This window comes from Croceicoccus ponticola, from assembly GCF_004004515.1.
GTDB classification, from domain to species: Bacteria; Pseudomonadota; Alphaproteobacteria; order Sphingomonadales; family Sphingomonadaceae; genus Croceicoccus; species Croceicoccus ponticola.
In genome coordinates, this window is sequence record NZ_RXOL01000002.1 from 114,403 (window position 1) to 228,988 (window position 114,586).

Annotated in this window: 107 protein-coding genes and 2 tRNA genes (2 of these 109 running past the window's edge); 60 read left to right on the plus strand and 49 right to left on the minus strand. The window is 62.9% G+C overall.

Going from position 1 to position 114,586, the window contains the following annotated elements:
* The 4 genes in view from holA to EKN06_RS06575 are tightly spaced (at most 22 nt apart) and all read right to left on the minus strand, a layout consistent with a single transcriptional unit that may run on beyond the window.
* Positions 1-532, minus strand: partial view of a DNA polymerase III subunit delta gene (gene holA, locus EKN06_RS06560; protein ID WP_127612107.1) — the 5' portion only. It extends 512 nt beyond the left edge of the window; 532 of the gene's 1,044 nt are visible here — the first part of the coding sequence; the start codon lies at positions 530-532; the stop codon falls past the left edge of the window.
* A gap of 6 nt (positions 533-538) precedes the next feature.
* Positions 539-1,030, minus strand: a complete 492-nt coding sequence (gene lptE, locus EKN06_RS06565; RefSeq protein ID WP_127612108.1) for an LPS assembly lipoprotein LptE — start codon at positions 1,028-1,030, stop codon at positions 539-541.
* Positions 1,030-3,552 carry a leucine--tRNA ligase gene (leuS, locus tag EKN06_RS06570; protein WP_127612109.1) on the minus strand — a complete coding sequence of 841 codons (2,523 nt, stop codon included), beginning with the start codon at positions 3,550-3,552 and terminating at the stop codon, positions 1,030-1,032. The genes lptE and leuS overlap by 1 nt, the downstream gene beginning before the upstream one ends.
* A 22-nt stretch (positions 3,553-3,574) precedes the next feature.
* Entirely contained in the window at positions 3,575-4,027 is a 453-nt protein-coding gene (locus tag EKN06_RS06575; RefSeq protein WP_127612110.1) for a DUF3576 domain-containing protein, read from the minus strand.
* 391 nt (positions 4,028-4,418) lie between these two features.
* Here EKN06_RS06575 and EKN06_RS06580 point away from each other — a divergent pair, with 391 nt between their 5' ends.
* Positions 4,419-5,234 (plus strand): hypothetical protein, encoded by an 816-nt coding sequence (locus EKN06_RS06580; protein WP_127612111.1) that lies wholly within the window; start codon positions 4,419-4,421, stop codon positions 5,232-5,234.
* 238 nt (positions 5,235-5,472) lie between these two features.
* Positions 5,473-6,195: an acetoacetyl-CoA reductase gene (gene phbB, locus EKN06_RS06585; RefSeq protein WP_127612112.1), complete on the plus strand. Its 723-nt coding sequence runs from the start codon at positions 5,473-5,475 to the stop codon at positions 6,193-6,195.
* Between the two features lie 168 nt (positions 6,196-6,363).
* On the opposite strand, the gene EKN06_RS06590 is transcribed toward phbB, so the two are convergent.
* The 4 genes from EKN06_RS06590 to EKN06_RS06605 form a co-directional block, all read right to left on the minus strand.
* The gene (locus tag EKN06_RS06590; protein ID WP_127612113.1) at positions 6,364-7,800 is read right to left on the minus strand and encodes a glutamate synthase subunit beta; all 1,437 of its coding nucleotides are present in this window, start codon (positions 7,798-7,800) and stop codon (positions 6,364-6,366) included.
* A gap of 13 nt (positions 7,801-7,813) precedes the next feature.
* Positions 7,814-12,454, minus strand: coding sequence for a glutamate synthase large subunit (gene gltB, locus EKN06_RS06595; protein ID WP_127612114.1), 4,641 nt, complete (start codon positions 12,452-12,454; stop codon positions 7,814-7,816).
* A gap of 190 nt (positions 12,455-12,644) precedes the next feature.
* A complete protein-coding gene (locus EKN06_RS06600; RefSeq protein ID WP_127612115.1) occupies positions 12,645-13,949 on the minus strand; it encodes a hypothetical protein in 1,305 nt (434 codons plus the stop codon).
* Between the two features lie 90 nt (positions 13,950-14,039).
* Positions 14,040-15,284, minus strand: coding sequence for a polyhydroxyalkanoate depolymerase (locus tag EKN06_RS06605; protein ID WP_127612116.1), 1,245 nt, complete (start codon positions 15,282-15,284; stop codon positions 14,040-14,042).
* Positions 15,285-15,490: 206 nt separating this feature from the next.
* On the opposite strand from EKN06_RS06605, the gene EKN06_RS06610 reads away from it, so the two are divergent.
* From EKN06_RS06610 to EKN06_RS06660, 11 genes are all read left to right on the plus strand, one after another.
* Positions 15,491-17,317, plus strand: a complete 1,827-nt coding sequence (locus EKN06_RS06610; RefSeq protein WP_127612117.1) for an ABC transporter transmembrane domain-containing protein — start codon at positions 15,491-15,493, stop codon at positions 17,315-17,317.
* A gap of 152 nt (positions 17,318-17,469) precedes the next feature.
* Positions 17,470-19,605 (plus strand): M13 family metallopeptidase, encoded by a 2,136-nt coding sequence (locus EKN06_RS06615; RefSeq protein WP_127612118.1) that lies wholly within the window; start codon positions 17,470-17,472, stop codon positions 19,603-19,605.
* Between the two features lie 75 nt (positions 19,606-19,680).
* Positions 19,681-20,505 (plus strand): undecaprenyl-diphosphate phosphatase, encoded by an 825-nt coding sequence (locus tag EKN06_RS06620; protein ID WP_127612119.1) that lies wholly within the window; start codon positions 19,681-19,683, stop codon positions 20,503-20,505.
* A gap of 128 nt (positions 20,506-20,633) precedes the next feature.
* On the plus strand, positions 20,634-20,888 hold the full coding sequence (locus tag EKN06_RS06625) for a GlsB/YeaQ/YmgE family stress response membrane protein (protein ID WP_127612120.1): 255 nt from the start codon (positions 20,634-20,636) through the stop codon (positions 20,886-20,888).
* Positions 20,889-20,962: 74 nt separating this feature from the next.
* Positions 20,963-21,208: a hypothetical protein gene (locus tag EKN06_RS06630; RefSeq protein WP_127612121.1), complete on the plus strand. Its 246-nt coding sequence runs from the start codon at positions 20,963-20,965 to the stop codon at positions 21,206-21,208.
* Between the two features lie 274 nt (positions 21,209-21,482).
* Positions 21,483-21,650: a 50S ribosomal protein L33 gene (gene rpmG / locus EKN06_RS06635; protein ID WP_127612122.1), complete on the plus strand. Its 168-nt coding sequence runs from the start codon at positions 21,483-21,485 to the stop codon at positions 21,648-21,650.
* A 176-nt stretch (positions 21,651-21,826) separates the two neighbouring features.
* Entirely contained in the window at positions 21,827-22,474 is a 648-nt protein-coding gene (locus EKN06_RS06640; RefSeq protein ID WP_127612123.1) for a LolA family protein, read from the plus strand.
* A gap of 323 nt (positions 22,475-22,797) precedes the next feature.
* Positions 22,798-23,589, plus strand: coding sequence for an exodeoxyribonuclease III (locus tag EKN06_RS06645; RefSeq protein WP_127612124.1), 792 nt, complete (start codon positions 22,798-22,800; stop codon positions 23,587-23,589).
* A gap of 46 nt (positions 23,590-23,635) precedes the next feature.
* Entirely contained in the window at positions 23,636-24,709 is a 1,074-nt protein-coding gene (ribA, locus tag EKN06_RS06650; protein WP_127612125.1) for a GTP cyclohydrolase II, read from the plus strand.
* Between the two features lie 220 nt (positions 24,710-24,929).
* Entirely contained in the window at positions 24,930-25,127 is a 198-nt protein-coding gene (locus EKN06_RS06655; protein ID WP_127612126.1) for a DUF465 domain-containing protein, read from the plus strand.
* A 13-nt stretch (positions 25,128-25,140) separates the two neighbouring features.
* Complete coding sequence (locus tag EKN06_RS06660) at positions 25,141-26,151, plus strand: TerC family protein (protein WP_127612127.1); 1,011 nt, start codon at positions 25,141-25,143, stop codon at positions 26,149-26,151.
* On the opposite strand, the gene recQ is transcribed toward EKN06_RS06660, so the two are convergent.
* Positions 26,135-27,940: a DNA helicase RecQ gene (recQ, locus tag EKN06_RS06665; RefSeq protein WP_127612371.1), complete on the minus strand. Its 1,806-nt coding sequence runs from the start codon at positions 27,938-27,940 to the stop codon at positions 26,135-26,137. The two genes, EKN06_RS06660 and recQ, sit on opposite strands and share 17 nt — an antisense overlap.
* 669 nt (positions 27,941-28,609) lie before the next feature.
* Between recQ and EKN06_RS06670 the strand changes: the two genes are divergently transcribed.
* From EKN06_RS06670 to EKN06_RS06715, 11 genes are all read left to right on the plus strand, one after another.
* Positions 28,610-31,105: a hypothetical protein gene (locus tag EKN06_RS06670; RefSeq protein ID WP_127612128.1), complete on the plus strand. Its 2,496-nt coding sequence runs from the start codon at positions 28,610-28,612 to the stop codon at positions 31,103-31,105.
* 49 nt (positions 31,106-31,154) lie between these two features.
* Positions 31,155-33,095 (plus strand): glycosyltransferase, encoded by a 1,941-nt coding sequence (locus EKN06_RS06675; protein WP_127612129.1) that lies wholly within the window; start codon positions 31,155-31,157, stop codon positions 33,093-33,095.
* A gap of 26 nt (positions 33,096-33,121) precedes the next feature.
* Positions 33,122-34,186 carry a polysaccharide biosynthesis/export family protein gene (locus tag EKN06_RS06680; RefSeq protein WP_127612130.1) on the plus strand — a complete coding sequence of 355 codons (1,065 nt, stop codon included), beginning with the start codon at positions 33,122-33,124 and terminating at the stop codon, positions 34,184-34,186.
* Complete coding sequence (locus EKN06_RS06685) at positions 34,183-34,989, plus strand: ABC transporter permease (protein WP_127612131.1); 807 nt, start codon at positions 34,183-34,185, stop codon at positions 34,987-34,989. The genes EKN06_RS06680 and EKN06_RS06685 overlap by 4 nt, the downstream gene beginning before the upstream one ends.
* Before the next feature lies 1 nt (position 34,990).
* Complete coding sequence (locus EKN06_RS06690) at positions 34,991-35,728, plus strand: ATP-binding cassette domain-containing protein (protein ID WP_164843976.1); 738 nt, start codon at positions 34,991-34,993, stop codon at positions 35,726-35,728.
* Positions 35,729-35,746: 18 nt separating this feature from the next.
* Positions 35,747-37,099: a KpsE/RkpR family capsule polysaccharide export protein gene (locus EKN06_RS15625; RefSeq protein ID WP_164843977.1), complete on the plus strand. Its 1,353-nt coding sequence runs from the start codon at positions 35,747-35,749 to the stop codon at positions 37,097-37,099.
* A complete protein-coding gene (locus EKN06_RS06695; RefSeq protein ID WP_164843978.1) occupies positions 37,090-39,054 on the plus strand; it encodes a tetratricopeptide repeat protein in 1,965 nt (654 codons plus the stop codon). Before EKN06_RS15625 ends, EKN06_RS06695 begins: the two co-directional genes overlap by 10 nt.
* A 40-nt stretch (positions 39,055-39,094) precedes the next feature.
* A complete protein-coding gene (locus tag EKN06_RS06700; RefSeq protein ID WP_127612134.1) occupies positions 39,095-40,132 on the plus strand; it encodes an NAD-dependent epimerase/dehydratase family protein in 1,038 nt (345 codons plus the stop codon).
* 4 nt (positions 40,133-40,136) lie between these two features.
* Positions 40,137-41,429: a Vi polysaccharide biosynthesis UDP-N-acetylglucosamine C-6 dehydrogenase TviB gene (gene tviB, locus EKN06_RS06705; RefSeq protein ID WP_127612135.1), complete on the plus strand. Its 1,293-nt coding sequence runs from the start codon at positions 40,137-40,139 to the stop codon at positions 41,427-41,429.
* Between the two features lie 58 nt (positions 41,430-41,487).
* A complete protein-coding gene (locus EKN06_RS06710; RefSeq protein ID WP_127612136.1) occupies positions 41,488-42,624 on the plus strand; it encodes a glycosyltransferase in 1,137 nt (378 codons plus the stop codon).
* Between the two features lie 175 nt (positions 42,625-42,799).
* A complete protein-coding gene (locus EKN06_RS06715) occupies positions 42,800-43,597 on the plus strand; it encodes a helix-turn-helix transcriptional regulator (protein ID WP_164843979.1) in 798 nt (265 codons plus the stop codon).
* On the opposite strand, the gene EKN06_RS06720 is transcribed toward EKN06_RS06715, so the two are convergent.
* Positions 43,582-44,085 carry an Lrp/AsnC family transcriptional regulator gene (locus EKN06_RS06720; RefSeq protein ID WP_127612138.1) on the minus strand — a complete coding sequence of 168 codons (504 nt, stop codon included), beginning with the start codon at positions 44,083-44,085 and terminating at the stop codon, positions 43,582-43,584. The genes EKN06_RS06715 and EKN06_RS06720 overlap by 16 nt on opposite strands.
* A 100-nt stretch (positions 44,086-44,185) precedes the next feature.
* On the opposite strand from EKN06_RS06720, the gene putA reads away from it, so the two are divergent.
* The gene (gene putA, locus EKN06_RS06725; protein ID WP_127612139.1) at positions 44,186-47,692 is read left to right on the plus strand and encodes a bifunctional proline dehydrogenase/L-glutamate gamma-semialdehyde dehydrogenase PutA; all 3,507 of its coding nucleotides are present in this window, start codon (positions 44,186-44,188) and stop codon (positions 47,690-47,692) included.
* 17 nt (positions 47,693-47,709) lie between these two features.
* Here putA and EKN06_RS06730 read toward each other — a convergent pair whose 3' ends face one another.
* Complete coding sequence (locus EKN06_RS06730; protein ID WP_127612140.1) at positions 47,710-48,297, minus strand: nitroreductase family protein; 588 nt, start codon at positions 48,295-48,297, stop codon at positions 47,710-47,712.
* 143 nt (positions 48,298-48,440) lie between these two features.
* Between EKN06_RS06730 and EKN06_RS06735 the strand changes: the two genes are divergently transcribed.
* Positions 48,441-50,288 (plus strand): GSCFA domain-containing protein, encoded by a 1,848-nt coding sequence (locus EKN06_RS06735; protein ID WP_127612141.1) that lies wholly within the window; start codon positions 48,441-48,443, stop codon positions 50,286-50,288.
* Positions 50,289-50,348: 60 nt separating this feature from the next.
* Here the strand turns inward: EKN06_RS06735 and EKN06_RS06740 are convergent.
* A tRNA-Arg gene (locus EKN06_RS06740) sits at positions 50,349-50,425 on the minus strand.
* A 119-nt stretch (positions 50,426-50,544) separates the two neighbouring features.
* Here EKN06_RS06740 and EKN06_RS06745 point away from each other — a divergent pair.
* The 13 genes from EKN06_RS06745 to nadC all read left to right on the plus strand — a co-directional run bounded on the left by EKN06_RS06745 (position 50,545) and on the right by nadC (position 62,313).
* A complete protein-coding gene (locus tag EKN06_RS06745) occupies positions 50,545-50,922 on the plus strand; it encodes a hypothetical protein (RefSeq protein WP_127612142.1) in 378 nt (125 codons plus the stop codon).
* 73 nt (positions 50,923-50,995) lie between these two features.
* Positions 50,996-51,541, plus strand: coding sequence for an MmcB family DNA repair protein (locus EKN06_RS06750; protein WP_127612143.1), 546 nt, complete (start codon positions 50,996-50,998; stop codon positions 51,539-51,541).
* 68 nt (positions 51,542-51,609) lie between these two features.
* Positions 51,610-52,362, plus strand: a complete 753-nt coding sequence (locus EKN06_RS06755; protein ID WP_127612144.1) for a sterol desaturase family protein — start codon at positions 51,610-51,612, stop codon at positions 52,360-52,362.
* A complete protein-coding gene (locus tag EKN06_RS06760; RefSeq protein WP_127612145.1) occupies positions 52,359-52,796 on the plus strand; it encodes a DUF2141 domain-containing protein in 438 nt (145 codons plus the stop codon). The genes EKN06_RS06755 and EKN06_RS06760 overlap by 4 nt, the downstream gene beginning before the upstream one ends.
* A 13-nt stretch (positions 52,797-52,809) precedes the next feature.
* Positions 52,810-53,715 carry an HpcH/HpaI aldolase/citrate lyase family protein gene (locus tag EKN06_RS06765; protein WP_276317273.1) on the plus strand — a complete coding sequence of 302 codons (906 nt, stop codon included), beginning with the start codon at positions 52,810-52,812 and terminating at the stop codon, positions 53,713-53,715.
* Positions 53,716-53,819: 104 nt separating this feature from the next.
* Positions 53,820-54,692, plus strand: coding sequence for a PAS domain-containing protein (locus EKN06_RS06770; RefSeq protein WP_127612146.1), 873 nt, complete (start codon positions 53,820-53,822; stop codon positions 54,690-54,692).
* A gap of 68 nt (positions 54,693-54,760) precedes the next feature.
* Positions 54,761-55,852 (plus strand): phosphatase domain-containing protein, encoded by a 1,092-nt coding sequence (locus EKN06_RS06775; RefSeq protein ID WP_127612147.1) that lies wholly within the window; start codon positions 54,761-54,763, stop codon positions 55,850-55,852.
* A 96-nt stretch (positions 55,853-55,948) separates the two neighbouring features.
* On the plus strand, positions 55,949-57,319 hold the full coding sequence (locus tag EKN06_RS06780) for a M48 family metalloprotease (protein ID WP_127612148.1): 1,371 nt from the start codon (positions 55,949-55,951) through the stop codon (positions 57,317-57,319).
* An 8-nt stretch (positions 57,320-57,327) separates the two neighbouring features.
* Positions 57,328-58,116 carry a DsbA family protein gene (locus EKN06_RS06785; RefSeq protein ID WP_127612149.1) on the plus strand — a complete coding sequence of 263 codons (789 nt, stop codon included), beginning with the start codon at positions 57,328-57,330 and terminating at the stop codon, positions 58,114-58,116.
* 4 nt (positions 58,117-58,120) lie between these two features.
* Positions 58,121-59,128 carry a M48 family metalloprotease gene (locus tag EKN06_RS06790; protein ID WP_205693838.1) on the plus strand — a complete coding sequence of 336 codons (1,008 nt, stop codon included), beginning with the start codon at positions 58,121-58,123 and terminating at the stop codon, positions 59,126-59,128.
* Positions 59,129-59,223: 95 nt separating this feature from the next.
* Entirely contained in the window at positions 59,224-60,471 is a 1,248-nt protein-coding gene (locus EKN06_RS06795; protein WP_127612151.1) for a sensor histidine kinase, read from the plus strand.
* A gap of 24 nt (positions 60,472-60,495) precedes the next feature.
* Entirely contained in the window at positions 60,496-61,293 is a 798-nt protein-coding gene (locus tag EKN06_RS06800) for a LytR/AlgR family response regulator transcription factor (RefSeq protein ID WP_127612152.1), read from the plus strand.
* Between the two features lie 162 nt (positions 61,294-61,455).
* Positions 61,456-62,313 carry a carboxylating nicotinate-nucleotide diphosphorylase gene (gene nadC / locus EKN06_RS06805; RefSeq protein WP_127612153.1) on the plus strand — a complete coding sequence of 286 codons (858 nt, stop codon included), beginning with the start codon at positions 61,456-61,458 and terminating at the stop codon, positions 62,311-62,313.
* On the opposite strand, the gene EKN06_RS06810 is transcribed toward nadC, so the two are convergent.
* On the minus strand, positions 62,310-62,792 hold the full coding sequence (locus tag EKN06_RS06810) for a nucleoside deaminase (RefSeq protein WP_127612154.1): 483 nt from the start codon (positions 62,790-62,792) through the stop codon (positions 62,310-62,312). The genes nadC and EKN06_RS06810 overlap by 4 nt on opposite strands.
* A gap of 191 nt (positions 62,793-62,983) precedes the next feature.
* Here EKN06_RS06810 and rpmB point away from each other — a divergent pair, with 191 nt between their 5' ends.
* On the plus strand, positions 62,984-63,271 hold the full coding sequence (gene rpmB / locus EKN06_RS06815; protein WP_127612155.1) for a 50S ribosomal protein L28: 288 nt from the start codon (positions 62,984-62,986) through the stop codon (positions 63,269-63,271).
* Between the two features lie 28 nt (positions 63,272-63,299).
* On the opposite strand, the gene EKN06_RS06820 is transcribed toward rpmB, so the two are convergent.
* Genes EKN06_RS06820 through xseA form a run of 4 tightly spaced genes read right to left on the minus strand, consistent with a single transcriptional unit; the run spans position 63,300 to position 66,976 of the window.
* Entirely contained in the window at positions 63,300-64,412 is a 1,113-nt protein-coding gene (locus tag EKN06_RS06820) for an esterase-like activity of phytase family protein (RefSeq protein WP_127612156.1), read from the minus strand.
* Entirely contained in the window at positions 64,363-65,292 is a 930-nt protein-coding gene (locus EKN06_RS06825) for a M23 family metallopeptidase (protein WP_127612157.1), read from the minus strand. Before EKN06_RS06825 ends, EKN06_RS06820 begins: the two co-directional genes overlap by 50 nt.
* Positions 65,289-65,489 (minus strand): DUF2093 domain-containing protein, encoded by a 201-nt coding sequence (locus EKN06_RS06830; RefSeq protein WP_127612158.1) that lies wholly within the window; start codon positions 65,487-65,489, stop codon positions 65,289-65,291. The genes EKN06_RS06825 and EKN06_RS06830 overlap by 4 nt, the downstream gene beginning before the upstream one ends.
* Before the next feature lie 26 nt (positions 65,490-65,515).
* Positions 65,516-66,976 (minus strand): exodeoxyribonuclease VII large subunit, encoded by a 1,461-nt coding sequence (gene xseA / locus EKN06_RS06835; RefSeq protein ID WP_127612159.1) that lies wholly within the window; start codon positions 66,974-66,976, stop codon positions 65,516-65,518.
* Between xseA and purD the strand changes: the two genes are divergently transcribed.
* Positions 66,976-68,283, plus strand: coding sequence for a phosphoribosylamine--glycine ligase (gene purD / locus EKN06_RS06840; RefSeq protein WP_127612160.1), 1,308 nt, complete (start codon positions 66,976-66,978; stop codon positions 68,281-68,283). The two genes, xseA and purD, sit on opposite strands and share 1 nt — an antisense overlap.
* A 24-nt stretch (positions 68,284-68,307) precedes the next feature.
* Here purD and EKN06_RS06845 read toward each other — a convergent pair whose 3' ends face one another.
* Entirely contained in the window at positions 68,308-69,303 is a 996-nt protein-coding gene (locus EKN06_RS06845; RefSeq protein ID WP_127612161.1) for an adenosine kinase, read from the minus strand.
* A 107-nt stretch (positions 69,304-69,410) separates the two neighbouring features.
* Between EKN06_RS06845 and EKN06_RS06850 the strand changes: the two genes are divergently transcribed.
* Together EKN06_RS06850 and EKN06_RS06855 are read left to right on the plus strand one after the other, a co-directional pair.
* Complete coding sequence (locus tag EKN06_RS06850) at positions 69,411-70,139, plus strand: EI24 domain-containing protein (RefSeq protein ID WP_127612162.1); 729 nt, start codon at positions 69,411-69,413, stop codon at positions 70,137-70,139.
* Complete coding sequence (locus EKN06_RS06855; RefSeq protein ID WP_127612163.1) at positions 70,132-70,554, plus strand: hypothetical protein; 423 nt, start codon at positions 70,132-70,134, stop codon at positions 70,552-70,554. Before EKN06_RS06850 ends, EKN06_RS06855 begins: the two co-directional genes overlap by 8 nt.
* A 33-nt stretch (positions 70,555-70,587) precedes the next feature.
* Here EKN06_RS06855 and EKN06_RS06860 read toward each other — a convergent pair whose 3' ends face one another.
* The 10 genes from EKN06_RS06860 to EKN06_RS06905 form a co-directional block, all read right to left on the minus strand.
* Positions 70,588-70,947, minus strand: a complete 360-nt coding sequence (locus EKN06_RS06860) for a HesB/IscA family protein (protein ID WP_205693839.1) — start codon at positions 70,945-70,947, stop codon at positions 70,588-70,590.
* The gene (locus tag EKN06_RS15925) at positions 70,944-71,732 is read right to left on the minus strand and encodes a GNAT family N-acetyltransferase (protein ID WP_240654650.1); all 789 of its coding nucleotides are present in this window, start codon (positions 71,730-71,732) and stop codon (positions 70,944-70,946) included. The genes EKN06_RS06860 and EKN06_RS15925 overlap by 4 nt, the downstream gene beginning before the upstream one ends.
* Positions 71,729-72,268 (minus strand): SUF system Fe-S cluster assembly protein, encoded by a 540-nt coding sequence (locus EKN06_RS06870; protein WP_127612165.1) that lies wholly within the window; start codon positions 72,266-72,268, stop codon positions 71,729-71,731. The genes EKN06_RS15925 and EKN06_RS06870 overlap by 4 nt, the downstream gene beginning before the upstream one ends.
* On the minus strand, positions 72,268-73,479 hold the full coding sequence (locus EKN06_RS06875) for a cysteine desulfurase (protein WP_127612166.1): 1,212 nt from the start codon (positions 73,477-73,479) through the stop codon (positions 72,268-72,270). The genes EKN06_RS06870 and EKN06_RS06875 overlap by 1 nt, the downstream gene beginning before the upstream one ends.
* Positions 73,476-74,243 carry a SufD family Fe-S cluster assembly protein gene (locus tag EKN06_RS06880; protein ID WP_127612167.1) on the minus strand — a complete coding sequence of 256 codons (768 nt, stop codon included), beginning with the start codon at positions 74,241-74,243 and terminating at the stop codon, positions 73,476-73,478. Before EKN06_RS06880 ends, EKN06_RS06875 begins: the two co-directional genes overlap by 4 nt.
* Positions 74,240-74,992, minus strand: coding sequence for a Fe-S cluster assembly ATPase SufC (gene sufC / locus EKN06_RS06885; RefSeq protein WP_127612168.1), 753 nt, complete (start codon positions 74,990-74,992; stop codon positions 74,240-74,242). Before sufC ends, EKN06_RS06880 begins: the two co-directional genes overlap by 4 nt.
* Positions 74,992-75,552, minus strand: a complete 561-nt coding sequence (locus EKN06_RS06890) for an endonuclease domain-containing protein (protein ID WP_240654651.1) — start codon at positions 75,550-75,552, stop codon at positions 74,992-74,994. The genes sufC and EKN06_RS06890 overlap by 1 nt, the downstream gene beginning before the upstream one ends.
* Positions 75,549-77,009 (minus strand): Fe-S cluster assembly protein SufB, encoded by a 1,461-nt coding sequence (gene sufB / locus EKN06_RS06895; protein WP_127612375.1) that lies wholly within the window; start codon positions 77,007-77,009, stop codon positions 75,549-75,551. Before sufB ends, EKN06_RS06890 begins: the two co-directional genes overlap by 4 nt.
* A 38-nt stretch (positions 77,010-77,047) precedes the next feature.
* A complete protein-coding gene (locus EKN06_RS06900) occupies positions 77,048-77,488 on the minus strand; it encodes an SUF system Fe-S cluster assembly regulator (protein ID WP_127612376.1) in 441 nt (146 codons plus the stop codon).
* A 193-nt stretch (positions 77,489-77,681) separates the two neighbouring features.
* On the minus strand, positions 77,682-79,523 hold the full coding sequence (locus tag EKN06_RS06905) for a DUF885 domain-containing protein (protein ID WP_240654652.1): 1,842 nt from the start codon (positions 79,521-79,523) through the stop codon (positions 77,682-77,684).
* 123 nt (positions 79,524-79,646) lie between these two features.
* Here EKN06_RS06905 and EKN06_RS06910 point away from each other — a divergent pair, with 123 nt between their 5' ends.
* From EKN06_RS06910 to EKN06_RS06920, 3 genes are all read left to right on the plus strand, one after another.
* The gene (locus tag EKN06_RS06910) at positions 79,647-80,687 is read left to right on the plus strand and encodes a quinone-dependent dihydroorotate dehydrogenase (protein WP_127612169.1); all 1,041 of its coding nucleotides are present in this window, start codon (positions 79,647-79,649) and stop codon (positions 80,685-80,687) included.
* Positions 80,688-80,697: 10 nt separating this feature from the next.
* Positions 80,698-82,482, plus strand: coding sequence for a gamma-glutamyltransferase family protein (locus EKN06_RS06915; protein ID WP_127612170.1), 1,785 nt, complete (start codon positions 80,698-80,700; stop codon positions 82,480-82,482).
* 66 nt (positions 82,483-82,548) lie between these two features.
* On the plus strand, positions 82,549-84,399 hold the full coding sequence (locus EKN06_RS06920) for an AMP-dependent synthetase/ligase (RefSeq protein WP_127612171.1): 1,851 nt from the start codon (positions 82,549-82,551) through the stop codon (positions 84,397-84,399).
* Between the two features lie 28 nt (positions 84,400-84,427).
* Here the strand turns inward: EKN06_RS06920 and EKN06_RS06925 are convergent, their stop codons facing one another.
* From EKN06_RS06925 to EKN06_RS06940, 4 genes are all read right to left on the minus strand, one after another.
* Positions 84,428-84,937 (minus strand): hypothetical protein, encoded by a 510-nt coding sequence (locus tag EKN06_RS06925; protein ID WP_127612172.1) that lies wholly within the window; start codon positions 84,935-84,937, stop codon positions 84,428-84,430.
* Positions 84,934-85,470 carry a hypothetical protein gene (locus EKN06_RS06930; RefSeq protein ID WP_127612173.1) on the minus strand — a complete coding sequence of 179 codons (537 nt, stop codon included), beginning with the start codon at positions 85,468-85,470 and terminating at the stop codon, positions 84,934-84,936. The genes EKN06_RS06925 and EKN06_RS06930 overlap by 4 nt, the downstream gene beginning before the upstream one ends.
* 144 nt (positions 85,471-85,614) lie before the next feature.
* The gene (thiS, locus tag EKN06_RS06935) at positions 85,615-86,625 is read right to left on the minus strand and encodes a sulfur carrier protein ThiS (RefSeq protein ID WP_127612174.1); all 1,011 of its coding nucleotides are present in this window, start codon (positions 86,623-86,625) and stop codon (positions 85,615-85,617) included.
* 56 nt (positions 86,626-86,681) lie between these two features.
* Entirely contained in the window at positions 86,682-87,056 is a 375-nt protein-coding gene (locus tag EKN06_RS06940) for a MerC domain-containing protein (protein WP_127612175.1), read from the minus strand.
* Positions 87,057-87,177: 121 nt separating this feature from the next.
* Here EKN06_RS06940 and EKN06_RS06945 point away from each other — a divergent pair, with 121 nt between their 5' ends.
* The 4 genes from EKN06_RS06945 (at position 87,178) to EKN06_RS06960 (ending at position 90,882) form a co-directional block, all read left to right on the plus strand.
* The gene (locus EKN06_RS06945; protein WP_127612176.1) at positions 87,178-88,284 is read left to right on the plus strand and encodes a COX15/CtaA family protein; all 1,107 of its coding nucleotides are present in this window, start codon (positions 87,178-87,180) and stop codon (positions 88,282-88,284) included.
* 155 nt (positions 88,285-88,439) lie between these two features.
* Complete coding sequence (gene rplM, locus EKN06_RS06950) at positions 88,440-88,919, plus strand: 50S ribosomal protein L13 (RefSeq protein ID WP_127612177.1); 480 nt, start codon at positions 88,440-88,442, stop codon at positions 88,917-88,919.
* On the plus strand, positions 88,919-89,443 hold the full coding sequence (gene rpsI / locus EKN06_RS06955) for a 30S ribosomal protein S9 (protein ID WP_127612178.1): 525 nt from the start codon (positions 88,919-88,921) through the stop codon (positions 89,441-89,443). The genes rplM and rpsI overlap by 1 nt, the downstream gene beginning before the upstream one ends.
* A 131-nt stretch (positions 89,444-89,574) precedes the next feature.
* Positions 89,575-90,882, plus strand: coding sequence for a cation:proton antiporter (locus EKN06_RS06960; RefSeq protein WP_127612179.1), 1,308 nt, complete (start codon positions 89,575-89,577; stop codon positions 90,880-90,882).
* Positions 90,883-90,886: 4 nt separating this feature from the next.
* Here the strand turns inward: EKN06_RS06960 and EKN06_RS06965 are convergent, their stop codons facing one another.
* Together EKN06_RS06965 and EKN06_RS06970 are read right to left on the minus strand one after the other, a co-directional pair.
* Positions 90,887-91,555: an RlmE family RNA methyltransferase gene (locus EKN06_RS06965; protein ID WP_127612180.1), complete on the minus strand. Its 669-nt coding sequence runs from the start codon at positions 91,553-91,555 to the stop codon at positions 90,887-90,889.
* Positions 91,555-92,805 carry a Ppx/GppA phosphatase family protein gene (locus tag EKN06_RS06970; RefSeq protein ID WP_127612181.1) on the minus strand — a complete coding sequence of 417 codons (1,251 nt, stop codon included), beginning with the start codon at positions 92,803-92,805 and terminating at the stop codon, positions 91,555-91,557. The genes EKN06_RS06965 and EKN06_RS06970 overlap by 1 nt, the downstream gene beginning before the upstream one ends.
* A 476-nt stretch (positions 92,806-93,281) precedes the next feature.
* Between EKN06_RS06970 and EKN06_RS06975 the strand changes: the two genes are divergently transcribed.
* The 4 genes from EKN06_RS06975 to EKN06_RS06990 all read left to right on the plus strand — a co-directional run bounded on the left by EKN06_RS06975 (position 93,282) and on the right by EKN06_RS06990 (position 95,777).
* Positions 93,282-94,226 (plus strand): DNA-processing protein DprA, encoded by a 945-nt coding sequence (locus EKN06_RS06975; protein ID WP_240654653.1) that lies wholly within the window; start codon positions 93,282-93,284, stop codon positions 94,224-94,226.
* A complete protein-coding gene (locus EKN06_RS06980) occupies positions 94,201-94,857 on the plus strand; it encodes a hypothetical protein (RefSeq protein WP_240654654.1) in 657 nt (218 codons plus the stop codon). The genes EKN06_RS06975 and EKN06_RS06980 overlap by 26 nt, the downstream gene beginning before the upstream one ends.
* Before the next feature lie 160 nt (positions 94,858-95,017).
* Positions 95,018-95,377: a helix-turn-helix domain-containing protein gene (locus tag EKN06_RS06985; RefSeq protein ID WP_127612183.1), complete on the plus strand. Its 360-nt coding sequence runs from the start codon at positions 95,018-95,020 to the stop codon at positions 95,375-95,377.
* Between the two features lie 326 nt (positions 95,378-95,703).
* Positions 95,704-95,777, plus strand: a tRNA-Gln gene (locus EKN06_RS06990).
* Positions 95,778-95,893: 116 nt separating this feature from the next.
* Here EKN06_RS06990 and EKN06_RS06995 read toward each other — a convergent pair.
* The 9 genes from EKN06_RS06995 to EKN06_RS07035 all read right to left on the minus strand — a co-directional run bounded on the left by EKN06_RS06995 (position 95,894) and on the right by EKN06_RS07035 (position 104,332).
* Entirely contained in the window at positions 95,894-96,166 is a 273-nt protein-coding gene (locus EKN06_RS06995) for a hypothetical protein (protein WP_127612184.1), read from the minus strand.
* A 54-nt stretch (positions 96,167-96,220) separates the two neighbouring features.
* Complete coding sequence (locus tag EKN06_RS07000; RefSeq protein ID WP_127612185.1) at positions 96,221-96,652, minus strand: hypothetical protein; 432 nt, start codon at positions 96,650-96,652, stop codon at positions 96,221-96,223.
* A gap of 13 nt (positions 96,653-96,665) precedes the next feature.
* Complete coding sequence (locus EKN06_RS07005) at positions 96,666-96,989, minus strand: hypothetical protein (protein WP_127612186.1); 324 nt, start codon at positions 96,987-96,989, stop codon at positions 96,666-96,668.
* A gap of 80 nt (positions 96,990-97,069) precedes the next feature.
* Positions 97,070-98,281 carry a DUF445 domain-containing protein gene (locus tag EKN06_RS07010; protein ID WP_127612379.1) on the minus strand — a complete coding sequence of 404 codons (1,212 nt, stop codon included), beginning with the start codon at positions 98,279-98,281 and terminating at the stop codon, positions 97,070-97,072.
* Positions 98,282-98,354: 73 nt separating this feature from the next.
* A complete protein-coding gene (locus EKN06_RS07015) occupies positions 98,355-101,768 on the minus strand; it encodes an efflux RND transporter permease subunit (protein ID WP_127612187.1) in 3,414 nt (1,137 codons plus the stop codon).
* Between the two features lie 13 nt (positions 101,769-101,781).
* On the minus strand, positions 101,782-103,005 hold the full coding sequence (locus EKN06_RS07020; protein ID WP_127612188.1) for an efflux RND transporter periplasmic adaptor subunit: 1,224 nt from the start codon (positions 103,003-103,005) through the stop codon (positions 101,782-101,784).
* 206 nt (positions 103,006-103,211) lie between these two features.
* Positions 103,212-103,469 (minus strand): GlsB/YeaQ/YmgE family stress response membrane protein, encoded by a 258-nt coding sequence (locus EKN06_RS07025; RefSeq protein ID WP_164843981.1) that lies wholly within the window; start codon positions 103,467-103,469, stop codon positions 103,212-103,214.
* A gap of 120 nt (positions 103,470-103,589) precedes the next feature.
* Positions 103,590-103,889 (minus strand): CtrA inhibitor SciP, encoded by a 300-nt coding sequence (gene sciP, locus EKN06_RS07030; RefSeq protein WP_127612190.1) that lies wholly within the window; start codon positions 103,887-103,889, stop codon positions 103,590-103,592.
* Positions 103,886-104,332 (minus strand): hypothetical protein, encoded by a 447-nt coding sequence (locus EKN06_RS07035; RefSeq protein ID WP_127612191.1) that lies wholly within the window; start codon positions 104,330-104,332, stop codon positions 103,886-103,888. The genes sciP and EKN06_RS07035 overlap by 4 nt, the downstream gene beginning before the upstream one ends.
* 165 nt (positions 104,333-104,497) lie before the next feature.
* Between EKN06_RS07035 and mnmA the strand changes: the two genes are divergently transcribed.
* Together mnmA and EKN06_RS07045 are read left to right on the plus strand one after the other, a co-directional pair.
* On the plus strand, positions 104,498-105,685 hold the full coding sequence (gene mnmA, locus EKN06_RS07040) for a tRNA 2-thiouridine(34) synthase MnmA (protein WP_205693847.1): 1,188 nt from the start codon (positions 104,498-104,500) through the stop codon (positions 105,683-105,685).
* A 35-nt stretch (positions 105,686-105,720) separates the two neighbouring features.
* Positions 105,721-106,737 carry a hypothetical protein gene (locus EKN06_RS07045; RefSeq protein ID WP_127612193.1) on the plus strand — a complete coding sequence of 339 codons (1,017 nt, stop codon included), beginning with the start codon at positions 105,721-105,723 and terminating at the stop codon, positions 106,735-106,737.
* Here the strand turns inward: EKN06_RS07045 and EKN06_RS07050 are convergent.
* The gene (locus tag EKN06_RS07050) at positions 106,725-107,105 is read right to left on the minus strand and encodes a hypothetical protein (RefSeq protein WP_240654655.1); all 381 of its coding nucleotides are present in this window, start codon (positions 107,103-107,105) and stop codon (positions 106,725-106,727) included. The genes EKN06_RS07045 and EKN06_RS07050 overlap by 13 nt on opposite strands.
* A 50-nt stretch (positions 107,106-107,155) precedes the next feature.
* On the opposite strand from EKN06_RS07050, the gene EKN06_RS07055 reads away from it, so the two are divergent.
* Positions 107,156-108,289: a serine hydrolase domain-containing protein gene (locus tag EKN06_RS07055; protein ID WP_127612194.1), complete on the plus strand. Its 1,134-nt coding sequence runs from the start codon at positions 107,156-107,158 to the stop codon at positions 108,287-108,289.
* Between the two features lie 24 nt (positions 108,290-108,313).
* On the opposite strand, the gene EKN06_RS07060 is transcribed toward EKN06_RS07055, so the two are convergent.
* Genes EKN06_RS07060 through pdxH form a run of 3 tightly spaced genes read right to left on the minus strand, consistent with a single transcriptional unit; the run spans position 108,314 to position 110,747 of the window.
* Positions 108,314-109,117 (minus strand): PhzF family phenazine biosynthesis protein, encoded by an 804-nt coding sequence (locus tag EKN06_RS07060; protein ID WP_127612195.1) that lies wholly within the window; start codon positions 109,115-109,117, stop codon positions 108,314-108,316.
* Positions 109,117-110,115 (minus strand): cation diffusion facilitator family transporter, encoded by a 999-nt coding sequence (locus EKN06_RS07065; RefSeq protein ID WP_276317274.1) that lies wholly within the window; start codon positions 110,113-110,115, stop codon positions 109,117-109,119. Before EKN06_RS07065 ends, EKN06_RS07060 begins: the two co-directional genes overlap by 1 nt.
* 5 nt (positions 110,116-110,120) lie before the next feature.
* Positions 110,121-110,747: a pyridoxamine 5'-phosphate oxidase gene (pdxH, locus tag EKN06_RS07070; RefSeq protein ID WP_127612196.1), complete on the minus strand. Its 627-nt coding sequence runs from the start codon at positions 110,745-110,747 to the stop codon at positions 110,121-110,123.
* A gap of 143 nt (positions 110,748-110,890) precedes the next feature.
* On the opposite strand from pdxH, the gene EKN06_RS07075 reads away from it, so the two are divergent.
* The 3 genes from EKN06_RS07075 to fabI are packed head-to-tail and all read left to right on the plus strand — an operon-like array spanning position 110,891 to position 113,666.
* Positions 110,891-111,856, plus strand: coding sequence for a DnaJ C-terminal domain-containing protein (locus EKN06_RS07075; RefSeq protein ID WP_127612197.1), 966 nt, complete (start codon positions 110,891-110,893; stop codon positions 111,854-111,856).
* Between the two features lie 43 nt (positions 111,857-111,899).
* Positions 111,900-112,832: a YihY/virulence factor BrkB family protein gene (locus EKN06_RS07080; RefSeq protein ID WP_240654656.1), complete on the plus strand. Its 933-nt coding sequence runs from the start codon at positions 111,900-111,902 to the stop codon at positions 112,830-112,832.
* A 27-nt stretch (positions 112,833-112,859) separates the two neighbouring features.
* On the plus strand, positions 112,860-113,666 hold the full coding sequence (fabI, locus tag EKN06_RS07085) for an enoyl-ACP reductase FabI (RefSeq protein ID WP_127612383.1): 807 nt from the start codon (positions 112,860-112,862) through the stop codon (positions 113,664-113,666).
* Positions 113,667-113,730: 64 nt separating this feature from the next.
* Here fabI and EKN06_RS07090 read toward each other — a convergent pair whose 3' ends face one another.
* Together EKN06_RS07090 and EKN06_RS07095 are read right to left on the minus strand one after the other, a co-directional pair.
* Positions 113,731-114,297, minus strand: coding sequence for a hypothetical protein (locus EKN06_RS07090; RefSeq protein WP_127612198.1), 567 nt, complete (start codon positions 114,295-114,297; stop codon positions 113,731-113,733).
* Between the two features lie 92 nt (positions 114,298-114,389).
* On the minus strand, positions 114,390-114,586 hold the 3' portion of the coding sequence (locus EKN06_RS07095) for a demethoxyubiquinone hydroxylase family protein (protein ID WP_240654658.1). Its footprint extends 355 nt past the window's final position; the window shows 197 of its 552 coding nt (coding positions 356-552); its start codon lies beyond the right edge, outside the window — the gene reads right to left on this strand; its stop codon occupies positions 114,390-114,392.

The following is a 114,586-nucleotide window of genomic DNA, read 5'->3' on the forward strand; positions in this document are numbered from 1 at the left end:
GCGTATCGAGGCCGACTGACGAGGCGATGCGCTGTGCGAGTTCGGAACCCATGCGCAGGCCCGACGCATCGGCCAGTCGCCGCACCTCTGCCGTGACCGAGGACAGATCGGGCGGGTAGAACATTGCGACCACGGCATCGCCGCGCTTTTCCAGCAACTTTGCACTTCGCGACTTGTCGGTCGCCCCGGTCGCGATGACGAGCACCGGCCAACCCTTGGCCAGTTCCGCCTCGGTGGCATCGCTCAGAATCTTGAGCGCATCGTGCGCCTCTTCGCCGTTGGCGCGCACGACGATGTGGCGGCTATCGCCGAACAGGGAAGTAGAACGCGTTTCGTCGGCAAGTCGAACCGGATCGCGCTTCAGCTCGCCGCCGTCGATCTCCACCTTTTCTCCGGGATCGGCGAGCATGCCGATGACTCGAGCGGCGGCGGCGTGGGCTCCTGCTTCGTCGGGACCGCAGAAAAAGAAGATCTTCGCATTGCGCGCAGCGCCTGCCGCGACCTGTGCGAAATTACGCTGGGTCGCCTTCATCGCGGATCAGCCGGTTTGACCGGTCGCGCGCATTTTCAGCGCGACATTGGTGATGATCATGTCCGCCACCTCGCGCGTCAGGTTTTCCAGCGCGGTCTGTTCCGCCGCGATCGTCGCGTATTCGCTGGAAACGACGTCGATGCCCGCATCGGACCCCGCCGTTGCGTCCAGCACGGTTTCGCCGCTGGCCAGATCGACGAGGCGATAGCGCGCGCGAAGGGTGCGTCGTTCCCGCCCGATCGTGTCATCGCCCAACAGGCCAAGCCCGTCGAGCTGATCGTCGAGCCGGACATCGAGCCGATACCGCGCGGACGCACTGCCGTCGCCCAGCCGCTGCACCAGCGCATCCCGCATCAGCCAACCCTGCTGCCCCGGAATCGCCGAAACGGACACCGCAGCCAGCCCGGTCGCCACGCTTCCTGCGCCGCCGCCCGCGTACATCGGGGACAGGCCGCAAGCGGACAGGAGGAACAGCAAAGGGAGGACTAAAAAGCGCATCACACCACGATATTGACGAGCCGATCGGGCACCACGATGACCTTGCGGATCGTCGCGCCGTCGATGTTACGCTGGACCTTCTCGCTGGCGAGCGCAAGCGCCTCCAGCTCGTCCTTGCCGGTTCCCTTGGCCACGGTCAGCGTGTCGCGCAACTTGCCCTTCACCTGCACGGCGATGGTCACCTCGTCCTCGACCAGCATGGCTTCGTCATGCGCGGGCCATGCGGCTTCGGCGATCAGGCCATCCATTCCCGAGCGGTTCCACGCCTCTTCGGCCAGATGCGGCATCATCGGCGCGGACAGAAGCATCAGCGCGCGAATCGCCTCGCTGCGGCTGGCCGAAGGCGCGGCCTTTTCGGCGGCGTTGGTAAGTTCGTAGATGCGGGCCACGGCCTTGTTGAAGCCCAACGCCTCGATATCGTCGGCGACTGCCGCGATGGTCTGGTGCATCTTGCGGGCGACAGCCTTGTCATCGCCGGTCGCGGTCGCATCGTACTGGCCGAACAACCGCCACAGCCGCTGCACGAAGCGGCCACAGCCTTCGATGCCCGCCTCGCTCCACGGCAGGTCGCGTTCGGGCGGGCTGTCGGACAGCATGAACCAGCGCACCGCGTCGGCGCCGTACTGCGCGACGATCTCGTCCGGGTCGACGACGTTCTTCTTCGACTTCGACATCTTGATGACGCGGCCGATTTCAACCGGCTGGCCATCGTCCTTCAGTGTCGCGCCGTTGCCGTCGCGCTCCACTTCATTTGGGCTGTAATAGACCGGGCGACCATCGACGCGGCGCTCGTAAGTCTCGTGCGTCACCATGCCTTGCGTGAACAGCTGGGCAAAGGGTTCGGTCACTTCGATCATGCCGCAATGGGCCAGCGCGCGGGTCCAGAACCGGGCGTATAGCAAGTGCAGGATCGCATGCTCGATCCCGCCGATGTACTGGTTCACCGGCAGCCATGCCGCGACCTCCGCCGGATCGAACGGCTTGTCCGTCGGCTGGCTCGCGAAACGCAGGAAGTACCAGCTCGAATCGGCGAACGTGTCGAGCGTGTCGGTTTCGCGCACCGCCGCCTTGCCGCATTTCGGGCAATCGACATGCTTCCACGTCGGATGGCGATCGAGCGGGTTGCCCGGCGTCTTGAAATCCACGTCGTCGGGCAGGGTCACTGGCAGCTGAGCGACCGGAACCGCCACTACGCCGCAATCCTCGCAATGGATCATCGGGATCGGCGTGCCCCAATAACGCTGACGCGAAACGCCCCAGTCGCGCAGGCGGTACTGCGTCTTGGGCGTGCCCCAGCCGTCTTCCGCCGCACGCGTAGTGATCGCCAGCTTCGCATCGTCAACCGACAGGCCGGATATGAAATCGGAGTTCACGATGATGCCGTCACCCGATTCGGCCACGCCCTCGAACGGCTTGTCGGCATCGGCTTTTTCGGCCGCGACGACGCGCACGATGGGAAGACCGTACTTGGTGGCGAATTCGAAATCGCGCTGGTCGTGGCCCGGCACCGCCATGATCGCGCCGGTGCCGTATTCCATCAGCACGAAGTTCGCGATCCAGACCGGCAGGTCCTTGCCCGTGAAGGGATGCGCGACCTTTAGCCCCGTATCGAAACCCAGCTTTTCTGCCGTTTCCAGTTCGGCCGCTGTGGTGCCGCCCGCCTTGCACAGGGCGATGAAGTCCGCCGCTTCGTGATTGGTGCGGGCCAGCGCCTGCGCAATCGGGTGATCGGCAGCGACGGCGACAAAGCTTGCACCGAAAATCGTGTCGGGGCGGGTGGTATAGACTTCGATCGTCTCGTCGAAATTGCTGCCCTTGAAATGGGCCTGCATGCCCGTAGACTTGCCGATCCAGTTTTCCTGCATCAGGCGAACCTTTTCAGGCCACTTGTCGAGCTTGCCCAAGCCATCGAGCAGGTCGTCGGCGAACTGCGTGATCTTCAGGAACCACTGCGACAGCTTGCGCTTTTCGACCAGCGCGCCCGAACGCCAGCCACGCCCGTCGATCACCTGTTCGTTGGCCAGCACGGTCATGTCGATCGGATCCCAATTGACCGCCGATTCCTTGCGATAGACGAGGCCATGCTTGTAAAATTCGAGGAACAGCGCCTGTTCGTGCCCGTAATAGGCGGCGTCGCAGGTCGCGAATTCGCGGCTCCAGTCCAGCGCGAAGCCCAACCGTTGCAGCTGAGCCTTCATGTTGGTGATGTTTTCGCGCGTCCATCCGCCGGGGTGTACGCCCTTTTCCATCGCGGCGTTTTCCGCCGGCATGCCGAACGCGTCCCAGCCCATCGGGTGCAGGACTTCATGGCCGGTCATAGCCTTGAAGCGCGCCAGCACGTCGCCCATCGTGTAATTGCGCACGTGGCCGATGTGGATGCGCCCCGATGGATAGGGGAACATCTCCAGGATGTAGCTCTTGGGCTTGGCACTGTCCGAATCGGCGCGAAACGATTCGGCCTCGTCCCAGGCGCGTTGCCAGCGTCCGTCGGCGACCGACGGATCGAAACGCTCTTCAGTCATCGTCCGATGCCCCCGAAACGAATCAGCCGGTCAGCGCGTCGCGGCGCAATTCGCGTGCGCGGGTGAGGATGATGTCTTCAAGCTTCTGAATCGTTGCTGCCTGAACCGGCGCGGCAACCCACGTGCCGCCCTGCCCGATTTCGCGGCTGGCGGCGACGCGCAGTGCATCGGCGCGAAGATCCTGGTCGAGAATGGTGACGGTCACCTTCATCCGTTCGCCCGGATTGGCGGGGTTGGTGTACCAGTCGGTGACGATCACGCCGCCGTTCGAATCGGTCTGCACCAGCGGCATGAACGAAAGCGTGTCGAGGCTGGCGCGCCACAGATAGGCGTTGACGCCGATCGTGGTGACCTGGCTTGCCGCGAGGTCGGCCTTGACCTCGTCCCGGCTGCCGCCGCAAGCGGACAGGGCGGCCAGCGCAGCCGACGCCAGCAGCATCTTCGCAGGTGTCGTGTTGAGGGTCTTGCCGATCATCGAGTCACTTTGTCCTTGGCCGAAAATGGATCCTAAACAGGCGGTCGTCGCCTTGGTCCGGCCCGCTCTATCCCGCACAGGCGCAGGCGGCAAGCGCCGAGCCTGCTTATCATGCTTGCTTAATGGTTGCCCGGCCATCTTCGACGGTCGAGCGCATGCCATAAGGCGCCTCGATGCTTAACCTGACATTGCCAGAAATTGCACCGCAGGGGAGTCTGTCGATTCCATGCAACATGTTGGAACAGAATCGCCTTTTCTTTCCGGAAGGTGTTGGCATGCAGTTGTTTAAAGGAGTAGAACCCGCGACAACGTTGGATAATGCCACCGTATCGGGAACCATGCGCTGAAGACAGGCGTAACCCTTACGGATCGAGGAGGAAAGTTGGCCATCATGGCTAAGGGGCACGACACGAAATGGCGACGCACGCTGCGCGTAGGCTCTGGCCTACTCGCTGGCACCGCGTGCCTGCTCGCTTTGCCCTCGGCGCTGGCTGCTGTGTCCGGCGACTCCGTTTCCTTGCGCGATGTCATTTCCATGCGAGACATCAGCGTTTCCGCCAGCGGCGGGCTTGGCGCGTTCACGCCCGCGTCGATCAATCCCAAGCTGATGGCATCGCTGCGCCGCGCCAGCGACGCACGCGGCGAAGTTAGCAGTTCTCTGTTCCGCTTCACGCCTGCTGGTGCTGCGAAACAAGGTTCGCGGTCGGTAACCGTCGCCGTTCGCGTCGATCCCGAAACCGCACGCGCCATTTCGGTGCGCAAGGTGTCTGCCGAAGCGGGCCGCGGTGTCGCGGCTGTCGATTCGCTTGTCTTCAACCTCGGCGTTGCCCGCGGTTACCAAAGTTTCTCGCAGGCACCGGCGTTGGCACCGCAGGCCATCACGCGCAGCCTGACACTGCCCAGCGAAATCGGTAACGTCGCCGCGCCCGACTTGCGTAGCTTTACGCCGGCCAAGTCCGCTTCGGGCAAGGGCCGGTTCAGTCCGACGGTCGAGCTCGAAGCTGAAAACGCGCCCGGCACCACGCCGCGCACTTTCGGCGGGGCCGGCGAAATGTCGGTCGATGTCGGCGGCGCTTATCGCGTGGCCGACAATCTTAGGGTCACCGCGGGCATTCGCTATTCCAGCGAACGCGATCGCCTGGCGCCTGTCACCGATGGTCAGCAAGACAGCCAGGCTGTCTATGTCGGAACGCGCTTCCGTTTCTGATGCCAGTGCATGCCGATGCGCGTGCTCCTGACAATGCTTATATGGCTTTCCAGTTGGTCAGGCTTTACGCTTGGGTCACTTCGCTTGTGCCGGATTCGGCCAGCGGAAAGTCGCGCACGGTTGCTGAACGTCAGTAATCCATGCGTTGCAAATGGCACGTGGACGTTAGTCTGCTTGTCGGCGCGGACATGACTACATAGTCTGCTGCGCGAGGAGAGTTTCTGAAAGGGCGTTTTGAATGAGCAAAGTTGCAGTAGTGACCGGCGGCAGTCGCGGGATCGGCGAGGGTATCAGCCTGGCGCTGAAGGAAATGGGAATGACGGTTGCCGCAAATTATGGCGGCAACGACACAGCAGCGAAGGCTTTCACCGAACGAACCGGCATCCCCGCATACAAGTTCGACGTGGGCGACCATGAAGCAGCGCTCGAAGGTTGCAACCGCATCGCCGCAGATCTCGGCCCGATCGATGTCGTGGTGAACAACGCGGGCATCACCCGCGATAGCGTGCTGCACAAGATGACCTGGGAAGACTGGAACGAGGTGATGCGCATCAATCTCGGCGGTTGCTTCAACATGGCCAAGGCGACGTTCCCCGGCATGCGCGAACGCAAATGGGGCCGCATCGTCAACATCGGCTCGGTAAACGGTCAGGCGGGCCAGTACGGCCAAGTCAACTATGCCGCGGCAAAATCGGGCATCCACGGCTTTACCAAGGCGCTGGCCCAAGAAGGCGCAAAGTTCGGCGTGACCGTCAACGCCATCGCGCCGGGATATATCGACACCGACATGGTCGCGGCTGTGCCAGAGCCCGTGCTGCAGAAAATCATCGCCAAGATTCCTGTCGGCCGCCTTGGCCACGCGGATGAAATCGCACGCGGCGTTGCGTTCTTCTGTTCCGACGATGCGACCTTCGTCACCGGCTCGACGCTGAGCATCAACGGCGGTCAGCACATGTATTGACGGGTTTCGGCGGATTGGCCCTGGCCTGTCCGCCGGCTCCATTACGGCGGCTTGCGTTAAATACCGCCCTCCCTGATTTCGCTGGTGACATCAGGCAAGTTTGAGCCAAACATGAAAAAAGGCGCGCCCCGTGCGGGACGCGCATTTTTTTATTCAGATGGTTATGCGTCAACGCGGGAGTTCGGTCACACCCATCAGCGCCAGATCCACAGACCGCGCGCACTGGCGGCCTTCGCGGATGGCCCATACGACAAGGCTCTGCCCACGCCGCATGTCGCCGCACGCCCAGATGTTCTCGTCGCTCGTCTGGTAATCGTCGGTGCTGGCCGCGACATTGCCGCGCGGATCGTAATCGAGGCCCGACTTGTCGAGCATGCCCGCCTTCTTCGGTCCGACAAAGCCCATCGCCAGCAAGATAAGATCGGCCGGAAGCGTAAATTCGCTGCCCGGGACTTCGCGCATTTCGCGGTCCACCCATTCGACCCGAACGCATTCGAGCCCGGAAACCTGGCCATTTTCGCCGACCACCCGCTTGGTCAGGACCGACCAGTCGCGCTCAGCGCCTTCTTCGTGGCTGGAAGACGAGCGCAGCTTCAGCGGCCAGTGCGGCCAAGTCAGCGCCTTGTCTTCCTTTTCGGGCGGCTTGGGCATGATTTCCAGCTGCGTCACGCTTACCGCGCCCTGACGGTTCGACGTGCCGACACAGTCCGATCCGGTGTCGCCGCCACCGATTACGATGACGTGTTTGCCCGTCGCGGTAAGCGTGCCGCGCGGGGCCGCACGCTGTTCGTCGTCGCCCGCGTTACGCTTGTTCTGCTGCGTCAGGAATTCCATCGCGAGGCGCACCCCGCTCATTTCCGCGCCCGGAATATCCAGCGGTCGCGCATCTTCCGCGCCGCCAGCCAGCACCACAGCGTCGAAGTTTTCCGTCAAAGTCTTGAGCGTTATGTCCACGCCCACTTCGGTCGAAGTGCGGAAATGGACACCCTCTGCCTCCATCTGCGAACCCCGACGGTTGATGAGGTGCTTTTCCATCTTGAAATCGGGGATGCCGTAACGCAGCAATCCGCCGATCCGGTCGCTCTTTTCAAACACGGTGACCGAATGACCGGCCCGCGCAAGTTGCTGCGCGCAGGCCATGCCCGCCGGGCCGGAGCCGACCACGGCGACCGACTTGCCGGTCTTCTTTTCCGGCACCTGCGGCTTGATCCAGTCGTTTTCCCATCCCTTGTCGACGATCGCGCACTCGATCGACTTGATGGTGACCGGATTGTCCGAGATGTTCAGTGTGCACGCCGCTTCGCACGGGGCGGGGCAGATACGGCCGGTGAATTCAGGGAAATTGTTGGTTGAATGCAGCGTGACGAGCGCGTTCTTCCAATCCCCCTCATAAGTCATGTGGTTCCAGTCCGGGATGATGTTGTTCACCGGACAGCCGTTATGACAGAAAGGAATCCCGCAATTCATGCACCGTGAGGCCTGGGCGCGCAGCCCGTCCTCGGTGTGCGGAATCACGAATTCCTTGTAGTGTTGCAGACGCTCGGCCGGGTCCGCGTAAGTGCGGTCGACGCGGTCGAGTTCGAGAAAGCCGGTTTCCTTGCCCATCGTAAGCTAACCCTTATTCCGCCGCTTCGCTCTGTGCGGCGTTACGCTCCGACTCGAGGTTCTTGAGCGCGTTTTCATAATCGCGCGGCATCACCTTCACGAACTTGCCGACCGCGTTGTCGAAATCGTCGAGCAGGGCCCGCGCCTTCGCGCTTCCGGTGTGGAGGTGATGACGTTCGAGCAGCACCTTGATCCGTTCCGCATCGTGGTAAAGCGGATCGCCCATGCCGGCATCGTCGACCGAACGGCCGCGCTGGGTCGGACGGCCCGCGCCGTCGTCTTCGTCGCGGGCGCCGCTGACTTGACGCAGGTCGACCATCGCGGTGTTGCAGCGCTTATTGAAAGTGCCGTCCTCGTCATAGACATAGGCGATGCCGCCGCTCATCCCCGCGGCGAAGTTGCGGCCCGTCACGCCCAGCACGCACACCGTGCCGCCGGTCATGTATTCGCAGCCATGGTCGCCGGTGCCTTCGACAACCGCAACCGCGCCCGAATTGCGCACCGCGAAACGTTCGCCGGCAACGCCGTTGAAATAGGCCTCGCCCGCGATTGCGCCGTAGAGCACGGTGTTGCCGACGATGATGTTGTTGCTGGGATCGCGCGCAGCCCCTTCTGGCGGGCGAACGATGACGCGGCCTCCCGAAAGCCCCTTGCCGACATAATCGTTGGCATCGCCGACGAGATCGACGGTGACGCCATGCGCCAGCCACGCAGCAAAGGACTGACCCGCGACGCCGGTGAAATTCACGCGGATCGTGTTGTCGGGCAATCCGTCGTGGCCGTAACGCTTGGCCACTTCGCCCGAAAGCATGGTGCCGGCGGTGCGGTTCACGTTGCGGATCTGGCGATCGAGCCGGACGCTTTCGCCCTTTTCCAGCGCCGGGGCCGAAGCCCGGATCAGGTCCTGATCCAGAGCGGCCTCAAGTCCGTGATCTTGCGTCAGGGTGCAGTACAACTGCTGCCCTTCGTCCAGTTCGACCTGATGCAGCAGGCGCGACAAATTAATGCCGTGAGCCTTCCAGTGCGAAACCGCCTTCTTCATGTCGATCCGGTCGACGCGGCCCACCATCTCGTCGATGGTGGCAAAGCCCATCTCGGCCATGATCTTGCGCAGTTCTTCGGCCACGAAGAAGAAGTAGTTGATCACGTGTTCCGGCTGGCCGGTAAAGCGCTTGCGCAATTCCGGATTCTGCGTCGCCACGCCCACCGGACAGGTGTTGAGATGACACTTGCGCATCATGATGCAGCCAGCGGCGATGAGCGGAGCCGTAGCGAAACCGAACTCGTCCGCACCCAGCAGTGCGCCAATGGCGACGTCGCGTCCGGTGCGCAGGCCCCCATCGACCTGCACCGCGATCCGCGAGCGCAAGTCATTGAGCAGGAGGGTCTGCTGCGTTTCGGCGAGACCGATTTCCCAGGGCGACCCGGCATGCGTCAAACTGGTCAGCGGCGAAGCGCCGGTGCCGCCTTCGTAACCCGAGATCGTCACATGGTCGGCGCGCGCCTTCGAAACGCCGGCGGCAACCGTTCCAACGCCCACTTCGGACACCAGCTTCACCGAAATACGCGCCACCGGGTTCACGTTCTTCAGATCGTGGATCAGCTGCGCCAGATCCTCGATCGAATAGATGTCGTGGTGCGGCGGCGGGGAAATCAGGCCCACGCCAGGCGTTGAGTGGCGCGTCTTGCCGATGATCTTGTCGACCTTGTGGCCGGGCAGTTGTCCGCCCTCGCCGGGCTTTGCGCCCTGCGCCATCTTGATCTGGATATCGTCGGCATTGACGAGATATTCCGTCGTGACGCCAAAGCGGCCCGAAGCGACCTGCTTGATCGCCGAACGCATCGTGTCGCCATTGTCCATCGGCGTAAAGCGCGAGGGATCCTCGCCGCCTTCGCCAGTGTTCGACTTGCCGCCGATCCGGTTCATGGCGACCGCCAGCGTGGTGTGCGCTTCCCAGCTGATCGAGCCGTAGCTCATCGCACCGGTGGCAAACCGCTTCACGATCGATTCGGCCGGTTCCACTTCGTCGAGCGAAAGCGGCGTCTCGGCCTTCTTCAGCTCCATCAGCCCGCGGATCGTCAGCAGGCGCTCGCTTTGATCGTTGATGTCTTTCGCGAACGCTTCGTAGTTGGCGTAATTGTTGCCGCGCACCGCGTGTTGCAGGTTGCTGATCGTGGCCGGGGTCCACGCATGGTCCTCGCCGCGGATGCGGTATTGATAGATGCCGCCGACATCGAGTTGGTTCTTGTAGATCTGCTCGTCCGAGTAGGCCGCTTCGTGGCGACGCACGGTTTCTTCGGCTACTTCGGACAGGCCCACGCCTTCGATCGTCGTGGCGGTGCCGGTGAAATAGCTTTCGATGAAGCGGCTGGACAGGCCGACGGCGTCGAAGATCTGCGCACCGCAATAGGACTGGTAGGTCGAGATGCCCATCTTGGACATGACCTTCAGGATGCCCTTGCCGATCGCCTTAATATAATTCTTTTCAACGTCATAGGCGCTAAGCGGCGCGTCTTTTTCGACACGCATCTGCTCGAGCGTCTCGAACGCCAGATAGGGGTTTACCGCCTCTGCGCCGAAACCTGCCAGCACGCAGAAGTGATGCACTTCACGCGCTTCGCCGGTTTCGACGACAAGCCCGGTCTGCATCCGCAGACCCTGCCGCACGAGATGCGCGTTGACCGCAGCCGTCGCCAGCAATGCCGGCATGGCGATGCGGTCCTTCGACTGCGCGCGGTCGGACAGGATCAGGATGTTCTTGTCCTGGAGCACCGCCTCGGTAGCGACCCAGCACATTTCCTTGATCGCCTGCTCAAGACCGTCGGCCCCCGAAGCAGCGTCCCAGGTGATGTCGATGGTCGCGGTACGGAACGCACCGTCCAGCGCCTCTTCGACCGAACGGATCTTGGCGAGATCGGCGTTGGTCAGGATCGGCTGGCTGATTTCGAGCCGCTTGTGCGAACCGGCTTCCATGCCCAGCAGGTTCGGGCGCGGGCCGATCATCGACAGCAGGCTCATGACCAGTTCCTCGCGGATCGGGTCGATTGGCGGGTTGGTGACCTGCGCGAAGTTCTGCTTGAAATAATCGTACAGGAGGCGCGAACGCTTCGACAGCACGGCGATGGGCGTATCGGTGCCCATCGACCCGATCGGATCTTCGCCTTCGAACAACATCGGTTCGAGGAACTTGGAGATGTCCTCCTGCGTGTACCCGAACGCTTGCTGGCGATCGAGAAGATCACCGATGGCAACCGGTACGTCCTCGGCTTCGGGCTCCAGCGGCTCGAGATCTTCGAGCTTGTACTGCGAATGGTTAAGCCACTCGGCATAGGGTTGCGCAGCGGCGAGCTCGGCCTTGACCTCCTCGTCCTCGATGATCCGCCCCTGCTCCAGGTCGATGACGAGCATCTTGCCGGGCTGCAGACGCCATTTGCGCAGGATGGAATCGTCGTCGAACGGCAGCACGCCAGATTCGGACGCCATGCAGACGAGATCGTCGTTGGTCACGCAATAACGGGCCGGGCGCAGGCCATTACGGTCCAGCGTCGCGGCGATCTGGCGACCGTCGGTGAAGGCGACGGCGGCGGGGCCGTCCCACGGTTCCATCAGCGCTGCGTGATATTCGTAGAACGCGCGGCGGGCCGGGTCCATCTCGTGGTTCTTGGCCCATGCCTCGGGGATGAGCATCATCATCGCGTGGCTGAGCGAATAACCGCCCGCCAACAGCAGTTCGAGCGCATTGTCGAGGCATGCGGTGTCCGACTGCCCGTGCGGGATGATCGGCCACATCTTGTCGAGATCGGCGCCCAGCAGGGGCGATTCCATCGTGCGGCGGCGCGCGTTCATCCAGTTCACGTTGCCGCGAACGGTGTTGATCTCGCCATTGTGGGCTATCAGGCGGAATGGCTGCGCCAGTTTCCAGCTCGGGAAGGTGTTGGTCGAGAACCGCTGATGCACGAGAGCGAGCGCCGACGTGCAATCGGGATCGCGCAGGTCGTTATAGAAGCTGCCGACCTGATTGGCGAGCAACAAGCCCTTGTACACGATCGTACGGGTCGAAAAGCTCGGCAGGTAAAGCTCGGTCAGGCCCGGCAGGCCGTGCTTCGTCGACAGGCTGTCGAGCGGGTTCTGCACCTGCTTGCGGATGGCGAGCAGCTTGCGTTCGAAAGCGTCCTGATCCTTTACCGCGCCGCCGCGACCGACGATCGCCTGACGGATGACCGGCATCTGGCGGATCACGGTCTTGCCAAGGCCGTCCAGCGTGGTCGGAACCTCGCGCCAACCGATCAGGTTCTGACCTTCCTTGGCGATGAACGTCTCGAACCGGTTCACGACGAATTCGCGCGCGGCCTCGTCCTGCGGCAGGAAGCACATGGCGACCGCATAATCGCCTTCGGGCGGCAGCACCTTGCCGTGCTTGTCCGCCCATTTGCGGAACAAAGCATCGGGCATCTGGATCAGAATGCCTGCGCCGTCGCCCAGCAACGGGTCCGCGCCCACCGCACCGCGATGGTCGAGATTTTCCAGAATGGTCAGACCCTGTTTGACGATAGCGTTTGATTTGGCGCCTTTGATATGAGCGATGAAGCCCACGCCGCAGGCATCATGTTCGTTGCGCGCATCGTAGAGGCCTTGAACCGGCGGAAAACCCATTGTCACCTATCCTGTCGGGGCCCGGACCCCATCGTCCGGAAATAAAATGCGACTCACTCGCCGCGGATACGCAGCGATATGACGCACGAAAACCCAATGGCGATACTATCGGCTTTTTGCAACTGCACACTGGACGAAAATGACAGGTTCACCTGCGGTGGCGGGTGACTTCCGGTGCCGGCTCAGTATCTTACGCTTGGCTTCGGTCGAGCCTTTGAAGCTCCGAAAGCGCCTCTCGCAGGCGAAAATCCTGCGGCTTGCCATGAGGAACGAGGCTGGTGGCACCGGGTGCGGAGTAGAGCGCGGGCGGCAACCCGGCCTCGCCGCGCTGACCCGCTTGGGCGCGGGGGGCAAGCGATTTGCCCAACCCGATATCGGCGAGCGAGCCATAGCCTGCCCCGTCGTCGTCGGCATCCTCCTCCTCGTCGCCAGCACCGTCGTACCAATCCGATCCGCCGCCCGCCGCGGGCAATGCAAAGCTGGGTGCAGCCGCGGTTACGGCAGGACGCTCCTGGGAAGGCGCAAAGTCGGCCTCAACCGCCCTGCGTGAAGCCGGAGTTGGCGTTACGGGTTCCGACCACGCAGCGACCGGTTCGCTCGCTCCGGCCGCGACTGGGGCCGCACTTGGCGCGGGCAAGGGCGCAGGCGAAGGCGCTTCTTGCGCCGGTCGCGCATCGGGCCAAGGTTCGAAAATATCATCATCCGCCCCTCCGGCCTCGGTCCAATCGGATGACGCAGAATCCGCAAGGGACGAAGGCCATTCGGTCGGCAAAGCCACATCCGGTTCGCGGACCGTTTCGGGGCGCGCGCTGCGCGTTTCGCCCGATGAGTGGCGCTGTTCCGGTTCGGGCTCTGCTTCTGCGGCCCACGTTTCGGGGGCCTGCGGCGGTTCGGGGGCAGGCTGGGGAGCCGCACTGCTTTCGGTTTCGGTCAGATCGCTGGGCCGGCTGCGTTCGGGCGCAGGGCTAAGATCGTCCCACTCGTCCGACGCACTGCCGGCGCTGTCCGGACGGTCCTGCCGTTCGCGCAAGGGAAAGTCGCCGTTCTGCTCGCCCCGCTCGCCGCCGGGTGCTGGATACTCGTCGGGCTGGGGATGCTCCAGGCCCAGTTCCTTGAAAGATACGGCGACGGGCTTCGTCGGCGCGGGATCGGGGTCGAGATAGCGCGGCATGGCCGATCCGGCGGGTTTTTCACCTTCGACGAGATGCCGACGCAGCCGAGGGACCGATTCGGCCGCCTCTTTCCGAGTCCCGGCGGGAATCGACGGCCCGCGCAGGATAAGCGCGGCTATTTGCGATGCGATGATGAAACCCAGAGCGCCGAACGCGGCATGCGCGGCCATACGGGCCATCGCGGGCGAAACGCTGCCGTCCAGACCGACGGCGGCAATGGCCTCGATCAATGTCGCATCCGAAATCAGGAACACCGCAGTGACGCCCGCAAGCGCTCCCCCGATCCTGAAGGCGGCTGCAAATAGCTGGATCAGCGTGTTCATCGTTCATCTTTCAGCGGTAACGCGAAAAGATGTCTTAAACGCCGTTGGTTAATGCCCCAATAACATCACCCCACGGGTGCAGGCGCGAACTCAGGCGACCGCCTGCAACCGGCTCCGGCCATGATCGGCCATCCACTGTTCCGCGATCGGCGCGATAAGGTTGCGCCACTTCGATCCGTTGAAGATGCCGTAATGGCCGACAGCGGGGGCGAGATGGTATTGCTTCTTCTCGTCCGCCAGATTGGGCGTCACTTCCAGCGCGGCCTTCGTCTGGCCCACGCCCGAAATGTCGTCGCGCTCTCCTTCGATGCACAGGATCGCGGTATCGGTCACGGCACCCAGATCGACCTTGCGCCCACGATGGGTCAACAGGCCGCGCGGCAGCAAGTGCTCCTTGAACACCGCGTTCACGGTCTGGAGATAGAATTCCGCGGTCATGTCGCACACGGCAAGATATTCGTCGTAGAACACCTTCGTAGCGTCCGCGCTGTCCCCGTCACCGACGACGAGATGTTTGAACATCGCGTAATGGCTCATCATGTGGTTGCCCAGGTTCATCGACATGAACCCGGCCAGCTGCAGAAAGCCCGGATAAACGCGGCGACCGGCACCGGGATATTGCCGCGGCACCGTCTGGATCAGGTTCTGCCTGAACCACGCCATCGGGCGCGTGATTGCCATCGTGTTGACTTCCGTCGGCGCTTCGCGCGTATCGATGGGGCCACCCATCATCGTCAGCGTCGCGGGACGGCAGGGGTGGCTATCTTCGTTCATGATCGCGGTTGCCGCAAAGGCCGGCACCGAAGGCTGACATACCGCCATAACGTGCGCGCCGGGGCCGATATGTTCGAGGAACGCGATGACATAATCGATATAGTCGTCCAGATCGAAATTGCCCGCCGAAGTAGGAACCAGCTTAGCATCGGCCCAGTCGGTGATGTAAACTTCGGCGTTTTCCAGCATCCGTTCGACCGTGCCGCGCAAAAGCGTGGCGTAATGCCCGCTCATCGGCGCGACAATCAACAGCCGTGGCGCACCCTTGGGCAGGCCGGGATGGGTAAAATGCTTCAGGTTGCCGAACGGCATTTTCAGCACGTCGGTTTCCATGACGTCAAAGCTTGTCCCGTCGCGGTCGACCGTGGCGATCCCGAAGCCGGGCTTGCCGCGCGGCGATGCGGCGCGGGAAAAAACTTCCATCGCGGACGAGATCGTCGGGCCAAACCCGGTATAGCCGATCGGATTGCGGGGATTGGCCAACCACTCTGCGCCGATCGAGGCACCGGCGCTCGCCGACGCGAGCCAGGATCTCTGAACCTCGTAGAACTGATAGAGCACGCGTCTTCTCCTCGGATCTCAAGGTGCAACATTGGCAGCGACATGTCACGTTGCAATGCACAATGACTCGTTCGCACTTGCAATATAGACCCGATTTTCCGGATGTCACGGGTTTACAAGTCGAACCTCAAAATCTGCGGAGCGGACGGAGGATTACACCTCGGTCGGGGTTTGCGGCGACATGACTTTGGTCTAGTGCGCGGGCCATGAAACGCAAGCGGCGGCGCGACGAACCGGAAACCGGCGGGCTGGACCAAGCCCCCAAGGCCAGCAGCATCGGCCCGCTGCGCCTTTTGGCGCGATCGGCCGGCGCATATCCGGGGCTTGTCGGCGCAACCCTGTTCGCGTTGGCGGTGTCATCTGCCGCGACGCTTGCCATCCCGTCAGGTTTCAAGCTGATCATCGATCGCGGCTTCAGCGGCGGAGACAGCGACATCGGCCGCTGGTTCCAGTATCTGCTGCTTATTGTCGTGATCCTGGCCATCGCGACGGGCCTGCGGTTTTATTTCGTTTCGTGGCTGGGCGAACGGGTCGTCGCGGATCTCAGGGTGCGGGTCAACCGCCACCTGCTGACGCTGCCCCCGTCGTTCTACGAAGAAAACAGCCCCGGCGAGATCGCGTCGCGGATGACGTCGGACACCGCGATCATCGAACAGGTCGTCTCGAGCACGGTTTCGGTCGCGCTGCGCAACGCGCTGACCGCCATCGGCGGCGTGGGCTACATGTTCTACCTCGCCCCGGCGCTGAGCATGTATCTCGTGCTTGCGATTCCGCTGGTGATCCTGCCGATCGCCATGTTCGGGAGGAAGGTGCAGTCGCTTTCGCGGTCGAGCCAGGACCGGCTGGCAGATGTCGGCGCGATGACCACCGAAGTGCTGGGCGCGATGCAGATCGTGCAGGTCTTCAATCAGGAAGAACGCGAACGCAGCCGCTTTCGGGCCGCGGTAGAACGCGGACTGGACACGGCCAAGCAGCGTATCAAGACCCGCGCCGTGCTGACCGGTGTCGTCATCATGATGGTGTTCGGCGCGATCACGCTCTTGCTGTGGAAGGGCGCGATCGAAGTCAGCCAGGGTTCGATCAGCGGCGGCACGATCGCCGCCTTCGTCATCACCGTCGGGCTGGTTTCCGGAGCATTCGGTTCGTTGACCGAAGTTTACGGAAGCCTGCTGCGCGCAGCAGGCGCGGCCCAGCGGATGGACGAACTGCTTTCCACCCGCCCGGCCATCACCGCGCCCGAACGCCCGCAAGCCCTGCCCCTGCCCCCGCGCGGGGCCATCGCGTTTCAGAACGTGACTTTCCGTTATCCCACCCGGACCGACAAGCCCGCGCTGATCGATTTTGCGCTGACTGTGGAACCGGGCGAGACGGTCGCCATCGTAGGGCCATCGGGCGCGGGCAAGTCGACCCTGTTCCAGTTGGTCGCCCGGTTCTACGATCCGCAGGCCGGCAGCGTGCGCATCGATGGGGTCGACCTGACCCGTGCCGACCCGGCGGAAGTGCGCGGGCGGATCGCGCTGGTGCCACAGGAATCGGTGCTGTTCGCCGCAAGCGTGCGCTATAACATTCAATACGGTCGCCCGGATGCGAGTGACGACCAGATCTGGGCGGCCGCCCGTGCCGCCAATGCCGAGGATTTCCTGCGCGAACTGCCCGACGGGCTGGACACTTTCGTTGGCGAAAGCGGCGCGCGGCTTTCGGGCGGACAGCGCCAGCGGCTTGCCATCGCCCGCGCGATCCTGCGCGATTCGCCGATCCTGTTGCTGGACGAAGCGACCAGCGCTCTGGATGCGGAAAGCGAACGGCTGGTCCAGTCGGCGCTCGACCACCTGATGGAAGGACGCACGACGCTCGTCATCGCCCATCGCCTCGCCACGGTAAGAGCAGCGGACCGCATCGTCGTGCTCGATCATGGCCGCATCGTCGAAGAGGGCGATCACGACAGCCTCTCCGCCGCCGGAGGGATTTACGCGCGTCTTGCCCGGTTGCAGTTTCAGGACCGGCCTGAAGAGGAACTGAGCGAAGGCGCCTGATCCAACGGGGTCTGACAGCGAAGGCTTGACCACCGGACAGCCGCGGTTCATCGATAAAGTATCAAAAGAAACCGATGAACGACATCGCGCCTCTGCCCGCATGGGCTAAGCGTGTGTGGGCTAAAACGATAAAAGTGGACTGACCTGTACCGATGAAACGTATCATTCTTGCCGCCGGCTGCTCGGTGTTGACGCTCGCTCTCTACGCTCCCGCATCGGCACAGGATGCTGCCGCAACAGCCGCGCCGCAGGTCGTGGACCCCGAGTTCATGACTTGGCCGAAAATGGGCTTCGACCCAGCCGATCTCGACCCCGCGGTCGATCCGGGCGACGATTTTCACGCCTATGTGAACGGCAAATGGGATAAGGCGACCCCGATCCCGCCCCAGTTCCAGAGCTATGGCGTGGTAACCGATCTTCGGCTGAAGTCAGAAGCGCAGGTCGAAAAGATCATCGTCGACATGAGCAAGGCTCGCGCGCCCGCCGGCTCCATCGAGCAGAAGGTCGGCGACAGCTATGCCGCGTTCGTCGATCGCAAGGCCATCGAGGCCAAGGGCATGGGCGCGGCGCAACCATACCTGAACCGCATCTGGGCCATCGACAGCCACGAAGCGCTCGCGCGGTTCTTTGCCGAACCGGGCATGCCCGATCCATTTTCCTCCGGGGTGCGCGGCGACGATCTCGATCCCAACCGCAATATATTCAACCTGTGGACCGGCGGGCTCGGCCTTCCCGACCGCGACAACTATCTCGTCGACAGCGAGAAGAACGTCGAGATGCGGGAAAAGTACAAAGAGTACCTGACCTTTCTTTTGGGCAAGGCCGGCTACGAAGATCCCGCCGCGGCAGCAGTGGCGGTCTATGGCCTTGAACGCCGGATGGCCGTGACCGACTGGGATCGCACCATGTCGCGAAACCCGCGCCTGCTGTACAATCCCGTCAGCCGCACCGATCTTGTCGCCATGACGGGCAACTTCCCGTTGCAGACTTATCTCGACGGGATCGGGGTCGGTGGCATCGACACCATCGTCGTCGACGAACTGCCGCCAAGCGCCGCAAAGATCGCCGAACTCGGCATCACGCCTGCCGATCTCGCCAAGCTGGGCGGCGGTTTCCCCGCTTTTGCCAAGCTGATAGGCGACACCGATCTCGCCACCTGGAAGGCATGGGCCGCGGCCGGTTTCCTTGGTTCGTACGCCACCGTGCTGCCCAAGGATATCGAAGACGCACAGTTTGCGTTCTGGGGCGACTACATGGGCGGCCAGAAAGTTCAGCGCCCGCGTGAAAAGCTTGCCATCAGCCTGATCAACGGGCGGCTGGGCGAAGCGGTCGGCAAAATCTACGTCGATCGCAACTTCTCGCCCGAAGCGAAGGCCAAGATGGTCGAGCTGGTGTCCAACCTGCGCACCGTCATGGGTCATCGCATCGAAGGCCTGACGTGGATGAGCGATGCGACCAAGGCGCAGTCGCTGGACAAGCTGTCGAAGTTCACGGTCAAGATCGGCTATCCCGACAAGTGGGAAGACTATGACGGGCTGGACGTGAAAGCGGACGATGCACTCGGAAACTCGATCGCGGCAACGAAATGGAGCTGGGGCGAGATGATCGAGGATCTCGGCAAGCCTGTCGACCGCATCGAATGGGGGATGACCCCGCAGACGGTGAACGCCTATTACAATGGTTCGCTGAACGAAATCGTGTTCCCGGCCGCCTACCTTCAGGCGCCGAACTTCTCGCTTTCTGCAGATCCGGCTGTGAACTACGCGATTATCGGTTCGACGATCGGGCACGAAATCAGCCACGGGTTCGACGATCAGGGTTCGATGTACGACGGCGACGGCGTGCTGCGGAACTGGTGGACTCCCGAAGACCGCGCCAAGTTCGACGCGGCCGCCGAAAAGCTGGTGGCGCAATATGACGCCTTCTGCCCGCTCGACGACGGCAAGACCTGCATCAACGGCAAGCTTACGCTGGGCGAGAACATCGCCGATCTCGCCGGTGTGCGCATTGCATACGACGCCTACAAGTTGAGCCTTGGCGGCAAGGCAGCGCCGGTGATCGACGGGCTGACCGGCGAGCAGCGGTTCTTCATTGCCCTTGCGGTGGGCGCTCGCGGCAAATGGACTGAGGCATTAACCCGCCAGATCCTGCAGACTGATCCGCATTCGCCCGACAAGGCGCGGACCAATGTCGTGCTGGCGAACTTCGATCCGTGGTACGAAGCGTTCAACGTCACCGCCGACGACGCCATGTACCTGCCGCCCGAAAAGCGCGTGCATATGTGGTAAGAGGCACTCTTCCCGGCGCATTCTGTCCTATCGTCACTTGACAGGGCCGGTGCGTCGGGCGACCTCCGCGACCGCATGGAAAATCTCGCGCTGACAGCGGTTCTCCTCGGCATTGTCGAGGGCCTGACCGAATTCATCCCCGTATCGTCCACCGGCCACCTGATCTTGGCATCGGCCCTGTTCGGCTATGACGCCGAAGAGTGGAAGGTCTTCAACGTCGTCATCCAGCTTGGCGCGATCCTTGCGGTCGTCGTGCAGTACTGGCGCACGTTCTGGGCCGTGGGCAGGGGTATCCTGAGCCGCCAGCCCGAATCGTTTCGCTTCGTCATCAACCTTCTGGTTGCCTTCACGCCCGCCGCCATCATCGGTTTGCTGATGAAGGATTATATCGACATCATGCTGGGCAGCCCCAGCATCGTCGCATGGGCGCTGATCGCAGGCGGTATCGCGATACTGGTCATCGAAAAGTATGCCAAAGAAGGTCCGCCAAGCGGTATCGGCCAGCTGCCGGTGAAACAGGCGCTGGGCGTTGGGTTGATGCAGTGCATTGCCATGATCCCGGGCGTCAGCCGGTCGGGCGCGACGATCATGGGCGCGTTGGCCATGGGCATCGAACGGCGCACCGCTGCGGAATTCAGCTTCTTTCTCGCGATCCCGACGATGCTCGGCGCCTCGACGCTGGAAATCTGGCAATATCGCGATCTGCTGGCGACAGGGTCGATGACGGTGGGCTGGGCCGAAATCGCGATCGGCTTCGTCGTGTCGTTCATCGTCGCGCTGGTCGTCATTCGCGCGTTCGTCGCCTATGTCAGCCGCGCAGGATTTGCGCCGTTTGCGTGGTATCGGATCGTTATCGGCATCGCTGCGCTGTTCTGGCTGGGATTTGCGGTAAATTCTTGACTTACCTGCCTTTATGGACGAACGCCCGGTCCGTCGATCGTGCCATAGATCGTGTTTTCCACAACCGCCGGAACCAAACTCCGCCTGCCTACGTTTCCTATCCAAACGCTAATTCAAGGAAACGAACGATGGGCATTATTATTCTTATCATCGTCGGTGGCATCATTGGCTGGCTCGCCAGCATCGTGATGCGCACCAACGGACAGCAGGGCATCCTGCTCAACGTCGTCGTCGGCATCGTCGGCGCATTGCTTGCCGGCTTTATTGTCGGTGGCGATACGATCATGAACGGCTTCAGCCTCTCGGCTCTGCTGTTCTCGTTCCTGGGTGCCGTTGTGCTCCTGGCGATCGTCAACCTGTTTCGTCGTGGTAGCGTTCGTTAAGAACTGCTGTTACGAATGAAAGAATGGGGCGGCAGAGACACTGTCGCCCCTACTTTACGTGAAGGGGAATTTGGATGAAGAAGATTATTGCTGTTGCGGCTGCTGCCGCTCTGGGTCTCGGTCTCGCCGCTTGCGATAGCCCGGCCGAAAACCAGATGGAAGACCAGGCCGAAGCCATCGACGAATCCGCTGAAGCTACGGCTGAAGCTCTCGACGACGCCGGCATGGAAGCTGAAGCTGAAGCCGTTGCAGAAGCTGGCGAAGAAACCAAGGACGCCATGGAAGACCAGGCTGACACCATGGACGCCGCTCCCGAATAATCTTCGCCTTCTGGCAAAGATAGACGACGGCGCCGGGATTTCCCGGCGCCGTTTTCGTTTGTCGGACGCAGAGTGCAGGATGATCCTCATCGTGACAGGTACGAGCCCCCTCGCAGCGCTTGACTCGGCGGGCCCTATCGCGCAAAGGCGCACGCGCTCTGCGAGACGGCGCGAAAGCGATTCCGTCCGCACGTTTACGAATTCGAGAATTTGACCGTTCACTCGGCCTGCGTTCCGCCGGCCGCGCTGAACATAGAAATATCAGGAATACGCCATGGCGAAGCCCGCAACCGTTAAGATCCGTCTGGTCTCGACCGCCGACACCGGCTTCTTCTACGTCACGAAGAAGAATCCGCGCAACTCGACCGAAAAGTTCGTGCAGCGCAAGTACGATCCCGTCGTGCGCAAGCATGTCGAGTTCAAGGAAGCCAAGATCAAGTGATCCGGCACGGCGGGAGCCAGTCTCCCGCCACCGCGACCGGTCGGATCGTCAGCGATCGGCCGTGACGCGAATGGCCCGGGACGAACGAAGTCGCGGCCGCTGTTTCCATGAATGTCGGGAACACTCCCGGTTCACAACGGGTTCAATGCCCGATTGGTAAACCAACCGGGATGATTATGACCAAACTGAAAAACCGTACGGCCCGCGCCATTGGCGCCGGTCTGCTAGCGCTTGCCGCACCGGCCGCGCTTGTTGCTCCCGCCGTCCCTGCGGCAGCCGCTGAAAATCGCCTCGACAGCGCGGTAAAGGCTCTTCGCGCCATCGGCACGATGAAGGCCAGCTTCCGTCAGATCGACCGCAGCGGCCAGCAGGTATCCGGCACCATGACGCTCAAGCGTCCGGGCAAGATCCGTTTCCAGTATCAGGACAGCGTGCCTCTGCTGATCGTGTCCGATGGCAGCCGCCTGACCATGCTGGATTACGAAGTGAACCAGAAACAGGTCTGGCCCATCAAGAACAGCCCGCTCGGCGCGCTACTCCAGCCGGACGGCGACATATCGCGATTTGGCACCTTGATGCCCACCAGCCACAAGGACGTGACGAGCATCCGGATCAAGGATCCCAAGCACCCCGAATACGGCACGATGACGATGATCTTCGAGAAGAACGCTTCGGCGCCGGGCGGGATGGAGCTTGCCGGGTGGGTTTCCGTCGATGCGCAGAACAAGACGACCAAGATCCTGCTCGACAACCATCGTTATGGCATGACGGTGAGCAACGGCACTTTCATGTTCAAGGACGTCCGCGCGCGGACCAAGCGCTAAACCTCGTGATCACCCGTCGATCGTCCGATTGTTCAGGTTGATTCGGCGTTAGTCGTCAAACCGTGCCCGTCGGGCGATGAAACGCCGGAACCCTGCGGTTCTTGTTCATCTGCCCGACAGCCCATTGAAGTTAAAAATAGTCAGACAGGACACGCGGCCCCGGGTTTCCCCCCTGTTGCCCGGCCGCCAACAAGCGTGACCTGCCGAGCGTGACGAACGCGAATGGAGACCCTCGACCCACTGCCCCCGGGTCGAGGGTTTTTCATTGCCGCACTCAGCGCAACGTGTGGACATTGGGGCGCGGCACTCTATTTGCGGTTGCCATGGTCTCTATCGCAACATGGAATATCAATTCGGTTCGTCTTCGCATCGATCAGGTCGAGCGCGTTTTGACCGAACAATCGCCCGACGTCCTGTGCCTGCAGGAAATCAAGGTCGCCGAAGACCTGTTCCCCCACGATGCGTTCGAAAAGCTGGGCTACACCCATCGCGCCGTGCATGGGCAAAAAGGCTACCACGGCGTCGCCACGGTCAGCCGCATCCCGTTCACCGAATTCAGCCGCCACGACTGGCAGGACAATGGCGAAGCGCGCCATGTCGGCGTCGAACTGGGCGGCCTGGGCAAGGGCATGATCCTCGAGAACGTCTACATCCCGGCCGGCGGCGATGTCGCGGACCGCGAAGTGAACCCCAAGTTCGGGCAGAAGCTCGATTTCCTCGAGCGCATGACCCGCTGGGCCGATGCGATCGACCGACCGACATTGCTGGTCGGCGATTTCAACATCGCGCCGCTGGAATGCGATGTCTACGACCATAAGGCGCTGCTGAAGGTGGTCAGCCACACCCCTCACGAGGTGGAGACGCTGAACCGCCTGCGCGACGCGCACGGCTGGGTCGATCTTGGCCGCAAGCACATTCCCGCGCCGGATCGCAACTATTCGTGGTGGTCCTATCGCTCCTACTGGCGGGACAAGGATCAGGGCCGCAGGCTCGATCATATGTGGGCCTCGCCCGATCTGGCCGCGCAGTCGGTGTCTCATCGCTTTGTCGAAGATACGCGCAAGTGGGATCGCCCGTCAGACCACATACCGCTGATCACCGAGTTCGATCTGTGAGCCAGTTCGGCGACAGCCATGGCGGTCCGGAGCAAGAGCAGGTTGGATGACGGCGCCAGCGCATCCCCGACGCGCCGCACAGGCAATCGACGCGCTGCGCCACGGCTGGCCTGTGCGCGTCACAGGCGCGGACGGTGCACTGACCCTGCTCTGCGCGGAAACGGGCTTTGAGGCCGGCGGCACGGTCGCCCCTCGCTTGCTGATATCCGCCGCGCGGGCCGCGACGCTGAAGCTCGCCAACCAGCGCGATGCGGCGGTGCCCGAAGCACCGGTAATGATCCGCGCTGCCGAACCATTCACGCTGCCGCTGGGCCGAGCGCTGGCCGATCCGTCACAGGACCTGATCCACCCGTTGGCCGGGCCGTTTCGGGCCGACCCGATTGCGGCGCATGGTGCCGCCGTTGCCGCGATGACGTTGGCGCGGCTGGCCGGGGTGCTGCCGTGCTTCCTCGTCGATCCTGCGCCAACCAGCGATCCGGTCGCATGCGATGTCGCTGACCTTGCCGCGTTTCAGGACCCGGCGCGCCTTTCGATACAGGCCCGTGCCCACCTGCCGACGGCGGCGGCCGACGCGTGTGAAATCGTCGCGTTCCGCGCGCCTGACGATTTGCGCGAACATGTCGCGTTGATCGTGGGTGAACAGCGCGGCGATCGCACGCCGTTGGTGCGTCTTCATTCGGAGTGCCTGACTGGCGACGTGCTCACCAGCCTGAAATGCGATTGCGGACCTCAGCTTGACGCCGCGCTTCACGCCATGGCCGACGAAGCCGCGAACGGCGGTTACGGTGTGCTCCTTTACCTGCGTCAGGAAGGGCGCGGCATCGGGCTCATCAACAAGCTGCGCGCCTATCGCCTGCAGGATCAGGGCTACGACACGGTCGATGCCAACAACCGGCTGGGCCTGCCGACAGAGGCGCGCGATTTTCCTGTCGCCGCGCGAATGTTGCGGCTGTTGGGCATCGGCCCGATCCGGTTGATGACCAACAATCCGGCCAAGGTCGCGGCACTGGCCGAAACCGGGGTCGTGGTGGCGGACCGCGTCCCCCATGCCCTGCCCGCCAATCCGCACAACGCGCGCTATCTCGATACCAAACGCGACCGGACGGGCCACCTGCTCTGAAAAGGCTTGCGGGGCGCATAAGTCGTCGCCATATCTGCGGGGCGGGACCGGGCCCCTCTGGCGCGGCGTTGACGGCATATTGCCCTGACGCTTCGTGATGTCGGACCGCATCGGGTGAAACCGATGCCAGTCCGGGCCCTTTCGCAAGGCTTTGTGCCATAATTCCGGACCATCGTCGGATCACCCGATCGAACGCAACCCGTTTCGATAGGGAACTGACATGTCCGAACGACTATTCCGCCTGCTTGAACGTCTGCAGAAGCTGGACGACGCGCTGCGCCGTGCCCAAAGCCAAGACCGCAGGTCCAACCCGCTGGAAATGGCGCGCCTGCGCCTGCTCAGGGATGCGCTCAAGCGTCGGCTGACCGGCATCTCGCCCAGCCGGGCTCCTGCCCCGCTCCGCGCCATCCACGCCTGACGGAGGAATACCCATGGAATTTCTCTTCACGGACTGGCTCGGCACCCCTGTTTGGTTCTGGCTGTCCTTTTTGGGCATCGTCGCCGCATTGACGGCTTTCGACCTTGGCATCCTGCACAAGGAAGACCGTGAGATGGGCATCGGCGAATCGCTGAAACTCACTGCGTTCTACATCACCATCGCCCTATTGTTCGGGGCGTGGGTCTGGCACGCCAAGGGCGGCGAGGCCGGGATGCAGTATTTCACCGGATTCTTCATCGAAAAGGCGCTGTCGATCGACAACGTCTTTGTCATCAGCCTGATCTTCACGTTCTTCGCGATCCCGGCGAAATACCAGTATCGCGCGCTGCTGTGGGGCATCATGGCGGTGATCGTGCTGCGCGGCCTGATGATCGCAGGCGGCGCGGCGCTGGTTCAGGAAGCGTACTGGGTGCTGTACATCTTTGCCGCGTTCCTCGTGTTCACCGGCATCAAGATGTTTTTCACTTCGGACCACGATCCCGACATCGGCAACAATCCGGTCGTCCGCTGGATCAGCCGCCACATGCGGGTGACAAAGGAACTGCACGGCCAGCATTTCTTCGTCAAAGTGCCCGACACGGAAGGTGCGAGCACGGCTACGGGCAAAATGGTCACCGCGGCGACGCCGTTGTTCCTTGCGCTGGTGGTCATTAACCTTGCCGATCTGGTCTTCGCGGTCGATTCGGTGCCGGCGATCTTTGCGATCACCACCGACACCTTCATCGTCTATACTTCTAACATCATGGCCATCCTTGGCCTGCGCGCGCTCTATTTCGCGCTGGCAGCGATGATCGACCGTTTTACCTACCTGAAGTATGCGTTGGCGGCGGTGCTGGTGTTCATCGGCAGCAAGATCTTTGTCGCGGACTTCGTGCTGGGCGGGGACAAGTTTCCGCCGGTGCTGAGCCTTGGCGTAACGTTCGCGCTGATCGCGGGCGGCGTCGGCTATTCGCTGTGGAAGACGCGCGGCAATAGCGTCGCGCCCGTCAGAACTGGCGGATAACCTCGAGAAACTTTTCGGCATAGGCGTCGAGCTTGCTCGCGCCTATGCCGGGAAGGTCCGCCATCGCCGCCCGACTTTGCGGACGGAACCCGGCCATGTCGCGCAGCACCGAATCGTGGAACACGACATAGGGCGGCACCCCGTTTTCCCGCGCTAGGTCGCGGCGCAACGCGCGCAGTGCATCGAAAAGCGGATCGCCCACGGGGTTGAGCGCCTGCGACCCGCCCCGCGTTACGCCCTTGCGGCCACGCTCCCGCTCACGCTTGGGCGGAATGACGAGATCGAGCGGCAGCTCGCCCTTCAGATATCCGCGCGCCTCTGGGCCCAGCATCAGGCCGCCGTGTTCGGTCGGCAATAAGGCCCCGCGCACGAGCAAGGCCCGCTGAACCGGTTTCAGCAAGGCTGCCTCTTCGCCGTCGACGATGCCGAACACGGACAGGGTGTCATGGCCCTGGCTGCTGGCCCGTTCGCTGGACTGGCCGGTCAGGATGCTTTCGACGTACCCTGCGCCGAACATCTGCCGCGTGCGAGCGACAGCGGACAGGTATTTCTGCGCGGTCACGGTCGCATCCAGCGCCTTGGGCGGTTCCAGACAGTTGTCGCAGTTGCCGCAGGTTTCGGGCGGCGTTTCGCCGAAATGGCGCAGGAGGATCGCACGGCGACAGCCCGCCGTTTCTACCAGCGCGCCCAGCGCGGACAATCGCGTGCGTTCGCCCTGCTGGCGCGTCTCATCCACCTCCTGAACCCGCATTCGGGCGCGGGCGAAATCGTCTGCGCCCCAGAACAGGTGCGCGCTGGCCGGATCGCCGTCACGCCCCGCGCGTCCGGTTTCCTGATAATAGCCCTCGATCGATTTGGGCAGGCCTGCATGGGCCACGAACCGCACGTCGGGCTTGTCGATCCCCATGCCGAAGGCGACGGTCGCGCACATGACCATGTCCTCGCTCCCCACAAAGGCGGACTGGTTGGCGGCACGCACATCGGGGGCCAGCCCCGCGTGATAGGCGCGCACCTCGCGCTTCCCGTCGGACAGCGCTTCGGCCAGCCGCTCGGTCGCAGCACGGGTCTGGGCATAGACGATGCCGGGGCCGGGGTTGGCGGCAAGCAACCGGCGCAGTTGCTGGGTCAGTCCATCGCGCGTGCCGATGGCATAGCGAATGTTCGGACGGTCGAACCCGGCAACGATCATGCCCTCTTCGGGAATGCCGAGCTGGGTCAGAATGTCGGCGCGGGTATGGGCATCGGCCGTCGCCGTCAGCGCCAGCCTCGGCAGCTGCGGGAACTGGTCCATCAACGGGCGCAACAGGCGATAGTCGGGGCGGAAATCGTGCCCCCACTCCGAAACGCAGTGGGCTTCGTCGATGGCGAACAGCGATATGCGGCACTGCGACAGCAGCTCGCGGAAATGCGATTGGCTGGCGCGTTCGGGTGCGACGTAGAGCAGGTCCAGATCACCAGCCCGGAGCCTCGCAACCGTTTCGGCGCGGTTTTCGTCGACGCTCGTCAATGTGGCGGCACGAATGCCGTTGGCCTCTGCACTGCGCAGCTGATCGTGCATCAACGCGATCAGCGGGCTGATGACGATGCACGTGCCGTCCAGCATCGTCGCGGGCAGCTGATAGGTCAGCGATTTGCCCGCACCCGTCGGCATCACCGCAAGCGTCGATTGTCCAGCAAGAACCCGGTCGATCACATTGCGTTGAACCCCGCGAAAAGCGCGAAAGCCGAACAGGGCGTGAAGGCGTTGCAGCGCCAGGTCGTCGCCCGATTCCAGCGCACGCGAAGACATGTCGGTCAGGTCGGTTCGGCCCGTATCGTCAACGGGATCGATCAGGTTCTGGCGCGACGCATCCGACATGCCGCCGGCCATGCCAGATCGCAGCGGGATAAGAAAACCGCTACGGCGCTTCTTACCGGGAAAGGCGGTGGATACCCCGCCGAATCCCATGCAAGGCCGTGCTGCCACGTGAAATGGCCGTAGTGACAAACTTGTGACAATGTGCCTGAAAACGGTTGATGCCCATGCCGCAACAGCGTGGCAGGCGCGCTGAAAAACGGCGCCGTCGTCAACTCATCGCCTGTTCATGTCGGCACGATATCAATCGCACCAGTAACTTGGATGGCATGAATTGGACTAAACGATCCGGACTGCTTGGTGGTATCTTTAGCATTTGACACACTTCATACCGCACGACTTGGCGGGACCGGTCCCGTCATTTTTGCTGCAAGTGCGAAAAGTTGTGGGCAAGAGGACACACATCGGGGATTAAATGGCTGCTATCTGTCATACTGAGGTTGAAATTAACGGCGGTTTTGACTTGGACACGTCAAATTAACGATGTCGTGAGACGGGAGACCTGCTCACTGGTGGACATGGCCTGAGACAAGGTCGTCCTGCTTTTGAAGTAATGGCATCTGCAACCGAAACACGAGGGCAACTGGTAAAGTCGTGAATGCAGTGAGCATCACCCCGATCGGCACTTGCAGGATCAATACCCCGCTCCGGCGCGCGATCGATCACTATCCCGTCGTTCTGGATGCCGATCTCGTGTACGGCTTTTCGCACACCAGTGACGAAGCCCTGCAGCAGATCCGCTTCATCCAGGGTGAAAAGCGGTTCGACGAACGCTCGGCCGATTGCCTGTTTCGCGCAGCGCAAGTGCCAGCCGTGTTGTCGGGCGCGAATGTCGGCCCGACCGACGGTTCCGCCCCGCAGCCAGCCGATCTCTATATCGTCGAGATCAGCTCGGCCAAGAAGATCACCGCGCTCGGCGATTCCCTGCAGATCAATTACCTTTATCGGGCATTCCCGTCGGTATTCTCGCAGCCCGGCACGATCACGAAGTTCTGGTCGCTGGCCAAGCATGTGGAGCGCGATGCGTTCCTGACCTTCCTTGGCTCGCTGCCTGCATTCCGCGCGCTGGATGACGCTGCGCGCGCCTTGCTATCGGACGTGCGGCTGGTCATTCAGGACGGCGTCGCGATCGCAGCGGACATGCGCGACATCGTCGACCGGCTGGGCGCCGACCGGGTCCTGTTCGTGACCCACGTAAATGCCATTACCGACGAAAACCGGGTCATCGCCGGACGCGACCGGATCATAAAGGCAGTGAAGCAGGCGGCGACCGAACTTGGCGTGCCCTGTTATGATCCGACCGATGCGATGCTGACCGTCGGGCAGGAAGTCGCCATGGAAAAGGGCGGTGCGGACCTGACGCATTACACGCTCGCCTTTTCCGATCTCGTCTTTCTCGACATCTACAAGCAATTCCTTGCCCCCCGGTTCGGCGATCGCGTTGCGGTCGATGTGGCGGCCATTGCGGCCCAGATCGACGAAGAGGTCGTCGCAGGGCGCATCGGGCGGCTGCTCGACCATCATCCAAGGCTGGCCGAGGCCGAGCTTTCCGTCGCGCTGCGCCGGATGCCCAACGCGCACTCGCTGCTCGAAATGCGCGGACGCCTGTTGTTCGCGCGAGAACGTTTTGACGAAGCGCGGGAAATTCTGGCCTCTCTCGATGCGCAGAACGCACTTTCGAGCAGCGGGCGGCGCGAATTGCTCGACATCAGCGTCCGCCAACAGGATTGGCAGACGGCCAAAACCCTGTTCGAAGCGCTGATCGGAGAAGAGTACGAGGATCGCGAGGTCTTTCTGCTCGGCGCGCGCGCATATGAACAGCTGGGCGAGACGAAAGCCGCCATCGACAATTACATTCGCGCGTTCCAGGCCAATCTCGACAATACCGAACTAGCGCTTCGTGCGCTGGAACTTCTGGCGCAAACCGGTGACAAGGCGCGCGCCGGCAGCCTGCGGCAGCAAGTGGTCGATGCGGCCATCGCAGGCCGGATCGACGCCGAAGCCTTGCGCGAATGGGCGCTGCGCCACCGCGATGCCAAAGTGTTGGCGGGCGTTCGCGCGCTCGACGCATCGGGAAATTTTGCCAAGACTTGCGAAGTGACCGACCAGCTGATCGAGTTCGGCGATGCCGATGCGGCTGCGGCAGCGTTTGCCGATGTCGTAGCGCTGGCCGGGACCGACGCCGACTCGCGACGCGATGCCGAACGCATCTCCAACCGCCTGTACGACTGGGCTGAGGCAGAGGCGTTGGCTGGCAACCATGGGCCGGCATATGTGTTGAGCGAGGCAAGCGCGGTGCATGGCGGCAGGCCCGTCAGCGCTGCGTGCCGCGATTCCCGCGAATCCTTTGCGGCTCGTATCGAAGCGGCGAGCGCGGCGCTCGATTATCCCGCCATCGCCGCGCTCGCCGGCAGCGCGCCCGCACTGGTGCATTCCCGCGAACGATTGACCCTGATCTGGGGCGCCGCTCTTCAAAAGCTGGGCCTTTGCGAACAGGCCGTCGAAGTGCTGGCCGATGGATATCACCTGCGCCCCGACGATATCGACCTGCTGCGCATGTACGCGCGGGTCGCTGCCATTGGCGGGCGCTACGACCTTGCGCTTCCGCTGTTCCGCAAGTTGCGCGCATCGGGCGAGCCGGCGCGACGTTACGATGCGGAGATCGAGCGGTTTTTCGGCAACGTCGAGCCGCGCGCGCTCAAGATGATCGGCAAGTTTGCCGACGCGGGCGAACACGACCGGGCCTTTGCGATCTACAACGATCTTGGCGAATGGGTCGAAGATCGCGAATCCCTGCACAAGGCGGGGGGCAAGATGGCGCGGGCCTTGTGGCTGGAGGTGCGGCAGCTTGCAGCGAATGCCGGACTTGAAAACGAAGTCGAGGCGAAGCTGAGGCGCATACTGGCAATCGATCCCGATCATGTCAGGGCCATCCGGCAATTGGGTAAATTGCTGATGGAACAAAATCGATTTCGGGAGGCAAAGACTTATTGGCTGAGTGCGATGGCGCTCGATCCTTCGAACGTAGCGGATATGCGCAATTCGCGCCGATGTTCAATGATGATGGACAAGATGTCGATCGAGGCAGCGATCGCGTGATCAACGCGGTCCGGGCTCGACGTAAAGGAATTCAGGTAGGGAAACGCTAATGTTCGAACAACAGATCACAGCAGCGCAGGGCATGCCTGACGCGGCGCCGTGCTGGCCCGATTTCGAAAGCATATTCGCGGCCGCGGCTCATCTGGAAGCGATCGAGGACGACGAGACGTTCGAAGTGCAATGGCGCAGCTGCCTCGCCAGTTTCGCCGACGACGACATCGTCTGGCAGGAATTGCCCCGCAGGCTCAGCCGTCGCCAGCAGTTCGACGAGGCGGTGGAAGCCATCAACGCTCGCGACTTCGGGCACGAAACCAATCGCGCGCGGCAATTGCTGAAGGCCGACCTGTTGCACGCGGCGCGTGCCCATGCCCAGTCCAACGCCATCTTCGACCGGCTCGTCACCCGCTTCCCCGAAGATCAGGACTTGCGGCTGACATATGCCAAGCGCCTGCTGCTCGACGGAATGCTGGTAAAGGCGCGCCGCGTGGTCGAACCGGTGGAAGACAGCTTTCCCTGGGATACGCAGGCACGCGAATTTTCCGAACACACGAAGGCACTTGTCTCGATCCTCGTGGCGCGCGAAGGCCGCCCCCTGTCCGAGGATGAAGACGCCCGCATCCTGGCGATGAAGCACGCGATCCTGCGCTTTCGCGACCGTCAGGTTCGGCCCAACCTCGCGCGCGGACTGGGCAAGGTGGCGCTCATCACCGGGAGCCTCGGCCCCGGCGGCGCGGAACGGCAGATCTCGCGCCTTGCCATAGAACTGGAAAAGGCACGCCGCAGCGGGCGAACCGTGGGCGGGGTCGAGATCTCGGAAGAGGTCGAACTTGTCGTGCGGTCGCACGGACCCGAACGGCGGAACGACTTTTTCCTGCCCGATGTGCTCGCCAACGATGTCACGATCCATGAACTCAACAACTTCAAGCCGATGTCGGCCCGCAAGATCGGGGTGACCGATCCCGAACTGGCCACGCTGCTGTCATACCTGCCGCCGGCAGCCAATTACGGCGTCAAGCGGCTGACCCCCTACCTTCAGGAAAAGCACGTCGACGTCGTGTCGGCATGGCAGGACGGGGCTTGCCTGTTCGCCGGGATCGGCGCGCTTATCGCCGGTGTGCCTCAAATCCAGCTGGTCATGCGCGGCCTTCCGCCCAGCGTCCGCCGCCACCTTTATCGCCCCGAATACGATGTGTTCTACAAGGCGATGGCACAGATTCCGGGCGTCCACTTCCTCAGCAACAGCAAGGCCGCGGCCGATGTCTATTGCGACTGGCTGGACCTTCCGCGCGAACGTTTCCAGATCTTCTACAACGGCGTCGAGCCGATGGCCGCGGACGGGAACGAAGAAGCCCAGCGCATGTGGGAGGAATTCGAAGCCCGCACCGAAGGGGCGAGGCACACCATCGGCGGCGTATTCCGGTTCGAAACCGACAAGCAGCCCAACGTCTGGATCCGCGCCGCGGCCCGGTATTACAAGCAGCACCCCGACGCCCGTTTCATCGCGGTGGGCGGTGGCCGGCTGTTCGAATCGGGCAAGAAGCTGGCTGAAACGCTGGGCGTTGCGCATCGCATCCTGTTCACCGACCGGTCGAGCACCGTCGGATTCTGGATGACCAAGATGGACGTGCTCCAACTGTTTTCGCGCTACGAGGGTCTGCCTAACGTCTTGATCGAGGCGCAGTACATGGGCCTGCGCGTCGTTTCGACGCCGGCTGGCGGCGCATCGGAATGCATCATCAGCGGCAAGACCGGCTATGTGCTGTCCTGCAACGAAAAGCCCGATGTGAAGGAAATCGTGCGGTACACGAACGAACTTCTGGAGATGCCGGGTCAGCAGGAGCTGTTCGCCGAAGGTGGCGAGGGGCGCACTTTCCTCGATACGAATTTCTCGGTGCCAAAAATGCTGGGTGATTTCGCGAACATAGCCGTTGATCGTTCGATCCCGGCGTTGGATGATGGCGAAATGCTTCGCGGCTCTGCGGCCGCCTGAAAGAAAGCGCGGGCACAAGACGCGTCATGATGACCATGAAACATTACGCCTTGCCGGTATGCGCGGCAGCCTTGCTGGCAGGGTGCGCGCTGCCGCGTTCCAGCCCGACGTACGACGAGGTGAAATCGTCTGCGGAGGACGGACAGATCGAACTGCGGCTCGTCGACGCGGCCAGCGCCCAGTTCGACACCAAGCCGACAGAGGTCGGTTTCCCCAGTCAATTCCTCGCCGCGCCGGAAATCACCGGAAATGTGCTTGGAGCCGGCGACGTGGTGTCGGTGCGTATCTTCGAAAGCGGCACCCCGGCGGTCTATGGCAGCTCCGGCGGACAATTGGGCGAACTGGTGGTCGATGACGATGGCCGCCTGTTCATTCCCCACGCAGGAGCCATAAGCCTTGCCGGGCTGACAGCTTCGCAGGCGCGTTCGAAGATCGCCGCGCGGCTCCGCACGGTGGTGCGCAACCCGCAGGTCGACATCCGCCTCGTCAACAGCCGCAGCAGCCTTGTCAGCGTTCAGGGCACCGCATCGAACCCGGGTTCGTTTCCGATCGAGCGCGGACGCAGCCACCTCGGCGAACTGGTCGCGCAAACGGTGCAGAAGGTTGAGCGGCCAGAAATGGTGCGCGTCACGCTTCAGCGCGGCGATCAGGCCGGTTCGATTCGCCTCGCCGATCTGCAGCGCAGCACCGCATTCGACGTCGCCCTGCGCCCGGGCGATCGTGTGCTGGTCGACACGCTCGACGAAAATGTGATGGTGCTTGGCGGTGCCGGCATCCAGGGGCAAGTGCCGATCGTGCGCAGCGATTTCAGCCTGCTCGACGTATTGGGCCAAGCCCGCGGGCTGGACGACAACGTCGCCGATCCTAGCGCGGTCTTCGTGATCCGGTTCAACGACGGCGACCCGATCCCGGTCGTCTATCACTTCGAAATGCAGCGGCCTGAAATCATCGCATTGGCCAGTCGCTTTCCCGTGCATGACAAGGACGCGGTGTTCATTTCGAACGCCCCGTTCAAGAACGCGCGCCTGATGATCCAGTCGCTGTCGCAGTCGATTTCCGCCGTCCGCAACGCCGTGATCCTGGCGCAATGACCACGGCCGGCACACCCGCCGCGCCGACTGCATCCGAACCCGCGCCGGCGTCTCACCGGCCGTCCGATGCCAGTGTCATAGAAGCGCTGATCCGGCGCGAGCTGAAGCTGCGCTTTGGCGAGGAATGGCTCGGCGTTTTGGGCGCATACATGATGCCGCTGGTGTGGGTTGCGGCGGTCTACATGGCGTTCAAGTTCTTTGGCCGCAGCACGCCTGTCTATACCGACTTGATAACCTTCATCATTTCGGGGCTCATCCCCTATGCTGCGTTCCGGTTCACGGTCAACGCGATGAACAGGTCGCGCACGCTGGTGCGCAGCCTGCTGATCTATCCGACCGTCGGGCGTCGCCACGCGGTCGTGGCCACTGGGCTGGTCGAACTGTTCAATTCGTTCGTCGTCGTCGCCATCGTCATGGGGGTGAACTACTTCGTTTTCGGCAATTGGGAGATGGAGCACCCGTTCGACTTTACGTTCGGCATCCTGCTCAGCTGGCTGCTGGGAGCGGGATTTGGCTACATCTTCGTCAACCTGTCCGAACTCAAACAGATCTGGTGGTTGATCGGACAAGCGCTGCTGCGCCCATCGTTCTTCATTTCAGGCGTGTTCTTCACCGGAAACGAGGTGCCGGAGCGGCTCTACGACTATTTCGGGTGGAACCCTTTGCTGCATGCGATCGAGGTTACCCGCACCGGGATGCTCGATAACTACGAATCGAGGGTCGCTTCGCCCACTTATGCCATCTTGTGCATCGTCGGCCTGTTCGCGGTCGGGCTGGGCACGCGTGCGGTGTTGCGAGACTGACATGTGGGGGCTGCTCGACTGCACGCATTATTACTATCGGTTCGGGCAGACGATCCCGATCCTGAAGGACGCGACGCTCGCCATAGAAGAGCATGAAAAGGTCGCCGTCCTTGCACCTCCCGGGCACGGCAAGACGACTATCGTAAGGCTTCTGACTGGCATGGAGAGCCCCGAGAGTGGCCGCGTGCTGCGCTGTCCCGACGCTTGGCCGTTGGGCTATGCTGGGGGGTTCCGCCCAGAAATGACCGCCGAAAACAACATCCGTTCGATTGCGAAGATGGCGGGCATGAACGCCGATGAACTCAGCGCCTTCGTCCACGACTTTTCCGAACTTGGCGATGCCTATTACCTGCCGCTGTTGAATTACACGAACCGGATGAAGGCGCGGCTCGGCTTCGGCACATGTTTCGGTATCCCGGCAAAGGTCTATATCGCCGACGACAAGCTGACCGGCGGCGAACCGGCGTTTCGCGAAAAGTGCACCCGCGAACTCGAACATCGCCTGCAGACGAGCGGTCTGCTGTGCCTCACCAGCAATCCCCGCGCCGTGCAGGATGTCTGCGATCGCTTCTACGTGATGGAAGATGGCGGTTTCACGGCTTGCGACGATTTCGAAGAGGCGAAGGAAATGCTGCTGTATCTGCTTGAAGAGCAGGATTCCTTGCCGCTCAGAAGCGATGTCGCGGCGCAGCGTATCGACCGTGATCGCGACGATCTCCTTTTCTTCGACCTCGCTTGAGGACTAAGGCCGCCAACGATGACCAACGAAGACCGTATCAAGAACTGGCAGGCCAAGCGGCCGGAACACGGCCCGGCCGACGCCGGCACGGCGAAAACCGATGCCGCAGAGATCGAAGCGATTCTGGCCGAAGCAAAGGCCGAAAGGTCGCGCCCGACGGAGCCGGCAGCGCACGAGCAGCCGGTCGAGCCGCTGACCGCGACGGACCGGCTGCGCGCGGAAATCGATCGCCGGCGCCTGACGAAGCGCGACGGCATCTTGCGCCGGATCGCCATTTTCCTTGGCATCCCCATCGCCATCGTCATCGCCTATGCCGCGTTTTTCGCAACGCCGCTGTACGAAGGCGAGGCGGCCTTTACCGTCCAGACCAGCAGCGGGTCGGGCGGATCGTCCTCCAACGCCGGGCTGATTGCCTTTCCCGGTTCGTCGACGACGATCAGCGATGCGTTCAAGGCGCGCGCCTTCATCCTGTCACGCCCGATGATGCAGTATATGGAACGGACATACGGTTACATGTCGCATTTTCATGACATGGACCCGTTGACCCGTCCCGGCGGCGTTCTGGGCAACAATGCGAATTCGCTCGATTACTATCGCAAGCGGGTCAAGGTTTCGATCGACATCCAGGAAGGCATCCTGCGCCTGACCGTGCAGGCCCGCACGCCCGAAGACGCGGTGCGTTTTGGCAAGGGTCTGCTTGAAGCGGCAGAGCGCCATGTAAACGATTCGTCGCAGCGCATTGCAGAAGACCAGATGGCCGGGCTGAACCAGAACGCGCAATCGGCGGAGCGCCAGTTGACGAGCGCGCGTGCGAAAGTCGGCGACGTCCGCACCCGCCAGCGTGAGATCAGCCCCGAACAGAGCGCGGCCGTCATCTACCAGTTGATCAGCGCCTTAGAACTGCAATTGGCAGAGGCGGAGCGTCAGCGGCAGTCGCTGGCCGACGACGGCCTTGTCGACAGCCCGCTGTTGCCGCCGCTGAAGTCACGCATCGCCGAACTGCGCGCTCAGATCGAGGACAACCGCAACCGGCTCAGCAGCGACAAGGGCGGTTCGCTGGCGCAGACCGCCGGTGCGTTCGAAGACGCCAACACGATGCAGGAAATCGCGCTTGCGCGATGGCAGGGCGCTCTCGACACCTTGCAGCAGGCATCGCTGCACATCCTGGCGGAGCGGCGCTATTTCGTCCTGATCGTCGATATCACGGCCAACGACAATCCCGACGTTCGCGACTGGTGGAAGATTATCGTCCCAACCTTCCTCGCATTCTTCCTCATTCTTGGCATCATCGCCTTGCTCCGCGCGCGGGGAGCATTGCCCGAAAGCCTTGGCAGGCGGCAGATGGACGAGGCGCGCAGCCGGTGGAAGTGACGGACACCGACAATGTCGCGACGATGGACGCGATGCTGGATCGCGGCCAATGGCTGCGGGCGGTCGAATTCTATCGCGCGCTCCCCTCTCGCGCGGCGAAGGACGACCGCGCCACCCGGGTACGGCTGGCCATCGCGCTGATCCGTTCGGGCAAGGTACAAAGCGGGATAAAGCTGTTCGGCGAGATCGAGCATGTCGCGCCCGAACGCGCCATGCTGCTGGCCATGGTGGTCAAGGAATTGATGCGCGCCAAGCGTCATGACGACGCGACCGCCGTGCTCGACAAGATGATCGCGAGCGGTGCGGACAGCATCGAGGAACTTCGCCTGCGTGCCAGCCTTCACGGACGGGACAAGCGTTTCGAACCTGCCTTGCGCGATGCGCGCAGGTTGCTCACGCTCGATCCGTGCGATTGGCCGGGCCATGCCGCGCTGTTGAAACTGCTGGTGCAAGCGGGTCAAATCACTGCGGCGGCTGACCATGCAACCTCTCTCGGCACCGATGCGGCGAACGATATCGCGCTCACCCAGATGGTCATCCTCTCGCTAAAACGCGATGGGCGCGAGGATGCGATCGTGCCTTTGGCCGAAGCGATCGAGGCGAAGGGCGTCACCACGCCGCAGGCCGCCGCCGCCGTCGTCGCCGCCTATGTCGAAGCCGGGCTGCCGGCCCATGCCGAAGCGGCGGGCGAAAAGTACGCGAGCCTCGGCGTCGCCGGCGGCAAGCTCGACGAAACGCTGGCGCAGGCGATGATCGAAAGCGAGGACCAGACCCCCGAGCGGCTCGACAAGATCATCGACATGATGCGCAATTCCAAAGTAGCCGACGGCCGCGATCCGCGTGCGCTGCGCAAGATGGGGTTCGCCCTGCTGCGCGCCGGGCGCGAACGCGAAGCGGTGCCGGTGCTGGCCAAGGCGCTGAAGCTTGCGCCCAATTCCAATGGCATTCGCGCGCTTTATGCCCGCGCGCTGCGCCAGTCGGAACGGTATGAAGAAGCGGCCGAGCAGTTCAAGCAGCTGCTCCCATCGCATCCCGAAGCGCACAATTTCCACCGCTATGCCGCCGGAGCGCTGAGCCTTGCCGGCAAGAAGGACGAAGCCGCCGCGCTGTTCGACAATTTCATAGACGCGCGCCGCAGCCGCATGTCCGACAGTTTCGAAGCCGGCTTCGACAACCTGTGGTCCAAGGTCGACAAGCACAAGGTGCCCGCCGCGAACCTCGAATGGGCATGGTCCTTGCGCAAGGACAAGAAGGACGACCGCGCCGAATGGGAACGGCGCGCCAAATGGGGCTACCTCGCCGACCAGTACATTATCGACTGGATCGAATGCCGCGACGACCAGATTCACGAAGCGATGTTGAAACTGGCCGATCTCGATCAGGCCGATCAAGCGCTGTCCAAGATCGACAAGTCGCGAGGCGTCATCCTCGCCTCTGCTCATATCGGGCCGATGTTTGCCGGGCCACTCGCGCTTGAACTGCTGGGCATCGAATCGCGCTGGATCGCGTCCACGCCGGGCAGCGTACGCACCGCTTATGGCCGCAGGCTGATTTCGACCAGCGACCAGACGGGGGCCGAAGTTGCCCGGCAGACGCTGCGCACGCTGGGCGAAGGCAAGGCCGTCGTCATCGCCATCGACGGCGCGATCGCGCTGTCGGCGCCGCGCGTGCCGTTCGAAGGGCAGCACATCACGATGTCGAGCTTTGCCCCGCGGCTCGTCCACCGGCTTGGCACGCCGTCGATGTTCGTCGCGCCCCGTTGGGAAAACAACAAGATCGGCTTCGTCGTGGAGCCCATGCCCGCCCCCGAACCGGGTGAAGACGTGAACGATTACGTCCCACGCTGGCAGGCCGCATTCCTCGATTACTTGCGCGAGTTCCTGTCCGGGGAACCGGAGAACCTGCGCCTCGCCGGCGGTGTCTGGCGCCATATCCGCATGCCGGAGAACGGCTGACACTTCCCCTGCCCAAGCTTCTCGAACCCGTGAAAGAATTATGAGCGAAAGCGACACTGCCCCCTTTCGGCGCGTGCTGGTGACCGGCGCGGCCGGCTTCATCGGCTTCCACCTCTCGCAACTGTTGTTGCAAGAAGGGCTGATCGTCCACGGCTATGACGGGATGACCGACTATTACGACGTCAACCTGAAACGCCGCCGGTTGCAGATGCTGAAGCAGAACCCGAACTTTTCGGCGACCGAAGCGATGCTGGAGGATCACGCCACGATGCTGGAGGTGGCACAGGCATTCCGGCCCGACGCGATCGTCCACCTCGCGGCGCAGGCGGGCGTGCGTTACAGCCTCGAAAACCCGCGCGCCTATGTCGAATCCAACCTGATCGGCACGTTCAACGTGATGGAAGTCGCGCGCGAACTGGGCGTCGGGCACTTGCTCATGGCATCGACCTCTTCGGTCTATGGCGCGAACGAGGACATGCCGTTCAATGAAACCGAACGGGTCGAAACCCCGCTGACGTTCTATGCCGCGACGAAAAAGGCGAACGAATCGATGGGGCATTCCTATGCCCATCTGTGGAACCTGCCGGTGACGATGTTCCGCTTCTTCACCGTCTATGGCCCGTGGGGCCGACCCGACATGGCGCTTTTCAAGTTCGTGGACGCCATGCTCGAAGGGCGGCCGATCGACATCTACAACAATGGCGAGATGCACCGCGACTTCACTTACGTCTCTGATCTGGTGAAGGGCATTCGCCTGCTGATCGACGTGCCGCCCGTGCGCCCCGAAGCAGGGGCCGAGCTCGATCCGACCGATAGCCTGTCGCCCGTCGCGCCGTTCCGGGTCGTGAACATCGGCAACGGCGAAAAGGTCCGCCTGCTCGATTTCATCGACGCCATCGAACAGGAGTTGGGGATAGAGGCAATCCGCAACTACATGCCGATGCAGATGGGGGACGTGCCCGCGACCTGGGCCGACGCGTCTTTACTTCGCAGGCTGACTGGTTATGCGCCTGCCATGCCGTTCCGCGAAGGTATTGCGCGGTTCGTGACCTGGTTCCGCGATTATTACGGGAAGTGATGCCATGACGAAATCTGTCCAACAATGGCTGGATAACGCGCGCGTCGCGGTCATCGGGCAAGGCTATGTCGGCCTGCCGCTGGCGGTGGAATTCGGCAAGGTCATGCCCTGCATCGGGTTCGACATCCAGAAACGCCGGATCGATGCCCTCCGCGACGGCCGCGACGACACGCTAGAGGTCAGCGAGGCGGAATTGGCCGAAGCGACGCAGCTCACCTTTTCGTCCGAACCCGAAGACCTGAAAGAGTGCAACATCTTCATCGTCGCGGTGCCGACCCCGATCGATGCGGTAAAGCGCCCCGACCTGCGCGCGCTGACCGGCGCCTCGAAGGTAGTGGCCGCATCACTGAAAAAGGGCGACACGGTCATTTATGAATCGACCGTCTATCCCGGCTGCACCGAAGAACGGTGCGTCCCGGTGCTTGAAAAGGAATCGGGACTGAAGCTCAACCGCGACTTTTTCGTCGGTTATTCGCCCGAACGCATCAATCCTGGCGACAAGACCCGCCGTCTGCCCGACATCGTGAAGGTCACCTCCGCCTCCACGCCCGAAGCGCTGGCCCGCGTCGATGCGCTTTATGCCCGTATCGTCACCGCAGGCACTTATCCTGCCAAAAGCATCAAGGTCGCCGAAGCGGCCAAGGTGATCGAGAACACGCAGCGCGATCTGAATATCGCGCTGGTCAACGAACTGGCGATCATGTTCCACCTGCTCGACATCGACACGAACGACGTGCTCGACGCGGCGGGGACGAAGTGGAACTTCCTGCCGTTCCGCCCCGGCCTTGTCGGCGGGCACTGCATCGGCGTCGATCCTTATTACCTGACGCACAAGGCGGCCGAGATCGGATATCACCCCGAAATCGTGCTGGCCGGACGTCGGCTGAACGACGGCATGGGCGCCTATGTCGCGCAACAGGCAGTGAAAAAGCTGTTGAAGCGGCGCATTCACGTCGACGGCGCGCGCATTCTGGTCGCCGGGTTCACGTTCAAGGAAAACTGCCCCGACGTGCGCAATTCGCGCGTGATCGACGTGGTGCGCGAACTCGAAGGGTTTGGCTGCACTGTCGATGTCCACGATCCGTGGGCCGACATCGACGCGACAAAAGCCGAATACGGCATCGACCTGATGGCAAAGCCTGACACCGGCGCTTACGACGGGATCGTGCTGACCGTTGGCCATGACGTCTTCCGCGAAAAGGGGGCTGCGCATTTCCGCACTTTCGGTCGCCCGCAGCATGTCCTGTTCGACGTAAAGGCAGTATTCGACGCGCAGGACAGCGACATGCGGCTTTGATTCTCATGGGGATCGCCACGGGGATAGCGTTTCAGGTCGATCCTTGCAGGAGGCTGCCTTGCGCATCGCGCTGCTGACGCGTTCCTACCCGAGCGAGGACAACCTTTACCAATACCCCTTCGTCCATCGCCGGGTCGTCGCCTATCTCGCCGCCGGCCACGCGGTAAAGGTCATCCGGCTCGGCGCGACGACAGGACAGCACAGTTTTGATGGCGTCGAATGCCACACCGTAACGCTGGCCGATTTTGCCGCAGCGGTGACGGGGTTTTCGCCGGACGTCGTGGCGGTGCATGGCCCGGACGAATCGATCTGGCCCGCCCTGCGATCGCTATACGGGAAATGGCCGGTTTGTGGCTGGCTCCACGGATCGGAAATTCCCGACTTCTTCCGCGCCAAGGCGAATTGCCGCCCCCATGACGAGCGCGACGGGGCGCTGGCGGCAGTGGAGCACAGGGCTGCTTTCTGGCGCGAAACACTGGCCCCGTGGCCCGACGAACTGTCGCTGACGTTTGTGTCCGAGTGTTCAATCGGGATGATGGAACGCGATCTTGCGCCCAGTACATTGCAGCGGGATCGGATCGCCGTCATTCCCAATCCCATCGACACCAGCCTGTTCGTGCACCACGCCAAGACAGCTGCGCATCGCTATCGCATCCTGTCGATCCGCCCCTACGATGCCGTGACCTACGGCAACGACATGGCGGTGAAAGCCGTGCACCTGCTGTCGAGACGGCCCGATTTCAGCGCCATGCGCTTCACGTTCGTGGGCGATGGCCCGCTGTTCGACGACACGCTCGCCCCGCTTCGCCAATTTGCCAACGTGACCATCGAGCGGCGTTTCCTGCGGCAGCAGGAAATCGCTCGGATGCACCGCGACCATGGCATGTTCCTCGTGCCCACCCGGCTCGATACCCAAGGGGTCTCGCGTGACGAAGCGATGGCGTCGGGGCTCGTTCCCATCACCAATACTGTTTGCGCCGTGCCCGAATATGTCGATGCGGATTGCGCAGGGCTGGCCGGTGCCGACGACGCCGCGGGGCTCGCAGACCAGATCGCGCGGATGATCGACAATCCGGCCCTTTTCCTTGCTCGGTCGACGGCCGCTGCCGCACGAGTGCGAAGCCAGTCGGGACACGAGATCGTCATCCCCCGCGAATTGGCGTGGCTGGACCATTGCCGCCAGCTTGTCGTCTGATTTCACGAGGTCGGCCAACCGTCCGTGCAAGACGCGCAAACGAAATATCCCTCGCTGAATTAGTACGAGAGATATTTTCGCAAACAATTATTTTGCATTTTGCGACAGTTTGCCATTATCTGCGATGAAGTGCCGATCGCCAAGTATACAGTCGTGCCGCCAGGGGATTTTCAAGATGCCTTCGGGTTGGCGATCGAACGATCTTGAAGATTTCATGACCGGATTGTTTCAGGTCGCATCGGGTGTTGATTCGGGCGAAACAAAAGCCGATCGCGCCATTGCTCTGTTCTACAATTACCTGCACAGAATCGGCGTGGAATTCGCCAATTTCGGTACATTCGAAATTGCCGATGGCAAGGGGGACATGGATGCGTTCGGCGGGGCGAACATGCCCGGCTGCTTCATCGAGGAATATTTTGCGCGCGGATGGAACCGGAGCGATTTCGTCCTTCGTGCCGGCGAACTTCTGACGCCCAAAAACCCGGAGTCGACGTTTCGCATCGGCTTGCCCGCCTTGACCACGCTGCCCGACAACTATCGCGATTCAAACGCCATGATCATGGCGGCTGGCGATGCAGGATTGCAGGACGGGTTGGCCTTTATCGGCAAATCCCCGCTCAATCCGAATTCCGGGCGAGAGCGGTACTTCGGGATCGCGCTGGGTGGCGACAAGAACGCCGCGGGTGTCGCCAATGAACGACTGGGCGAAATAAAGGTCGCGTTTTTTGCCATGCTTCAAGTCGTCAAACCTCGACTGGAAGCCTTGGCCGATGGATATGGCCACACCCTGACCGCGCGTGAAAAAGACGTGCTGGCGATGGTGGCAAGGGGAGAGATGCGCGACCAGATTGGTTTTCGCTTCAACCTGTCGGTGCCGACCGTGGACGTGCACTTGCGCAGCATCCGCCAAAAGCTGAACGCGCAAAACCTGCCCGAAGCGGTGGCAAAGGGCATGCGCTACGGCGTGATCTGACTTTCGCGCGGCACGCGGGGCCGCGTCGCCTCCTTGATCGCATCCATCGCGACGAATGTCGACGTGCTGGCCACATGCGGCAGGCTCGATATCTTTTCGCCCAGCACTTCGCGATAACGGCGAATATTCGCGGTCCGCACTTTCAGCAGGTAATCGAAGCTGCTGGCGATCATGTAGCATTCCTCGACTTCCGGAATGCGGCGCACGGCGGCATTGAATTCGTCCAATGCCTTCTCGCGGGTGTCGGACAGCTTGACCTCGGCAAAGGCGACGTGATCCAATCCCAGCCGCGCATGGTCGAGAATGGCCGTGAATCCCCGAATCGCACCGTTGTCGATCAAGCGTCGCAGCCGGACCTGGCACGGGGTTTTCGACAGGCCGACGGTGCGAGCAAGATCGGTTACCGACATCCGCCCGTCAGCGGCAAGCGCGGCTACGATCTTGCGGTCGAAGGAATCCATTTCGTCTTTTTCAGGTACTTTTGCCATCCGTTTCGCCCTTTGAGACGCAATTAATAAGTCAGTAGGGTAATTTTCTGCCACCTTATAGGATAATCTGCCTTTCGACCTTGCGCTATATTGTGCTGGCATGACCGCTCCCACGCCCTTTGTCGGGTTCGCACCCGCTGCCCGTCCCGCAACGCCATTGCGCCAAGCCATCACCGCCGCCACACGCAGGCCGGAACCGGAATGCATGGCTGACCTGATCGACGCGGCCACTCCGCCCGCGGCGATGGCGCCGCAGATCGCGGCTCTGACCGAACGGCTGGTGAAATCGCTGCGCAAGTCGGGGCAGCGCGGCGGGGTGGAGGATCTGGTCAAGGAATACTCGCTCGACAGTCAGGAAGGCGTCGCGCTGATGTGCCTTGCCGAAGCGTTGCTGCGCATTCCCGACGATGCGACGCGCGATGCGCTGATCCGTGACAAGATCGCCCCGGGCAACTGGCAGGCGCATCTGGGCGACGGGCGGTCGCTGTTCGTCAATGCCGCGACTTGGGGATTGGTCGTCACCGGCAAGCTGACGTCGAGCGTCAACAACAGCGGTAGCGTGAAAGAAGGGGGCCTGTCCTCTGCCCTCACCCGGCTTGTCGCGCGGGCAGGCGAACCGGTCATCCGGCGCGGCGTCGACTTGGCGATGGAGCTTATGGGCGAACAGTTCGTGACGGGCGAGACAATCGCCAAAGCACTCAAGCGCGCCCGTCGGATGGAAGCCAAGGGCTTTGCCTATAGCTACGACATGCTGGGCGAAGCGGCGACGACGGCGGACGATGCCGACCGTTATTACGCCGATTACGAACGCGCGATCCATGCCATCGGCAAGGCTTCGGCGGGACGCGGCATCCATGCGGGGCCGGGGATTTCGATCAAGCTGTCCGCGCTCCACCCCCGGTATTCGCGCGCGCAGGTCGCTCGCGTGATGGGCGAACTGCTGCCCCGCGTGCGCGAACTGGCGCTGCTGGCCAAGGGGTACGACATCGGGTTCAATATCGACGCGGAGGAATCCGACAGGCTCGAAATCTCGCTCGACCTGCTCGAAAGCCTTGCCTTCGACGATGCGCTGGGCGGATGGAACGGGCTGGGCTTCGTGGTGCAGGGATATGGCAAGCGCTGCCCCTTCGTCATCGACTGGCTGGTCGACCTCGCCCGCCGTTCGGACCGTCGCATCATGGTCCGGTTGGTCAAGGGCGCGTATTGGGACAGCGAGATCAAGCGCGCGCAAGTCGATGGGCTGGCCGATTTTCCGGTCTTTACGCGCAAGGTGCATACCGACGTGTCGTACCTCGCCTGCGCGCGAAAGCTGCTGGCCAATCGCGATGTCGTGTTCCCGCAATTCGCAACCCACAATGCCCAGACGTTGAGCGCGATCTATCACCTTGCCGGTCCGCATTTCACCACCGGCGACTGGGAGTTCCAGTGCCTGCACGGCATGGGCGAACCGCTTTACGAACAGGTCGTCGAACCGTTGCAGCGCCCCTGCCGCATCTATGCCCCGGTCGGCACGCACGAAACGCTGCTGGCCTATCTCGTCCGCAGATTGCTGGAAAACGGCGCGAATTCGAGCTTCGTACACCGCATCCTCGACGAAGACATCAGCGTGGCCGAACTCGCGTCGGATCCGGCGCGCGATGCTCGCGCCATAGAACCGTTCGGGTCGCCGCACCCGGTGATCGCATTGCCGCGCAACCTGTTTCCGGACCGCGCCAATTCCGCCGGCATGGACCTTGCCAGCGAAGCCGTGCTGGCGGGCCTTGGCGATGCGTTGCGGGCCACGGCGGGCGAAACTTGGCGTGCGGAGCCGATGATTCCCGGCCTGGAAAACGAACGCACCGCGCGCGCCCTACGCAATCCGGCCGACCATGCGGACGTGGTCGGTCATGCCGCCTTTGCCCTGCCGCGCGATGCGCAATTCGCGGCAACGGTCGCGGCCAGCGTGGCCCAAGCATGGGCCGCAACGCCAATTGACGATCGCGCCGCCTGTCTGACCCGCGCGGCCGACGCGATGGAAGCCGCGATGCCGCGTCTGATGGGCCTTGCCATGCGCGAAGCGGGCAAGAGTGCCGCGAACGCCATCGCCGAAGTGCGCGAGGCGGTCGATTTCCTGCGCTATTACGCAGTGCAGGCGCGAACCACGCTGGCGGGCACGCAACCGATCGGTCCGGTCGTGTGCATCAGCCCGTGGAATTTCCCGCTTGCGATCTTTACCGGCCAGGTCGCCGCCGCGCTGGTCGCGGGCAACCCGGTGCTGGCCAAGCCGGCAGAGGAAACCCCGCTCATCGCGGCAGAGGCGGTTCGCATCCTGCACGACGCGGGAGTGCCGCCAAAAGTGCTGCAGCTGGTTCCCGGCGCGGGCGATGTCGGCGGGGCGCTGGTCGCCGCGCCACAGACGGCGGGCGTGATGTTTACCGGATCGACTGAAGTGGCCAAGATCATCCAGCGCGAACTGGCCAAACGCATCGCGCCCGACGGCAGCCCGATCACGCTGATCGCCGAAACCGGCGGGCAGAACGCAATGATCGTCGATTCGTCGGCCCTTGCCGAACAAGTCGTCGCCGATGTCGTCGCCAGCGCTTTCGACAGCGCGGGGCAACGCTGTTCGGCGCTGCGCGTGCTGTGCCTTCAGGACGATATCGCCGACCGTCAGCTGGCGATGATCCGCGGCGCGCTGCACGAATTGCGCATCGGCAATACCGATCGGCTGTGCACCGACATCGGCCCCGTCATCACGGCAGAGGCGCGCGACACGATCGAAACGCACGTCGCCGCGATGGCAGCGGCAGGATGCGGGGTGGAGCGGCTGGCCCTGCCCCCCGAAACCGCGAAGGGCACGTTCGTCGCGCCGACGATCATCGAAATCGACGACATGGCGCAATTGGGCCGCGAAGTGTTCGGCCCCGTGCTCCACGTCGTGCGGTTCGCGCGCAGGGATCTTTTCAAGCTGGTCGATGCGATCAACGCCACCGGATATGGCCTGACCTTCGGCCTGCACACCCGGCTCGACGATACGGTGCGCGGCGTGACGCGGCGGATCGCGGTCGGCAATGTCTATGTCAATCGCAACACCATCGGTGCGGTCGTCGGCGTCCAGCCGTTTGGTGGCTGCGGGCTTTCGGGTACCGGGCCAAAGGCGGGCGGACCGCTTTACCTGTCGCGGCTGGTGCGCGGCGGATGCGCGGTCGACCTGCCCGACACGCCGGTCGAGCTTCCCGGTCCGGTGGGTGAGCGCAACATCTACGCGCTTCATCCGCGCGGCGAAATCCTCGTCATTCCGGACACCGCCGAGGGTCTTTCGGCACAGCTTGCCGCTGTCGAAGCCGCGGGCGGACGGGTCACCGTGCTAGGTTTTCGGGGCGAGGGACGCGGCGAGGGGCTGGCGCGCGACGCGCTGCCGCGGACCAATCGCTGGGCCGCGGTGCTCGTCGAACGGCCAACCCCCGACCTTTTGCAACGCATCGCTGCAATGGACGGACCGATTCCCCTCATCCAGTCGCCCGACGCCAAGGGCCTCTATTGTCAGGCATGGCTGCGCGAGGAAGTGTCGACCTCGATCAATACCACCGCGGCAGGCGGCAACGCGAGCCTGATGGCTCTCGTCTAGGCGGGAAAAGCGTCCGCTCAGCAGACCGGCGTCATCGGGCCGTTGATCACCGATTCTGCCAGTGGTCGACGCTGGTTGGGCGTTTCCCGCTCACGCAGGCCGTCGGGCAGGGTTTCGGGCGAGCCCCTGCGCCCGATGACAAATGCCGCCTCAAGCCGGAAATTGGCCGGCAGGTTCAGCGTACCCGGTGCCTTATCGAATTCGAGCCCGGTCATGCCGTGGGTGTAAAAGCCCATCTGTAACGCCTGCATCGCCATGAAGCCCCATGCGGTCCCGCAATCGAAGCTGTGGCTGTGGTTCGGGGCATCGCCCTTTGGCCCACGCGTCAATTCATCCGATACGATGAAGACCAGCGCCGAAGCGCTGTGGGCCCAACCCTGGTTGAACGGTATCAGCAGCGACATCGCATCGTCCCAGAACGCATCGCCGCGCCGGGCGTAAAGAAACCGCCATGGCTGATAATTGGATGCCGAAGGTGCCCAGCGTCCTGCTTCCATGATGGTGAACAGGTCCGCTTCGTCGATGGTCGAACCATCGAACGCGCGCGGCGACCAGCGGGAGAGGAAGGCCTCGTCAATGGGATGTTCGGAATTGCGTTCGGTCACGTCTGGTTTCTCGCTTTAAAAGCCACCGGTTGTTCGGAGCTCGTGACCGGATAACAGCCCGAGCAACCGGCACAAGATCGAATCAGGGCGCCAGTTGACAGGCAACTGGACAAATCGCTGACCGCTTGCCATCCCCCTTTGCCATGAACGATCGTATTTCGGCCAAGGCGGCCTTCGCACAGGCGCGGGCAAACCGATTTGGCCGGATGTTGGGGCGCGGCGATGACAACCGCCTTGAGCCCGAATGCTGGCCACGCGTTTCGCCATCGTTCCGTTTTTCCCGTGACCAGACGTTTTTCGCAATGGGAAGCTGTTTTGCGCAGGATATCGCGCGGCGCCTTTCGCTCGATGGATACGATGTGCTTGGCGCGGAACAGGCCGGGCAAAGCCAGCGGAACCGGTACACCCCAGCCGCCATCTGGCAGGAATTGCAATGGGTCGCCCGCATCCTCGATCGCGACGACACGGTCAGAGATGCGGACATCGATCCGCTCTTGCTGCAAATCAGACCGGATCACTTCGTCGACCTTTGGGAAAAGACCGAGCACGCGAGCGGCGCCACGCTGGAAACGGCGCGAGAAGCGCGGCGAGCGCTTTATGCCCACTTCCGCGGGGCCTTCGTCGCCGATGTCGCGATCGTAACGCTCGGCCTGATAGAGGCCTGGTGGGACGAGGTGAGCCGATCCCATGTGGAATTCGACCCGGCATGGATCCGGTTGCCCGACCGCGAACGGTTCGGTTTTGCCCGATTGTCCTTTGCCGATTGCAAGCATTTCACCGACCTCAGCGTGACACTTTTGACCGAACGCGGCCGGCGCGTGTTGCTGACCACTTCCCCCAATGCGCTCGCCCGTACATTCACGGCAGATGACGTGATCGTCGCCAATGCGCAGTCGAAGGCGGTCTTGCGCGCCGTCGCGGGCGAAGTCAGCGCCGAACACGATGCCGTCGACTATTTCCCGTCCTACGAAATCGCCACGCTGACGCGCAGGCCGGAAGTCTGGGACGACGATCTGCTCCACGTCAATTCTGCCTTCATCGCACGGATCATGCAGCACGTTATGGGCGCCTACGTGCCTGACGAAAGTGAAGGTGGGCGAGACGGAGCCCGAAGCGCCGATGAACTGATGCGCATGGCCAATCTGGTCCAAGGCCAGCAATACGATGCGGCGTCCCGGATCTATGACGCAAATGCGGATGCCGCGATCCGATCCGCTAATCCCGCCATCCAGAACGCCGCGATCCGCGTGCTGAAGCGGCAGGCTCGCATGGCCGATGCGGCGGCCCATGCGCTGCAGTTCGCAAGCCTGGACCGGGACCATGCCGCGATGCAAGCCGACTGGATCTTCGATGCCGCGTCGATTCTCGCCACGCATCCACAGCATGATGCGCTCGCCGAAGACCTGTTCACATGGCTACGCGAACAGGGGGCATCGCGGCCCGAAATACTGCTCGCCGCGATGATCAGGGTTCATCGCGAACGGGACGAGGACGATCTCAAGGCATTCGTAGCATTGGTGGAGCGACTTGCCCCCGATTGTCCCGCGCTAACAGTGCGGACAGCGTCGCACCTGCAATCATGGGGCGAATTGGCGCGCGGCCTGAAACTGTGCCGTCGCCAACGCGAAACCGCGCCACAGGACACGACGCTGCTCAGGCGGCTGGCTCGGTTGCAACTGGCCAGCGGCGCGATCGAAGATGCGATAACCACGCTAGACACTCTGGCGATGCTGGAGCCCGGCGACGGATGGACAAGGCTGACCCTCGCTCGCACGATGGCCAAAGTCGGCCGCAATACCGAAGCACTTAGCCATCTGGCCGTACTGGACACGCACGAACCAGACCATGCCGAAGCCCTGTTGCTGGCCGCCCGCCTGCACTGGAAAATGGGCGAGCGCGGACAGGCAAGGGCCAATGCCCGCCGTGCGGTGGGCACTGGCGACGATGATGGATCGTTGACGGCAAGGCTCGGCACGATTCTGGCCAGCTGAACGCAGCGCCGACCGCCAACCCGATGCGGCAGTCAAAGCGCGCGCAGGGCATCGAAAAAATGGTGCACCCGACAGGATTCGAACCTGTGACCTCTGCCTTCGGAGGGCAGCGCTCTATCCAGCTGAGCTACGGATGCGCGGTTCCATGCGGAACGGGGCAGGCACCTAGCAGGGGCTCCGACCGCTTGCCAGTGTTTTTACAGCCCTGAGCGGCGCGTTAGGGTTTTTTCAATCCGAAGATGCGACCTTGCTCGACATGAGCATGATGCAAGAGTTTCCCGTTGACGATGCCGGACACCCGATCGGGTGCGAGGAAGATGTCCTCGCCGCCCGCTGGACGGCCATGCACCAGGCCGCCGATGCCATTGCCAGAATGCTTGGCCGCGATGGTTCCGGGGCGGAACGGGTCATGAGCCTTTATCCCGTCGGCCTGCCTGACGGCGACGTATTGATAATCCTCGCGGAGACAGAGGACCTGTGCACGATGATGACGCAGGGCCTGTTCGCGATCCTGCGCGCGCGGGAAAACGGAGCAGAAGCCAAGGTTGCGGCCAAGGCCTTGCTGTCGCGGTTCGAAAGGAAACGCCACGCATTGTTGGCGGGTCACGAAACGCCGCAGGACCTGGCCGCCTGACAAGGGGCATTTTCCGACGGGCACGTCATTTCGGGCTTGCAGTGTTCCCATTTCGTTCCGTACTATCGCAGGCATGGTCGATTCTGTTCATGCCTTGCCGCTTCGCGCTTCATCCGATCCACGCGTGAACGATGGCATTGGCGGCGTTGCTCTGGCGGGCGCCAGTGCGGTGGCACGGGGCATCGGGCGCTTACTGGCGCGTAACGGCATCTGGACCATTACCGAAATGCCGCTTGTCGGTGGGCGCCGCGCCGACCTGATGGGTGTCGATTCGCGCGGGCAGGTCGTGATCGTGGAGATCAAGGTTTCGCGCGCCGACCTGATGAGCGACGGCAAATGGACCGACTATCTCGACCATTGCGACCGATTTTACTGGGGGCTTTCGCCCAATCTCGACCGGCAGTGCCTCGACACCGCCGATTTTCACCCGGACCGTTGCGGCGTGATCGTCGCGGACAGCTACGACGCGGAAATCCTGCGCCCGGCCCCGCTGCTGAAATTGGCCGCCGCCCGCCGCAAGGTGGAAGTGGAGCGATTGGCGCGCTGCGCTTTGCGGCGAAGGCAAGTGGACGGCGACCCTCATTGCGCGACATGGGGCGGCGAATTGGCGGGTCAATGAACTTGCTGCGCCCCTAAAAACTCCACGGCGCTTTTCCCGCGACCGCTTTGCCGGTATTGGCCTGCGCCATGCTTGAAAGCCTCGATCACCCTGCCTGGTTCGCCGCAATCGGCTCTGCGGCCGCGATGACAGTGATCGTCGCGGTGCGCTATGTTCTGTCCAGTGGCGGGTTCGCGCTGGCGACGCGTTCGGTTCGGCCGGGCCTTTACGACAAGCTTGGCCCGCAAATCGGTGCGGAAATCCGCTGGTCGCTGCTGTCGGCCGCGATCTACGGTGTGCCCGCGGGGATCGTCGCATGGGGCTGGCGGGAGCGTGGCTGGACCCGCATCTACACCGATATCGGCGAATTTCCGCTATGGTGGCTGCCGGTTTCGCTGTTCGTTTACATGTTCGCGCACGACACTTGGTTCTACTGGACCCATCGCTGGATGCATGCGCCGCGCCCGTTTCGCATCGCGCACGCGGTGCACCATGCCAGCCGCCCGCCTACCGCATGGGCAGCCATGGCGTTCCACCCGATCGAGGCGTTGACGGGTGCCGTGGTCATCCCCGCGCTGGTGTTTCTGGTGCCCATCCACATCGCCGTGCTGGGCCTTGTCCTTACCATCATGACCATCATGGGCGTGACGAACCACATGGGGTGGGAGATTTTTCCGCGCGCGCTTGTTCATTCGCGCTTAGGACAATGGCTGATAACGGCAAGTCATCACCAGCTTCACCACGAGAAATATCGATGCAATTACGGCCTTTACTTCCGCGTGTGGGATCGAATCTGTGGTACCGACGCGGGATTGGCAAAGCCGGGATGGGACGGACGATGATATTTTCGACACGTATATTGCTGCCGCTGGCAGCGGTTCCCCTGCTTGGCGCAACTCCGCCGGTCGGGGCGGACGTGACAGTCATGGTCAGCAACATGCGATCGGCCAACGGGCTGGTTTCCGCATGCCTCGCGCATGAAAAGGCGGCGTTTCCCGATTGCAGCGGACCTGGCGGGCTCGACATGACCGTGCCGGCGGGAAAGGCGAAGGCCTTTACGTTCCGCAATGTCGTGCCGGGCCGCTATGCCATCGCGCTGCTGCATGACGAAAACAGCAACGGCAAGATCGACAAGGCGCTGATGATCCCCAGGGAAGGCTTCGGCTTTTCCCGCGACGCCCCCGTCCGGATGGGTCCGCCGCCGTTTTCCGCCGCCGCGTTCGAAGTGGGCGAAGACGACATCAGCCAGCCGATCAAGATGCGATACATCCTTTAGGGAAGGCTTCGAATTGACCCAGCCGCTTCTCCTGCGTTCCGTACTCTACATGCCGGGATCGAACGCTCGCGCGATCGCCAAGGCGCGCACCCTTCCCGCCGATGCGGTCGTTTTGGATCTAGAGGATGCCGTCGCGCCGGAGGCCAAGGCAGAAGCCCGCGCCGCGATCGCCGCCGCTATGCACGAAGGCGGCTTCGGTTCGCGCTATCGCGTCGTGCGGACCAATGCGCTCGCCACCGAATGGGGCGCGGACGACCTGGCATCACTGGCCGGGGTTCCGATCGATGCGATCCTGGTCCCAAAGGTCGACAGCGCCTCCGATGTCACCGCCCTCGCGAAAGCAATGCGCGATGCCGGGATCGCGGCCGACGTGGCGTTATGGGTCATGATCGAAACGCCGCTGGCCGTTCTCAACCTTGCTGAAATCGCGGCCAGCGCCCGGCAAACGCCGCTGGCGGGCTTCGTCCTCGGCCTCAACGATCTCGCCAAGGATACGGGCATTGCGCAATTGCCGGGACGCGCGGCATTCCAGCCGGTGTTGACGCAAGCCGTGATCGCGGCGCGCGCGCATGGCATGATCGTGCTGGATGGCGTGTGCAATTCGATCGAGGACGAAGCGCGCTTCATCGCCGAGTGTGAACAGGCGCGCGATGGCGGCTTCGACGGCAAGACGCTGATCCATCCAAAGCAGATCGATTCTGCCAACCGCGTCTTTTCGCCGGGCGATGCAGAAGTGAACGAAGCGCAGACGATAGTGGCAGCGTTTGCCGACCCCGCCAACGCCGGCAAGGGCGCCTTGCGCATCGACGGCAAGATGGTGGAGCTGCTGCATCTTTACCAAGCCGAGAAGTGCCTTGCCCGAGCGGACGCGGCTCGCGGTCGGGCAATCGATGCGCAAGTCGTTGAATCGAGAGGCTGATCCGGCAGGCCTCGAAACGGCTGGTTTTAAGAAGCTGTTTACCGTTTTCGACCATAATGCCCCCCTGTTCCGGGATATTCCCGGAACCGATCGTGGGAATGGTCATGGATTCACCAAGAGGCGGCTTCCGCGCCCTGGCAGATAGCTGGCGCAGGCACGGATACGGTGCGTTCGATCTTCCCGGCAGCGACGAAGACGTCGATTTTCTCGTGCCGCCTCCGACAGAACCCGAAGTGCAATCCCCGCCACCCGCCATCGGTCAGGATGAGCGCAGGATGCAGGTTCGCGCTTATAACCTGTGGGCCGAATTGCTGGCCGACCGCAACTTTCCCGACATTCGCCATCTCGATGCGACCGGCGACCATGATTTCGGCGAATATGCGCTGATGCTCGATTTTTCAGCCGGGATCGACGATCCGGTCGTGGTGCACCTTGGCGCGCGGCTGGCGGATGAATGCGGCGTGGGCCGGATCGGCTTTGCCGGGCAGCTATCCGACGTTCCCGCAGGTTCGCTGATTTCGCGAATCACCGATCATTACATCCAGATCCTTGCGCGTCAGTCGCCGATCGGGTTCGAAGCGGAATTCGTCAATCGCGCCGGCAGGCTGATCGTTTATCGCGGGATTCTGTTGCCGTTTTCCAGCGACGACCGCACGATCGACCACATCTACGGCGTGCTTAACTGGAAAGAAGTCGTCGACCCGCAACTGGGTCACAAGCTTGCGGCCGACCTGACCAGCGTGCTGGCCCCCGGTTCCGAAGAAGCCGAACTACGCACCGATCCACTGCCTGCCCCGCTGTCGCGCCGCCTTCGCGCGATGAGCCCGAATGGGTTCGACGAAGTGGCGCCGGACGGTCCCGAATTCACCTTGCTGATGGCCCGGCGGATGACATCGGGCAATGTCGTGCTGCTGGGCGAAGTGCCGTTCGATCCGGCGCTGATGAAGCGCGCTGCGGACAAGCTGGAGGATCGCTGACCCGAAAGCCGCGCTTCGGCCCGGATAATTCAGGTGGCACCAATCGGCCATCGGGTCGTTGGCATGGCATGACCCGTTTCGGACATCCGCCCAGCGTCTTTCCGTTTTTCGGCTTTCGCAATGCCGACCGATTGACGATAACAGCCCGCGCCCTGCGCGCCCCGCCGCCAAGCTGGGAGCACCGGTCCGACATTGCGAAGTTCCGCGCGTTGTGGTCGCAATTTGCGTCCCGCGAACATGGCGGGCTTCCCGTCACGTTGGTTCTCGGCGCTCCCGACGGAACCCAGACCCGACACGATGCTGTCGGTGATGACGAAGGCTATGCTCGGTTCGATGTCGAACTGAACGATTGGGGCCGACCTGCGCATACGGCATGGGAAACGGTGCGTTTCGAATGGATCAATCGCGACGGGCCGCAAAGTGCCGACGGTTACGTTCTTGCGCCCGGCCATGATGTGACGCTTGGCGTGATTTCCGACATCGACGACACGATCATCGAAACGGGGATCACCGGCGGGCCGCGAAAGGTCATGCGCAATTGGCGGCGGTTGTTGGCGACGATGCCCGGCGACCGTTCCGAAGTGCCGCATGCAGGCGCGCTTTACGGGCGCCTGGCGGGCGCTGTTCCAACTCGGCCCGATGCCGATGCCGGGCAGCGCCTGCCCGCGCCGTACCGACCGTTCTTCTATGTGTCGTCTAGCCCGTGGAACCTGTTTTCCTATCTCGTGTCGTTCATGGAATCGCGAGGGCTGCCGCTGGGGCCGATCCAGTTGCGCGACTGGGCTTTCGACCGCGCCACGCTGGGGTCAGCCGGTCACGGAGTGCACAAGCGACTGGCCGCAGAAGGCTTGCTGGCGACATATCCCGAAATGAGATTCGCGTTGATTGGCGACGATACGCAAGGCGATCTTGTCGCATATTCGCATCTTGCCGCAGATTTCCCCGGCAGGATCGCGGCCATCTTCATCCGCAAGGCGGGCGATCCGCATACGCCCGAGGAAATCGCCGCAGTCGCCCGGATCGAAGCGTCGGGCATCCCGCTGTGGCTGGGTGACGGGTTCGATGTGGGCGAGGAATTCCTGGCCCAGATCGGCGTGTCGTCACACGGCGACACCGCGCAGATCGTCGATACGATCGAGGAAGTCGCGGCCAACACCTGAACAGGTCGCGCCTGAACAGGTCGAGCTTGAGTCCATGTCCGTCTGCGCTTAATGCCCTGTTCAGCGCCCGACCGACAATTCGGGTCATAACAGACAATGCGCAAAACCCTGTCCCGCCCGCTGGCGCATGCCGCCTTCCTGATCGCGCTGCTTCTGTCCGGCGCAAGGCCGGGTTTCGCCCAATCCATTCTGCGCGACGCAGAGACAGAAGCGCTGCTGAACGACATGGCGGCGCCGCTGGTCGAGGCAGCGGGTTTGCAGCCCGGCAATGTCGACATCGTCCTGATCAACGATCCATCGGTGAACGCCTTCGTTGCTGGCGGTCAGGCGATTTACATCCATTCCGGCCTCATCAACGAAGCCGATAGCGCCTTGCAGGTCCAGGGTGTGATCGCGCATGAATTGGGCCATATCACCGGCGGCCACATCATCGGCTTTTCGCAAGGCGCGAAGCAGGCGTCCAACATCTCGATCCTCTCGCTCCTGCTGGGCGCCGCCGCTGCGGTTGCCGGCGCAGGCGAAGCGGCGATGGGCGTGCTGGCAGCCGGGCAACAGGCGGCGATGGGCAAGTTCCTGTCCTTTACCCGCGGGCAGGAATCGGCGGCAGACCTTGCCGGGGCGCAGTATCTTGCCGGTGCCGGCCTGTCGGGTCGCGGCAGCATCGAATTCTTCAAGAAGCTGCAAAGCCTGGAACATCGGGCTGGCCATTACGCCAGTCAGGACGACACGTTCTATCGCACGCACCCGCTCAGCCGCGACCGCATCGAAACTCTGGTCAACGTCTATCAACACGATCCGGCATGGCAAAAGCCGCTCGACGACGGGATGGAAAACCGGTTCCGCCGGATCAAGGCGAAGCTATACGGCTATCAGGCCGAACCGAAAGCCACGCTCGTCGCTTATCCGGAAAGCGACCAGTCGGTCGCCGCGCATTATGCCCGCGCCTTTGCCCGCAACAAGGAATCGTTGATCGGGCGGTCCGTCGCAGAGATCGAGGCGCTGCTGCTCGCGGAACCGGACAATCCCTATTTCCTCGAGCTTAAGGGACAGGTTCTGCTGGAATCGGGCAAACCGGCCGAAGCGCTGGCGCCGCTGCGCCGCGCGGTCGAATTGTCGGGCAATCAGCCGTTGATCGCGACAATGTTCGGGCAAGCCCTGCTGGCGACCGAAGACCGCAATCACGGCGAAGAGGCCGAACGCGTGCTTCGCAATGCCGTGGCTCGCGATCGCGAAAATCCGACCGCGTGGTACCTGCTGGGCCGCATCTACGCCGAACGTGGCGACACGCCCCGTGCGCGGCTCGCCAGTGCCGAACAGCTGATGATGACCGGTCAGCCTGACGCCGCGCTTCAGAACGCGTCTGCAGCCGAAGCTGCCCTCCCCGCCGAAAGCGTGGACTGGCTGCGGGCGCAGGATATCAGGATGGAAGCGCGCGACATCATTGAACAACGCAGCAAGCGGAAGTAGGATAACCCATGACCCTTGCAGCCAGACCGTTTCGCATTGCCGCCGCCGTAGTGGCGATCCTAGCCCTTGCCCTTGGCGCAGCGTGGATCGTGTCCGCGCGCGGGGCAGAAGCGGAAACCGAGGCGGGCATCGCCGCCCGCTCCGCCGGTTTCGACGACAAGGAACGTGCCGCGATCGAAGTTCTGGTCCGCCAATACCTGCTCGAAAATCCGGAAATCCTGCCCGAAATGGTCGACAAGCTGCGCGAAAAGGAAGCGACGGCCTCGCTCGACAATATCGGCGAAGGTTTGTTTACGGCCTATCCGGGCGCATTCCTCGGCAATCCCAAGGGCAGCAAGGTACTGGTCGAATTCAGCGATTATGCCTGCGGTTATTGCCGCAGTTCGGTCGCAGCGGTCGATGCGTTGATCGCAGAAGATCCGGAACTGAAGGTGGTCATCCGCGAATTCCCGATTCTGTCGCAAGACAGCGTAGAGGCTGCCAAGTGGGCGCTCGCCGCAGCGCATCAGGGCAAGTACGCACAATTTCACAAGGCGATGTACGACGTCGGCAAGCCGACACCGGACAATATCGAAAAGGCGGCGATGCAGGTCGGGCTCGATCTGGCCGCCGCGCGCAAGGTCATCGTCAGTCCCGCCATTGCCGCCGAGATCGAAGCCAATCGCGCCTTTGCCAGCCAGTTGCAGTTCGAAGGAACTCCCGCATGGGTGACAGGCACGCAGACCATGCAGGGCGCAGTCGGCAAGGATGCGCTCGCCACCGCGATTGAACAGGCCGGTTCCCGCAAGGGCGGCTGATCCCGTGCGGTGGATTGCCGCGATGTCGGGCCCGATAACAGGCGCCGCGTTGCTGCTGGCATCGTTCGCGGCCCAACCTGCGTTCACCAAGGATAGCAGCCCCGGCGCCTACCATGTCGTCGCCCGGCTCGATGCGCGCGTGCACAGCGTGGGGTGGCGACTGGCGCGCGCCAATGCGCCGTTCTGCGAAACCGTTGTTCCTGCCGTGGGCCTGCTGGTGCAGGACATACAGAGCTGGGATGATCCCGATGGCGCACGCGCCGCATTCGGGGTCGATCCCGCCACGCAGGTCGTCGTCGGCGCGGTGGCCGAAGGTTCTCCCGCGCAAACGGCGGGCCTTCGCGCGGGCCAGCCGCTCAGGAACATTGTCGACACCGTGCTCGACAGCGACTTGCCCCCGGCACGGCCGGGAAGCTACGAGCGTCAGGCAGGGCTCCTCGACCTCATCGACCGTTCGTTGCAGGACCACGGCTGGGTCGCGGTCGGGATCGATGGTGAAGGCGGGAAAGGGGGCCAACTCATGCGCGTTATGGCGCAGGACACTTGCGCCAGCCGCTTCGAAATCGTGACCGAAAACGGCAAGGCCGTAGCGGACGGCAAGCGCGTTCTCATCAGCGCCGATCTAGCGCTCGAACTCGCGGATGAGGACCAGTTCGCCTTCGTTGTCGCACATGAACTGGCGCACAACATCCTCGGTCACGTGGCGATGCTGGATGCAAAGGGGCGCAAGTGGGGCCGCGTGCGCCATACCGAGCGGGAGGCAGATCGGCTTGCCGTTTGGCTGATGGCAAACGCGGGCTACGACACGGGCGGCGCGCAGCGATTCATGCTCGGCTGGGCGCGCAATCACGATGTCGGCTTCCTCGACCCGACGCACGATGCGTGGGACGAGCGGCTTGCCGGCGTGGACGCCGAAATCGCTCTGGTCGCCGCATCCCCGGCGCAGGTCGGCGGATATGACTGGTCGCAACGCTTCCCGCTTGGCGCAAAGGACGCCAAGTCCGCGCGATGATCCGCGCGGGGCGCAAGCCATGGTCCATATTGGGGCCGATTCTGGGGCCTGTCGGAGTGCTGTCGCAAAGGAAGCGATTGCGCTATCAATCGGGCATGTCCGTGCTTCCGGTGGCTCCCGTACCGTTTTTCGCCGACAAGAACCGCGCGTTCTGGCGGCTGCAGGCGCTCGGCTGGGGCGGGGCGATGATCCTGCGCGCGATGTCCAGCCTCGCCAACGCGCAGCCCCTGTCGTTTCTGGTGCTCGTGCTGATCGCGACGGTCACCGGTTTCTCGCTCAGCCTGATCCTGTCGGTCATCTATCGCCAATTGATGAACCGGCGCGCCATCGTGACGTGGGGCGTGACCGGGCTGGTGTTGGCCATCGCGGTCGGCATCTATGCCTTTATCGACAGCTGGGTCATCACGCTTTACCGCCCAACGTCGGAGCCGGGCTTCGCACAGCTGTTCCTGGGCGTGCTCTATCTCGACATGACATTGCTGGGCGCATGGTCGGCGCTTTACTACGCGATCAACTTCTACCTTCAGGTCGAAGAAGCGAACGATCGGCTGCTGCTGCTGGAAAATCAGGCGACCAGCGCGCAACTGGCCATGCTGCGTTATCAGCTGAACCCGCATTTCCTGTTCAACACATTGAATTCGATCAGCACGCTGGTCTTGCTGAAACAGACCGAGCCGGCCAATGCCATGCTGTCGCGCCTGTCCGGGTTCCTGCGCTATACCCTGATCAACCAGCCGACCGGGCGCGTCACCGTTGCGCAGGAAATCCACACGCTGAAGCTTTATCTCGATATCGAAAGGATGCGGTTCGAGGAACGGCTGCGCACCCGGTTCGACATTGCCCCCGACGTGGCAAGCGGGCTGCTGCCTTCGCTATTACTGCAACCGCTGGTCGAAAACGCGATCAAGTACGCCGTCAGCTCGCAGGAAAGCGGCGCGGAAATCACGGTTCGGGCCGAACGCATCGGTGACAGGCTGCGCATCACCGTATCCGATACCGGTCCCGGCATTCCGCACGGCAAACGATCAGAGGATATCGTGGGAACAGTCCACGGCGACGGCCACCGCTCCACCGGTGTGGGCCTCGTCAACATTCGCGAACGTCTCGCGCAGGCTTATGGCGATCAGCAACACTTCGAAATCCGATCCCGCCCTCAGGAAGGATTCGCGGTGATCATCGAAATTCCGTTCGAAACCGAAGAAGACGACGAGGAATACGAACCGGACGGCCCGCGCGGGGGCGAGGGGGCGCAGCGCACCGTCCGGCAGCATTCCGAAACCCGGGAGCCTTCAGAAACCCGGCGTAGCCCCGAAACCATGTCGTCTGCCACCCGTTCAACCTGAAACACTGACAGGACCCCCATTTCCATGACTATCCGAACCATCCTGGTCGACGATGAAAAGCTCGCCATTCAAGGCCTGCAGCTCCGGCTGGAGCCGTTCACCGACATCGAGATCATCGCCACCTGCGCCAATGGGCGCGAAGCGATCCGCGCGATCAAGACGGAAAAACCGGACCTCGTTTTTCTCGACATCCAGATGCCCGGTTTCGACGGGTTTTCGGTGGTGAAGGGCGTGATGGATGTCGATCCGCCGCTGTTCATTTTCGTCACCGCCTATTCCGAACACGCGTTGAAGGCGTTCGAGGCCAATGCTGTCGATTACCTGATGAAGCCGGTGGAAGAAGACCGGCTGGCCGACGCGATCGAACGCGCGCGCACGCGCCTTTCCGAGCGCAAGGGGCTGGAGGAAGTCGAGAAGCTGAAGAACGTGCTGGCCGAAGTCGCGCCCGACGCGATGGACCAGATGCCCGAAGAGGACGGTCACGCCGATTCGCGCTACGAAAAGATGCTGAACGTAAAGGATCGCGGCCAGATCTTCCGCGTGGACGTCGACACGATCGAACATATCGAGGCGGCGGGCGACTACATGGTGATCTCCACCGGCGAAAATTCGCTGGTCCTGCGCGAAACGATGAAAGATCTCGAACGCCGGCTCGACCCGCGGGCATTCCAGCGCGTGCACCGGTCGACCATCGTGAACCTGAACCTCGTCCGTCAGGTGAAGCCGCACACCAATGGCGAATGTTTCCTCGTGCTAGCGAGCGGCGCCGAGGTGAAGGTGAGCCGCAGCTATCGCGACGTGGTGGCCCGCTTCGTGCACTGATAAGCAGGCCTCTCAGGCGCCATACGCGGCCTATCCGGGCCGCTTGGCTTCTTCGCATAAGCTCGGGTGGCCGTTCGGCCTTGCGGGGCTTGCCTTGCGGCCTGAGGCTCTATTCCATTCCCCCTGCTTGAGTTCTCTTTTCAAAGGTAGCAGTGCTCCGTCATGACCTTCGATCTCCCCGGCTTCGATCTTTCCCGCTTCGTCCGTGAAACCTTGGCCGAGGATTTGGGCGAAGGGCTGCCGGGGGGCGGTCATGACGTCACTTCGGAAAGTGTCATTCCCGCCGACGCGCGCTTTTCAGGCGTAATGGACAGCCGCGATGCCATCACCGTCGCGGGCCTGCCGATCGCTGCCGCCTTCTTCCGCGCGCTCGACCCCACATGTTCGATCGAAGTCCTCGTCGCCGACGGCGAAGCGGTGGCGGGCGGGACCGACCTCATGCGCCTTAATGGCAATGCCCGCGCGTTGCTGACCGCCGAACGCAGCGCGCTCAACACCGTGCAGCACCTGTCGGGCATCGCGACGATGACCGCGACTTATGTCGCCGCGATGCAGGGCCAGGCGACCCTGCTGGACACGCGCAAGACCATTCCGGGCCTGCGCCATCTCGAAAAATACGCGACCCGTATGGGTGGGGCAAAGAACCACCGCATGGGCCTGTGGGATGCAGCGATGATCAAGGATAACCACGTCGCCGTCGCGGGCGGAGTGGGCGAGGCCGTGGCCCGAGCCATCCGCGCGGGCGTCACGAACATCATCTGCGAAGTTGACCGCATCGACCAGATCGCACTCGCGCTGGAGGCGGGCGCGACTCACCTGCTGCTCGACAACATGGGGCCGGACAGCTTGCGCAAGGCCGTGGCGCTGGTGGCCGGACGCGTGCCGTGCGAGGCATCGGGCGGGGTCAATCTCGACACCATTGCGGCAATCGCGGCGACGGGCGTGGATTACGTTTCGGTCGGGCGATTGACGCAATGCGCCCCTGCCGCCGACATCGGGCTGGATTTCCACCAGATCTAGGTCGCGTCCTTTTGCCGACGTTCGGCAAAGAACCCGCGCAACAGTTGCCCCGCCTCCGCCTCTCCGATGCCGGCATAGATTTCAGGCCGGTGCAGGCACGTCGGCTGATCGAACGTGCGGCAGCCATGTTCCACCGCGCCGCCCTTTGGGTCGCTCGCCCCGTAATAGACACGCGCGATCCGGGCATGGGCGATCGCGCCGGCGCACATCGGGCACGGTTCAAGCGTGACGTAAAGGTCGCAGCCCGCCAGACGTTCATCGCCCAGCACCTCTGCCGCGCGGCGAATCGCCAGCATTTCGGCATGGGCGGTCGGGTCATTCATCGCGCGGGGGGCATTGTGCGCGCGGGCCACGACCTGACCGTCCTTTACGACGACCGCGCCCACCGGAACTTCACCCTGTGCGGCGGCGGCCCGCGCTTCGTCCAATGCGGCCTGCATCGCGGGCGGAAGCGGCCATCGGGCGGTTTGTCGTGTCATGGTGCAACCCGCTTGCCCGAATCGCCCGTATGCGGCAATGGGGCGTCCGTACCGGGACGGCACCGGGCCATCAGCTTTGTCAGGGGTTTGCTTGACGGATGGGGTCTGCGCCGCTATGCGCGCCGCTTTCCGACAGTGAGGACTTTCACCGGTCCTTAGGGATTCACTTAATTCGAAGCGAGTTTAAAGCCATGTCGCGCATCTGCGAATTGACCGGCAAGGGTCGTCAAGTCGGCCACAATGTCAGCCACGCCAATAACAAGACCAAGCGCGTCTTCCTGCCCAACCTGCAGAACGTCACGCTGTTGAGCGAGAAGCTGGAGCGTAGCATCAAGTTCCGCGTTTCGACGCAGGGCCTGCGTTCGGTCGAACATAACGGCGGCCTCGACAACTGGTTGCTGAAGACCAACGACACGAAGCTTTCGTCGCGCGCCGTCAAAGTGAAGCGCGAGCTGCAGAAGGCTGCCATCGCAGCCTGATCGGCGTACCCGGCGGGACGGGTACGGCTTACGGAATCGGGGCGCCCGCGGCTTGCCGCAGGGCGCCCTTTCGCATGTCCAGTTTCAACAGCAGGGTCTGCTGGATGATTTGCGCGTCGTTGCTGTCCGATACCAACCATATCGTCAGCCGATCCGAATCGCCTTCCTCGACCGCCATACCTTCGTAATTGTCGTTCAGGCCTCTTCCGCGGATCCTGCCGACCAACCTTGCTTCGACCTTGGTCGCGGCCTGCGCCTCGCTAATATCGAAGGTGAAAATCGCACTGGCAAAGCGGAACGGCAGACCGAACTTGCGTCCAAGCACGAGCACCCGCCCGTCAGCCAGCGATACGGCTTCGACCGGGCGATAGCCGTTGGATAGAGCAAGGTGGAACAGAAAGGGCTCTGCCCCCTCCACCGGATCGCCGGCAAAGACGAGGCCGGGAAACGTCGCGTCGCGGCCCTGTTCGTATCCCTCTCCCAAGATCAGGAATCGCCCATCGGGCAGTCGCGCCATTGATTCGGGTCCGCGCATCGCAGGCCAGTCGGTCATCGCCGGTGGCCTTGCCATCGCCCCCGGCGCATCGCCATTGGCCAGGCGGACAACCGCGTTCTGGCTTTCCACCACGTACCACATCGTCCCGTCCGGGCTAAAGGTCGCAGCTTCGACGTCGATCATCTGGAATCCGCCTGGTCCATTTTCGGAAAGGCTTTCCAACACGCTGGGCATCACGCTGACCCCCATCCGAGGGGGACGCGGCAGGGCTACCGCGATGCTTCGGTCCGACACCGCCATCATCTGGCCCGATGGCGTCATAGCCAAACCCGACAGCGAATGGAATTCGGGCGCGTCGCCATTCAGCCGCCACGCACCGGCAAGCCGGAACGTCCCTGCGTCATCAAGGTTGGCTCCGATGAGCGGCGTTGCCGAAATATTGACGGGAATGACCGCCCGGGCGCTTGCCGGCACCAGCCGCGGTGGAACATGGACGACGATCGCGGTCAGGACTGCCAGCCCAAGCGCTGCGAATACACGTCCCGGACGCCTCGCGGCCCCGATCAAATCCTGATCGCCCGGCCCGCCCGATGTTTCATCGGTCGCCCATCGGCCCGGTGAACAGCAACGGATCGAGCCGGGCATCCTTCCACTTCAGGCTCCAGTGCAGGTGCGGGCCTGTCGCCCGTCCGCTCGACCCGACGAGGCCAAGTCGCTGACCCTGCGTCACATGGTCGCCCTTCTTCACGAACAGCTCTTGCGAATGGAGGAACGCGCTGTTGAGGCCCATGCCGTGATCGATGATCAGCAGCTTCCCCTCAAGCGAGAAGTCTTCGACCGCCAGCACCACGACGCCATCGGCGGGTGCGACGTAAGCTGCACCCGCCCCCGGTGCGATGTCGATGCCCGAATGATAGCTGCCCGGTTCGCCGCGATAGATCCGTTGCGAGCCGAACAGGCCGGAAATGCGCGCCTTGACCGGCCATACGAAGCTTTCGCGCCAGCCGGTTGCTCCAGTCTTCATTTCGCGCGACGCATCGATCGACGCCAGTTCCGGAAGGCGACGGGCGAGGAATGCTTCTGTCGGACCGTCGGCGCGACGGGCGGCGTTGATGTTTTCGATCCGCCATGCGCGTGGGCTGATTTCCAGTGGCTTCGTTATCCGCGAACCGTCGCTGCGTTCTGATACAAGTGTAGCGATGGACCCGGCATCACGGTCGAATGCGGCAAGGAACTGGCCGTCCGCCGCAACCTCCACCGGCTCTCCGTTCAGGGTCAGCCTTGTGGTCCCGACCGGCGCTGTCCCGCGCAGCCAGCCGCCTTGCGTCATTTCACCTGTCAGCGTGAACACGCCGGCGGGCAAGGGGACGGGAGTTGGCGTGGGTGTCGGGGCGTCAATGGGCGCACGCCCGGCGGCTTGCGCGGCGGGCGCAGGAACGGATGACTGGGGGATAGCGGTGCAGCCAACAGATGCGGCAGCCAGCGCAGCCGCCAGCGCGATGATCGCAGTGTTCTTGTCGCTCATGCGTCCGGCGAAAGCCGCTGCGTAGCGATTTCACAGGTGGCGTAGGCTTCCTGCTTCTCCACGCTCCAGTACCGAAGCATGTCGAGCGGGATCGCAACCCCGGAAACGGAGCACAGGACATGGTCGCCGGCGCTGAGCTGGCGGAAACCGTTGGGACCGTAAATCAGGCGGGCCGGGCCTTTGGAGCTCATCAACATGCCTTCCAGATAGAGCTAACGACCTGTCAAAACAATGACTGCTGACCCGATTCCCCGGCGGGGCGCGACGGTTTGCGCGCAGGACGGGGCGGAGCGCCGGTGGTGACGTCAAGCGACCCATCCCGAAACTTGAGCGTGAGCGCAGGCTGCGTGGCTGCTGCGGCGCGGTTGGTGATCGCTCGACCCTCGGCATCGGTGATGATGGCATATCCTCGCGCCAGCGGAGCTTCGGGATTCAGCTGCGGCAGGACACGGGCCAGCGCCGCCAGCGCCTGCATCGCGTCGCGGTGGCGCACTCGGATCAGGTTCCGGGCATCGGGCACGCGGGCGAGGTCGCGGCGATGCGTTTGAAGATTGCGCAGCAAGAGTGCCGGACGCAGACCGCCGCCGCTTTGCGCCAATTGCGCGCGCGCGCGGTCCGCCCGGCCCGCTAGGCCCCGGCGCAATCGGTCGGTCAGGTCGTCCAGCCGCTGGCCCTGCGCCGCGACCAGCGCGGCGGGATCGGGCAGCCGCTCGCTCCACGCCGTCAGCCGTTCTCTCGCCAGCATCACCGGACGAATCACGCCGCGCCGTTTGCGGGCGGCATATTCGTCGAGCAGCGCGCGCAGTTCCTGTCGCACCGGAACCGCGATTTCAGCCGCAGCGGTCGGCGTGGGCGCGCGCAAGTCGGCGGCGAAGTCCGAAAGTGTCGTATCGGTTTCGTGACCAACTGCTGAAATAACCGGAATGGTACAATTCGCGATCGCGCGTACGACAATCTCTTCATTGAACGACCACAAGTCCTCGATCGAACCGCCCCCGCGCGCCACGATGACGAGATCGGGCCGCGGCACCAACCCATCGGGCGCAAGCTTTGAAAATCCGTCGACCGCGCTGGCGATCTGTTCGGCCGATCCCTGCCCTTGGACCATCACCGGCCAGACGATGACATGGCTGGGAAACCGATCGTTCAGCCGGTGCAGGATGTCGCGGATCACTGCGCCGGTCGGGCTGGTCACGACGCCAATCGTGCGCGGCAGGAACGGCAGCCGCCGCTTGGCCGACGCAGCGAACAGGCCTTCTGCCTCCAGCTTGTCCTTCAGTTTCGCGAGCAGCGCCAGCAATGCGCCCTCGCCCGCGATTTCCATCGATTCGATGACGATCTGGTATTTCGACCGGCCCGGATAGGTCGTCAGCTTACCGGTCGCGATCACCTCGATCCCGTCTTCGGGCCGGAACGCCAGCCGCGCCGCGTTGCCGCGCCACATGACGCCGTCGATCACGGCGTTTTCATCCTTCAGCGCGCAATAAAAATGGCCGCTGGCCGCACGTTTCACGCCCGAAAGTTCACCGCGTAAGCGAACGTGGCCGAAACGATCCTCAACCGTCCGCTTCAGCAATTGCGAGATTTCCGACACCGAAAGGGGTGCAGCGTTGTCCCCTTGGCGCTCGCGCGCTAGGAGCCCCGAATTCTCTTCATCTTCGATACCTGTGGGGCGGTTGGCCAATGAACTTCCTTTTGATCGGCTCGGGCGGACGCGAACATGCGCTGGCGTGGAAGCTGGCGCAATCCCGTCTGCTGAAGCCAGAAGGCCGCAAGCCGGGAAAACTCTATGCCGCGCCCGGTAATCCGGGAATTGCCGAATTCGCGCAATGCGTGTCGCTGGACGTGACAGACCATGGTGCGGTTGTCGCCTTTTGCGAGGACAAGCGCATCGGCCTCGTCATCGTGGGCCCAGAAGCGCCGCTGGTCGACGGTCTCGCCGATTCGCTGAGGTCTGAGGGTGTTTCGGTCTTCGGGCCGAGCAAGGCCGCCGCCCAGCTGGAAGGATCGAAGAGCTTCACCAAGGATCTTTGCGCCCGCGCGAACATCCCCACTGCCGCATATGTCCATGCCGACAACGAGGCAGCCGCGCTGGCCGCGTTGTCCGACTTCGCGATCCCGGTGGTGGTAAAGGCCGACGGGTTGGCGGCGGGCAAAGGGGTCATCATCGCCGAATCGCGCGAAGAAGCGGAAGAAGCGATCCGCGACATCTTTGGCGGCATGTTCGGCGCTGCCGGGGCCAGCGTGGTGATCGAGGAATTCATGACCGGCGAGGAAGCGAGCTTCTTTGCGCTGACCGATGGCGCGACGGTCGTCCCATTTGGCAGCGCGCAGGACCACAAGCGTGTCGGCGATGGCGATACCGGCCCGAACACCGGCGGCATGGGCGCATACAGCCCGGCACGGGTGCTTACGCCAATGCTGCGCGGCCAGGTGCTCGAACGGATCATCGCGCCGACCGTGCATCAGATGGCAAAGGACGGAACGCCCTATTCCGGCGTGCTCTATGCCGGGCTGATGCTGACCGACGAAGGGCCCAAGCTGATCGAATACAACTGCCGGTTCGGGGATCCCGAATGTCAGGTTCTGATGATGCGGCTGGAAGACGACTTGGGCGAATTCCTGTACGCCAGCGCCGACAACGCTCTTGGCAGGATGAGCGCGCCGCGTTTTTCAAAGGATACCGCGCTGACGGTAGTGATGGCCGCCAACGGCTATCCCGCCACCCCCGAAAAAGGCGGCGTGATCCGGGGCCTCGATGCAGCCGAGGCCGCGGCAAAGGGCGGCAAGGTATTTCACGCAGGCACCGCCGAAAAGGACGGCCAACTGGTCGCCAACGGCGGCCGCGTGCTGAACGTCACCGCGACGGGCGCAACCGTCGGCGAAGCGCAGAAGGCGGCCTATGCGATGGTCGACGCCATCGATTTTCCGGGCGGTTTCTGTCGCCGCGACATCGGCTGGCGCGAAGTGGAGCGTGAGGCGCAGGACTGACGCCCCTGCCTCACGCACCGAAATTCACCCGAGCCGATCTGCGATCATCACCTTGAGATCGGCTTCGGGCCGCGCGCCATAGTGGTTGATGACTTCGGCGGCGGCCACCGCGCCCATGGTGAGGCAATCCAACAGCGTCGCGCCGCGAACATGGCCGTGCAGGAACCCTGCGGCAAAGCTGTCGCCCGCGCCCGTCGTGTCGACCACCCGGTCGATCGGTTCGGCGGCGACTTCGGCGCGGCTTTCGCCGGCAATGGCGACTGCGCCTTTTTCGCTGCGCGTCGCCACCAACACGGGCAACTTCGGCGCCAGCGCGGCCAGTCCCGCTTCGAAATCCGGAGCGCCGGTCAGGCCCAGCAGTTCCACTTCGTTCGCGAACAGCACGTCGATCATGCCTTCGTCGATGAGGGCACGGAAATCGTCGCCGTGGCGGTCCAGCAGGAACGCGTCCGACAGCGTGAAGGCGACCTGCCGCCCGGCCTCGCGCGCAGCCTGGATCGCACCCTTCATCGCGGCGCGCGGACCGTCCGGATCCCACAGGTAACCTTCGAGGTAGAGCACTTTCGCGCTGGCGATCAGTTCGGCGTCGATCGCGCCGGACGACAAGTGCTGCGACGCGCCGAGGAAGGTGTTCATCGTACGCTGACCGTCAGGCGTGACGAGGATAAGGCAGCGCGCCGTAGGCGGATTGCCATCGCGCGGGGCCACTTCGAAATGGATGCCCGCGGCGCGGATGTCGTGAGCGAAAACCTCGCCCAGTTGATCGTCTGCCACCTGCCCGATGAACGCCGCGCGGCTGCCCAGGGCGGCCAGCCCGGCACAGGTATTCGCCGCGCTGCCGCCCGAAATTTCGCGCGCAGGGCCCATGTGGGCGTAAAGCGCATTGGCCCGGTCGGTATCGATCAGCGCCATCGCGCCCTTGTCCAGCCCTTCGGCGATAAGGAACGCGTCGTCGCAAGGGGATAGGACATCGACAATGGCGTTGCCGATGGCAAGAACGTCGAAACGGGTATCGGTCATGAGCGGCAAATATCCGGACTGTGATCGGGTAAAGGGGTGAATTGGCCGGGGGTTAGGCGCAAGCCGCGTTGACAGCAAGCGCGCCCTGCCATCTATCCTCTCGCCCCATGCAAGATGCCATATCCGCCATTTCGATTCCGCAGGCTTTTGCACTTGCCTTTGCCCAACTGGGCGACCGCCGGGTTATCCGGTTACTGGTCAAATCGATCCTCATCAGCCTTGTCCTCGCCGTCGCACTGGGCGCGGCGCTAGTCGTGTTGATGGGATGGGGCGTCGGCGCGATATTCGGGCTGGATTACGATCAGCAGGTGCCCGGCGTGGGCGTGGCCATGGTCGTGGTGCTGGGCCTTGTCGGGCTGATCGCAGCGTGGCTGGCGTGGCGGATCGTGTCCATCGCAGTGTTGCAGTTCTATGCCGACGATGTCGTCGCACTGGTGGAATCGGGGCATTACGCCGGGCTTTCCCCGCGCGACCTGCCGATGGGGGAACAGGCGCGCATCGCCCTGCGCGGTGCGGTTCGTGCATTGGTCGCGAACCTGATCGCATTGCCCTTTGCGCTGGCACTCGTCTTTACCGCTATCGGGCCGGCCATCGTCTTTGCATTGGTCAATGCCGTGCTGCTGGGCCGCGAATTACAGGACATGGTCTGGATCCGCCATCAACGCGACGGGGCCGCTGCTCCGCTGGGATTTGTCAGCCGGTTCCTGCTGGGCCTTTCAGTGGTAGGGCTTTTGGCCGTGCCTATTCTCAATCTGCTCGCCCCGTTCCTGGGTGCAGCCGCCGCGACCCATCTGGTGCATCGCGCCGCGCTGAGGCAAAGGGCGCGTCATGCCTAAGATTGCCGCTCACCATTTCGCCCTTGCCCTGATCCCGCTGGTCGCCGCCTGCGCTGCGCCTTCGGCACAATCGCCCGGAACCGTCGCTCCGAGCAGGGTCGTCGTTCCGCAGCAGCCTCAGGTCGCGCCGCAAACGGGTTTCCGCCCGGCGCGGATCATGTCTATGCCCGGACTAGAAGCCGTGATCGGTTCGGATGCGGGCAACCTTGTCCGCCAGTTCGGAACACCGCGATTGGACGTGTGGGAATCGGACGCGCGCAAGCTGCAGTTCGCCGGCAACGCCTGCGTCCTCGACGTATTCCTATATCCCGCCGCGCAGGGCCGCACTGAAACGGCAACATGGGTTGAGGCGCGCCGACAGACCGATGGCAAGGACGTGGATCGTGCTGCGTGCGTGGCAGCGCTCAAGCGATAGACGCGCGGCGATCTGCACAGCGCCGTGGGTTGGTCAGACGGTAAAGCTCTCGCCGCAGCCGCAGGCACCCGTGGCGTTCGGATTTTCGAAGACGAAGCCCGCCTGAAAATCATCCTCGCGCCAGTCCATCACACTGCCGATGAGATAGAGAACGCTGGCGCCATCGATGAAGAAGGTGCCGCCCGGCGTTTCGATCCGTTCGTCGAAACCGCTGGCCTCGGTCACGTAGTCGACCGAATAGGCAAGGCCAGAACAACCGCGACGCGGGGTCGACAGTTTTACGCCGATCGCGCCGTCGGGCGCTTTGGCCATCAGGTCGGCAATGCGCTGCTCCGCGCTGGCGGTCAGCGTCACGGCGGCTTTAGGAGCGGGGCGGGTTTTGGTTTCGGTCATAATTTCTTTTCCCAGAATTGGGCGCTGCCCATCGCAGGATCAAGGGCGTAGGTCGCAAAACCTTCGCTGGCGTAGAGCGATTTGGCCCCGGCATTCCCGGTCAGCACTTCCAAAGTGATCTTGCAGGCGCCGCGCGCCCGCGCCTCTTCCTCGACCGCACGCATCAATGCCCGACCCACGCCGCAGCCCCGGCGCACCGGCACGACCGCCATGTCGTGTATGTTGACCAGCGGCGCGCAGGCGAATGTCGAAAACCCGGTGAAGCAGTTGGCAAGGCCGATAGGCGATCCACCCTCCAGCGCGAAGATCGTGAAGGCGCCGGGCACTTTGGCCAGAGCGGGCGCGAGTTTGTCGCGCAAGGCCGGATCGAGCGCCTTGCCGCCGCCCTGCACGCTCTTGGCGTAAGTGTTGAGCAGCATGAACAACGCGCCCGCGTCGAACGCGTCGCCGTAATCCGCCAACCGCACGGTCATCGGCTGGTTCAGGGTGGGCGAGGCGGCTTGTTCGCGAAACAGGGCGATTTCCTCGCGCGCGATCACGGTAAAGCCGCTGTCGTCGCCGGTTTGGATCGCATCCTGGTTGAGCCAGATGCAGCCGATGGCACTCGCGGCGCTCTGCTGCAGCATTTCCGGTTCCGCAGGGTCCGAGGCAATCCGGATCAGCGCGGGCAGGGCCGACGGATCGTCGTCGATCATCCGCATCGCGGCGTCGCGATCGAAGGTATCGCCCGACGCATTCGCGAACATCGCGATCGCTTCGGCAGGAGAGGCGGGCGAGCGGCTCACAACATCCCGAGTTCGAGCTTGGCCTCGTCGCTCATCTTCTGCGGGTCCCACGGCGGGTCCCAGACGAGGTTCACTTCGGCATCGCCCACGCCCGGCACCGCGCCGACGCGCAATTCGACTTCGGCCGGCATCGATTCCGCCACCGGGCAATGCGGCGTGGTCAGAGTCATGGTGACGTTGGCGTGGCCGCTGTCGTCAATGTCGACGCCATAGATCAGGCCCAGATCATAGATGTTGACCGGAATTTCAGGGTCGAAGATTTCCTTCAGCGCAGCGATCACGCTTTCATAAAGATCTCCGCCCGGCTCGTTGCCGGACACATCCGCCGGGCGTTCCTTGAGAAAGCCTTCGAGATAATCCTTCTTGCGCTCCAGCTTTTCGCCAGCCGTTTCGGGGCCAGCTTCGAGGGCGCTCTCGTCCGCCACTTCCTCGACACGGGCGCGGCGCGGGGCGTCCACGCTGGTCACTTCCTCTGTCGGCGGAGCGTTTACGGGCGAGGGGGCCACCACGCGGTCGGGGGTGTTGTCGTCGGTCATCAGCCGAAAATCCTCTGCGTGCGTTCGATGCCACGGATCAGCGCGGCAATATCGTCTTCGTCGGAATAGAGCCCGAAACTGGCGCGGGCGGTGGCAGGAACGCCAAGGTGGTCCATCAACGGCTGGGCGCAGTGGTGCCCGGCGCGGATGGCAACGTTTTCCTCGTCCAGAATGGTGCCGAGATCGTGCGGGTGGATATCCCCCAGCTGGAAACTGACGATGCCCGCGCTGTCGTCAGGCCCGAACAGTCGCAGCGAATTGATCTTTGCCAGTTCGGCGCGCGCCTTGTGGACCAGTGCATCCTCATGCGCCGAGATGTTGTCGATGCCGATCCGGTCGACATATTCGATGGCTGCGGCAAAGGTGATCGCCTCGGTTATCGCAGGCGTTCCCGCCTCGAACCGCTGTGGAGCATCGGCCCAAGTGGTTTTGGCAAAGGTCACCCGGTCGATCATCGAGCCGCCGCCCTGATAGGGGGGCATGGCGTCGAGCAGGTCCTTCTTCGCCCACAGCGCGCCGATCCCGGTGGGGCCGTAAAGCTTGTGTGCGGAAAAGACGTAGAAGTCGCAATCGAGCGCCTTTACGTCCACTTTTGTGCGCGCGACGGCCTGACACCCGTCCAGTAGCAATTTCGCGCCGACCGAATGGGCAAGTTCAGCCGCCTTTGCGGTGTCGAGCCGCGATCCAAGCACGTTCGATACATGGGCAAGCGCGATAAGTTTATGTTGTTCCGTAACGATTTGCCGCGCAGCATCGAGGTCGATGCGGCCATCGGCGGTCAGCGGACAGACATCGATCTCGATTCCCACCCGTTCGCGCAGCAATTGCCACGGCACGATGTTCGAATGATGCTCCAGCACCGACAACAGGATGCGGTCGCCAGCCTTCAGGTTTGCTGCACCCCATGTTGCCGCAACAAGGTTGATCGCCTCGGTCGCGCCACGGGTGAAAACGATCTCGTCCTCATGACCTCCGATAAAGCTCGCGACCCTGCGCCGCGCCGCTTCGTAGCCCAGCGTCATTTCGGCACTGCGCGAGTAGACCCCGCGATGCACGGTAGCGTAATCCTTGCCGAGTGCGCGGCTCATCGCATCGACAACCGCCTGCGGCTTCTGCGCCGTCGCCGCAGTGTCGAGGTAATGCCACGGCGAACCGTCGGCATTGACCAAGCCGGGAAAATCCGCCTTGCGAGAGATGGTGCCGGTGGTCACAGGTGCGCCTCTTCCAGCGCGGCCAGCGCGCCTTCCAAAAGGCGCTCGGCCACATGCTCGGTTGTGCAATTCTCGAACGCGTCGGCGATGAAAGCCTGAACCTGCAGCTTGCGCGCCACTTCCGGCGGTATGCCGCGCGCAGCCATATAGAACCCGGCCTTTTCGTCCAGCGCGCCGATGGCAGCGCCGTGCGCGCACTTCACGTCGTCGGCAAAGATTTCGAGCTCAGGCTTGGTGTTTGCGCTGGCACCCTTTTCGAGCAGGATCGCGCGGAAGTTCTGCGCCGCGTCGGTTTTCTGCGCGTCGCGAACGACTTCGATCCGGCCAAGGAAATTGCCTGTCGAACGCCCCCATTGCACTGCCCTGACGACCTGATTGCTGGTCGCCCCGGGTTTGGCATGGATGACGCGGGTCACGAATTCCTGAATCTTGTCTCCACCGCCCAAAGTCACACCGCCGAATTCGAAATGCGCGCCTTCTTCCAGCGTCACTTCGATCTCGCAGCGTTCGTACGGCCCACCGGTGATGACAATGAAGCTCTCAAACCGACCGCCCCTGCCGACATGGACCCGTAGACGATCGGTCCAACCTTTCGCCAAGGGACCCGACGAGTGCTCGGTGTACTGAAATCGTGTTTCGCCCGGCGGCACTTCAAGCGTGCGCCAGTGGTTTATCGTCGCCGGGTTGGCATCGGCGAGATACTTGCCGTCGGCATAGCGCCAATCCTCGTCACGCGTGGTGGGAAGGGTCGTCAGATCGTTCACGCGACCGCCTCGTAGCCTTCTTCCTCGAGCTGGTGCGCAAGCTCCGGCCCGCCGGTCTTTACGATACGTCCCCCGGCAAGGATGTGGACCTTGTCCGGCTTCACGTAATCGAGCAGGCGCTGATAATGCGTGATGAGCAGGACGGCCTTGTCGGGGCTGCGCATGATGGCGTTGATGCCGTCGCCCACGATGCGCAGCGCATCGATGTCGAGGCCGCTGTCGGTTTCGTCGAGGATCGCGAATTTGGGGTCGAGGATGCCCATCTGGACCATCTCGTTCCGCTTTTTCTCACCACCCGAAAAGCCGACGTTTACCGGACGCTTCAGCATGTCCATATCCATGCGGAGCAGTGCGGCCTTTTCCTTGGCCAGCTTCAGGAATTCGCCGCCGGACAACGGGTCCTGCCCACGCACCTTGCGCTGCGCATTGGCCGCTTCGCGCAGGAACTGCACGTTGGAAACGCCGGGAATTTCGACGGGATACTGGAACCCCAGGAACAACCCCGCCGCCGCCCGTTCGTGCGGTTCGAGTTCGAGCAGGTCCTGTCCGTCGAATGTCACCGAACCTTCGGTGATCTCGTATCCGGGGCGCCCGCCCAGCGTATGAGCCAGCGTGGATTTACCCGCGCCATTGGGGCCCATGATCGCGTGGATTTCGCCCGCCGCGACTTCGAGCGTCAGGCCATTGAGGATCGGCTTTGGCCCATCGGCAGTAGCGACTTCGGCGTGGAGGTTTTCAATTTTCAGCATCAGTCTTCTCTGTTCGGTCCACGATAGGTGCGCGGCTTGTATTCGCCGCGTTCGCCATCGCTGCGCGGCCGGCGCGCCTTTTCGTCGAAGTGGGTGCGGCGTGCCTGTTGCCGGTCGGCAATGCGAAGGCGCATTCCGGCGGTGATGCGGGTAAGCACGGCGTCGATGTTTTCCAAAATGTCCTTGGCCGCGATGCGCATTACGCGGATGCCCACGGCCTCAAGGCTCTTGTCGCGGCGTTTCGCCAGCGCTTCGTCCTCGCCCTCTTCGTCGATGTCGATCGCCATGCCGAGGCTGTGGCAGTTGAAATCGACGATGGCGCTGCCGACGACGGCGTGCCGCTTGAAGGTGTGGCGGCCCAAGTCGGCACTCGCGAACTTGTCGGCCAGCACCTTGTGCGCCTCGCTCGGGTGACGACGCATTTCGCGCGCACGTTCGTGCAAGGCATCAAGCCGCGATTCCGAGATTTCCCAGCCGCGCCCCTTCTTCTTGATCGCGGGGGCGGCGTCGTCGGTTTGCACCGGCAGTTTCAACGTTTTCTTTTCGGTCATCTCGGTCATCCGACAGATCCTTCAAGCGAAATCGCGAGCAGCTTCTGCGCCTCGACCGCGAATTCCATCGGGAGTTCCTTCAGCACTTCCTTGGCAAAGCCGTTGACGATCAGCGCCACCGCCTCTTCCGCGCCCAGCCCGCGCTGCATCGCGTAGAACAGCTGATCGTCGCTGATCTTGGAGGTCGTCGCCTCGTGCTCGATCTGCGCTGTGGGGTTCTTCACCTCGATATAGGGCACGGTATGCGCGCCGCTGGTATCGGACAGCAGCAGCGAATCGCACTGGGTGAAGTTGCGCACGTTGTCCGCATTCGCGCCCACGCGGACGAGGCCGCGATAGGTGTTGCTCGAACGCCCGGCGCTGATCCCCTTGGAAATGATCGTCGAACGCGATCCCTTGCCGTTGTGGATCATCTTCGTGCCGGTGTCGGCCTGCTGGTAATTGTTCGTCACCGCGACCGAGTAGAATTCGCCGACCGAGTTTTCGCCGTTCAGCACGCAGGACGGGTACTTCCACGTCACCGCGCTGCCGGTTTCGACCTGTGTCCACGAAACCTTGCTGTTGCGCCCCTGACACAGCGCGCGCTTGGTCACGAAGTTGTAGATGCCGCCCTTGCCGTTCGCATCGCCGGGGTACCAGTTCTGCACCGTCGAATACTTGATCTCGGCATCGTCCAGCGCGACCAATTCGACCACGGCGGCGTGAAGCTGATTTTCGTCGCGCATCGGCGCCGTGCAGCCTTCGAGGTAGGAGACGTAGCTGCCTTCCTCCGCGATGATCAGCGTGCGTTCGAATTGGCCGGTGTTTTCGGCGTTTATGCGGAAATAGGTCGACAGCTCCATCGGGCAACGCACGCCCTTGGGGATGTAGACGAAGGTGCCGTCGGAAAAGACCGCGCAGTTTAGCGTCGCAAAGAAGTTGTCGTGCATCGGCACGACCTTGCCCAGCCACTTCTTTACCAGATCGGGATATTCGCGGATCGCTTCGGAGATGGAGCGGAAGATGACGCCCGCGTCCTCAAGCTCTTTCCGAAAGGTCGTGGCGACCGAAACGCTATCGAACACCGCGTCCACGGCAACCTTGCGCGCGCCTTCGACGCCGGCGAGCACTTCCTGCTCCGCAATCGGGATGCCCAGCTTGTCGTAGACGGCCTTGATCTCGGGATCGAGTTCGTCGAGCGAGCCGAGCGTCACCTTCTTCTTGGGCGCGGCGTAGTAATAGGCGTTCTGGTAATCGATGGGCGGAAAGTTCACCTTTGCCCAGTCCGGCTGCGGCATGGTGAGCCAGTGGCGATAGGCTTTCAGCCGCCATTCCAGCATCCATTCCGGCTCGTTCTTCTTGCCCGAAATAAAGCGGACGGTGTCTTCGGACAGCCCTTTTTCCGCAAACTCCTGCTCAATGTCCGAGGAGAAGCCATACTCGTAGGTTTCGAGCGCTTTGGCCGCGTCGCGCGCAGCGGCGTCCATTTCCCTTGGCGCGTCTATCGCTTGCTGTTTCACGTCGGTCATGCCGATATTTCCTGAATCAATTTGTCCTGCGGCGCTTTCTCATGCGCCAGATCGGCCAGCGTGATGGCGGAAAGCGCGCCGCGGATCGCGCGGTTCACCTGCGGCCAGTGCGCGCGGGTGCCGCAGCGCAGTTCGATGGCGCAATCGCCATGCTCTTCGCAGCACTGGGTCAGCTGGATCGGCCCTTCGATGGCCTCGACAATGTCGGCCACGGTGATCGCGGCGGCCGGACGGGCAAGGCGAAAGCCGCCCCCTGCGCCGCGCACCGAACGCAAGAGACCGCTGGACGACAGCCGGCTCACCAGTTTCTGCACCGTGGGCAGCGGGAGGCCGGTTTCTTCAGAGATTTCGGACGCGTTGGTGCGGTCGCCGCCGCAATGCAAAGCGGCGGCGCGCATCGCCACGACGGCATAGTCGGCCATGCTCGAAAGCCGCATTACGAAATCCATGCTCCTGCTGTCGTTTTCGGTCGCATCCGCTAATCGGAGCAATCCGGTCCGGTTTCACCTAGTAGCGGGTCCTGGCCAATTCAATGAAAACCCGACTGTTGCGAGTCGTTAGCAAGAGGCACGAAAAAGCCCGCGTCGGAATGATCCGACGCGGGCTTTTTCATCTGGAGACCTGAGGAAATCAGCGCTTGTGCGCGGCGATCCAGGCGTCGACGTTCGATTCCAGCACGGCCAGCGGCAGCGGCCCGTTTTCGAGCACGACGTCGTGGAATGCGCGGATGTCGAATTCGGCGCCCAATTCGGTGCGCGCCCTTTCGCGCAGTTCCATGATCTTCAGCTTGCCAATCATGTAGCTGGTCGCCTGTCCGGGATAGACGATGTAGCGTTCGATGGCCTTCGTCACGTCGGACTGCGGGTTCGGCGTGTTTTCCATCAAATACTGGATCGCCTGTTCGCGGGTCCAGCGTTTGCGGTGGATGCCGGTGTCGACGACCAACCGGCACGCGCGCCACAGTTCCATCTGCAACCGGCCGAAGTCGTGGTAGGGATCCTTGTAGAATCCCATGTCCTTGGCCAGTTCCTCTGCATAGAGGCCCCACCCTTCGGAATAGGCCGTATAGCCGCCGAACCGGCGAAACGCAGGCAGTTCGTCCAGCCCGGTTTGGATCGAAAGCTGCAAGTGATGGCCCGGCAGACCTTCGTGATAGACCAACGCCTCAAGCTCGTTCTTGCTCATCGCATCGAGCCGAAAGAGGTTCACGTAATAAGTGCCGGGGCGCGAACCGTCAGGCGCCGGGCTCTGATAAAACGCCTTGCCCGCCGTCGCCTCGCGGAAGGGTTCGACCGCCTTTACCTTTAACGGATCGGCGGGAAGAGTGCCGAAATACTGCGGCAGCGCGGCTTCCATTGCGGTCAGGTGCTGCTGCACCTCGTCGAGGTAACTTTCGCGCGTGGTGTAGTAGAAGCGCGGATCGGTGCGGGTGTATTCGAAGAATTCCTGAAGCGTGCCGGTAAATCCGACCTGCTTCATGATCGTGCGCATTTCATCGTGGATGCGGGTCACGTTCCGCACGCCAAGATCGTGGATTTGGTCGGCGGTCAGGTCGGTGGTGGTGTAGCGGTTCAGCAGCCCATCGTAATAAACGTCGCCTTCGGGCAGGTGCCACACGCCGTCGTCGGTTCCGGCCATCGCCTTTTGCCGCACCATTTCCTTGCGCAGCGTGAGATAGGCGGGACGTGCCGATGTGCCCCATGCGGCCCGGGCGCGGGCCATCATGTCGGCGCGGGTCGCGTCGTCCAGTTCTATCTTGGCAATCTTTTCGGCGAAATCGTCGATGATCGCGTTGCCGGCGAAATCGGGGCCGACCGGTTCGATCTGGTTGTCGATGTCCGACAGCACCCGGTCGTAAACCCACTTTGGCGGCATCAGTCCCTTGTCGGCATCGACGGAGGACCGGGCGATGATCGTCGTCAGCATCGGGCCGATGCCCGCGATGCGGTCGATATAGGCTTCAGCCTGCGCGGCATCCTCTATCGAATGGATGTTGATCAGGAATGCGGCAGGGGCGCTTTGCATCCCGCTCATCTGGTTGAAGGGATAGCCGTGGTCGCGGAAACGATGCATCCGCGCCGACTGCTGCGCCGAATAGTCGAACAGCGCATAGCTCAACCGGTCCTGCGCCGAAAGGGTGGCGGGATCGAAGGTTGCGCGCATCGCCGCCGCCGCCTGCTGGTCCGCCGCGTAATTCGCCGCTTCTGCAGCTTCGGTGTAATCGTCCCATTTGCCGTAATCGCCATCGCGGATGCCACGATAGGATTTGCCTTCGGGCGACCTCGCCAGTTCGGCCTTGTCGTACGCATCGAAAAAGGCGGCCATCGCCTGCGACCGCACCTTGTCCGCGACGGTCGCGGTGGAGGTGGGCGTAGCGGGCCGCTCGGCCTCCATCGCGCAGGCGGAAAGCATGAGGGTCGACGCCCCCGCCAGCATTATGGTCCGGATCGATTTTGGCAGGGAGTTCAACATGGAAGGCAGCGACTTTCGTTACAGATGTAATCGCTTTGCCTTCTACGCACTTCATCCCATCGGGCAAGCCCCTGTCGGTGAAAGGTCGACATGGCGGCCCGCTTGGCATAGGCGCGCTTCCCGATGGTCTATTCGCTGCTCCGCCCGCTGATCTTCCGCCTCGACGCAGAGGAGGCGCACGGCCTCGCTCTCGACGCGTTGAAATCGATGCCCTCTGCCCTTCTGGCCAGCCCGCCGCGTCCCGAACCGGCGCTGGCGATGGAAGTTGCGGGCCTGCATTTTCCCAATCCCGTCGGCATGGCGGCCGGGTTCGACAAGAACGGCGAAGTGCCCGACGCCCTGTTGCGATGCGGTTTCGGGTTTGCCGAACTGGGCAGCGTCACGCCCCTGCCGCAGCATGGCAATCCGAAACCCCGCCTGTTCCGGCTGGCCGAGGATCGCGCCGTCATCAACCGCATGGGCTTCAACAACGAAGGGGCCGACGCAGTCGAAGCGCGGATGAAGCGCCGTGCGGGCCGCCCCGGCATCGTGGGCATCAACATCGGCGCGAACAAGGACAGCACCGACCGCATCGCCGATTATGCGACGATGACGCGCATCATGGCGCCCTATGCCTCGTACCTCGCGGTCAATATCTCCAGCCCCAACACGCCGGGCCTGCGCGCCTTGCAGGACGAAGGCGCGCTGACCGAGCTGCTCGACGCGGTACTGGCGGCGCGGGGGACGACGCAGGTTCCGGTCTTCCTCAAGGTCGCGCCCGATCTCGAACCCGCCGACATCGACGCAATCGCCCGCATCGCGCTGGCCAAGCGGCTGGGCGCGCTGATGATTTCGAACACCACGATCGCGCGCCCTGCGCTGGCATCGAAGCACCGCGGCGAAGGCGGTGGGCTTTCGGGCGCGCCGTTGAAGGCCATGGCGCTCGAACGGTTGCGCGATTTCCGCAAGGCGACGGGCGGCGCAATCCCATTGATCGGCATCGGCGGCATCGCCACGGCAGAGGACGCATGGGAACGCATCCGCGCGGGCGCGAGCCTGGTGCAGCTCTATTCCGCGATGGTCTACGAAGGGCCGGGCATCGCGGCAAAGATCGTGCGCGGCTTGCCCGCGTTGATGGCCCGCGACGGCTTTTCCTCGATTGCAGAGGCGGTTGGCAGCGAATAGCCTGCGCGCCATGTTGAAACGCTTCCTGCTCGCCTTCGCCGCGCCCATGTCGCTGGGCGCGTGCGCCACCATTGTCGCCGAGCCCGTTGCTGACCCCGCGGCCAATATCCGCCCTGAAAGAGGCATGGTCAGCGCCGCCGACCCGCGCGCCGCGCAGGCGGGCGTGGCGATGCTGCGCGCAGGGGGCAACGCGACCGACGCCGCGCTGGCGACGATGATCGCGCTGACGGTGGTGGAGCCGCAGTCGAGCGGGATCGGCGGTGGTGGGTTCCTCGTGCTCGACCCCGAAGGCGATGGCGATCCCACCACTTATGACGGACGAGAAACCGCGCCTGCCGCCGCGACGCCCGACTGGTTTCTCGACGCCGAAGGCCAGCCTCTTGCCTTTCGCACGGCGGTGGAAAGCGGATTGAGCGTCGGCGTGCCGGGCAATATCGCGCTTGCAGCCAAGGCCCATGCCGAACACGGCGCGCTGCCTTGGGCCGCATTGTTCGATCCCGCCATCGCGCTGGCCCGCGACGGCTTTGTCGTCGGTCCGCGGCTGCGCGTCTCGCTCGACGCGAACCGCAGCACTGGCGGCGGAATGAGCGTAGAAGCGCGCGCGTTGTTCTTTGGCGAGGACGGCGAGCCGGTGCCTGTCGGCACCACGCTGCGCAACCCGGCACTGGCCGCGTTTCTGGAACGGGTGGCTGCCGAAGGGCCGCAGGCGTTCCAGACCGGAGCCAACGCCATCGCCATCGCGCGCACGGTGGAACAGCACATGCCCGCCCGGCGGCGTCCCGTGTCGGGGACCGAGGGTGGTGTGGCCGTCCCGCTGGTCAAGTTGCCCGATGCAATGACCACCGACGACATCGCCAATTATGAAGCGAAGGAGCGGATCTCGCGGTGCGGCACTTATCGCGCCTTCCTGGTTTGCGGTATGGGCCCGCCGTCTTCGGGGGCAACGACCGTGTTCGCAATCCTGAAGCAGCTCGAACCCGTCGACATGGCGGCGCACCGCCCGGAAAATCCGGTGGCATGGCACCTGATCGCTGAATCAATGCGGCTTGCCTTTGCCGACAGAGGGCGGTGGCTGGGCGATCCCGATTTCGTTTCCGTACCCACCGCCGGGTTGATGGATGGCGGTTACCTCCTCCGGCGCGGCGCGGCGATCCGCGCGGACACGACCATCGCCAGACCCGAACCGGGCCTGCCGCCGGGGGCGGGCGCGATCATGGGTCAGTCCGCGACGCAGCCCGAAAACGGCACTTCGCACTTCGTCGCAGTTGATGGCGATGGCGGCGTCGCGTCCTATACCTCGACCGTCGAAAGCGCGTTTGGGTCGGGCCTGATGGTCAATGGATATTACCTAAACAACGAACTCACCGATTTCGATTTCGCGCCCGTCAGCAACGGCATGCTAGTAGCCAACCGGGTCGAACCCGGCAAACGGCCACGCTCTTCGATGTCACCCGCCATCGTCTATGGTCCTGACGGCGCATTCCGCCTCGCCATCGGGGCGGCGGGCGGTGCGACGATCATCGCGCAAGTGGCCAAGGCGCTCGTCGGCGTGATCGACTGGGGCCTTACCGCGCAGGCCGCCATCGATCTGCCGGTGATCTTTGCGCCCGGCGATACCGTGTGGGTGGAGCAAGGCACGACGCTGGAAGCCATGATCCCGGCACTGCGGGCGCTGGGCCATGCCGACGTTCGCGCTCGCCCGCCCGGCTTCAAGGCGAATGCCGTCGAGCTGGTCGACGGGGCCTATGCCGGCGCCGCCGACAGCCGCAGCGAAGGAATGGCGGTTTCGGAGTAGCTTGCCGCCATGAATTGCCGGCCCTAGTAAGCTATTCCCGAGAGGTCATGTACGAAAGGTCGCCCTATGGCGAAGACCGCTAAAGGCGGCACGCACCAAGGCCCGAACGGCGCAACCATTGCGCAAATCGACGAAGCGGCAAACCTCGTGTCGCTGTTCTTCGATCGTGCCGACGTGCTTGGCGATTTGCCGTTTCTTTATGCCCGGCATGACGGTCAATGGCATTCGTTGAGCTGGCGCGAGGTCGCGCGACGGGTTGTCCTGCTGGCGGAATCATTGAGAAGTCTTGGGCTGAATCATGGCGACCGGGTCGCGCTGGTCAGCGAAAACCGGCCCGAATGGTGCATCGCCGACCTTGCGATCATGGCGGCGGGGCTGGTTTCCGTTCCCGCCTATACCACCAACACCACGGCCGATCACCTGCACGTGCTCGAAAACTGCGGCGCGCGGGCTGTGTTCGTGTCGAACGCGAAACTGGCCAAGCTGTTGCTGCCTGCGGTCATCAACAGTCCGGCCGTCGAACATGTCATTGCCTTCGAACCGATCAGGCAACAACAGGCGGGCACCGCGCGGTTCCATGCGCTCGACGATCTGGTCACCGGAAACGTCGAACTGGCGCGCACATCGGTCGAAATGCGGTTGCACGCGGTAAAGCGCGAAGCCATCGCCTGCATCATCTACACCAGCGGCACCGGCGGCGCCCCGCGCGGCGTGCGCCAGCATCACGGCGCGATCCTGATGAACTGCGCGGGTGCGGCGCGGATCATCGCCGAAGATTTCGGCTGGGATCACGAAAGCTTCCTGTCGTTCCTGCCCCTGTCCCATTCGTATGAGCATACCGGCGGACAATTCCTGCCGATCTGTCTGGGCGCGACGATCCATTATGCCGAAGGGCTCGACAAGCTTGCGGCCAATATCGAAGAGGTTCGCCCGACGGTCATGGTTGTCGTGCCGCGCCTGTTCGAAGTGTTGCGGGCCCGCATCCTCAAGCAATTGGCAAAGCAGGGCAAAGCGGCGCGGACGATGGCCCAAATGGCTGTCGCGCTAGCAGAACGGCAATCGAACGAACGCACCCGTCCGGTGATCGACGCTATCGAAGACGCCGTACTGGAAAAAGTCCTGAGGCCCAGGATCAGGGCTCGGTTCGGCGGGCGGATCAAAGCGATGGTGTCGGGCGGCGCCCCGCTCAATCCCGAGATCGGCTACTTCTTTACCGGCCTCGGCCTGCCGCTGCTGCAAGGGTACGGACAGACCGAAAGCGGGCCGATCATCTGCGTCAGCCGGCCTAGCGCCGGGCTGAAGATGGATTCGGTCGGCCCGCCGATCCACGGCGCCGAAGTGCGCATTGCCGACGATGGCGAAATCCTCGCCCGCGGCGAAATGGTCATGCACGGATATTGGCAGAATGAGGCGGAAACGGCGAAGGCGCTGGTCGACGGGTGGCTGCACACCGGCGACATCGGCCACTTCGACGCGCGTGGGCGGATCGTGATCACCGACCGCAAAAAGGACATGATCGTCAACGACAAGGGCGACAACATCGCACCGCAACGGGTCGAAGGGATGCTGACGCTACAACCCGAAATTGCGCAGGCGATGGTATCGGGTGACCGCAAGCCCTACATCGTCGGGCTGATCGTGCCCGATGCCGAATGGTCGCGCGAATGGGCGCGTGACAACAACACCGGTGCGGATTGGGAAACGTTGAGCGGCAATGCCGATTTCCGCGCCGCCGTGCGCGCCGCCGTCGATCGGGTCAATGCGGACCTGTCGGTGATCGAAAAGGTCCGCCGCTTCGAATTCGCGGACGAACCGTTTTCCATCGAGAACCACGAAATGACGCCGTCGCTCAAAATCCGGCGACACAAGATCCGTGACCGTTACGCGGACCGGGTCGCAGGGATGTACAAAAGCTGAGGCGTCCGAGCCGGGGCGCTCTCGCCCTTCAAAACCCGAAGGTGGACTGGAACTGCTCCAGCTCGATCGACAACACGCCATATGCGGCGTCCAGCACTTCCTCGAATGCCTCCGCCTCGATCTTGTCGGCGACCCATTGTTCGATCTTCACGCTGTCGCCTTCGCCGGTCATGGCATCGAACCGGGCGTGCCAGCGTTCCCGGTTCTGCATCAGCGCAGTGACGACGCCAGTAACGACAAAGGGCCTGCGCACCGCCAGTTTGGTCCAGGCATCGAGCGCGCGCACGACGCTCAACCGCTTGCCGTCGCCGCCGGTCTCCGCCTCTGCCAATTCGCGCAGCGCGATCAGCTGTTCGTGCACGGGAAGCGTCAGGTCGACTGCGTGTCCGGCAGCTTCGGCCACCATCAGCGTTTCGCAGACAAGCTCGTCGCTACGGGCATAGAGGTTCAGGCAGCGACCGCGCCAGCTGCAGATTTCATCCCAATGCGGTCCGTTGCCGCCGGTTTCGGGCACCGGCGTTCCCGTGATAGCGCTCAATGAATCTCCGCCGACTGGTCTTCGATCCAATCAGGATAGAAGCCAGGACGGCGCTTTGACCAGCCCGGAGCGCACGCGGCGGCCTCGCTGATCGAATGGAGGAGCAGCTTGCGCCGTTCTGGCACTATTTGCGGCATGGCCGAAGCGGCGCAGAACGACGCCGGCAGCCAAGGGCGCACTTCGGGGCCGAGCAGCCGTTCGTAGAGGAATCGGTATGCGGCGAATCCGTAGATGCAGCCCTGCGCCAGATCGAAGACGGTCAGCTTGATGAGCCGCCCGATGAATTCGTCCATCCGGTCGCCCGAACGCATCGCCGGGAACGCGGAGCGAAGCGTTCGCAGCTGCTGATAGGCGCGGGTCTGCCGGCGGATCGAGGACGCCTCGTCGCTATTGCGCGCCCAGCGGTCTAGCGCGTCAGCCCGATCGAGGCCGATGTCGAGGCTGCGTCGGATATAGCGCTGCTCTGCCGGGTCGAACTCGGCGAATTCACGCAATTCCGCGATTGCCAGAGATGCCGTGTCGAGCTGCGCCATGTCCTGTCCGGTCCTCCTGCACCTCGCCCCTTCAAAATGAGGCAGCGGGTGCGGCAAGGATGCGCGAGTCAGGGTTAGCATCGGGTTAAGGCGAAGCTGTTTTTTGCAAGCCTGGACGTCAAGTCCGCCCCGGATTGGACGCCGTCAGATCAACCCGGCCAGCGGGCTGGACGGATCGGCATACTTGCGCGTGCCCATGCGGCCGGCGCGATAGGCGGTGCGGCCCGATTCCACCGCCAGCTTCATTGCGTGCGCCATCAGGACCGGGTCTTTAGCTTCGGCGATGGCGGTGTTCATCAGCACTCCGTCGCAGCCCAGTTCCATCGCGACCGCCGCATCCGAAGCCGTGCCGACGCCCGCGTCGACCAGCACCGGCACGCTCGCCCCTTCGACGATCAGGCGGATCGTCACGCGGTTCTGGATACCGAGGCCTGAACCGATCGGCGCGCCCAGCGGCATGACCGCGACCGCGCCAGCGCTTTCCAGCTGCTTGGCCGCGATCGGATCGTCGACGCAATAGACCATCGGCTTGAAGCCTTCGCTCGCCAGCACCTCGGTCGCCTTCAGTGTCTCGCGCATATCGGGATAAAGCGTCTTTGCCTCGCCCAGCACTTCCAGCTTGACCAGATCCCAGCCGCCCGCTTCGCGCGCCAGCCGCAGGGTGCGGATCGCGTCTTCTGCGGTGAAGCATCCGGCGGTGTTGGGCAGGTAGGTAATCTTTTTGGGATCGATGAAATCTGTCAGCATCGGGGCCTTGCGGTCCGAAATGTTGACCCTGCGCACCGCCACCGTGACGATCTCGGCGCCGCTTGCTTCGACCGCAGCGGCGTTCTGCGCGAAATCCTTGTACTTGCCGGTGCCCACGATCAGCCGCGAACGGAACGTCAGGCCCGCAACGCTCCAGCTGTCGTCATCGACCTTGCCGCTATCGCCGCCACCCACGAAATGGACGATCTCCAACTGATCCGCCTGGACAAGACCGACACTTGCAAGCGTCGAGCGCGGCACGATCTCGCCATTGCGCTCCACCGCTACCTTCGCCGGATCGAGTTCGAGCAGAAGCGCGAGATCCGCGATGGAACATCCGGCGGGGACGCGGCGGGTTTCGCCGTTGACGATGATGGAGATCGAGTCCGAACTGATATTTGATGCCATGGGGCGGACATAGCCGCTTCGCGCCGCCGTTCAAGCGCGGCGCGCCTTCATCGGCGTCAGAAAGAATGAAAACGCAGGTTGAGGATGTGCGCCGCCGCGACACAGGCGACGCCCGCGATCGTCAGCATCGCTTCGCCCAAGCCATGCGGCCCCATCAGCGCCGCGACCATCAGGGCAAGGCCGATCCCGCCGAGCACCAGCGGCCCGATCCTGCCGTGCCGCCACACCCCCGCACCGATCGTCAACGCACCGATCAGCACCGCGAGAGCGAGCCCATATTGATGTATCGCAGGCGAAAGCAGCCATTCCCCGCCCAGCCCGAGCAGGCCGACTAACAGGATCGAACCCACGCAATGCACGGCACACATCCCTGACAAGGCAATACCAAGCCGGTCCAGTTTCAAGCGAGTCGTGGGCGAGGGTTGCTCCATGCCGGCCCAGATATGTAATAATGTATCATCTAGCAAGTGTTCTGCGGCTGACCGGTCGTAAGGCCGGCCCAGATTCCCCCCCTTGCGCTTTGCGAGAAACCGCCGCAGAGGCCGTTTCGACATGGAAACGGCAACGATCTACCCCCCGGACGCGGCGCGGTATGGCACCGAACGCCCCATAGGCCTGTCGCGCTGGCTGCTGTTCGTTGCCGCGCTCGTCGTGATGATGGTTGCCGTAGGCGGCATTACCCGGCTGACCGAATCGGGGCTTTCCATCACCGAATGGAAGCCGGTGACCGGCGCGATCCCACCGTTGAATCAGGCGCAGTGGCAAGCGGAATTCGAAGCCTACAAACAGATTCCCGAGTATATCGAGGTCAATGGCCCTGCCGGCATGACGCTGGCCGAATACAAGTTCATCTATTTCTGGGAATGGATGCACCGGCTGCTGGGCCGCGTGATCGGGCTGGCCTTTGCGCTGCCGCTGATGTGGTTCTGGGCTCGCCGCGCGATTCCCGCCGGGTACAAGCCGCGCCTCGTCGCACTGCTAGCGCTCGGCGGACTGCAGGGCGTTTTTGGCTGGCTGATGGTGAAATCCGGCACCGGCCCCGACGCGATGCCATCCATGCGCACCGACGTTTCGCATTACTGGCTGTCGATCCACCTGATGACCGCGCTGTTCACGCTGGGCGGGCTGGTGTGGACCGCGCTCGACCTGCGGAACTGGTCGCGCAACGATCCTCATGCGCGATTGCGCGGCTTTACCGTTGTCGTGCTGGCGATCCTTGGCGTCCAATTGCTTTACGGGGCGTGGATGGCGGGACTCGACGCAGGTTATGTCGCGGGCGGCGGCCTGTGGGATGCCTGGCCGATGATGCAGGGCAGCCTGTTTCCGGACGGCATCGACTGGTCGCGGGGCATGTTCCACGCGCTGACCGCCGATCCCTTTGCCGTCCATTTCATCCATCGCTGGTGGGCGTGGGTGGCCGTGGCGGCCCTTGTGATGATGGCGCGGCGGTTGCGGGCCAAGGACCGGCGGATCTCGATCATGATCCATGCCGCCTTCGGAACGCAGATCCTGCTCGGAATCCTGACCGTGTGGACAGGCATGGCCCTGTGGGTCGCTGTGGCGCACCAGGTCGTCGGCGCGCTCGTTCTGGCCAGCGCGGTCTGGGGCGCCCATGCGCTGGGTTATCGCGACCGCATGCCCAGAAGCGCCCTGCGTTAAGCGGAACTGGCCGCCCCGAAAGTCACGGTATCATTTTACCGCGCCGGAAACGCGCGGAAATGCTTGACTTCGCAAGCTTCGGCGCACAAAAGCGCGCCACTTCGCCTCGGTCTGTCCGGGGCGATTCTCGCATCTAACCAAAGGAACTGATGGCCATGAAGGCGCTCAGCACCCAGACCCGGTCGATCAAGCCGGCCGAGGTCGAAAAGAATTGGCACCTGATCGACGCAGAAGGTCTCGTCGTCGGTCGCGTTGCCGTGATTATTGCCAACATCCTGCGCGGCAAGCACAAGCCGACGTTCACCCCCCACGTCGATTGCGGCGACCATGTCGTAGTGATCAACGCGGACAAGGTGCGCTTCACCGGCAACAAGCTTCAGAACAAGCGCTACTACAAGCACACCGGTTATGCCGGCGGCATCAAGGAAACGAGCCCCGCGAAAATTCTCGACGGTCGTTTCCCCGAGCGTGTGCTTGAAAAGGCTGTCGAGCGCATGGTTCCGCGCGGCCCGCTGGGTCGTCAGCAGATGATGGCGCTGCACCTCTACGCCGGTACCGAACATCCGCATGACGGCCAGAAGCCCGAGCTGCTGGACGTCGCCGCCCGCAATCGCAAGAACAAGGTTGGTGCATGATGGCCGATAATGACGTGAAAGACCTGTCCGACCTCAAGGACCTCTCGGACCTCAAGGACCTGACCGAAGGCACCGAGATCGAAACGACCGCGCCGAAGGCTCCGACCATGCCGCTGCGCGAGCAGCAGCTGGACGCGCATGGCCGCGCCTATGCGACCGGAAAGCGCAAGGACGCCGTTGCCCGCGTGTGGATCAAGCCTGGCTCGGGCAAAGTCATCATCAACGGCCGCGATCAGGAAGTGTATTTCGCACGTCCGACGCTGCGTCTGGTCATCGATCAGCCCTTCTCGATCACCGATCGTCAGGGTCAGTACGATGTCGTCGCCACCGTCAAGGGTGGTGGCCTTTCGGGTCAGGCCGGCGCTGTAAAGCACGGCATCTCGCAGGCCCTTACCCGGTTCGAACCCGCGCTTCGCAGCACGGTCAAGGCCGCCGGCTTCCTCACCCGCGATAGCCGCGTGGTCGAGCGTAAGAAGTACGGCCGTGCCAAGGCTCGTCGTAGCTTCCAGTTCAGCAAGCGCTGATCTGCAACGCACGCGAGCTTCGGTTCATCCGAACACGAAAGGGCGGTCCCACGGGGCCGCCCTTTTTCGTGATGCGCCGCCCATCGGGCAAGAAGGCGGGGACCGATGGCAGCGCCGTGCGTTAAGCGCGCATGGACGAACGATTCTTTTCACTCGATGGCTATCACATCCTGCTTGTCGGATGTGGTCTGGTCATCGTTGCCGCCTATTGGCTGCCGCGATTGTTGCGCGGACGAGAGCCGTCGGCTTCGGGGCTGCTGATCCTTGGCGGCCTTCTGGTTTTTGGCGTGGTGCCCTCGGTGCCCGCAGCGCTCGATCCGCTGGAACGTCCTGAAATTTGGGAACGGTTGAGCGAATTTGCGGTCATCATCGCGCTGTTCGGCACAGGCCTGCGCATCGACCGGCTTGGCGGCCGGAGGCTGTGGAGTCCGACGGTGCGGCTGCTGGTTGTCGCCATGCCGCTGTGTATCTTGGCGGTAGCCTTGTTGGGGCTCGCGATCGGCATGACTATGGCAGGCGCCCTGCTGCTCGCCGCTGTGCTGGCACCCACCGATCCGGTTCTGGCAGGCGACGTACAGGTCGGCGCTCCGCACGAAGGGGGCGAGCACCCGGTCCGCTTCGCACTCACGACCGAGGCGGGGCTTAACGACGGGCTGGCCTTTCCGTTCGTCTATCTCGCGATCATGCTGGCGGCAGCGGGCGGCTTCGGCGATTGGGTGGCTAAATGGCTCGGCCTTTATGTCGTTTACAAGATCGCGATCGGTGCGATCGGCGGGGCGGTCGCGGGCTGGCTTTTGGGCAAGGTGCTGTTCGTCTTCCCCCGCGGCAATCCGCTCGCCGACAGCGGGTCGGGCGTCATTGCGCTGGCCGGCGTATTGCTGACCTACGGTCTGACCGAAATGATCGAAGGTTATGGCTTCATTGCCGCGTTCGTGATGGGCCTCGTCTTGCGGCGAGCGGAGCAATCTCACGCCTATCACACCCGATTGCACAGCTTTTCCGAGGCGCTGGAACATGCGGTCACAGCCATCATGCTGGTGATGCTGGGCGGCGCGATCCCCGCTGTCTTGCCGTATCTCGAGTGGCATCACGCGCTTATCGGACTGGCGCTGGTGTTCCTAATCCGCCCGATCAGCGGGCTGGTCTCGCTGGCGGGGACCGAATTCACCTGGCGCGAACGCGGCGTCGTCGCATTTTTCGGCGTCCGCGGGCTCGGTTCGATCTATTATCTGGCCTATGCTGGGGGCCAGATTGCGCTTGTTGACGAAGGGCCGCTGTGGGCGACGGTCGTCTTCACGATCCTTTTATCGTCGCTGGTCCACGGCTTTACGGCAGGGACCTTGGTGAACGCGGTGACCCGTTACAGGGGCCGCTCCAAAAGAGGTCGGATCGACGCAGCTTCGACCGGCGCCATCCGTACCGGCGAAAAAGGCGCCTGACCGCTCAGACCTTTTCCCGCCCCTTGAAGCCCTGAGCGATGACGTACCACTCCGAACTGTCCTTGCGGCTGGCGGGCGGCTTAGCGTGCTTTACCGCGCGAAAGTTCTGTTTCAGCAGGTTGAGCAACGCCGTATCGGTGCCGCCAGCAAAGACCTTGGCGACGAAGTCACCGCCCGGAGCCAGCGTCTTGATGGCGAAGTCGACCGCAGTTTCGACGAGGCCCATCGTGCGCAAGTGATCGGTCTGCTTGTGACCGACCGTGTTGGCTGCCATATCGGACAGGATCAGATCCGGCTCCTGCCCCAGCGCCTCCATCAAAGCATCGGGCGCAGCATCGTCCATGAAATCCATCTTGAAGATGGTCACGCCCGGCAGCGGATCGACATCGAGCAGATCGATGCCCACAATCCTTGCCTGCGGACGCACTTCGGCAACGATCTGGCTCCACCCACCCGGCGCGATGCCAAGGTCGATGACGGCATTCGCACTTTTCAGAAGGCCGAACTTTTCGTCCAACTCCCTCAGTTTATAGGCAGAACGGCTGCGATAGCCGTCGGCCTTAGCCTGAATGACGTATGGGTCATTCAATTGCCGCGCGAGCCAGCGGGCGGAACTCGCCTTGCGCTTCTTGCCGCTGTGCAGTTTCTGCCTGTCATTGCCCGAACGGCTCATCAGAGTGCCCTAACCTGCCGCGCAAGCGCGCGGTTCTGTTCGCTGAGCCGCGCACCCGCCATGAGGCTGCGCAGAATGCCTTCGCGGATACCGCGGTCGGCGACACCAAGCCGGGCTGCGGGCCAAAGGTCCAAAATCGTCTCAAGTATCGCGCAACCCGCGACCACAAGCTCTGCCCGATCCCGCCCGATGCACGGAAGCTCCTGCCGCTTTTCAGCAGAAAGCGTGGAAAGCTGCGCAGAGATATCACGCATGGCACTTGCCTCCACGATCAATCCGTCGACCGCGCGGCGATCGTACTGCGGCAGCCCGAGATGCAGGCTGGCCAGCGTCGTGACAGTTCCGCTGGTGCCCAAAAGGCGCGGGCTCGGCAAACCAGGTGCATTGCGAAACGGTTCGAGCCGCTCAGCAAAATCGCGGAACGATGTGCTGACCGCGAGCCGCATCTTGCGGTAACGTTGCAGCCGGTCTGCATCGCTCTCCGGTTCGTTGGCGGGGAAGCTTTCGGTCAACGAAACAACACCCCACGGCACCGATTGCCAATCGAGGATGCGCGGCACCACTTCTCCGGTTTCGATCAGCACGAGCTCTGTCGAGCCGCCGCCGATGTCGAAGATCATGGCCGGACCCTCGCCCTGTTCCAACAGGATATGACACCCCAGCACCGCCAGCCGCGCCTCTTCCTGCGCGCTGATCACGTCTAGCACGATGCCGGTCTGCTCGCGGACCTGATCGATGAACATTTCGCCGTTTTCGGCGCGTCGGCACGCTTCCGTCGCGACGGAGCGGGCGAGATGCACGTTACGACGGCGCAGCTTGTCGGCGCACACGCGCAAGGCAGCCATCGCGCGGGCCATTGCCTCGTCCGAAAGGCGGCCGGTCTGCGCCAACCCCTCTCCCAACCTTACGACGCGACTGAACGCGTCGATAACGACGAAATTCTCACCCGACGGGCGCGCAATCAACAGTCGGCAATTGTTCGTGCCCAGATCGATCGCGGCATAAGCCTGGCGGGGCGCAGCGCGGGACGTTACTCCGGGCTTCAGTGCCGAATCGGTCGCCTGTGCAACGCGAGAGGATGCATCGCGCGACCCGGCTTCTGCCGTCCTGTCGCCCTTGCTGTCATTCGCCTTCCGTTCCGGCGCGCTGTTTGCGGATCGGGCATCGGCCCTGTCCACTTCCTGATCCGGGGCGGTATCCTGCCTCTGTCGATCGCTGTCCTGCGGTGCCGACGGCTCAAGATCCGCCATGCTGTACTTTCCAAAAACGTCTGTGAACCGCGCGGGGCCAGTGGCGTTGCGCGGCGAACCTGACCACCATGCTAGCGGGGTGCGGGTGATGTGGCAACCTGACCGTCGGAATCGCTGCATCGAGCACCTTGACCTGCGCCGAATTGAAGCATAGAGGCACCCCCCGCAGCCGCTGTTCCAGCGCGCTGCCGCTGCCCTGTCGTCTAATGGTAAGTTTACCGCTGACCGAACAAAATCATAGACTTAGGCTCAAGAAGTTGCGCGAATATGCGCAAACTAGCGCAAAAAGTCGCACGCCGCCTCTTGACCATCATGAGAAATTGAGACGCAAAGATCAGATATCTTTCGTTGCCCTCAAAGGATGGAACATATAGAGAACTTTTTCTATGGTGAGGTCCGTTTTAGGCTGGCGGGCCAAATAGGGTTCTCGTTGGTCGCTTGCATCCGTTAGGATAAAGCGGCATCCAATTAGTACCGTGGAGCTGGGGCGCGGAGATCGATATGTTACAGGCATCGCTGAATTGAACATGATGGCCAAACTCGCCCCACGAGGTTCGGGTCCGGCGATCGCTCCAATTTCGCCCATGGTCGAGCTCGGCGCTTATGAAGCACTCTGGCTGGAAAAGGGTGCAACGTTTAAAACTTTGGCTGATCGCTTCGCCCAAGATCCCAATGCACTTCCGTCAGATTTTGTGGAACCCGGTGCTGTCGAAGCTGCTTTGAAGGAGGCAGTAGCGCACCTCAAAAATGCTAGCGTCGAACGATTTGGAGTGCGGATACACCATGCCGGCGACTACCCCGCAAAACTACGCGATGCCCGGCATCCCGTCGAAATGCTCTACTATCAGGGTTCTTGGGAGATCTGCGAGGCCCCCGCAATCGCGATTGTCGGCAGCAGGAACGCGAGTGACGAAGGCATCCGACGTGCAGCGCGCCTAGCCCGAGAGTTGGTGAGCCGCAATTACACGGTCGTCTCTGGTCTAGCTACGGGCATTGATATCGCGGCACATACGGCTGCAATAGAGAGCGGCGGGCGGACAATCGCAGTGATCGGCACCCCTCTCGGAACATACTACCCTGCGGCACATGCAGCGATGCAACGCAAAATTGCTACCGAACACTTACTGATTTCACAGGTGCCGATCGCTCGATATCACCGCCAGCATATTCACCAAAATAAGCTCTTTTTTCCTGAGCGTAATGCCACAATGAGCGCTTTGACGGAGGGCACCGTAATCGTCGAAGCCGGTCAGACGTCTGGTACGCTGACACAGGCTCGTGCAGCCCTCCATCAAGGCCGTAAGCTTTTCATCCTCGATTCGTGCTTCCAGCGAACGGATATCACTTGGCCTGAGCGTTTCGAGAAAATGGGTGCCATTCGGGTTCGGACACCAGATGATATTTGGTGCTCACTTGGCTGAGAATATACGCCTGACAGAGATCGACGATAGTAACCGCGACCTGCATCCGAGACTAACTTTGGATGATAAATGCGTCTTCTTATTCGAATATACATCAGGAAAACGTTGGGATTTCAGTACGACTAATGGACTAATTAAGACCTTAAAACGTAAGCCTGATCAAAAGGGGCAATATTACAAAAATCAAGAGATTGAAAAATGCGGCAATCTCTTCCGAACGACTCTCAGCGATGAGTGGCTAAGTAGTGGCACGCTCGTGCCGATTCCTCCCTCAAAGGCTTTTGGCGACCCTGCTTATGACAACAGGATGGAAAGGATTTGTCGTGCCATACGCCCAAATCTGGACGTTAGGTTATTAGTTTCACAACGCAATTCAACAATTGCAGCTCATGAGCGTGGCACCGCTCCCCGCCCCACTATCGAAGAGTTGATCGAAAACTACGAGATAGACGAGACGCTGACTCATCCCGCTCCATCGACAATTGCAATTTTCGATGATGTTCTGACTGCCGGCACGCATTTCAAAGCTGTGAAAACGGTTCTATCCGCTCGTTTCCCAGCGGTGCCCATTTACGGCATTTTTATCGCCCGACGCGTTTTCCCTGAGGTGCAGATCGAAGACTGGTTTTGACAGTTGCCAAAAGGCTCCTAGCATCCAACCGATTACCGGGGGGGAAGATAAGCCTACCCGCTGAGCCTCAGTAGCGGCGTGGAGTTTGAAACGCGTTCTAGACCGAGACGATTCAGAACGGCAATTTGAGGCGAACGTGACTTTGTCCTAAGGCAGCCGGATGCCATCCACTAATCGCACTATTTCAGAACCCATTTCTCCACCGAACCGGGTCCGTGAAATCCGAAAGATCCGCAATATGACTCTCACCGAGCTCAGCGCTAGGATAGGCATGGCGCATGGGCACTTAGCGAAGATCGAGCGCGGCCTGCGGGACTTGAACCACCAATGGTCCGTGCGGATCGCGCGAGAACTCAGCGTGCTCCCTGCTGATTTGATGACGACCGGCGATGGGGGTTTGACAGATACTGAGCGCCGGATCATCGACACCTACCGCCGTAGCCCGGAGAGTTGGAGAGTGGGTTACCTTGTGCTTTGCGATGCGCACAATATGGCGCTAAAATCCGAAGGCAAGGCTTGAAAGCTTAACTCCCATCAGAATCCAGCGACCATGACTTGTCGTCTAACTAGTGATTAGACGACATTTGCTTCGATCCCCTACGCCACGGGCGTGCTATTTTCCTCAAATTAGCCACTTTATCGAAAAAACTGTTTTAAATTAAGTAGTTTAAGTCAATCTCGGCCATCATCCACAAATCAGCGTGCTAGATATGAGGGGGCAGAAATTGTCCCTTGCGTGTTCCTGCCGCCCTGCTAAACGGACCCCCGGTCGCACGTGCGACGACTTTACCGTCGCACCGCACCATTTTTGAGATATAATATCTTTATATTTCAAACATTTAGTGATGCCCTGTCGTCTAATGGTAAGACTACGGACTCTGACTCCGTCAATCGAGGTTCGAATCCTCGCGGGGCATCCATTTTCTCGGTTACCGGAAAAAAAGTCGCGCGGTCACTACTGACGATCGCACGCCGTTGGGCCGCGCTTTATCGGCGCATTGCCTTAACGCGCGTCGCAAGGCCGAAAATATGCCGGTTAGCCGTCTGGTCTTGGCGCGTCAGACACCACGGCCTCGCGCAGTTTTTCGACTACTTTGGCGATGTGCTTTTCATATTGCGACAGGCCGCCGTATTTGCCGATTGTGGCGAGCGACAGTTCTGTCATCAGGTCGGCGTGTCGGAAAGCGCTGGCGACTATGGCTCGGCCCTCGTCGCCGCTTTTGTTGATGGCATTCATCAGTCCGGCCAGCACGATTTGCGTCGCCATCGCCTCTGCCGCCAGTTTTCCGATTTCGGTTTCAATGTCCATTGGTCGCCCCGCCTTGCAAGCATGGGCCACCTATAACATCGGTTTTCGCGCGCGTCAGTTGAACAGGGTGCGGTCGGTCTGAGCGCGCAGGTTGCGCAAGACGCGACGGGAAATCTGGCGCTGCTTTTCGCTGTCGAGCGGATGTTCCGGATCGAACTTCGCCTTTTCGCTGTCCGCAAAGACGTAGCGCGTGACGATTGCGCGTTCGATGGCAAGATCGCGGTCCAGCGCAACGATATCGTCAGGATGGACAGTGCCGGGCATGGTTGCGCGCTTGCGCAGCGCCTTTTTTGCAAGCTCCCGGCTCGCCCGATCGCGCATCGTCGTCTCATACCGGTCGAGCAAAGCGTCGAATGCTTCGATGGCGAGGCGGGATGCGGTCTCTGCCTCCACTCTCGGGGCCGCGCCCTCGTCCTCGATCTCGAACGGGGCATGATCGGCGGCGTCGATCAGCAGCGCGTCCAGCGACACCGTGCGAGCGCCCATTTTCCGCGCACCGTCACGCGAATCGAGCCGAACGCGATGGCGCGAGGCCTGCAGCTCGCAGCGCAGTTGCCAATTCACGAACGTGGTGAATCGCGCACGGGGCAGGATCGTAGTCGCAGATCGCGCGATGCACACCGATGGCGCAGGCTTGCTCTGCATCGTCCGCTATGTCGAGCAAGCCGTAAACGCGGGTAAAGTGGCGCACGCGCGGGGCGATAAGCTGCATGATGCGCGCACAATGCCGGTCCCGCCGCTGTGCCATGCGCGCATTGCGGTCCTGCGGGATGGTGCGGATTGCGGCGACTTCGCGTTCGAGCGCATCGGTAGTAACGGACATCTGGGCGCTGGCTCCCTGCTTGCGATCGGCGCGGGGCCGATGCGGACAGGGTTAGGGACTTTCCCCTAAGCGATTCCCGATCAGGACAGGGCCAGATCCGCGGCGTGGATGGCAAGGCCAACCAGTCCGCCGACGATCGTCCCGTTGATGCGGATGAATTGCAGGTCGCGGCCCACCGCGCCCTCGACCCGGTCGGTGATCGTCACCGCGTCCCAGCGCTTCACCGTTTCGGAGACTAGCCGGACAAGGTTGTTGCCATAGCGATTGGCGATGCCGACCGCGCTGCGGCGGGCAAAACGGTTGATCTGCGTTTGCAGGCGCGGGTCCTTGCGCAGCGCCTCTCCCAATTCGGCAAGTGCGCCGCCAAGCTGGCCCGACAGCGCCCCATCGGGATTGCGCGCGGTTGCGATCAGGTTGCGCCGCAGCCGTTCCCATACACCCTGCCACCATGCGCCCACGGCGGGGCTGTTTAGGATTTCGTGCTTGATGCCCTCAACCTTCGTTCGCATCGCTTCGTCGTGAACGAGGTCGTGGGCCAACTTCTGCAGCCCTTCCTCGACCTTGGCGCGCACCGGATGGTCGGGGTCCACCAACATTTCGGCGAGCAACCGGTACAACCCGTCCAGCACCGAATTGGCGAGCCGTTCGTCCAACCCCGTCCAGCGCAGCAAGGCATTGGCCCGTTCGTGGATCATCGCCCGCACCAGCGGCTCGTTCGCCTCCAACGTCAGTCCCGCCCAACGGACGGTCGCATCGATCAGCGACAGATGCTTCCTGTCGGCGATCGTCGCCTGAAGCACTTGCCCGATCAGCGGCGAAATCTGCAATCGATCGGCCTGCGATTTCAGCCCTGCACGAACCTGTTCGCCAAGCCTTTCGGGATCGAGCGATTCCAGCACTTCGGCGAACAGTTCGGCGACGCCCGCCCGCACGCCCACCGTACCGCGTCGGTTGGGATCGGCCAGGAAATCGCCCGCTGCCCGGGCAAGGTTCATGCCCCCCATGCGCCGTGCGACGACCTGAGGCGTCAGAAAATTGGTGCGCAGAAAGCCCGCCATCGTATCTGCGATGCGGTCCTTGTTGGTAGGAATAATCGCGGTGTGCGGAATCGGCAGCCCGAGCGGGCGGCGGAACAGCGCGGTTACCGCAAACCAGTCGGCCAGCGCGCCGACCATCGCGGCTTCGGCAAATGACATGACGTATCCGACTGCCGGGTGCAGGCCCACATACTGTCGCGAAACGACGTAAACCGCTGCCATCGCCACCAAAAGACCCGTTGCGACCATGCGTATGGTGCGGGCCTTGTCCGGTATCGCGACCGGCGACTGCGCGCGCGAAATCAGGCCTGCCAAGACGTTCCTTGGCCTATTCCGCAGGCACGATGCCACGATCGGCATCGGCGTCGCCCGGACGATATGTCAGCAGCATGTTGCGCAGTTTGGGTCCGATCCGTTTTTCGAAACCGTCGGCAAGGCTGAACCCCGCAGGCACGATGACCAACGTCAGCAGCGTCGACAGAAGCAGGCCGCCGATGACGACCGTTCCCATCGGCGCGCGCCACGCCCCGTCGCCGCCCAGCGACAACGCCGTGGGCACCATGCCGGCGGCCATCGCGACCGTGGTCATCACGATCGGCTGGGCCCGCTTGTGCCCGGCATCCAGGATCGCCTTTTTCTTCGGCACGCCGCTTTCCATTTCCTCGATCGCGAAATCGATGAGCAGGATAGAGTTCTTGGCAACGATGCCCAGCAGCATCAGCACGCCGATATAGACCGGCATCGATATCGGCTGGCCGATGAGCACGAGCGCGATCAGCCCACCCAACGGCGCGAGCAGCAGCGACGTCATGTTCACCAGTGGCGACACGACGCGCTTGTACAACAGCACCAGCACCGCAAAGACGAGGAAGATGCCAGTGACGACCGCGATCATGAAGTTGCTGATCATCTCTGCCTGCCACTCGTCTTCGCCCACGGTCGGGTTGGTAACGCCGGTCGGCAGGTTTTCGAGCGTCGGCAGCTTCGCTATCCGTTCCATCGCCGGACCCTTGATCGCGCCGGGCGCAAGGTCGGCGCCGATCAGCACGCGGCGCGACAGGTTGAAACGTTCGATTTTTGTCGGACCTGCGCCAAAGGTGATGTCGGCGACCCGGCCCAGCGGCACCGATCCGCCCGAGGCCGTCGGCACGGGCAGGTTTTCGATCGTCGCGATGTCCTGACGCGATTCCTTGGCAAGGATCACGCGTATCGGGATCTGACGGTCGGACAGGGAAAACTTTGCCGCGTTCTGGTCGATCTCGCCAATCGTGGCGATGCGCACCGCCTGGCTCAACGCAGCGGTCGTCACGCCAAGTTGCGCGGCAAGGTCGGGACGCGGCGTGACGATCAGTTCGGGACGCTGCAGATCAGCCTCGATCCGCGGAGCGAGCAACAGCTCTACGCCACGCATTTCGTCGACGACCTTGTTCGCGGTTTCTTCCAACAACTCGGGATCGGAACCGGCCAACATGACGGTAATGTCACGCCCCGTTCCAAAGCCCCCCGATTGCGACGCGAAACTGATACGCGCATCGGCAAAGGACTGGAATTCTTGCGCCAGCCGACGCTCGAACTCGGTGCTCGTCGTCGTGCGGTCTTTCTTAAGACCGACATAGATGCGCGCGGATCCTTCGGAAACGGATTCCAGAGCGCGCTCGACTTCCGGTTGTTCGTAAAGCAGTTCGGCGACGCGGTCGGCCACCAAGGTCGTCTGCTCCAACGTGGTGCCGGGCACCATTTCGATCCGGACCTGGCTCGTTTCCTGATCGATCGAAGGCTGGAACTGTTGCGGCACGACCATGAACATCACCATCGTGATGACCAGCGCGGCAATCCCACCGCCAAAGGCCCAGAACCGGTGATCGAAAACGCGTGCATGGGCGCGATGGCCAAAGGCGATAAGTCTGGACAATGGGCCGCCATGGTGATTGCGGGACATTCCCGACAACAGTGCGATGACATAGCTGATGCCGAATGTGGCAAGCCCGGCGATCCCGGCATAAAGCAGCGGCTTGCCCAGTGCGGCGCCCGCGGTAATCAAGGCGTTGCCCGAAGAAGGGCCGTAGTCCGCACCGGCAACGCCGACCGGCCCGGCCACGGCGAGCACGAAAATCGCGACGACCAGCGCGGGCACGAACATTTCCGCCCAACGCGCGGGGCGAGCCCGGCGTTCCTCCGCCTTGCTTTCGTCGAGCATGAAGGGGAGCACCTTCATGTAAACGTCCATCAACCGCCCTTCGCCATGTTCGGCATGGCCCTTCGATCGCAGGAAGTAGGCGGCCACCATGGGCGTTATCATTCGCGCCACGGCCAAGCTTATCAACACCGCGCCGACGACGGTCAGGCCGAAATTCTTGAAGAACTGGCCTGAAATGCCGGGCATCATGCCCACCGGCAGGAACACCGCGACGATCGACATCGTCGTTGCCACGACTGCCAGTCCGATTTCGTCCGCCGCGTCGATCGATGCCTGATACGCGCTTTTGCCCATGCGCATGTGGCGCACGATGTTTTCGATTTCGACGATGGCATCGTCGACGAGCACACCCGCGACAAGGCTGAGCGCCAGCAGCGACAGAGTGTTGAGCGTAAAGCCCATCATGTCCATCAGCCAGAACGTGGGTATCGCCGAAAGCGGAATGGCGATGGCGCTGATGATCGTAGCGCGCCAGTCGCGCAGGAACAGAAACACGACGACAATGGCCAGCAACGCGCCTTCGACCAGCGCCTCGATCGAGCTCTTGTACTGTTCCTTTGTGTAGGGGACTTGCGTGTAAAGCGGCGAGATGTGGATGCCCGCGTTGGTTTTCTGCAGTTCGTCGAGCTTCGCCACGGCTCCGTCATAGACGGTGACTTCGGACGCGCCTTTTGCCCGTTGGATGCCGAACGTCACGACCTGCCGGCCACGCAGTTTGGCGATACGGGTCTGTTCGGAATAACCGTCGTTGACGCTGGCGATATCCTTTAACCGGATAATCCGCCCACCCGACAGGTTGATGCGCGTTTCGCCGAGATCGTAGGCGTTGGCTGCATTGCCGAGCACGCGGACCGACTGGCGCGATCCGGCAATTTCGGCCTGTCCGCCCGCAGCATCGGTATTAACCTGCCGCAGCACGGCATTGACCTGCGATGCCGTCACGCCAAGCGACTGCATCTTCTGCGGGTCGAGCACGACGCGGATTTCACGATCCACCCCACCACTGCGTTCGACCGCGGCCACGCCTTCGATCGAAAGCAGGTCCTTCGATACCGTATCGTCGACGAACCAGCTGAGCTGTTCCATCGTCATGTCGTCGGCGGAAATCGCGAAATAGGCGATGGGGCCGGACCCTCCGATATCCACTTTGGTCACTTGCGGATCGAGGATGCCGTCCGGAAGGTCGCTGCGGATCTGGTCGATCGTATTGCGCACTTCATTGGTAGCGTCGTTGGAATCGATGCCCAGTTCGAACTGGACGAACGTCGTGCTCGACCCTTCGTTGGCGGTCGACTGGATTTCGTCCACCCCGTTGATCGACCTTACCGCCGCTTCGACTTTCTGGGTGATCTGGGTGTTGATCTCGCTCGGCGCCGCGCCCGGCTGGACGACGGTGACCGTCACGGCCGGAAAATCGATGTCCGGCATGTCGTTGACATCGAGATCGGCAAACGAGAACATGCCCGCCATCAACAGTCCCGCGAACAGGACGATGGGGACGATCGGGTTACGGATCGACCAGGCAGATAGGTTGCGAAGGTTCACGCCGCCTTGCCCGTCAGCCCGCCGCGCCGGCGCGCTGCGGTTTGACTTCGTCCCCGTCGAACAGGAAGCCGCCGGCACGCAGCACGACGCGTTCGTCGCCGGTCAGCCCTTCGGTTATGGTAATTCCCGCGCCCGTGACAACGCCTGTTTTTACGCCGCGGCGCTTGACGCGATTGTCCTTGCCGACAACGAAGACATAGGCACCGTTTTCGTCATTCTGGATGGCGGATTCGGGCAGGATCGGCGCGCTGACCCCGCCCGTGCCCATCACCGCGGTGGCAAAACCGCCGGGACGCAGGGCCCGGTCATAGGCAAGAGCGATGCGCGCCTCGCCCTGCCGGGAAGTTTCATCGATGGTCGGCGACAGCTGCCATATCTGGCCGGAAAACGTCTTGTCGGAACCGACCGGGCTGACTTCGGCCGATGCGCCGACCGCAAGCCGCGAAAGTTCGCTTTCGCCCACCAGCGCGGCAAGCTCCATCTCTCCGCCGCCCGCGATCAGGAACAGCGGCGTGTTGCCGCCGCTGACGACCTGACCGACTTCGACATTGCGTTCGAGGACAAGGCCGCCCGCCGGAGCCAGGATGTTGAGCCGGGCATTGCGGGCATTGAGTTCGCGCAACTGTGCTTCGGCGACACGGACCCGGGCCACTTCGGCATCGCGGGTCGATGTGAGCCGGTCGACGTCGGCCTTGGAGATGAAGCCGCGATCGACAAGCTTCAACGCGCGTTCCAGGTTCGATTGCGCCAATGCGGCATCTGCCCGGGCGACCTGCACTTGCGCGGCTTGCGCGGCGGCCTGTTGCGATTGCACGGAACGATCGATCACGGCCAGGACCTGACCCTTGCGGACCCAATCCCCTTCATCGACGCGGACCTCGGAAACCTGACCGCCTTCGCCGACAGAGCCGACCGGCAGGGGCTGACGCGCGGCCAGCGTACCGCTTGCGGTAATGCCGCCGACGACGCTTTCGGTTCCCGGCACGATGACGGTGACGACCGGTATCTGGCTGGCTTCGGCCCCATCGACGCCGGCGGAGCCGCCCTTGCCGAGGGAAAGCGCGATGGCGATGGCGACGATCACGAGCAACGCGATCGCACCGCCGATCATCACCTGCTTGCGGCGGCGGCGCTGGGCTTCGCCGTCGTCGATGCCAATGGTGTCGACATCGTTCACGAACACGTCCTGTTCGGAAGTTTCGTCGTGCCGATTATTCAAGCGCGTTTCATATTCCATCGCATCCAACCTGCTGGCGCCTGTGAAAACACGTTGCCTGACGGCAGTGTGTTACCCGTGTAAAGCACCTTAGACAAGCCCCCCGGATCGCGCGGCGATCACAACGGACGTTGCGGGCCCGCCGATATGGCGAGCCCGTTCCGTTTTGCGGGTATCAAGCTATGCCAATCGATACAATCGGTTCGCACGGCTTACTTGCAGAATTGTCAGCGAACGCGACCTCTCTGCACCAGATTGATGATCCCGAGCAGGATGATTGCGCCAAGCAGGGCCGAAATGAACCAGAGCAGCCAGTTGTCGCCGCCACCTACGTTCAACAGTCCGAGAACGAACTTGCCGACAAGTGCGCCGATCACGCCGACGATGATATTCCAGAATATACCCATCGAGGCATCGCGGTTCATGACCATGCTGGCGAGCCAGCCGGCGATACCGCCCACGATGATTACCAGAATCCATTCCACGGGCATCCTCCTTCTTCCATTGTTATGAAAGGGATGATGCCCGGATTACGGCATCGGAGCCATCCTTTTGAGCCGGAAATGGTGCAAAACAGGCGCTACGCACCGGTTTTACCAACGATATCAATACTTCATCTGGCGTTCGTAAAGATCGCGATAGTGCTGAATGCGTGTGACGCGCAGCCCCTTCATGCCCGAACGTTCGACCGCGCGCTGCCATGACGCGAATTCCTCAAGCGTCAGATCGTAACGCTTGCAGGCATCGTCGATGGACAGCAGGCCGCCATTGACCGCCGCAACGACCTCTGCCTTGCGGCGCACGACCCAGCGTTTGGTGCTGGGCGGGGGAAGATCATCCACCGTCAGTGGCTCGCCCAACGGGCCGATAACCATTGCCGCTTTGATGTTCTGGTTCTCGATCATGTACGTCCTCGAGCGTTCCCGTCCCTCGGCGTGGGGGTCGCCGGGGGGGCCATTTCGCCCCCATCTGTGTGAAAGGTGCGATCGGCCTTGCCTGAATGTTTATTACATTCGGAAGACTTAGGATTGCGTAAACGCGAGCCCTCGTCGCTTGCCGATTGTGAAAGCCGGGACAGATCCTCGGCCGCGAAACGCCGTTCGGGCATGTCGCCCGCCACTTGCGCGCCGGCGGCGAGGGAAAAGATCATTTCGGCGGCGCGGGGGTCGAAACTGCCTTCGGCCATTAGCGCGGCGATGCCGTGCAGACCATGCACGTCGCCCAACGAATTGCGAAGATCGCGTTCCGCATCCAGCTTCGCCAGCAATGCGTGCCAGTCGAGCCGCCGCCGTTTGGCGCCGGGTCCGGTCTCGTCAGAGTCCGTCAGGTAGGGGAATCGCGCGAACATCGACGCTACCATGGCGCCGACTTGGTCAAGAACCGGTAAACGCACTGGTCACGAATCATTAGGGAAAACACGCAATGGCCGCCACCTGCATGCCATCGGCGATCCGATCGAACCCGGGCCTTTTGCAAACCGCTCGATAAGTGTAGAGCGCACGCCATGCCCCCGATGCCCGCAGATATTTCGGATTTCGCCGCCGAAGGCAGCGACGCGAGCGATCTTGCCGCCCTGTTCCAGCTTGAACCGCCGCTGGCCGTGCGGCGCATCGTCGTCGCCATGTCGGGCGGTGTCGACAGTTCCGTCGTCGCCGCGCTCGCCGCCAAAAGCGGAGCCGAGGTGATTGGCGTCACGCTACAGCTTTACGATCATGGCGATGCGGTGAAACGCAAGGGCGCGTGCTGTGCCGGTGACGACATTCGCGACGCGCGCGCCGTGGCGGACCGATTGGGCATCGCGCATTATGTCTTCGACCACGAAAGCGCCTTTCGCGAAGATGTGATCGACCGCTTTGCCGACGAATACATGGCGGGGCGCACACCGATCCCGTGCATCCGCTGCAACATGGGGGTGAAGTTCACCGACTTGTTCCGCATGGCGCGCGAACTGGGTGCGGACTGCCTTGCCACCGGGCATTACGTTCAGCGCGTCGTGGGCGAGCATGGCCCCGAACTGCATCGCGCGGCCGACCCGGCGCGCGACCAGTCGTACTTTCTGTACGGCACGACCGACGAACAGCTGGCTTTCCTGCGCTTTCCGCTGGGCGGCCTGCCCAAACCGCAAGTCCGCGCCATAGCCAGCGAACTCGGTCTTGGCGTCGCGAACAAGCCCGACAGCCAGGACATCTGTTTCGTACCCGAGGGCGACTATGCCTCGCTGGTAAAAAAGCTGAGGCCCGCCGCCGCGACCGAAGGCGACATCGTCCACGCGACGAGCGGCGATGTGCTGGGCCGGCACAAGGGCATTATCCATTACACCGTCGGCCAGCGAAGAGGTCTGGAGATCGGCGGTCAGGCAGAACCGCTTTACGTGACCGGCATCGATGCTGCGAACCACGCCGTTCTGGTCGGCCCGAAACGCATGCTGGCCGTCGACGCGATGGAAGTGATCGAGGTCAACCGCATCGGCCCCCTCCCCGACAGTTTCGCGCCCGATGCGCCCCTTTCGGTAAAGGTCCGCTCGCTCGCCAAGCCGGTGCCCTGCCGGGTCGAAGGATCGCTGGGCGGGAACGCCACCGTGCGTGTCGTGTTCGATAATCCCGAATACGGCGTTGCGCCGGGACAGGCCGCGGTGTTCTATGCCGGGGAAAGGGTCGTGGGCGGCGGATGGATCGAGGATACCGAAAAGGTCTCCGGTTAGAGCCGGACCGCAAAAGCCGGGGCACATGGCTCGGCTTGTTGATCGGGTCGTGGATATTCCTTGCGCTTCTGGCTTGGTTCGATCCGTTCGGCATAGGGCGGCACCGATATGAACAGTCGGTCCGCGAACCCGAAATCACCCTTGTCACGCCGAAGCCAGGGATCGCTCTGCCGAAATCCGTCTGGCTTTCGGGCGACGGCTATGGCGCGCGTTTTGCCATGGGCAATATCGCTGACGCGCCGGTGCGGTACGGCACCGAAGATCAGCTCATGCGGTCGAGTTTCGCCACCGGAGGCCCGCAAAGCCTGACCGAGGCGATGGCCTTGCCCGAACAGGCGATCATCACCGATGTCGCACCCGCCGTGCGCGTCGTGCCGTTGATTTCCGGTGGGTACGATCAGTGGCAGGGTGGCGATGAACAGTTGCGGGTATTCGACTTGCCCGAACCTGCCGATACCGAGTTGCGCGGGCCAAAGGAGGGCCGCATCGTGCTGGCCCGCGGCTGTCTGCGGCTGGGCAACGGTGCGGGGCAGCTCGTCGTGCTGGGCCCGCGCGCCAATTCGGTGTTCGTGGATGACGAAGGGTGGCTTACCGTGGGCGGCCTGTCGGGCATGCAAAGCCTGCGCGTCGGAGAGCCTGGGATGATCGGAGTCAACCCGCTGCCGAACAGTCCCGCACTGCAACCCGCGCTCGCCGCCCTGCGCATCCAGTGCGGCGGTTATGAAGGGATCGTGGTGATCGACACCATTGCCCGCACTCCGGTCTGCGACCTGACCGAAGAGCAGGCGGCGCAAAACCGCGCGGCATTGAGCGTGCAGCAGCGCGAATTGACCGACCGCATGACGCAAATGCGCGAAAGCCAAGTTTCCGCCTGCATGGCGCAGGGGAAAACCCGGCTGTCCTGTCAGCGATCCATTCCGCCGATGCCGCCCCCGCCCGGAATGTCGCCGGATCAGGGGCAAATACTGCACAGGGGCCGCGCGCCCGGCGACATGTGCATTCCGCAGGGTCAGGTGCCCGTAGGCAAATGGTCTCGCGATCAACCGTCGTAGGGTTCGAGCACGCAGCCCCACCCTTCGCGCCAAGTCGCGGTCGTGCTGGACAACAAAGGGACGCTGGCCGTGACCGATTTGGCATCGTCGTCCGCGCTCAGCGAGACCGCGCCCATGCCGTCGACGAAATCTTTTTCGCAATCGCCGATCTCTCGCCCCGCGACATAGCGGCACGAACAACCGACCCGCGCGCCGAACGCGGTGCCCGCCTCTGCCTGCATCGTCAGCGGTTGCCAGCCCCAGATGGCGGATACGCCGATCAGCGCGCCCGCACCCAATGCCAGTTTCGTCTTGCGACGTTCGGGCTGGCGCGCGGCGGGACGTTGTTGTGCGGATTCGCGGGCGGAGGATGAATTGCCGGTGGGCATCGTGGTTTGCGGCTTGCCTTGCAGGGTCGATGTGTTGGACAGGCGGCACGATGCCGCCTCGCCTGCTCCCTATCCTTGCCGCCGCGCTGCTGCCAGTCCTTTGCGCCTGCAATGCGACAGGCGGCGCCGAAGACTTGCCGCCGCCGTCCGACGAATCGCTGGCCTCTGTTGCCAAGGGCGATGCCGGCGCGTCGCGCGAAGGGCTGGCCCGCGCCATCGACGGCGTTTTTGCCGATGATGTCGGCGAAACGCGTGCGCTGGTGGTGATGCACGACGGTAAGATCGTCGCCGAACGCTATGCGCCGGGTTATGGCCCGAACACACGCCACGTCGGCTGGTCGATGACGAAGACCGTGACCGGCGTCGTCATCGGTATGCTGATCGCGGACGGTTCGCTGGCGCTGGATCAACCCGCCCCCCTGCCCCGCTGGCAACGCGCCGGCGATCCGCGCGCTGACATCACCGTGCGCCACCTGCTGCAGATGCGATCCGGCCTGCGCCATGCCGAAGATGCCGATCCGTCGTGGTCGTCGGATTCCGCGCGAATGCTGTTTACCGAAGGGCGCAGCGACGTGGCCAATCACGCAGAGACTCAGCCGCTCGATGCCGATCCGGGCAAGCACTTCACCTATTCCACGGCGTCGAGCGTGATCCTCGCCGATGTCGCGACCCGCGCGCTGACCACATCTGACAATGCGGACGACCGGCGCGATGCGATGGCGGGGTACTTGCACGAACGGCTGTTCGGGCCACTGGGCATGGCCAGCGCGGTCCCCGAATTCGACGCGCACGGCACGTTCGTCGGCGGCAGCATGGTGCATGCCACGGCCCGCGACTGGGCGAAATTCGGCGAGATGATGCGGCAGGGCGGCGTTGCATCAAACGGCGTGCGCGTGATTCCGCGCAGCTGGATCAGGTTCATGACCACGCCAGGCCCGCGCGATCCGGCCTATGGCGCGCACGTCTGGCTGAACCGCGAACGACCCGAAGGGCGCGATCCCGTGCTGTTTCCGGGGCAGGCATCGGACAAGCTGTTCGCAATGCTCGGCTTTCACGGCCAATATTGCGTGATCTCGCCCGAACAGGACCTCGTGATCGTGCGGCTGGGTATTTCGAAAGGCGAAGAACAGGACCGGTTGAACGAAGCGATGGCCGCGCTCATCGCCCGCTTTCCTGCTTCCTGAACGGGTCAGTCCAAATTTCGCGGCCTAATACCGGAACAGGCCCTCTACGATCGTGACGCATGGCCCGCCGAGCCATGCCGTATTGCCGTCCAACCGACACGTCAGCCGCCCGCCGCGCCGCGACGCCTGAAATGCGGTGAATTCGGGCCGGCCCAGTCGATCGGTCCAGAACGGGGTCAGCACGGCATGGGCCGAACCGGTGACGCTGTCTTCATCCACCCCGGCGCCCGGCACGAAAACACGGCTGACGACGTCGGTTTCGTGCCCCGGCGCGGTGCAGATGAACTGGTGATCGCCCAGCGCAGCCAGCGCCTTCATGTCGGGTGACAGAGCGCGCACGGTCGCTTCGTCATCGAACAGGAACACGTTGTAGCGGTCGGGCGACCGGACGATGACGCGCGGGGTCGCGCCTAATCCGGCGACCGCGGCGGGAAATTCGCCCGGCGCGGTGGGAATGGCGGGCAGTGCGACTTCGTATCCGGCGCCCTCCTGTTCGGCACGGCGCACCGTCAGCACGCCGGCATGGCGCGTCATGAACCGCACTGAATCGCCCCCATCACGGGTCAACACGACATGTCCCGCCGCCAAAGTCGCATGACCGCACAGGCGGATTTCACAAGTCGGGGTGAACCAGCGCAACTGCCAATCCGCCTCTGGCCCGTCATGCGGCACGAGGAAGGCGGTTTCGGCAAAGTTGTTTTCGTCCCCGATGCGCTGCATCGTCACATCGTCGGGAAACCCCGCGTCATAGATCATCACCGCGGCCTGATTGCCGGTGAAAGGCTCACCCGCAAACGCGTCGACATGCCAGAACGGGATGGCGGGCATTATGACGCCGCGTCGGCGTGCGCCGTCGTTCCGTCGGTCCGCACGTCGGCGTCGACCCCATGGCTCAACAAATCGACCGGAATGCCCGCATCCGATTCGATATGGCCTTCGGGGTCGGTGTGGATGAGGAATTCGGTGTCGGGAAATTCGGTCAGCAGTCGCGCTTCGATGGCATCCATCACGTCGTGCGCTTCGGCCACCGTCATCTGTGGATCGACGGTAATGTGAAACTGCGCGAAATCATGCATGCCCGCCGTCCGTGTGCGTAAGTCGTGCAGTCCGTGCAGGTCGGGATTGTCGCGCACCGCATCCAGCAGTCGCTGCCGCTTTTCGATCGGCCATTCCCGATCCATCAGGTTGTCGACCGCCTGCTGGCTGGCCTGCCAGGCGTTCCACCCCAGCCACAATGCGATGGCCAGCGCAAAGATCGGGTCCGCGCCGGTCAGCCCCGCATATTGGTCGAGCGCCAGCGCGCCGATGACGCCGATGTTGAGCAGGATATCGGACTGGTAATGCACATGGTCGGTCTGAATCGCGACGCTGCCCGTTTTGCGAATCACATGTCGCTGCCATGCGAGCAGGACTACGGTCGCCCCCATCGCGATCAGCGACACGGTGATGCCCATGTCGGCTTCCTGCACCTTCGCCCCGGTCAGCCACACGCTGATCGCCCGCGCGGCGATGCCGACGGCGGATATCGAGATCAGCACGACCTGCACCAGAGCCGCCAGCGCCTCTGCCTTGCCGTGCCCGAAACGGTGGTCGTGATCGGCCGGCATGGCCGCGACCCACACGCCGATCAGGGTGACGAGGCTGGCCACGATGTCGAGCGCGGTATCGGCAAGGCTGCCGAGCATCGCGGTCGATCCGGTCTGCGCGGTGGCATAGATCTTGAGCGCCAGCAGCATCGCGGCGACCGACATGCTGGCGATCGCCGCGCTGCGCGTCAAAAGGCTGCGCTGCGCCGCGTTTTCCGACGTGGCCGTAGAGGCGGACACGGCGCTCACGGATAGAGAAGCGTGCTAGCCCACCCGCCGCCGCTGCGCGTAAAGCGGCGGCGTTCGTGCAGGCGGAACTGGCGATCCTGCCAGAATTCGATGGCCTGCGGGATCAGTCGGTATCCGCCCCAATGCGATGGCCGGGGCACGTCCTTGCCTTCGTACTGCCGTCGCACGGTTTCAAAGCGGTCGAGAAATTCACGCCGCTCCGCCATCGGGGCGGACTGGTCCGACGCTTGCGCGCCCAGCTGCGAATCGCGCGCACGGCTGGCGAAATAGCTGTCGGCCATCGCCGGGGTCACCGGCTCCAGCGGCCCTTCGATGCGGATTTGCCGGCGCAGGCTTTTCCAATGGAACAGCAGTGCGGCCTGCGGATTGGCGGCAATCTCGCCACCCTTGCGGCTAAGCTGGTTGGTGTAGAATACAAAGCCGCCACCATCGCCCAGATCGGCGCCATGGCCCTTTAACAGCACCATGCGCACCGATGGCGCACCGCTCGGGCTTGCGGTGGCCAACGCCATCGCATTTGCGTCGTTGGGCTCGCTTTCGCGCGCTTCGGCAAACCATTCTTCGAAAAGACGGAAGGGATCGCCGGTCGGGATCGCATCTTCGGCCAGGAGTTCGGGTTCCACTTGAGTGCCAGTCCGGTTGTTCGAGTTAGTTGCGAAATGCGCAGGTTTCGTCGCCTTCACCCTGCGGTGCCAACATAGGCATGCGCGCGGTTCCAAGCAAAGGTCCGTTGCGTAAAGTCCAAAGGCTACCTAGCTATTCGCACATGGCCGATCCCTATACGATCCTCGGCGTGCAGCGCACCGCCAGCGAAAAGGACATAAAGTCCGCTTATCGCAAGCTGGCAAAAGAGCTGCATCCCGATAAGAACAAGGACAATCCCAAGGCATCGGAGCGCTTTTCCGACGTCACGAAAGCGTACGACCTGCTTTCGGACAAGGACAAGCGCGCGCAGTTCGATCGCGGCGAAATCGACCTTGAGGGCAATCCCCAGATGCCGTTCGGCATGGGCGGTCAGGGTTTTGGCGGCGGTCGTCGTCCGGGCGGCGCGGGCGGTTTTCCCGGCGGCGGCGGCTTCGGAGGCGAGGAAGTCGACCTGTCGGACCTGTTCGAAGGGATTTTCGGAGGCAGCCGTTCGGCACGTGGCGGGCCCGGCGGCATGGGCGGCGGAATGGGTGGCGGAATGGGCGGGGGGCAGCGCCGCGCTCCGCCAAAAGGCGCGAACGTCCAGTATCGCCTTGCCGTGCCGTTGATCGACGTGGCCAATCTTGCGCCGCAGCGAATCACGCTGTCGGACGGAAAGACCATCGACCTGAAATTGCCCAACGGTGCCGAAGACGGCACTCAGATGCGGCTGACCGGCAAGGGTGAGCCCGGCCCCGGGGGCAGTGGCGACGCGCTCATCACCATTGTCGAAAAGTCCCACGCATTCTTTCATCGCGATGGCGACGACGTGCGGCTCGAACTGCCGATCACGCTGGACGAAGCGGTGAATGGCGCGAAGATCAAGGCGCCGACGACCAGCGGCGCGGTAATGCTCACCATCGCGCCCGGCAGCACGTCGGGCAAAGTCCTGCGGCTGAAGGGCAAGGGCTTTACCCGCAAGGACGGCAGTCGCGGCGATCAGCTCGTCACGCTCGCAATCGACATCCCCGAAGCCGACGTCGACCTGAAGAAAAGGCTGGACGGGTGGAGCGATGCGCGCGCCATCCGGGCGAAGCTGGGCGTGTGATCGCGACAATCGACCTTACCCCGATGCCATCGGGTGAGCATTGGTGAAGCGGCACATCAGGCATCACTATCACCGGGTCCGAAGCGAAGTCGGACCCGGCACTCGCACGTTCGAAGTGATCAAGCGCGTCGCCATCGGCGCGTGGGAAGACGGCTTCATCCATGCGGGCAACCTAGCCTACATGGCGATCCTGTCGCTGTTTCCGTTCTTCATCGTGGCCGCCGGGGTCTTTTCGCTGTTGGGCGAGGCGGCGGATCGCACGGCTGCGATCAACGCGTTCCTGCTCGCCGTGCCGCGCGTCGTGGCAGATGTGCTCGAGCCGGTTGCCAAGGACGTGGTGTCGGCGCGCAACGGCTGGTTGCTTTGGGCTGGCGGGCTGTTCGGATTGTGGACCGTAGGCAGCCTGATCGAAACGATCCGCGACATCCTGCACCGCGCCTATCATACCCGGCCGAGCGTAAGTTTCCTCAGGCATCGGATGCTGTCGGTAGCTGTCATCATCGGGTCCATCGTGTTGTTGATGATGTCGTTGTCGGCGCAATTCTACATTTCCGCCGCGCAGGAAGCGATCGAGGCGTGGTTTCCCGAATCCGTGGATGTGACGACGACGCTCGCGATCAGTCGCATCGTCCCTGCGCTGGGCCTGCTGCTTTCGCTTTGGCTGCTGTTCCTGTCGCTGACGCCAAAGGCATTTCGCGGGCCCGAGTATCCCAAATGGCCGGGCGCGGTGCTGGTGACGGTGTGGTGGATCGTCGTGACCATGGCATTGCCGTCGGTCCTCCACACGCTTTTCGCCTACGATCTTACTTACGGCAGCCTTGCGGGGGTCATGATCGCCCTTTTCTTTTTCTGGCTTGTCGGGCTAGGGCTCGTCGTCGGCGCAGAACTGAATGCCGCGTTGGCGACGACGCCAAGGTTCGACGACGATCTTGAGACGCAGACCGAGGGCGCAACGACCCCGGCAAGTCAGGAATGAGTGCATAGCATGGACGAACAGGGACCCATCACCGGAACGCTGATGCAGGGCAAGCGCGGGCTCATCATGGGCCTCGCGAATGACAAATCGCTCGCCTGGGGCATCGCCAAGGCGCTGAGCGCGCAAGGCGCGGAACTGGCCTTTTCCTATCAGGGCGAAGCGCTGGCCAAGCGCGTCAGGCCGCTGGCGCAAAGCCTTGGCAGCGATTTCCTGATCGAATGCGATGTGGCGAACATGGATGCGCTCGACACCGCGTTCGAAACGCTGGCCGAGCGTTGGCCGACGATCGATTTCGTGGTCCACGCCATCGGTTTTTCGGACAAGAACGAACTGCGCGGTCGTTATGCCGACACCAGCCTCGAAAACTTCCTGATGACGATGAACATTTCCGCCTACAGCCTTGTCGCGGTGACGCAGCGGGCGGCGGCAATGATGCCGAATGGCGGCTCCATCGTGACGCTGACTTACTATGGCGCTGAAAAGGTCGTTCCCCACTACAACGTCATGGGCGTGGCCAAGGCGGCTCTGGAAACCAGCGTGCAGTATCTTGCCAACGATCTGGGTCCGCAGAACATCCGGGTCAACGCGATCAGTGCCGGACCGATCAAGACGCTGGCCGCCAGCGGGATCGGCGATTTCCGCTATATCCTGAAGTGGAACGAGCTGAACGCGCCGATGCGCCGCAACGTCACGATCGAGGATGTGGGCGGCTCGGCGCTATACCTGCTGTCCGATCTCGCCTCTGGCGTGACGGGTGAAACCCACCACGTCGATTGCGGCTATCACGTCATCGGCATGAAGCAGGAAGACGCGCCCGATATCGCGCTAAGCTGATGCAAGAAACGGGTCGGGGCTTGCCAATTGCGGCGCCCCGGCTCCAGCCTAAGGACTTCGGCGATCAGTTGCCGGTTGGATTGGGCAGCGGTTCCGGGTCCACTTCACCGGCGGCTGCTTCTTCAGCCTTGCGGCGTGTTTCGTAGTCGGCTTCTATCGATTCGACCCGTTCCTGCGTGGCGCGCGCTTCCTCGTCGATCTCGGCAAGACGCGCGGCGCGCGCTTCGGCGACGAGCTTGCCCATCTGAACGTCGGAGCTGTTCGCCTTTTCGGCATAAGCCTGCTGGATCGCCTCTAGAGTGCAACCGGTCTGTCCGGCGGGGCCGACGGTGTTGCAACTGCCCACTCCGGTGTCGCCCACATCGCGATTGGCAGCAACGCGTTCGGACCAGGCGACGTTTTCCTTGTCGTCGCTCTGCCGCAGGGTCTTGGGAATACGATAGGGATCTTCCTGCCGCACGCAGACCACGATCTGCTGTTCGGTCGATGCCGGGCATTCCTGATCGCCATAGACGATGACCTGATTGACCGGCGCTTCGGTCTCTTGCGCGGCGGCGGGAATGGCGGCGGCGGTCAAGGCCAGCCCGAAACCGGCGGTGGCGGCCAATACGGCGATCGACAAGCGGGTCATACGATCTTGCGCCTCCTTAAAGCGCGGGTAGCGTAATTGCAGTATAGGGCGATCTGGCGCTGAATGACAGGTGAAGCGAGGCGCTCCACGGTTCAAACCCGCTTCGAAAGCGCGATGGCTGCGCGGCAGCCGAGCCGGATCGCGCCCGACAACAGGGGATAGCCCGGCGCTCGTTCAGCCCCTGCGGCCAACGCGGTGGCCCGGTGTTCGCGTTCGTCGTCGCGAAATTCACGGATCATCGCGCCCAGTTCGGCATCTTCGTCGCCCAGTTCGTCGAGCTGGTGCGAAT

Bases quoted from the DNA above. Each gene is read 5' to 3' on its own strand.
- sciP (WP_127612190.1), bottom strand. From the start codon at position 103,889: ATGATCGAGAACCAGAACATCAAAGCGGCAATGGTTATCGGCCCGTTG.
- rpsI (WP_127612178.1), top strand. From the start codon at position 88,919: ATGGCCGATAATGACGTGAAAGACCTGTCCGACCTCAAGGACCTCTCG.
- rplM (WP_127612177.1), top strand. From the start codon at position 88,440: ATGAAGGCGCTCAGCACCCAGACCCGGTCGATCAAGCCGGCCGAGGTC.
- EKN06_RS06785 (WP_127612149.1), top strand. From the start codon at position 57,328: ATGACCCTTGCAGCCAGACCGTTTCGCATTGCCGCCGCCGTAGTGGCG.
- EKN06_RS06890 (WP_240654651.1), bottom strand. From the start codon at position 75,552: ATGACCGAGATGACCGAAAAGAAAACGTTGAAACTGCCGGTGCAAACC.
- EKN06_RS06860 (WP_205693839.1), bottom strand. From the start codon at position 70,947: ATGACCGAAACCAAAACCCGCCCCGCTCCTAAAGCCGCCGTGACGCTG.
- EKN06_RS06760 (WP_127612145.1), top strand. From the start codon at position 52,359: ATGATATTTTCGACACGTATATTGCTGCCGCTGGCAGCGGTTCCCCTG.
- nadC (WP_127612153.1), top strand. From the start codon at position 61,456: ATGACCTTCGATCTCCCCGGCTTCGATCTTTCCCGCTTCGTCCGTGAA.
- EKN06_RS06965 (WP_127612180.1), bottom strand. From the start codon at position 91,555: ATGAGCCGTTCGGGCAATGACAGGCAGAAACTGCACAGCGGCAAGAAG.
- EKN06_RS07090 (WP_127612198.1), bottom strand. From the start codon at position 114,297: ATGACCCGCTTGTCGATCGCCGTATTGGCCGCCACCGCCGGTTTCGGG.
- EKN06_RS07035 (WP_127612191.1), bottom strand. From the start codon at position 104,332: ATGTTCGCGCGATTCCCCTACCTGACGGACTCTGACGAGACCGGACCC.
- EKN06_RS07060 (WP_127612195.1), bottom strand. From the start codon at position 109,117: ATGCCCGCCATCCCGTTCTGGCATGTCGACGCGTTTGCGGGTGAGCCT.
- EKN06_RS06945 (WP_127612176.1), top strand. From the start codon at position 87,178: ATGGAAACGGCAACGATCTACCCCCCGGACGCGGCGCGGTATGGCACC.
- EKN06_RS06750 (WP_127612143.1), top strand. From the start codon at position 50,996: ATGGTCGATTCTGTTCATGCCTTGCCGCTTCGCGCTTCATCCGATCCA.
- EKN06_RS07005 (WP_127612186.1), bottom strand. From the start codon at position 96,989: ATGTCCGTTACTACCGATGCGCTCGAACGCGAAGTCGCCGCAATCCGC.
- EKN06_RS06850 (WP_127612162.1), top strand. From the start codon at position 69,411: ATGCAAGATGCCATATCCGCCATTTCGATTCCGCAGGCTTTTGCACTT.
- sufC (WP_127612168.1), bottom strand. From the start codon at position 74,992: ATGCTGAAAATTGAAAACCTCCACGCCGAAGTCGCTACTGCCGATGGG.
- EKN06_RS06630 (WP_127612121.1), top strand. From the start codon at position 20,963: ATGAAGAAGATTATTGCTGTTGCGGCTGCTGCCGCTCTGGGTCTCGGT.
- EKN06_RS06920 (WP_127612171.1), top strand. From the start codon at position 82,549: ATGGCGAAGACCGCTAAAGGCGGCACGCACCAAGGCCCGAACGGCGCA.
- EKN06_RS06915 (WP_127612170.1), top strand. From the start codon at position 80,698: ATGTTGAAACGCTTCCTGCTCGCCTTCGCCGCGCCCATGTCGCTGGGC.
- EKN06_RS06960 (WP_127612179.1), top strand. From the start codon at position 89,575: ATGGACGAACGATTCTTTTCACTCGATGGCTATCACATCCTGCTTGTC.
- EKN06_RS07055 (WP_127612194.1), top strand. From the start codon at position 107,156: ATGCCGCCTCGCCTGCTCCCTATCCTTGCCGCCGCGCTGCTGCCAGTC.
- EKN06_RS07020 (WP_127612188.1), bottom strand. From the start codon at position 103,005: ATGGAATATGAAACGCGCTTGAATAATCGGCACGACGAAACTTCCGAA.
- EKN06_RS06755 (WP_127612144.1), top strand. From the start codon at position 51,610: ATGCTTGAAAGCCTCGATCACCCTGCCTGGTTCGCCGCAATCGGCTCT.
- EKN06_RS06600 (WP_127612115.1), bottom strand. From the start codon at position 13,949: ATGAACACGCTGATCCAGCTATTTGCAGCCGCCTTCAGGATCGGGGGA.
- EKN06_RS06985 (WP_127612183.1), top strand. From the start codon at position 95,018: ATGCCATCCACTAATCGCACTATTTCAGAACCCATTTCTCCACCGAAC.
- EKN06_RS06940 (WP_127612175.1), bottom strand. From the start codon at position 87,056: ATGGAGCAACCCTCGCCCACGACTCGCTTGAAACTGGACCGGCTTGGT.
- EKN06_RS06830 (WP_127612158.1), bottom strand. From the start codon at position 65,489: ATGTTGATGAGCTCCAAAGGCCCGGCCCGCCTGATTTACGGTCCCAAC.
- EKN06_RS06715 (WP_164843979.1), top strand. From the start codon at position 42,800: ATGCCTTCGGGTTGGCGATCGAACGATCTTGAAGATTTCATGACCGGA.
- EKN06_RS06590 (WP_127612113.1), bottom strand. From the start codon at position 7,800: ATGGGCAAGGAAACCGGCTTTCTCGAACTCGACCGCGTCGACCGCACT.
- EKN06_RS06620 (WP_127612119.1), top strand. From the start codon at position 19,681: ATGGAAAATCTCGCGCTGACAGCGGTTCTCCTCGGCATTGTCGAGGGC.
- EKN06_RS06775 (WP_127612147.1), top strand. From the start codon at position 54,761: ATGACCCGTTTCGGACATCCGCCCAGCGTCTTTCCGTTTTTCGGCTTT.
- tviB (WP_127612135.1), top strand. From the start codon at position 40,137: ATGACGAAATCTGTCCAACAATGGCTGGATAACGCGCGCGTCGCGGTC.
- recQ (WP_127612371.1), bottom strand. From the start codon at position 27,940: ATGTCTTCGCGTGCGCTGGAATCGGGCGACGACCTGGCGCTGCAACGC.
- EKN06_RS06680 (WP_127612130.1), top strand. From the start codon at position 33,122: ATGATGACCATGAAACATTACGCCTTGCCGGTATGCGCGGCAGCCTTG.
- rpmG (WP_127612122.1), top strand. From the start codon at position 21,483: ATGGCGAAGCCCGCAACCGTTAAGATCCGTCTGGTCTCGACCGCCGAC.
- EKN06_RS07000 (WP_127612185.1), bottom strand. From the start codon at position 96,652: ATGGGCGCTCGCACGGTGTCGCTGGACGCGCTGCTGATCGACGCCGCC.
- gltB (WP_127612114.1), bottom strand. From the start codon at position 12,454: ATGGGTTTTCCGCCGGTTCAAGGCCTCTACGATGCGCGCAACGAACAT.
- EKN06_RS07050 (WP_240654655.1), bottom strand. From the start codon at position 107,105: ATGCCCACCGGCAATTCATCCTCCGCCCGCGAATCCGCACAACAACGT.
- lptE (WP_127612108.1), bottom strand. From the start codon at position 1,030: ATGCGCTTTTTAGTCCTCCCTTTGCTGTTCCTCCTGTCCGCTTGCGGC.
- EKN06_RS06845 (WP_127612161.1), bottom strand. From the start codon at position 69,303: ATGACCGATACCCGTTTCGACGTTCTTGCCATCGGCAACGCCATTGTC.
- ribA (WP_127612125.1), top strand. From the start codon at position 23,636: ATGACGGCGCCAGCGCATCCCCGACGCGCCGCACAGGCAATCGACGCG.
- EKN06_RS06685 (WP_127612131.1), top strand. From the start codon at position 34,183: ATGACCACGGCCGGCACACCCGCCGCGCCGACTGCATCCGAACCCGCG.
- EKN06_RS06900 (WP_127612376.1), bottom strand. From the start codon at position 77,488: ATGCGGCTTTCGAGCATGGCCGACTATGCCGTCGTGGCGATGCGCGCC.
- EKN06_RS06700 (WP_127612134.1), top strand. From the start codon at position 39,095: ATGAGCGAAAGCGACACTGCCCCCTTTCGGCGCGTGCTGGTGACCGGC.
- rpmB (WP_127612155.1), top strand. From the start codon at position 62,984: ATGTCGCGCATCTGCGAATTGACCGGCAAGGGTCGTCAAGTCGGCCAC.
- purD (WP_127612160.1), top strand. From the start codon at position 66,976: ATGAACTTCCTTTTGATCGGCTCGGGCGGACGCGAACATGCGCTGGCG.
- EKN06_RS06810 (WP_127612154.1), bottom strand. From the start codon at position 62,792: ATGACACGACAAACCGCCCGATGGCCGCTTCCGCCCGCGATGCAGGCC.
- EKN06_RS06745 (WP_127612142.1), top strand. From the start codon at position 50,545: ATGAGCATGATGCAAGAGTTTCCCGTTGACGATGCCGGACACCCGATC.
- EKN06_RS06855 (WP_127612163.1), top strand. From the start codon at position 70,132: ATGCCTAAGATTGCCGCTCACCATTTCGCCCTTGCCCTGATCCCGCTG.
- EKN06_RS07075 (WP_127612197.1), top strand. From the start codon at position 110,891: ATGGCCGATCCCTATACGATCCTCGGCGTGCAGCGCACCGCCAGCGAA.
- EKN06_RS06640 (WP_127612123.1), top strand. From the start codon at position 21,827: ATGACCAAACTGAAAAACCGTACGGCCCGCGCCATTGGCGCCGGTCTG.
- EKN06_RS06800 (WP_127612152.1), top strand. From the start codon at position 60,496: ATGACTATCCGAACCATCCTGGTCGACGATGAAAAGCTCGCCATTCAA.
- EKN06_RS06970 (WP_127612181.1), bottom strand. From the start codon at position 92,805: ATGGCGGATCTTGAGCCGTCGGCACCGCAGGACAGCGATCGACAGAGG.
- EKN06_RS06580 (WP_127612111.1), top strand. From the start codon at position 4,419: ATGGCTAAGGGGCACGACACGAAATGGCGACGCACGCTGCGCGTAGGC.
- sufB (WP_127612375.1), bottom strand. From the start codon at position 77,009: ATGGACGCCGCTGCGCGCGACGCGGCCAAAGCGCTCGAAACCTACGAG.
- EKN06_RS06645 (WP_127612124.1), top strand. From the start codon at position 22,798: ATGGTCTCTATCGCAACATGGAATATCAATTCGGTTCGTCTTCGCATC.
- EKN06_RS06575 (WP_127612110.1), bottom strand. From the start codon at position 4,027: ATGATCGGCAAGACCCTCAACACGACACCTGCGAAGATGCTGCTGGCG.
- phbB (WP_127612112.1), top strand. From the start codon at position 5,473: ATGAGCAAAGTTGCAGTAGTGACCGGCGGCAGTCGCGGGATCGGCGAG.
- EKN06_RS06910 (WP_127612169.1), top strand. From the start codon at position 79,647: ATGGTCTATTCGCTGCTCCGCCCGCTGATCTTCCGCCTCGACGCAGAG.
- EKN06_RS06980 (WP_240654654.1), top strand. From the start codon at position 94,201: ATGATATTTGGTGCTCACTTGGCTGAGAATATACGCCTGACAGAGATC.
- EKN06_RS06780 (WP_127612148.1), top strand. From the start codon at position 55,949: ATGCGCAAAACCCTGTCCCGCCCGCTGGCGCATGCCGCCTTCCTGATC.
- EKN06_RS06735 (WP_127612141.1), top strand. From the start codon at position 48,441: ATGAACGATCGTATTTCGGCCAAGGCGGCCTTCGCACAGGCGCGGGCA.
- EKN06_RS06655 (WP_127612126.1), top strand. From the start codon at position 24,930: ATGTCCGAACGACTATTCCGCCTGCTTGAACGTCTGCAGAAGCTGGAC.
- EKN06_RS06675 (WP_127612129.1), top strand. From the start codon at position 31,155: ATGTTCGAACAACAGATCACAGCAGCGCAGGGCATGCCTGACGCGGCG.
- EKN06_RS06615 (WP_127612118.1), top strand. From the start codon at position 17,470: ATGAAACGTATCATTCTTGCCGCCGGCTGCTCGGTGTTGACGCTCGCT.
- EKN06_RS06930 (WP_127612173.1), bottom strand. From the start codon at position 85,470: ATGGCGCAGCTCGACACGGCATCTCTGGCAATCGCGGAATTGCGTGAA.
- EKN06_RS06610 (WP_127612117.1), top strand. From the start codon at position 15,491: ATGAAACGCAAGCGGCGGCGCGACGAACCGGAAACCGGCGGGCTGGAC.
- EKN06_RS06825 (WP_127612157.1), bottom strand. From the start codon at position 65,292: ATGAGCGACAAGAACACTGCGATCATCGCGCTGGCGGCTGCGCTGGCT.
- EKN06_RS06905 (WP_240654652.1), bottom strand. From the start codon at position 79,523: ATGTTGAACTCCCTGCCAAAATCGATCCGGACCATAATGCTGGCGGGG.
- EKN06_RS06720 (WP_127612138.1), bottom strand. From the start codon at position 44,085: ATGGCAAAAGTACCTGAAAAAGACGAAATGGATTCCTTCGACCGCAAG.
- EKN06_RS06795 (WP_127612151.1), top strand. From the start codon at position 59,224: ATGTCCGTGCTTCCGGTGGCTCCCGTACCGTTTTTCGCCGACAAGAAC.
- putA (WP_127612139.1), top strand. From the start codon at position 44,186: ATGACCGCTCCCACGCCCTTTGTCGGGTTCGCACCCGCTGCCCGTCCC.
- EKN06_RS15625 (WP_164843977.1), top strand. From the start codon at position 35,747: ATGACCAACGAAGACCGTATCAAGAACTGGCAGGCCAAGCGGCCGGAA.
- EKN06_RS06690 (WP_164843976.1), top strand. From the start codon at position 34,991: ATGTGGGGGCTGCTCGACTGCACGCATTATTACTATCGGTTCGGGCAG.
- EKN06_RS06660 (WP_127612127.1), top strand. From the start codon at position 25,141: ATGGAATTTCTCTTCACGGACTGGCTCGGCACCCCTGTTTGGTTCTGG.
- EKN06_RS06625 (WP_127612120.1), top strand. From the start codon at position 20,634: ATGGGCATTATTATTCTTATCATCGTCGGTGGCATCATTGGCTGGCTC.
- mnmA (WP_205693847.1), top strand. From the start codon at position 104,498: ATGCCCGCAGATATTTCGGATTTCGCCGCCGAAGGCAGCGACGCGAGC.
- thiS (WP_127612174.1), bottom strand. From the start codon at position 86,625: ATGGCATCAAATATCAGTTCGGACTCGATCTCCATCATCGTCAACGGC.
- EKN06_RS06770 (WP_127612146.1), top strand. From the start codon at position 53,820: ATGGATTCACCAAGAGGCGGCTTCCGCGCCCTGGCAGATAGCTGGCGC.
- EKN06_RS06870 (WP_127612165.1), bottom strand. From the start codon at position 72,268: ATGACCGACGACAACACCCCCGACCGCGTGGTGGCCCCCTCGCCCGTA.
- EKN06_RS06995 (WP_127612184.1), bottom strand. From the start codon at position 96,166: ATGGACATTGAAACCGAAATCGGAAAACTGGCGGCAGAGGCGATGGCG.
- EKN06_RS06820 (WP_127612156.1), bottom strand. From the start codon at position 64,412: ATGCCCGGCTCGATCCGTTGCTGTTCACCGGGCCGATGGGCGACCGAT.
- leuS (WP_127612109.1), bottom strand. From the start codon at position 3,552: ATGACTGAAGAGCGTTTCGATCCGTCGGTCGCCGACGGACGCTGGCAA.